Below are 112,391 nucleotides of genomic sequence, written 5' to 3'. Positions count from 1 at the left end.
AGGGCTTGCAGGGGTCTGCCGAGCTTTTCGGGGTCGACCTGGACACCGTAGCCGAGGATGACCCCGGCCTCGCGGAGCCTGTTGACGCGGTCCAGGCAGGTCGAGGCGGCGATGCCGACTGCGGCCGCCAGTTCCTTGTTGGGCAGTCGGGCGTTGTTCTGCAAAGCTGCCAGGATCTGGAGGTCGACCGGATCCAATTTGACTGATTGAGGCATTGCCCGAACTCTACACGGGCATGCTATTCACTGGCCGTTTTTTCGGCGAGACTGGCGTTCCGCCGTTGGGTGCTGTCCGCCTCCACACCGCATGGGACGCTCATGATAGCGCACTCGCCCGTCTTCATCGCGACGACCTTCTTGATGCTGGTAATACCCGGCCCTGACTTCGTCGTGGTCACGCGCAACGCCGTCACCGGCGACCGGCGCCAGGGGTACCGCACCGCTGCGGGCATCTGCACCGGGTTGGCCTTCTTGACGCTGATAACGGCCAGCGGTCTCGCCGCGGTGGTGGACGCCAACACCACGATGCTCATGGTCTTGCGCGTCCTGGGCGGAAGCTATCTGGTGCTGCTGGGTGGCACGCTGCTCGCTTCGGCGTGGCGACGGCGTCCCGGGGGCGGTCCGACCTCGCCGCGCAGCGCCGGAACACCGGCAGTGCAGGGCTTTCTCAACAACGTGCTCAACCCGAAGGCTCTGGTCTTCTCCCTGACGTTCATGCCGCAGTTCCTGGTCCCGGGCACACCGGTGTTCGCTCAGACCCTGTTCATGGGGGCTTTGGTGGTGCTGTGCGCGGCGAGCTGGTGGACGCTGTACGTCACGGCGATCGGCTTGTTGGGCGGGGCACTGGAACGGGCCTCGGTGCGTTCGGCGATCGATGTGGGAGCCGGAGTCGCGCTCGGCGGTTTGGGCGCCGTGGCCTTGTTCGGTGGTCTGTGACTCGTCGCCGGTTGCGCAGGATCGCGTTCTCGGTCAGCAGCTGTCCGCCGGACAGAAAGCGCTGCATGCGCAGGGCCTCTTCCCGCAGTGGGAGCGATGCCCGGTGTCCCGGGCGAGACCCGCCGCTCGGACGGGTCCGCTCGGTTCAGCCCTCCTGCAGCTCCGCGGGTTCCTCCTGCAGCTCCGCGGGCAGGTCGCCCGTGTGCACCAGGCCGAGCCGCTGGGTCGGGCGGGTGAGCGCGACGTAGAGGTCGTTGTGGCCGCGTTCGGATTCGGCCAGGATCGCCGCGGGTTCGACGAGCACCACCGAGTCGAACTCCAGCCCCTTGGCCTGCTCCACGGTCAGCAGCACCGTCGGGGACTCCAGGTTCTCCGGATCGGCACCCACGCTCGCCTCGTCAAGCTTCGCCGCCAGCTGCTCACCGTGCTCGGCCAGCAGCTCGCCCGGCATGAGCACGGCGAGCTTGCCGTCTCCCAGCACGTCCCGCTCGGCCGCGAGCACCGCGGGCAGGTCCTCGACCAGCTCGCCGACGGCCGATCGCCGGAACCAGGGTTCGTGCCCGCTGCTGCGCACGGACGTCGGCGTGCCGGCGTCGGCGTCCATGGCGGCCAGCACGTTGCCGGCCATGCCCATGATCTCCGCGGGAGTGCGGTAGTTGACCGTCAGGTCGGCCAGCCGCCACCGCCGCTGCACGTACGGGTGCAGCACCTCGTCCCACGTGCTCGCGCCGCCCAGCGCCCCGGTCTGCGCGGTGTCGCCCACCACGGTCATCGAGCGGCTCGGGCACCGCCGCATGAGCACGCGCCAGGCCATCGCCGACAGCTCCTGCGCCTCGTCGATGATCACGTGCCCGAACGTCCACGTGCGGTCCTGCGCGGCGCGTTCGGCGGCGCTGAGATCGCTGCTCGTGCGGTGCCGCTGGGCGAGCAGCTCCGCGTCGAGGACGTCCTTGACACGCAGGCGCTCCTCGTCGCGGATCTCGTCGTCCTCCTCCATGATGTGCAGCACGCCCTCGGCGTAGGCGAGTTCCTCCCGCTCCTGGCGCTCCTGCTCGGCGCGGGCCGCGCTGTCGTCCTCGCCGGTGAGTTCGGCCAGTTCGTCGAGCAGCGGCACGTCCGCCGGCGTGACCGGGCAACCGGGCTCGCGGACGAGCTCGGCGCGTTCGTCCTCGTCGAGCTGCTTGCGCGCGACCCGCTTGAGCCGGGTGGCATCGGAGAGGAGTTCGTCGAGCACGCGGGTCGGTTCCAGTTGCGGCCACAGCCGTTCCAGTGCCTGGTCCACAGTGGAGTCGGCGCGGAGCTCGCGGTCGATGTCGTCGAGGTCGCGGCTGTCGAGCAGGTCGCGTCCGAGCCGGTCGGCCACGCGCAGCGTCAGCGCCGAGTACATCTCGTTGCGGAAGGTCTTGCGCGCCACGTTGTGCGGTTTGCGGGTGCGCCGCGCCTTGGTGCGGGCGTTGCTGACCTCCTTGCGGTCGACCAGCACCGGTTCGCGGTCGAAGGTGACCTCGAAGTACTCCTTCGGCACCTGCTGGTAGTCCCGCACGGCGCTGGTGAGCACCTTGACCATGGACTCGCGCCCCTTGATCTCGGCGGCGCGGGGCGCGTCCTCGGAGGTGGCGGTGACTCCCGGGTACAAACCGCCCACTGTGGACAGAAGAACGCCGGTTTCGCCGAGCGAGGGCAGGACCTGCTCGATGTAGCGCAGGAACGTCGTGTTCGGGCCGACGACGAGCACGCCGCGCTTGGTCAGCTGCTCGCGGAAGGTGTACAGCAGGTAGGCCGCGCGGTGCAGGGCCACCGCGGTCTTGCCGGTACCCGGACCGCCCTGCACGACGAGCACCCCGTTCAGCTGTGCGCGGATGATCTCGTCCTGCTCGGCCTGGATGGTGGCCACGATGTCCTGCATCTGGCCCGTGCGGCGGGCGTCCAGCCGCGCCAGCAGGGTGGCCTCGCCGGCCAGCCCGAGATCGCTGCTCTCCTCGGCGGCGTCCAGGTCGAGGACCTCGTCCTCGACGTCGCGGACCCGGCGCCAGCCGGTGTGCAGGTGCCGGCGCCGCCACACGCCGTCGCGGGAGGTGGCGGTGGCGAGGTAGAAGGGCCGGGCCGCCGGGGCGCGCCAGTCGACGAGCAGGGGTTCGTACTCGTTCTCCTCGTCGAACAGGCCGAGGCGTCCGATGTGGAAGCGCTCACCGCTGTCGAGGTCGATGCGGCCGAAGCACAGGCCGTGCTCGACCGCGCTGAGCTGGCTGAGCCGCTCGGTGTACATGCGCGCGGAGATGTCCCGCTCGGTGCGGGCCTGCGGCGGACCCCCGGTTTCGGCGAGCGTCGCCTTGAGCCGCCGTGTCGTGTCCTCCCGCACCGCGTCGAGCTTGTCGTAGAGCATCGCCACGTACTCCTGTTCGGCGGCGATGTGCTGCGCACGGGTGGCGTCCCGGTCCTGGGACGAAACGGATTCGGGCGATACTGTCACGGTTTACTGGAGCTCCAGCTCGGCAACGAGGATGCGGTCACCGGGCCGCTCGGCACGGCGTCCGACGCTCCAATATACCGCGGTGCTCGCCGGTGCTGGTTTCCGCGAACGGGTCACGGCCTGCCTCGTGGTGCCGGGTCCGCGGACGTGGTGCCGAGCAGAAGGGCACCTCCGCCGGGCGGCGGAGGTGCCCGTGTGACACGGAAAACTCGAAACCCCGAACCGATCGGGAGTGGCACGGCTCGCCCACTCCGTTCCCGTGTCGGGTCTTGGTGCGATCAGTAGCCCTGGTAGGAGCTTCCGGAGCGGACGCCTTCGACGCCCGGGACCTCGGAGACCGAGCCGTACCGTTCGATCGAGTACTTCGTGGCGGCCGCGATGTTGTCCACCGGATCGAGGATGTTGCCGTGGCCGGGCACGGAGTGCTCCTCGAAGGTCGGTTCGATCGTCTGCATCAGCCCCTTGGACGGGGTTCCTGCCGAGGCGTTGGAGTCCCAGTTGTTGACGGCGTTCGGGTCGCCGCCGGACTCCTTCTCGATGATCGTGCGGATGGCGTCGTGGTCGAGCTGCTCGCGCGGCACGCCGTTGCGCTCCAGCACGGCCGTGGCCTGGTCGATCCAGCGATCGATCTGGTCCTTCGACTGGTCGGCGGAGGACTGCTGGCGTTCGCCGCCCTTCTCGCCGCCCTGCTTGTCGTCCTGCTTGCGGTCGCCCTTCTCGCCGTCCTGCTTGTCGTCGCTTTGCTGCCGGTCGCTGCGGTCCCACTCGCCCTGCTGCTTCCGGTCGCCCTGCTGCTTCCGGTCGCCATCGCGCTGCTGGTCACCGCCCCGTTGCTGGTCACCACTCCGTTGCTGGGCGGAGTCGCGGTTGCCGCCGTTGCCGCCGGCGGAGGAGTCGGCGTGCAAGGAGGCGCCGTGCGGGTCGGGGGCGCTCAGCGGTGCGACCTCGGCCGCCTGGTGCACGGCTGCCTGCTGGGGTTCGGCCTGCGGCTCGTGCCCGCTCGGGGTGGCGAGCACGCCGAGCACGCCGACCGCGACAGCGGCGGTGCCGACCTGCACCGAGCGCATCCGGGGTGGTACGCGGTACTGGCCGTGCTGGTCGACGAACGCGGTGCGGAACCAGTCGCACGTCCGCTGGGTCGACTGGCGGGCGGGGTGCGCCACCCTCTCCCAGAGGCGCCGTCCCGCTCGGGCGGACGTCCGACCCTCGTCTTCGGGGGAACGAGATGAATCGGGGGTCATGGCTCCGAGACTCCCGATACTCACCGTGTGTGCGCATGGAGGTTCCTACGTGCATCGGTACCTAGATGCGCACCGAAGGGTGACGAAAAAAGACATAACGATTACGGGGAGTGTTAACGATCTTGTGACTCTGCGTGACCCGATTCATCCGCGCGCTGTCCGGCCACCCACCCGGCGATCTGCGCCCGCGAGGTGAAGTCCAGTTTGGTGAGGATGTTCTGCACGTGCCCTTCGACCGTGCGCTGGGCGATCACCAAACCCTCGGCGATCTCCTTGTTCGTCTTGCCCTGGGTCACGAGGTCGGCGATCTGCCGCTCCCGCCGGGTCAGCGGCATCGGGTGCACGTTCTCGCTGCGGGCGCGGGTGTGCCTCTTGCTCTCCAGGGCCAGATCGATCGCCTGACCGTGCGGCGTGTGGTACCCGCGGTCGAAGGCCTCCTGGAACGCCGTCTCCCCGAGGTCCTGCCGGGCGGCGTGCTCCTCCTCGGCGTGCGTGCTGGCGAAGGTCGCGTAGAAGCCCGGCTGCGCCCGCACCGCCTCCCACGCGGCCGCGGCCGCGCCGAACAACCGCGCCGCACGCGCGCTGCGCCCCTGCGCCCGGGCCACCCAGGCGAGCGTGTCCAGCGCGAAGGCCATGCCGAGCCGGTTGTCCATGCGGCGCTGCATGCGCAGCGCGTCCTTGGCCGCCTCCTCGGCCCGCTCGCGCTCACCGCGCTGGAAGTTCACGTGCGCGGCGGCCCAGAGCGCGTAGGAGCGCCAGAACAGCTCGCCGCGCTCCGCGCTGATCTGGATGTTCTCGCCGATGAGGCCGAGCCCGCGCTCGACCTGCCCGCGCAGCCCGTGCGTGAGCCCGAGCGCGAACAGGGCCGCCAGCTGCCCCTCGACGAGCTCGCCGCGCCGGTAACCGGACAGCGACCGCTCCAGGTGCGCGGTCGCCTCGTCCAGCTCGCCGCCGGAGAGCAGCCGCAACCCGCGGATCAGCGCCAGGTGCGCCCACGGCACGGCCGACTCGTCCCCGCTGATCAGGGCCTCCGCCTGGCACAGCACCCCGTCGGTTTCGGCTACGTCGCCCTGCAGCAGGGCGAACCACGCCGTCATGCGCAGCGCCAGCGGCCGCTCCGCATCGTCGGTGGGCGCGCCGTCGAGCGCGATCTGCAGCCAGTGCCGCGCCTCACCCACCAGGCCCCGGGCAGCCCAGTACGTGCTCAGCTCCACCGCCATCCGCAGCGCGGTGGACGTCGTCGCCGCGTCCGCGGCGGCGGTGTCCAGCGCCACCCGCAGGTTGCTCTGGTCCAGGCGGATGCGCTCGACCCACTCCACCTGCTCCGGGCCGACCCACTCGGCGGCGAACCGCGCCGCCAGTCCCCGGTACCAGGCGCAGTGCCGGTGGGCGACGCGGTCCTGCTCGCCGCTCTCGGCGAGCCGGTCCTGCCCGTACTCCCGCAGCGTGTGCGGCAGGCGGTAGCGGACCACGCCGCCTTCCTCCTCGCGGGCGAGAATCGACTGGTCCACCAGCGAGTGCAGCGTGCGCAGCACCTCCGTTTCCGACAGCCCGTCGCCGCAGACGTGCTCGGCGGCCTCCAGGTCGAACCCGCCGGAGAACACCGACACCCGCGACCAGATCTGCCGGTCGGCCTCCGAGCACAGCTCCCAGCTCCAGTCGATGAGCGCGCGCAGCGTCCGCTGGCGGGGCGGAGCGCTGCGCCGCCCCTCCGCCAGCACGTCGTAGCGCTCCGCCAGCCGTTGCTCCAGCTGCTGCGGCGACAGCGAACGCAGCCGCACCGCCGCCATCTCGATCGCCAGCGGATTGCCGTCGAGGTGGTGGCACAGCCGCATCAGCGCCGGCGCGTTGTCCGAGTTCACCTCGAACTCCGGAACCGCAGCTCGCGCGCGGTCGACGAACAGCCGCACCGAGGCGAACTGCTCGTAGGCTTCCGGCGGCGGCAGGTGGTCCACGTCCGGGACCTGCAGCGGCGGCACGACCATCGTGCTCTCCCCGTCGATCCCGATCGACTGGCGGCTGGTGGCCAGCACCCGCACGGTCGGGCACCAGCGGATGATGTCAGTGGTGAGCTGCGCCACCGCGTCGACGACGTGTTCGCAGTTGTCCAGCACCAGCAGGGTTTCCCGGTGCCGCAGGTGCTCGACGACGGTCTTGGTGACATCGGAGGTGGACGGTCCGCCGAGGCCGAGCTGCTCGATCACCGCGTCCGGGACGAGCGATTCGTCGCGGAGGTCCTCCAGCTGCACGAACCAAGCCTTGTCGCGGAACGTGCGGCGCATGTTCGCCGCGACGCGCAGCGCCAGGCGCGTCTTCCCGACGCCGCCCGGGCCGGTGAGCGTCACCACGCGGGACTCGGCCAGCAGCCGCTTGGTCAGGGTGATCTCACGACGCCGGCCGACGAACGTCGTTACGTCGGCCGGGAGGTTGCCCGAGGACTCGCCGGGGCGGGCGCGCGCGATGGAGACCACGCCCCGAGCGTAACCCGGTACGAGCCCTGTGACCTGCGATCTTGTTGTGCGCCCAGGTAGGCGTGTGAGTTCGCGCACGCCTGCGGGGATCCGAGTTGCGGGCGGTGCGCAGCCCTCGGGAACAGGTGGTCGAGCTCTTGGCAGACTGGTGCGCGGACTGGCTGCGCTGCCGGGTGCGCTGCGCGGGCTGGCTGCCGGCTGGCTGCGCGGCGCCGCTCGGGGCGGCGTGGGATGCGACCGAGGTGGCACGGAGAGCACCTGCGCGGGACGACGTGCACGGCGATGCGGGAGGTTCGGTGGCGGGTGACGCCGAGCAGCGGCGGTTCGACGGATTCGGCGACGGGGCGGTCGACTTCTTCGAAGGTCTCGAAGCCGACAACTCCAAGGCGTACTGGAACGACAACCGCACGCTCTACCGCGAGCACGTGCGCGGCCCCATGGCGGCGCTGCTGGCCGAACTGGAACCCGCCTTCGCCCCCGGATTCGGCGCGGGCAAGGTGTTCCGCCCGCACCGGGACGTGCGGTTCAGCAACGACAAGTCCCCGTACAAGACGCACTGCGCCGCCGTCGTCGAACCGGGCCGCGGCAGCGGTGCGTTCTACGTCGAGATCAGCGCCGCCGGGATGCTCGTCGCCGGCGGCTGCCTGCACACCGAACCCGACCAGCTGGCGAGGTTCCGCGCGGCCGTGGACACCGAACTGCACGGCGAGCGGCTGCGCCGGCACGTCGACGACCTCGCAGAGCAGGGGTGGCACCTGGCCGGGGACCGGTTGGCGACCCGGCCGCGCGGCGTGCCCGCAGACCATCCGCGGCTGGAGCTGTTGCGGCACCGCACGCTCCACGCCTGGTGGGCCGCCGAACCCGATGACGTGCTGCACAGCCGCTCCTGCCTGGAGCGGGTGCGGCACTGCTGGCAGCAGCTGCGTCCGCTCAACGAGTGGTGCGCCGCGCACATCGGCGTCACCGAACGCCGGCGCCGCTGACCGCCAGTGCCGCTGCTAGCCGTGTCGCTGGCTGCGCCGGCGGCTGAGGCGTGCGACTCTGCGGACACCGTTCGCCAGCACCCATCCCGCGGCCATTCCGCAGACGTCGGCCAGCGCGTCTGCGGGGTCGCCGGTCCGGCCCAGCGGCAGCACGTGCTGGACCACTTCGGACAGCACTGCGTAACCGGTCAGCGCCGAAAGCAGTACTCGACTGCGGAATCCGGCCCAGCCGCCGGTGGCGGCCAGCGCTGCGAACAGCGCAACGTGCACCGCCTTGTCGCTGCCGGCGGGTGCGGTGGGCACTCCGGATTCGGGAAGGAATAGGATGAACAGGCTTGCCGCCGCGGTGATGAAAAACGACGTTCGACCGGGAGTGAGCGCACTCGATCGGCTCGGATCGAGGCGGCGGAGTGCTGCGGACATCGGTCAACAGACTAGGCTGGAATAACGTGAGTCGACGGGCGAAGATCGTTTGTACCATGGGCCCCGCCACCGCCACGAAGGAGAAGGTGGCTGAGCTCGTCAGCAGCGGGATGAACGTGGCGCGCATGAACTTCAGCCACGGTTCCCACGAGGATCACCAGCACGTGTACGACCTGGTGCGCGCCGAGGCCGAGGACTCCGGGCGCGCGGTCGGCATTCTCGGCGACCTGCAAGGGCCGAAGATCCGGCTCGGCACGTTCGCCGACGGCCCGGTGCAATGGCGCACGGGCGAGGTCGTCCGCATCACGGTGGACGACGTCCAGGGCACGCACGATCGCGTATCCACCACCTACGAAGGGCTCGCCGGTGACGCCAAGCCCGGCGACCGCCTGCTGGTCGACGACGGCCGGGTGGGGCTGACCTGCACCGCCGTCGAGGGCAACGACTTGGTCTGCGAGGTCACCGAGGGCGGGGAGGTCTCCGACCACAAGGGCCTCTCGCTGCCGGGCATGGACGTTTCCGTGCCGGCACTGTCCGACAAGGACGTCGAGGACCTCGAGTTCGCGGTGCGGCTGGGCGTGGATTTCATCGCGCTGTCGTTCGTGCGCAGTCCCGCGGACGTGGACCAGGTGCACCAGGTCATGGACCGCGTCGGCCGGCGGGTCCCGGTGATCGCCAAGCTGGAGAAGCCGGAGGCGGTGGACAACCTGGAGGCCGTAGTGCTGGCCTTCGACGGCATCATGGTCGCCCGCGGGGACCTGGGCGTGGAGCTGCCGCTCGAACACGTCCCGCTGGTGCAGAAGAAGGCCATCCGCATCGCGCGGGAGAACGCCAAGCCGGTGGTCGTGGCCACGCAGATGCTGGACTCGATGATGCACGCCTCGATGCCCACCAGGGCCGAGGCCTCCGACGTGGCCAACGCGGTGCTGGACGGCACCGACGCCGTCATGCTCTCCGGTGAGACCAGCATCGGCGACTACCCGGTCGAGACGGTGCAGACCATGGCGCGGATCGTGGAAGCGGTCGAGGCCGGGTCGGCGGCACCGCCGCCGCTGAGCCACGTCCCGCGGACCAAGCGCGGTGTGCTCTCCTACGCGGCCCGCGACATCGGGGAGCGGCTCAACGCCAAGGCGCTGGTGGCCTTCAGCCAGTCCGGCGACACGGTGCGCCGGCTCGCGCGGCTGCACACGCACCTGCCGCTGTTGGCGTTCACCCCGGAGGAATCCGTGCGTAGTCAGCTCGCTCTCACTTGGGGGACGGAGACCTTCCAAATGCCTAAGGTGGACACGACCGATCAGATGGTGCGCCAGGTGGACCAGGCCATGTTGTCGTTGGGGCGGTCCCAGCGCGGTGACATGGTGGTGATCGTGGCCGGTTCCCCGCCGGGAACCGTCGGCTCCACCAACCTGATCCGGGTGCACCGGTTGGGCGAAGAAGACCACGTGTGAACGACCGACAGCAGTCGGCACGGCACGAGCGCCCGGTCGCACCGCTCCGAACGAGCGATGGGCGGCCGGGCGCTCGCGTTCCGGGCCGGCGGCGCCTGCGCGGCGCCCGAACGCAAGGAGTCCGCAGTGACCGAGGCAGCGCGAGCCGCGGCTGCTGATCTGGCAGCGACCGGTCAGGCCGAGGACGTCCCCCGCGATGTGAACGGGATGCCGTGCGGCCAGCCGGTGGTCGACGGGCTGGTCGCCCTGCTCGATCTGGAGCGGATCGAGGAGAACATCTTCCGCGGTGTGAGCCCGCCCGGTTCGCCGGTGCGCGTGTTCGGCGGCCAGGTCGCCGGGCAGGCGCTGGTGGCCGCGGGGCGGACGGTGCCCGGCGACCGGAGCGTGCACTCGCTGCACGCCTACTTCATCCGCCCGGGCGACCCGGACATCCCGATCGTCTACCAGGTCGACCGCACGCGTGATGGCCGTTCGTTCACGACGCGCCGCGTGGTCGCCGAGCAGCGCGGCGAGACGATCTTCTCGCTGTCGGCCTCCTTCCAGGTCGCCGAGGAAGGGATGGAGCACGCCGACGAAATGCCGGACGTGCCCGCCCCCGACTCGCTGCCCACGTTCGGCGAGCAGATCGGCGACCTCGCCAAGAGGCTGGGACGCGACCAGCCCCGACCGATCGACGTGCGCTACGTGACCGAACCGCCGTGGGTGCGGCGCGAGCAGGGCGGACGGCAGGCGAAGAGCCAGGTCTGGATGCGGGCCGACGGTTCCCTGCCGGATGATCCGCAGCTGCACGTGTGCGTCGCCGCGTTCGCCTCGGACATGACGTTGCTCGACTCGGTCCTCGGCCGGCACGGCGTGTACTGGGGAGTGGACGAGGTCTCCGGCGCGAGCCTCGACCACGCCATGTGGTTCCACCAGCCGTTCCGCGCCGACGAGTGGCTGCTGTACGACTGCTCCTCGCCGGCCGCCTCCGGCGCGCGGGGACTGGCCACCGGTCGGTTCTTCACCCGGGACGGTCGGCTGGTGGCCACCGTGGTGCAGGAAGGCCTGCTCCGGGTCGCGGACTGAAGCGCCGCTCGTTCGCGCGCGTCGAGCGCGGCGATCACGCGCTCACTCGCCCTCGATGAACTCCGCCGTGCCGTCCGGGGCGAACCGCAGCCACGGGTTGTAGCAGATTTCCCAGAGCACGCCGTTGGGGTCGGCGACGTGGCCGTGGTAGCCGCCGAAGTTCGCCCGCTGCGGCGATTTGACCAGCGAGCCCCCGGCGTCGACGGCGGCGCGGACCGTCGCGTCGACCTCTTCGGCGCTGTCCACGTTGTGCGCCAGGCTGATCCCGGACGCGCCTCTGCCCGCCACCGCGGAACCGGTGTCGCCGTAGAACCGCTCGGTTTCGAACAGGCCGAGCAGCATGCCCGGTGCGGTCTGGAAGAAGATGATCTCGCCGGAGACGTCGAGCGCGGGTTGCCAGCCGAGCCCGTCGACGTAGAACGAACGGGCCGCGTGCAGGTCATCGGTGGCGAGCGTGATCACGTGCGTGCGCTGGTCCATGGCGGCGCAGTCTTGCAGAGCCCCGGTGCTTCGCGCACGGGTTTCGAGCGCGGTGGTGCGCGTGTCGGCCGGTTGGGGTGCGTCCGCGTACCCGGCGGGCACGGGCCGCCTCGTCCCGGCCGGGCCCGCCGTGCTGCGCGCGTCCGGGCCGTGGCGGGCGCGTCGGTGCGGCCCCGGTAGTGCTGTCGTGTTCCCCGGCGGGTCACTCGCGGCGCCGCCGCTGCGGGCGCAGCTGCGGCGGGGGCGTCAACGCGCGCGTGTGCACCTGCTCGAGCACGATCGAGCTGGTGAAGTGCCGAACCTCGGTGCGGTTGGCGAGCTTGTCCACGAGGAAGCTCTGCAGGTGGGTCGTGTCGGCCACCGCCACGTGCAGCAGGAAATCCGCTTGCCCGCTGACGTGCAGCAGCGAACGGGTCTCGGCCTGGGAGAGCACGAACTCGCGGAAGCTGTCGACGACATCGCGGGTGTGCGGGCGCACGTTGACCGAGACGATCGCTTCCAGCGGCAGTCCGGTGGCCGCCGGGTTGACGTCGGTGTGCGATCCGACGATCACCCCGCGCTCACGCAGTCGTCGCACGCGCTGCAGGCAGCTCGACGGTGCGAGGCCGATGCGTTCGGCCAGGGTGCGGTTCGGCAGCGTCGCGTCGTTCTGCAATTCCTCCAGGATCCGCCAGTCGACCGAATCCAGTTCCACAGTTTCGCTCATCGTCGAACATCGTATGTGAGCAGTGGCGGAAGAGCGAACTGACAGAGCACGATGGGCTTACTGCTCGAACGAATGACTAGCTGGAGGTGTGGTGACTATCGACTGGGGGCCGTTCCTGCTGGCCCTGCTGGTGATCGTGATCGTTCCGGGACCGGACTTCGTGCTGGTCACCAGCAATGCGGCGACCAGCAGCCGCTGGGGGTGGCTGGCGGCGGCGGGAGTGACCGCGGGACTCGTGGTGCACGCGGCGGCCGCGACGCTCGGCCTGTCCGCGCTCGTCGCGGCGGTTCCGGCCGCGCTGTGGGTGGTCAAGGGTCTCGGCGTGGCCTACCTCTGCTGGATGGGGCTGCGGATCCTCTACGGCACCCGGCGGAAGCGCTCCGGCGAAGCGGTCGACAGCGCCGTTCCCCGCACCAGCGGCAACGGAGCCGTGCACGCCGCGCAGACCGGACGCGCGGTGTTCCTGCGTGCGCTGCTCACCGACGTGCTCAACCCGAAGGTCATGCTGACCTTCCTGACCCTGCTGCCGCAGGCCATGGACTCCGATGCCGCGCCGATGCCGCAGGCAGCCCTGCTCAGCGCGGTCGCGGTGAGCGCGTTCGCCGCGTGGTGGCTCGTCGTGGTGCCGTCGGTGCAGCGGCTGTCCGCGCTGCTGGCCAAGCCGCGGCGGCGGCGCGTGTTCGAGCGCTGCTGCGGTGGTGCGCTGCTGGTGATGGCCGGGTCCATCGCCATGAGCTGACCGAGTGCTCGACCGGAGGATCGACCGGCGGGTGGGCGTGCTTCGATGCGCGAGGGTCGACGCGGAGGGCGCGGGCCACCGGTGAGGGGTGACACGATGCGCGGCGGCCTCTCGTTGTGGAATCGTGATGTGCGCAGCGGCCGCTGTGCAGCGAGAAGATGTCGGGAACGGTGTCCCCGGGGCGAAATGGCGCTGCTTCTCCGGGCTCTGGCTGGGTGCCATCCCTGAGTGCGCTCGTGCACGTGGCCGGTAGCGTGGCGAGAAAATGCCCGCCGGTGCGCTCCCCGAGGTGATTACGTGGCGTTCATCAGCGACTTCCTGGCCCTCGTGGCCGGGTTGCCCAGACCACTTCTGGTGCTGGTGACCGGTGGGCTGGTCCTCGCCGAGTGCACGCTGGGTCTCGGTTTCCTCGTGCCGGGCGAGAGCGGGCTGCTCATATCCGCGGCCACGGTCGACAGCTGGGGCTTCTTCTTCTCGCTGACGCTGGTGGTGACCGTCTGCGCCGCCGTCGGCGACAACATCGGCTACCTGCTGGGGCGCCGCTACGGCATCCGGGTGCGCGAGACCAAGGCCGTGCGCAAGCTCGGCCAGCAGCACTGGGACCGGGCCACCGGCCTGCTGCGCCGCTTCGGCATCGGCGCGGTGCTCGTCGCCCGCTTCCTGCCCGTCGTGCGCACGCTCGTGCCCGCGGCCGCGGGCACGAGCCAACTCGGCTACGGGCGGTTCCTGCTCGCCTCCCTGATCGGGGCCGCCAGCTGGTCCGGCTTGCACGTCGGCGTGGGTTGGGCGGCCGGCACTTCGGTCAAGGCGATCGAACACGCGCTGGGGCAGGCGAGTTGGCTGTTCGCCACGGTGCTGGTCGTCGCGGGAGTCTCCGCCTGGTACTGGCGCCACCGGCGCGCCCGCAAGCAGGAAGCCGCGCAACAGCAGGGCACCGACGAGACCGTCGTGCGCGACGAGGACGTCGAACAGGCCGCCTGAGCGCGCGTGCGCAGCGGTGCGCACATTTCGCGAAAATGTGCACGCGGGCTGGCGGGTAGCTCCTCGCGGGGTCAGGTCTTGACCCGCAGCGTGTTGCCGCTGAGCCGGGTCAGGCTTCGGTGCAGCTCGTGCAGCGGGGGTGCTTCGGAGCCCAGCGGCACGAGCAGGCCGTTTCGCTGGGTGCTGCCCTGCGGTGCGTTCACCCGCACGTGCAGGTACGGGCCGATGATGGCTTGCTGGCTCAGCCGGACCCAGCGCACGTCCGGCCAGCGCACCGTCCCGTGCTCGTGCTCGGTGCGGTAGGTCAGCCCGCCCGCGGTGAACGTGATCGTCAAGTCCTGCGTCCGCAGGGGCGGCAGCCACGCGCGCAGTTGCAGCACCACCGACAGGAGGAGCATCGCCAGGGCAGCGGCGGTGAAGTACTGGCGGAAGCTCCCGTCCTGCCACGAGAGGAGCAGGCTCGCGCTGCTGAAGCAGGCGGCCAGCACGGCGCCGCCGATCGCCACTCCCGCCGACCACCGCATCCGCCGCACGCCGCGGGGATCGCGCGCGATCCGCACCTCATGAATGATCGTGTCCATGGTCCAGCAGGATGCCATCGGTAACCGCCTCGCGTTGGCGGTTCGCTCGTCTTCTCGCCCGAGCGCCGCACGGACGTTGCCCTGCACCCCACGCACCGTTGGGGGACTTTTCTCGAGAAATGTCCGCACCGAGGGCGGCGTCGGTTTCGGGTCCTGCGCTCCGATGTGCGACGAGGGCCGCGCCTCGGTAGTGGGCGCGGCCCTCGTCGCGAACGGCCCCTGTCGCGAACGGCCCCTGTCGCGAACGGCCTGCAGCGGGTCTCCGGTGCCCGGAAACCCGCGGCGGAACTAACGAGCGACGGATCTACGGCCGGCGCTCTACGACCAGCGATCTACGAGCGACGGATCTACGACCGGCGATCTACGGCCGGCGATCTACGGCCGGCGATCCACAGCGGCCGATCTGCAAGTAACCGAACTACAAGTAACCGATCTGCAAGTAACCGAACTACAAGTAGCCGATCTGCGAGCGGCGGATCACAGGCCGGGGTAGAGCGGTTTGGCCGCGGCCAGCGCCTCGACGCGGGCGCGCAGCTTCGTCGTGGTCGCTTCGTCCAGGCTGGGTTGCAGGGCCTCGGCGATGATGTCGGCGACCTCGCCGAACTCCTCGGCGCCGAAGCCGCGGGTGGCCAGTGCCGAGGTGCCGATCCGCAGCCCGGAGGTCACCATCGGCGGCCGCGGATCGTTCGGCACGGCGTTGCGGTTGACCGTGATGCCGATCTCGTGCAGCCGGTCCTCTGCCTGCTTGCCGTCCAGCTCGGAGTTGCGCAGATCCACCAGCACCAGGTGCACGTCGGTGCCACCGGAGACCAGCTGCACCCCGGCCGCGGCCGCGTCCGCGGCCTGCAACCGCCGCGCCAGCAGCTGCGCGCCCTCGAGGGTGCGGCGTTGCCGGTCGGCGAATTCCTCGCTGCCGGCCGTTTTGAACAGCACCGCCTTGCCGGCGATGACGTGCTCCAACGGGCCGCCCTGCTGACCGGGGAACACCGCCGAGTTGAACTTCTTGGCGAACTCCGCATCGGCCGAGAGGATCACTCCGCCGCGCGGGCCACCCAGCGTCTTGTGCGTGGTGGTGGTGACCACGTGCGCGTGCGGCACCGGATTGGGGTGCAGCCCCGCCGCGACCAGCCCGGCGAAGTGCGCCATGTCCACCAGCAGGTACGCCCCGACCTCATCGGCGATCGCGCGGAAAGCGGCGAAGTCCAACTGGCGCGGGTACGCCGACCACCCGGCGATGATCATCCGCGGCTGGTTCTCCCGCGCCAGCCGGGCCACCTCGTCCATGTCCACGCGGTGCTCGGACTCGTCGACGTGGTACGGCACAACGTTGTAGAGCTTGCCGGAGAAGTTGATCCGCATGCCGTGGGTGAGGTGCCCACCGTGGGCCAGATCCAGCCCCATGATCGTATCGCCCGGCGACAGCAGCGCGAACATCGCCGAAGCGTTGGCCTGCGCCCCCGAGTGCGGCTGCACGTTCGCGAACGACGCGCCGAACAGCTCCTTGGCCCGGTCGATCGCCAACTGCTCGACGACGTCGACGTGCTCGCAGCCGCCGTAGTAGCGCTTGCCCGGATAGCCCTCGGCGTACTTGTTCGTCAGCACCGACCCCTGAGCCTCCAGCACCGACCGCGATGCGAAGTTCTCCGAGGCGATCATCTCCAACGTGTTCTGCTGCCGCCCCAGCTCGGAACCGACCGCTGCGGCCACCTCCGGATCCACCGCAGCAAGCTGGTCGTTGAACAGGTCCGGTGTGGACATTTGGTGTTGCCTCCTGATTTCTGTCTGCGACGGCCCTGCGGACCTCTGGTCGAACGGCGCTGTTGTTAGTTGCCGCGGCGGTAGAACGGCAGTTCCACCACCTCCACCGGCAGCGACTTGCCGCGCGCGTCCACGTTCAGCGCGGTGCCCGGTTGGCTGTGCGCGCGGTCCACGTAGGCCATCGCGATCGGGTGCCCCAATGTGGGGGAGGGCGCACCGCTGGTGACCTCGCCGATCTCGTTGCCTTCGGGGTCGAGCACGGAGTACCCGTGTCGCGGCGCGCGCCGCTGGTCGGTGCTCAGGCCCACCAACGTCCGGTCGGTGGGGCCTTTGGCGACCTTCGCCAGCGCGGCCTTGCCCACGAAGTCATCGGGTTTGTCGAGTTTGACCACCCGGCCGAGATTGGCGTGGTACGGCGTCAACTCGACGCTGAGCTCATTGCCGTACAACGGCATACCCGCTTCCAGCCGCAACGTGTCCCGGCAGGACAGTCCGGCGGGCTTGAGGTCGTAGCCCGCGCCGGCCTCGGTGAGCGCCTGCCAGATCGACTCGGCGTCCTCCGGCGCGGTGAACAGTTCGAAACCGTCCTCGCCGGTGTATCCGGTGCGGGCGAGCATGATCTCGCAGCCCGCCACGGTGGCGTAGTACCCGGCGAAGTACTTGACGGTCGACAGGTCGGTTTCGGTCAGCGGGGCGAGGATCGCAGCCGCGTTCGGCCCCTGCAGCGCGATGAGCGCGTAGCGGTGCGAGTAGTCGTGGAATTCGGCCTCGAACCCGGAGGTGCGCTCGGCCAGTGCCGCGGAGACGGTGCCGGCGTTGGCGGCGTTGGCGACGACGAGGTACTCGTCCTCGCGCAGCCGGTAGACGATGATGTCGTCGAGCACGCCGCCGTCGTGGTTGCAGATCATCGTGTAGCGCGCGCGGCCGGGCGTGATCGCCGAGGCGTGGGCCAGCAGGGCGTAGTCCAAGGCCTCCGCGGCCTGCGGCCCGCGGATGTGGAGCTCGCCCATGTGCGAGAGGTCGAACAGCCCGGCGCTGCCCCGCACCGCGTTGTGCTCGGCGGTGTCGCCGGAGTACCGGACCGGCATCTGCCAGCCGGCGAAGTCGGTGAACGTCGCGCCCAGCTCCTCGTGGATCCGGTGCAGGGGCGTCTGCCTCGGTGACGTCATCGTGTCTGGACTCCTCCTGGGGGCGGCGCCGGTCGGCGGTCGCGGGTCCGAAACTGCGCAATCGGATCCTGCCAGCGTAATCGGACCGCTGCGTTCGCCACCTGCGCGGTCGTACGCACGTCGGGCGGTCTCCCCTGGAGTCATGGGCCTGAGAGTTTCACCGTCGTCGACGGCTTGCACCGTGGGCGAGAAGCGGTCCGCTCCTGCTTTCCTCCCGTTGCGCCTCGTGCCGTGCGGTAGGTGGTGCCTGAGAGTTTGCTGGGGAGTGCTTGCTCCTTCGGCGTCCCGACGGGCCGGGAGCTCTCCCGCACGGAGTCAACGGCGCGGTGTTCGGTTGTGGACCAGCTGCCCGGGCGTTGCCTGGACAGGTTGCCCCCCGGGCAGGTTGTTCTCTGGACAGAGCGTGACGCTACGGAGGACCCCGCGGGCAGTCAACCACAACGCGAGGCTGATCTCACTCGGTTGCGCGCGGAGGTCGGCGCGGGTGCTGCGGTGCCGACACCGCGTCCTCGGGCGTCGTCGCGGCGAGGGTGCGGTAGACCTCACGCAGCCCGTCGATGAGGGCCCCGAGGGCGAGCTCGAAGCTGTCCGCGTCGATCTCTGTGTGCTGCGGCAGCAGGTGGGCGCGGTCGAGGTGCGGGAATCGCTCGTCGTAGATGCTCGCGTCGGCGGGGAAGCCCTCGGCGAACGAGGCCATGGCCGAGCCGACGACGAGGTACTTCGTCGACGCGCCGATCATCGTCGCGTACCGCTGCGGCCAGCCGGCCCGCACGAGCCCGCCGTGCACCCGGTCGGCGCGGCGCAACGCGTTCTCCCGGTGGGCCGGGCCGGAGGCCAGGAACGGCACGAGGTTGGGGTGGGCGCGCAGGGCGGCGCGGTAGGACCGCGCCCACGTGCGCAGGCCGGTGGGCCAGTCGGTCTCGAAGTCGGAGACGTCGACCTGGGTCATGACCTCGTCGGAGATCGTGTGCAGCAGGTCGTCCTTGTTCGGCACGTGGTTGTACAGCGACGCCGCGCGGACGTCGAGGCGTTCGGCCAGGCGGCGCATGGACAGCGCCTCGAGCCCTTCGGCGTCGATGATCTCGAGGCCGACCCGGGCGATGCGTTCGGTCGTCAGGAGGGGACGGCTCGGACGGGGCACGGTTTCTCCACGTTGCTGGCCTGGGGGAACGCCTCTTGCGAGGGCGGTTCGAGGGACTCTAGGCTGCCATAAAACTAACGTTGTTAGTTAGTACGTCACACGGAAGGGCAGGTCAATGGTCGACTTCTCGTTGTCCGACACCGAGCGCGACGTGCGCGACTGGGTGCGCCGTTTCGTCCAGCGCGAGCTCATGCCGCTGGAGCAGCAAGTGCTGGACCGGGAACGCGCCGGTGCGCGGGGACTGACCAAGCAGGAGCAGGCCGACCTCCAGAACAAGGCGCGCGAGGCGGGGTTCTGGGGCGTGCAGACCCCCGAGGAGTACGGCGGGATGGACCTGCCGGCCGTGCTGACGGCGCTGATCCAGATCGAGCTGGGACGGACGTTCGTGCCGTTCCAGTTCGGCGGCGACGCGGACAACATCCTCTACCACGGCAACGAGGAGCAGAAGCGGCGCTACCTGCTGCCCACCATCGAAGGCACCCGGAAGTCCTGCTTCGCCATCACCGAGCCCGGCGCCGGGTCCGACGCGAAGAACATCCGCACCACCGCCCGCAAGGACGGCGACGAGTGGGTGATCAACGGCGAGAAGACCTTCATCACCGGCGGCATCGACGCCGACTTCGCCATGGTCTTCGCCGTCACCGACAAGTCCAAGGGCGCCGACGGCGGGGTGACCTGCTTCCTCGTCGACCGCGACATGGGTTGGACCTCGGAACCCATCGACATCATGGGCGAGTGGGAGCGTCAACCCGCCTCGCTGGTGTTCGACGACGTGCGCGTTCCCGAGGAGAACGTGCTCGGCGAGATCGGCCAGGGCTTTTCGCTGGCCATGCAGTGGATCGGCCGCGGCCGCTACATGCTGCCCGCGCACGCGCTCGGTGCCTGCGAACGGCTCGTCGAGATGGCCGCCGACTACGCCAACAACCGCCAGACCTTCGGCGCGCCCATCGCCGACCGCCAGGCCATCCAGTGGATGATCGCCGACTCGGCCGTGGAGATCGAAGCGCTGCGGTGGCTCGTGCTGCAGGCCGCCTGGCAGGTCGACCAGGGGATGGACTCGCGGCACGCGCAGTCCATGGCCAAGCTCTACGGCGGGACGCGGGCCAACGAGATCGTCGACCGCGTGATGCAGATCCACGGCGGCATGGGCTACACCCGCGAGCTGCCGGTGGAACGCTGGTTCCGCGACCTGCGCCTGCTGCGCATCTTCGAGGGCACCGACGAGATCCAGCGCCGCACCATCGCCCGCAACGTCCTCAAGGGGCACCACTCGGTCAGCGGAGTGCTCGGCTGAGTCCCCGCCGAGGCGGTGTCGCCCCGCCGAACTCCTCGGTAGGCTGGACAGCGCCTGATCCCCAGGCGACGCGCCGGTCATCACTTCGACGGACAGGCCGCGCGCTGAGGACCGACCAGGAGCGGACATGTCGCTGATGAAGAAGATCGCCGCTTTCGCCAGCAGCCCGCAGGGGCGCCGGATGATGCGGCAGGCGAAGAAGTACGCCCAGGACCCCAAGACCCGGGCGAAGATCGACGAGGCGAAGAACAAGCTGCTCAAGGGCAGCAAGTCCAGCCGGTGATCCGGTCCCGGTGATCCGGTCGATGAGACCCGGCCGGTGACGCCCAGCGGTGACATCGGTCGGTGACATCCCGGCCGGTGACGCCCAGCGGCCCGCCGTCCCCCGCGGACCGGCGGGCCGCTTTCACGTGCGGCCGGAGGGCACGGCCACGTGCGGCCGGAGGGCACGGCGTGTCGTGGTCGCGGCCGGTCCGCGCTGCAGAACCCGTTGGACCTCGTCGTCCGCCTCGTCCCGCCACTGTCCCGCCACTGCAGCAGCTGCTCGACGCCTCGCCCACCTCCATCGCGCGGGCACGTCGGTGTCGCTGATGAGCGCAACGCCCGGCGTCGGCGGCAACGGTTCCGGCATCCACCTCGGAAAGGAGCACCACCCGTGCGACTGAGCGGCAAGACGGCGATCGTCACCGGCGGGGCCGGCGGCATCGGGCGCGGCATCTGCGCTGCCCTCGTCGCCGAAGGCGCCGACCTCGTGCTCGTCGACATCGATGAGCACGCCGCCGCCGCGACCGCCCGCGAGCTCACCGAAACCGGCCCCGCGGCAGAGGAGCAGGTCACCTTCCTCGCCCGCGACATCAGCCGGTCCGAATCCGCCGACGACGTGCTCGCCGCCGCCGTGGATTCCTTCGGCGGTGTGGACGTGCTGGTCAACAACGCCCACGCCTCCCGGCAGGCCCCCGTTCTCGAGCACACCGCGGAGATGTTCGAGCTCTCCTTCAACAGCGGCTTCTTCGCCACCTACCACTTGATGCGGGCGTGCCACCCGCACCTGGCCGAGCGCGGCGGCAGCGTCGTCAACTTCGCCTCCGGTGCAGGGTTGAACGGGCAGCCCGACCAGGCGTCCTACGCAGCCGCCAAGGAAGCCATCCGGGGGTTCAGCCGGGTCGCGGCCCACGAGTGGGCCGGCGACGGGATCCGCGTCAACCTCGTTTCCCCCATCGCCCGCACTCCGGGGGTCGATGCCTGGGCGCAGACCCACCCCGAGCAGTACGAGCAGGTGTCCAGCGGTATCCCCCTGGGCAGGATGGGCGATCCCGAGCGCGACATCGCGCCCGTCGTGGTCTTCCTCGCCAGCGACGACAGCCGCTACATTACCGGGCAGACCCTGATGGCCGACGGTGGCTCGATCATGCTGCGGTGACCGCGGTTGCAGGCCGCGCCTCTGGGCACGCCCCGCGCCACCGCAGTAGGGTGCGCCGTGTTCGCGCAGCCGTGCTGGAGGGTGGCCGATGCCGAGGGCGTACGTGGTGGGCACGTTCGACACCAAGGGGGAAGACCTGCGCTACGTGGCGGGTCTGCTGGCCCCGCACTGCGCCGTGACCACCGTCGACGTCAGCACCGGATCGGCGGAGGCGAGCGCGGCGGAGGTCTCCGCCGAGCAGGTCGCCGCGCACCACCCCGACGGGACGGCGGCGGTGTTCACATCGGACCGCGGTGCGGCCGTGTCCGCCATGGCCGTCGCCTTCGAACGCTTCCTGGCGCAGCAGCCGGCGGACGGTGTGCTCGGACTCGGCGGTTCCGGCGGCACCGCGCTGATCAGCCGCGGTCTGCGCGCTCTCCCCGTGGGCGTGCCCAAGATGATCGTGTCCACAGTGGCCTCCGGTGACACTTCGGCCTATGTGGACTCCTCCGACCTCGTGCTGCTGCCCTCGGTAACCGACATCGCCGGGCTGAACCGCATCTCCCGCCGCGTGCTCGGCAACGCCGCGCACGCCCTGCTCGGCTCGCTGACGCACGACATCCCGGACACCGGCCACCGACCCGCGCTCGCGCTGAGCATGTTCGGCGTGACGACCCCGTGCGTGACCGCCGTCGCCGACAGGATGCGCACCACGCACGACCCGCTGGTCTTCCACGCCACCGGAACGGGCGGGCGCGCCATGGAGAAGCTCGTCGACGACGGTTACGTCGAGGCGGTCGTGGACATCACCACCACCGAGATCGCCGATCTGCTCGTCGGCGGGGTGATGAGCGCGGGCGAACAGCGGCTCGACGCGATCGCGCGCACCCGGGTGCCCTACGTCGGTTCGTGCGGCGCGCTGGACATGGTGAACTTCGGAGCCGTCGGCACCGTGCCGGAGAGGTTCCGCGGGCGGTTGCTGTACGAGCACAACCCGCAGGTGACGTTGATGCGCACCACTGCCGAGGAGTGCGAGCGCATCGGCGAGTTCCTCGCCCGCAAGATCAACGCCTGCGCCGGGCCCGTGCGGTTCCTGCTGCCCGCGGGCGGGGTGTCGCTGCTGGACGCCCCCGGTGCCGCGTTTCGCGATCCGACCGCCGACGAGCGGCTGTTCGACGCGATCGAGCGGAACGTGCACGGGGCCGAGCGGGTGCGGCGCGTGCCGCACAACATCAACGACGCGGAGTTCGCCGACGCCGTGGTGGCCGCGGCGGAGGAAGTGGGCATCAGCACCGCTGCGCGGTCGCGGTGACGGTGTTCGCAGTGACGCGGGGACGTACCGGTTCGCACACGATGGTGGAGGTCCGATGACGAAGCGCTTCGAACGTTCGGAACTGCTGTCCCGGCTGCGCGGCAAGGTCGACCGGGGTGAACCGGTCATCGGTGGCGGAGCGGGCACCGGCCTGTCCGCCAAGGCCGAGGAGAGCGGCGGGATCGATCTGATCGTGCTGTACAACTCGGGGCGCTACCGCATGGCCGGGCGCGGTTCGCTGGCCGGGCTGCTGGCCTACGGCAACGCCAACGACGTCGTCGTGGAAATGGCGGCGGAAGTGCTGCCGGTCGTGCGGAACACGCCCGTGCTCGCCGGCGTCAACGGCACCGACCCGTTCCTCATGCCCGAGCGGTTCCTCGGCCGGCTCGCCGATCTCGGCTTCTCCGGCGTGCAGAACTTCCCCACGGTGGGGCTCATCGACGGCACGTTCCGGGCGAACCTCGAAGAGACCGGCATGAGCTACGAGCGCGAAGTCGAGCTCATCGCCGCCGCGCACGAAGCCGACCTGCTGACCACGCCGTACGTGTTCTCCGCCGCGGACGCGCGCAGGATGACCCGGGCCGGCGCCGACGTCATCGTCTGCCACATGGGGCTGACCACCGGTGGCAGCATCGGCGCGGAGACCGCCCGCACCCTCGACGACTGCGTCGCCGACATCGACGCCTTCGCGCACGCGGCCCGGCAGGTGCGCGAGGACGTGCTCGTGCTCTGCCACGGCGGCCCGATCTCCGCACCGGCCGACGCCGAGTACGTGCTGTCGGAGACCAGCGGTTGCCACGGCTTCTTCGGCGCCTCGAGCATGGAACGACTGCCCACGGAGAAGGCGATCGCGGAGACGACCCGGGCCTTCACCCGCAGCAGCGGCGAATAGCGCCGCAACGATCCGAGGAGGAGATAGCATGCCGCGGTCCTACGCCAGTACCACCGTCGAGGCTCCGGCCGATGCGGTGTGGCGGGTGGTGCGCGACTTCGACGGGCTGCCGCAGTGGCACCCGGGAATCGCGACCAGCAGCATCGAGGGCGGTCGTCCCGCCGACGCGGTCGGCTGCGTCCGCTACCTGACCATGCCCGACGAGTCCGTCGTCCGGGAACAGCTCGTGGATCTCGACGACGTGGCCCGCTCCTACAGCTACGAGATCCTCGAGGGTCCGTTCCCCGTGCGGAAGTACCGCGCGACCGTCCGCGTCATCCCCGTCACGGCCGACGACACCTCGTTCGTCGAGTGGTACGCGGACTACGACGCCGACGCGGCCGACGAGGCGCAGCTCGACAAGACCTTCAGCCGCGGCGTGTTCGGGGCGGGGCTGAAAGCCCTGCGCACGCACTTCGAACGGTGACGTGCGCTGCCCGGGCCCGGCTTGCCCGCCGCGACCGCTGGTAGCCGGGCCCGGGCACCGGTCATACGCCGAGCACCAGGTGGGCCATGAAGAAGTAGATGATCAGCCCCGTCGCGTCGACCAGCGTGGTCACCAGCGGAGCGGAGACGACCGCCGGGTCGATGCCGACGCGTTTGGCCAGCAGCGGCATGGCCGCCCCGACCATGGCCGCCCACGTGCAGATGACCACGATGGACAGTGCCACGGTGAGGGTGACCTGGAACCCCACCAGTAACGTGCCGATGCCCAGGCCGACGGTGGCGAGCATGACGCCGAGCAGCACGCCCACCCGGCATTCGCGCCAGACCACCCGCAGCACGTCGCCGGTGCGCAACTGGCCCACGGCCAGCGCGCGGACGGTGGCGGTGGCCGCCTGCGCTCCCGCGTTGCCGCCGGTGCCGGTCAGCAGCGGGATGAACAGCGCCAAGGCGGTCACTTGCGCCAACGTCGCCTCGAAGAACTGCATCACGTTGACGGTGAGCGTGGCGGCCACCAGCAGCAGCAACAGCCACGCGATGCGCGAACGGGCGATCTGGAACACGCTGGCGGCCACGTAGTGGCCCTGCCACGGCGTGGTCGCCGACTGCCGCACGAAGTCCTCGGTTTCGGCCGATTCCAGCACTTCCATGGCGTCATCGATGGTGAGCAGACCGACCACGCGCTGTTCACTATCGACAACGGGAAGGGCCAGCAGGTTCGACTCGCGCATCACGCGCGCGGCGTTCTCGGCGTCGTCGGTGGCGGCGGCGGACACCGGCTCCTCGTCGAGCAGTTCCTGCAGCGGGCGCCCGGGGGCGCTGAGCACCAGGTCCCGGAGGCTGACCACGCTGAGCAGGCGGCGTTCGTCGTCGACCACGGGCAGGGTGTAGACGGTTTCGGCGCTGAGGCCTTTGCCGCGGACGACGTCCAGGGCCTGGCCGGCGGTGAGGTCGTGGCGGACGATCACCACTTCCGGGCTCATGTACCGGCCGACCGAGCCTTCCGGGTAGCCGAGCATTTCGGCGGTGGTGTCGCGTTCCCGTTGGCTGAGCCCGGCGAGGACGCGCTGGGCCACCTTGGCGGGGACTTCGCCGAGCAGCCGCACCCGGTCATCGGGATCCATGGCCTCGACGAGTTCGCGGAAGGCGTGGTCGCGCAGGCCGTCGAGGATCTTCTGCTGCGCGATCGGGTCGAGTTCCTCGAAGACCTCGATGGCCTCGTCCTTGCTCAGCAGGCGGAACAGCAGCACCGCCTCGACCTCGCCCTGCCGACCGATCTCGTCGGCGATCTCATAGGGCCTCCGTTCGGAAATCCAGTGCTGCATCCCCGCGATGTCGTTGCGATCGAGCAGAGTCTGCAGCGTCTCGGTGGACATGGGGACCTCCCATCCGGCGGCGCGTGTCCGGCGGATCCGGTGCGCGAACCGCTTTCACGGTGCTTTCACACGCCAGGACCAGCTACCGCCCCTGTTGTGGCCAACAGCGGTTAGAGTTTGGCCGTGCCAACCATGCATCCGTCCAAAACTGACACCCCCCAGGCAAGCCGTGTCGTGGTCACCGGCGGTTCCGGGTTCGTCGGGCGTGCCGTGGTGCGCGCCTTCGTCGAGCGTGGCACCCCGGTGACCATCGTCGACCGCGTGGAACCACCCTGCCCGCAGGGGCGGGGTGACGTTCCGGAGCGTCCCGGGGGTGATCTCGTCACGTTCCTCCGCGGCGATCTGCGCGATCCGGAGGTCCGCGAGGCCGCCGTCACCGAGGGCACCGCGGGGGTGGTGCACCTCGCGGCGATCACGTCCGTGCTGCGTTCGATGGATCACCCGCAGGACACCTACGAGACTAACGTGGCGGCTACCCAGGGGTTGCTCGAGGTGGCTCGGCAGCGCGGGGTGCGGCGGTTCGTGCTGGCCTCCACGAACGCGGTGGTCGGCGACATCGGGCACGGCACCATCTCCGAGGAGCTGCCGGTGCGCCCGCTCACCCCGTACGGCGCGAGCAAGGCCGCGGCCGAGATGCTGCTGTCCGGCTACGCGGGGGCGTACGGGATGAGCACGTGCGCATTGCGGTTCACCAACATCTACGGCCCGGGGATGGGGCACAAGGACAGCTTCGTCCCGCGCCTGATGCGTGCGGCGTTGTCCGACTCGGGCGTCGAGGTGTACGGCGACGGTGCGCAGCGCAGGGATTTCGTCCACATCTCCGATGTCGTGCGCGGGGTCCTCGCTGCGTGGGACCAGCACTACAGTGGTACGGCGATCATCGGGTCCGGGCGCTCGGTGTCGGTGCTCGAACTGCTCGACGCGGTGCGCGCGACGACCGGGCGTTCGGTGCCGAGCACCCACGTTCCGGCCAAGCAGGGTGAGATGCCGGCGGTGATCGTGGACGCCGGACGGGCGCAGCGGGAGTTGGGGTTCGCTCCGGTGACCCCGCTGAAGGAAGGGCTGCGCACCGTCTGGGAGGACTTCCGCGTCGCCGAGTAGCGACGGCCGGGGCTTCCGGCGGTCGTGGTCGGCACGCGCGGTGCCGACGAGGATGGGGAGGGCCTGGATGCTGCGACGGCACTGGTTGCTGGGGCTGCTGCTGCTCGCGGGGCTGGCGCTTCGGGTGGTGGCGCAGCTGGCCTACCAGCCGGCGCTGCTGTACATCGACTCCTTCCGCTACCTCAACGACCTCGGCGTGTTCTTCCCCGGTGGGCGCAACCCCGTCGGTTACGAGGTGCTGCTGCTGGGGCCGGTGCTGCTGGTGAGCGACCTCGCCGGGGTCGTCGCCGTGCAGCACCTGCTCGGGCTGGCCCTCGGCGTGGGGGTCTACGCGCTGCTGCGGCGCCACGGCGTGCGCACGTGGATCGCCGCGGTGGCCGCCGCACCGGTGCTGCTGGACGGGTACCAGCTGCAGTTGGAGCAGATGGTCATGTCCGATCTGCTGTTCCAGGTGCTGCTGCTGCTCGCGGTGTACGTGCTGACCTGGTGGGGCACTCCCGGGCCGCGGCTGGCGGCGTTAGCGGGCGTGCTGCTCGCCGTGTCCATGATCGTGCGCATCGTCGGCATCACGCTGGTGGTGCCCGCGGTCGTGTTCGTCGTGCTCGCCGCGGGGCTGCGTCCCGCGGACGGCTGGCGGCGACGGTTGCGCGCCGCTGGTGCGCTGGTGCTCGGGTTCGTCGTCGTGGTGGGCGGGTACGGCCTGTACCACCTGGCCTGGACGGGGACGTTCGCCCTGGGCGGCGGCAAGGGCAACGTCCTGTACGGGCGGGCCGCCACCGTCGCGCAGTGCGAGACCCTCGACCTCACCCCGCGGGAGCAGGTGCTGTGCCCGGACGAAACCGTGCCGGAGCGGCAGGCCCAGGGCATCGACTACTACATCCACTTCTACAAGCCGGTCGAGGAGTTCGTCGACGCGCCGGGGGAGGCGTCCTTCACGCAGGCGCAGGACACGTTCGCGCGCAAGGTCCTGCTGCACCAGCCGGGCGAGGTGGTGTACGGCATGGCGCACGACTTCCTCAAGGGCTTCGCGCCGATGCGCACGCAGGTGCCCGGCGACGTTCCCCTGCAGCGCTGGCACTTCCAGACGGAGTACCCGTTCTACGGCGACGAGTGGTACGTCGCCGAATGGGTCGCTGTTGCCGGCGGGGGGCCGATCGCTGTGGACCCCGACCTGGCGGCGTTCCTGCGCGGGTATCAGCTGGGCGGCGGTTACACGCCCGGGGTGCTGCTCGGTGGGATGGGGGTGCTCGCGGTCGTGGCCGTGTGCGGTGCCGGAGCCGCCCGCGGCTCCGGACTGCGGGGTGCGTGTCTTCTCACCGCGGGCCTGGCGGTTACCGTTATCGGCACTGCTGCGGCGATGGAGTTCTCGTGGCGGTACCAGCTGCCCGGGCTGGTGCTGCTGCCGCTCGCCGGGGGGCTCGCGCTCACCGCGGTGACCGGCTACCGCGACCCGCGCGGGCGCCGGGAGGTGCCGACCGCGGCGGCCGGACGTGCGGAAGGGGGAGGAGTGCTGGCGGAGTTCCCGGACGCCGTGGACCGCGCGGCCCTCGACGAGTACGAGCTGAGCCACGGCACGCACCGGTTCGGCCCGGTGGTGGTGGTCATCGCCGCGTACAACGAGCAGGGCGCGATCGGTGACGTGCTCCGACAGCTGCCCGGGCAGTGCCACGGCCTGCCCGTCGAGCCGCTCGTCGTCGTGGACGGGTCCACCGATGCGACGGCCGACGTGGCGCGGCGCTGCGGCGCGCAGGTGTGCGTCGCGCCGGTGAACCGCGGTCAGGGGGCCGCGCTGCGCCTGGGCTATCACCTCGCCGCCACTCGCGGGGCGCAGTACGTCGTCACCACCGACGCGGACGGGCAGTACGACCAGTCCGAGATCGCTGCGCTGCTGCGGCCGCTGATCGCCGACGAGGCCGACTTCGTGACCGGCTCGCGCCGGCTCGGCCGCAACGAGCGCCCGGCGCTGCTGCGCCGCATCGGTACCCACGTGTTCGCCGGCGTGGTCAGCCTGCTCACCGGCAGGCAGATCACCGACACCACGTTCGGGTTCCGCGGCATGAAGGTCGCCGTGCCGATGAGCGTGACGCTGCGGCAGCAGCAGTACCAGGCGTCCGAGCTGCTCATCGGTGTTCTGCTGCGCGGCTACCGGGTCGTGGAGCAGCCGATGACGATGCGCCCGCGCACTGCCGGCGAGAGCAAGAAGGGCGGCGACCTGCTCTACGGCCTCCGGTTCTGCCGAGTGGTGCTTGCGACCTGGTGGCGGGAGAGTCGCACGCGCCGGACCGCGGGCTCGCGGTTCAGCCCGTCGACGACTCCGAGCGCTGCCTACGGTGAGCAGGGAACACGAGATGGTCGATGAGCAGGAACTTCACGACGAAGACCACGGCGTAGGTGCCGATGAAGGCGCCCCAGACGATGGCCACGCGGATGATGTGAGCGTCGAACAGCCGCACCGCGAGCAGTTCCGCGCCGCTGGTGGCCAGGGCCGCCAGCACGGCGGTCGTCACGGATACGGCGGCGAAGCGCAGGATCTCCCCGCGCAGCGCGTCGCGTCCGCCGCCGCCCCACGTGCGCCGGTTCAGCAGGAAGTTGGGGACGGCGCCGGCGAGCTGGGCCAGCACGGTCGCGGCGGCGGGTGCGGCTCCGAGGGCGTAGCTGCAGAGGAAGACGAGCTGGCTGATCGTGGTGGCGACGAGGGACGCCGCGGCGAAGCGCGTGACGAGCCGGCGGTAGCGGTCAGCGCGCCCGCGAGCGGCACCTGCTCCGCCAGGACGCGGCGTGCTGCCGGTGCTGTCCTGCGCCATCATGGTCTCCTCACCATAGGGAGGGTGGGCAGCCGCCGCACCGGAGGGTGCCTACCGGACACGGCTGCGGGGCGGTCCGCGGGGATCGCTCGCACGGGAGCGACAGGGGATGAGATTATCTTCTCGCCTTATCTGATCGGCGAGGTCATATCGGGTGCTCCGGGGAACACGCGCCCGGTGTGTGGGAAGCCGCATTACGACACGGAGGAGTAGGCGTGCGAATTCTCGTTCTCGGGGGGGACGGCTATCTCGGGTGGCCGACCGCTCTCCATCTGTCCGACTGTGGTCACGAGGTCGCGATCGCGGACAACTGCGCGCGGCGCGGTTACGATCACGAGCTCGGTGTGCAGAGCCTGGTGCCGATCGAGCCCATGCGCACGCGCGTGGACGCGTGGCACGAGGTCTCCGGCAAGACCATCAAGAGCTACTACGGGGACCTCGTCGACGACGAGTTCGCCGTGGAGTTGCTGCGTGATTTCCGCCCGGACACGATCGTGCATTTCGCCGAGCAGCGGGCCGCGCCCTACTCCATGATCGACCGCAAGCACGCGGTGTACACGCAGTACAACAACGTGGTCAACACGTTAAATCTGCTGTTCGCCATTCAGCAGGTGGACCCGGAAATCCATCTGGTGAAACTCGGGACGATGGGCGAGTACGGCACCCCGAACATCGACATCGAGGAAGGCTGGCTGGACGTCACCCACAACGGCCGGACCGACCGCGTGCTGTACCCGAAGAAGCCGGGTTCCTTCTACCACCTGAGCAAGGTGCACGACAGCCACAACATCGAGTTCGCCTGCCGCATCTGGAACCTGCGGGCCACGGACCTGAACCAGGGGGTCGTCTACGGTCAGGAGACGCCGCAGACGGTGCGGGACGCCCGCTTGGCCACGCGGTTCGACTACGACGCCGTGTTCGGCACGGTGCTGAACCGCTTCGTCATCCAGGCCGTGCTGGGGCACCCGCTGACCGTCTACGGCAGCGGTGGGCAGACCCGCGGCACGATCGACATCCGCGACACGGTGGAGTGCATCCGCCTGGCCGCGGAGAACCCGGCGGACCGCGGCGAGTTCCGGGTGTTCAACCAGATGACCGAGAGCTTCTCCGTGGAGGAGATCGCCAAGGTCGTGGCCGACAGCCACGACAACGAGGTCAAGATCGAGTACCTGGACAACCCGCGCGTCGAGCAGGGCGAGCACTACTACAACGTGCGGCACACCGGTCTCGTGGACCTGGGCCTGCAGCCGCACCACCTGTCGAACACACTCATCGACTCGCTGTTCGGGGTGGTGGACAAGCACCGGCACCGCGCGGACCTCGCGGCGATGCGTCCGACGGTGAGCTGGCGGACCGCCTCGAGCCCCGTGCGCGAGGACGCCTGAACGACCCGCGGATCCGTCCGGAACGGCCGGACGATCCTCGCGGTGGCCGCGCGGGTCGCTTCGGCGGCCCGCGCGGCCCTCGCTCAGCGGCCCGTGCGGCCACCGCTCACCGGTTGTGCAGCCCGCCAGCAGCAGGACTTTGTCGAGCCGTTGTCCGTTGCGGGTGGACGCACCTGCTGCCGGTATCCGCCGTTCGCGCGCTCGCGCGCCCTCGTGCGCCGGAGCGCGGGCCTCCGGCGCGGAGCAACGGCGTCCACCGCGTGGTGGACTGGAATATTCCATGCCCGCGGGGCAGACTGAGGACGCGGTCGTTGCACGCTTTCGGGTGGCGGCCGGTGGTCACGCGGTACGGGGAGCGGTGTCCCGGGCACGGACGGTGGTTCGGCACCCGGGGCGCCACCGCGGCCGACCCCTCCGAGCCTTTTTCCTTCCGCAGTGGACGTTGCATGTCCTGCGAACATCCTTGTCATCGCGGATTTTTCGCGATCGTTTTCGGCGCGTTGCGCGCTGCCGCCCGGTTCGCCGAGCCGGGTTTCGCCCGATCGGGCAGATTCTCCGAATGGTGCCGTTCCCGGTTGCCGCTACCGCGGCACCGTGATCCGATGTTCACCACAACAGCAACTCTGAGTAGTTGATCTGTTGTCGCACGTGGGCGTGATCTGCATCATCACTGATCAGTTTGCGCTAGCTGATAACTCTCAGCTACTTTCACGGCGCGATATCACGGTTCGGTTACGACAGTGTCTCGATCCCCCGCGAGGCACTCCCGCCTCCCCCGACGGGCAGTGGCCGGCCGTGCCCCCGAAATCGAAAGGTGAACATTGGGCAAGCACCGAATGGAGGCGGACCATCCCCCGACTGGCCGCCTCCACGTCTCCGAGCTGACAGGAACAACCGACGGTGCCCGCGGGCGGTCCTCCGCCTCCCGACGCGTCCGCAATGGACTGCCCGCGCGCAACAAGATCATGGCGGCCGTCGTGGCCACCGGTGCCTTCGCAGCGGTGGGCCAGCCGTTCGCGCACGCCGACAGCGGTTCCGCCGGCGGTGTCGAGCGGCAGGCCCACCAGCAGCAGACCCCCGAGCGGCAGGCCGGAGCCGAACCGCAGCACCAGCTGCGCGACGCGGTCACGGGCAACCAGCACGGCCCGGGCTCGGTGCGGCTGCTCGCGCTGCAGCAGCCTTCCGACGGCGGCTTCGAACTGCAGCGGCTGGTCAAGAGCAAGGCCGTCCAGCAAGAGCGGGAGCGGGCCGAAGCCGAGCGTCGCGCCGAGCAGCAGCGGCAGGCGCAAGCCCAGCGCCGCGCCGAGCAGCAGCGGCAGGCGCAGGCCGAGCAGCGAGCCGCCGCGGAGCAGCAAGCCGCTGCCGAGCAGAGCAGTGCCCAGCAGGGCAGTGCCGAGTTCGTCAAACCCGCGGAGGGTGAACTCACCTCCACGTACGGGATGCGCGGCGGCAGCATGCACAACGGGATCGACCTGGCCAACTCGATCGGCACCCCGATCCACTCCGTCGCCGCCGGCGAGGTCATCAACGCCGGTCCGGCCAGCGGCTTCGGCCAGTGGGTGCGCGTGCAGCACGACGACGGCACGATCACCGTCTACGGACACGTGGATTCGTTCACCGTGAGCGTCGGGCAGCAGGTCGAGGCCGGTGAGCAGATCGCCACGATGGGCAACGAGGGTCAGTCCACCGGCCCGCACCTGCACTTCGAGGTGATCGAGGACGGTTCGAAGATCGACCCGCAGCCGTGGCTGGAGGAGCGCGGCATCACCGTCTGACGGCGCGACCCCGCGGGTGCGCACCTCGCACGAGCGTGCGCACCCGCGTTCGCGGTGCGGTCCGCCCCATCCGCCGTCGACGGGCAGGGCGACTCGCGGACGTCCACACCAAAACGGCTGAACGATGTCCTACTAGCCGGGTGGTGCGCCGCGCCTGCTCAGTCCTCGACCGGCGCCGGAGTCTCCTGCTCGAGCCGCTGCCGCAGCCAGCTGAGCGTGCGGGCCAGCAGCCGGGAGACGTGCATCTGCGAGATGCCCACGTTCTCGGCGATCTGCGTCTGCGTCATCCCGCGGAAGAAGCGCATGAGCACGATCCGGCGCTCCCGCTCGGGCAGCTCCCGCAGCAGCGGGCGGATGACTTCGCGGTTTTCGACCTCGGCCAGCTCGGCGTCATCGCTGCCGATGGCCGAGCCGAGCGGGATCTCGTCGGTGTCGCTGAGCAGCTCGTCCAGTGACGCGCTGCGGTAGGCGTCCCCGGCCTCGATCCCCCGATAGACCTCGTGGGTGCTCAGCCCGAGGTGGGTGGCGATCTCGCTGGGTGCGGGGGCGCGCCCGAGGTTCTGCGAGAGCGTGGCGATCGCGGCGGACACGGACAGGTGCAGTTCCTGCAGGCGCCGCGGCATCCGCACGGCCCATCCCGTGTCCCGGAAATGCCTGCGCACCTCACCCATGATCGTGGGGACCGCGTAGGACAGGAAGTCCACCCCGCGGCTCGAGTCGAAGCGGTCGACCGCGTTGATCAACCCGAGAGTGGCGACCTGCATGAGATCCTCGTGCGACTCCCCGCGGTGGCTGAAGCGACGCGCGATGTGCTCGGCCACCGGCAGGTGCTCGGTCACGAGCCGGTCCCGCAGTTCCTCGTAACGCGGATTCTGCCTGTCCAGGCTCGACAGCTCTGTGAACAGAGGGGCCAGTTCGTCGTACCGATCGTCGCGCGAGTGAACAGGTGGTTCCGAATCCGCTCGCTTCACACCTGCGCCGTCCGTCCCTTGGTCAGCTCGATACGTACCTGGTGCCGACCGTTGATGCTGGTGTCGGCCTCAACCGAGGTTGACACACTCTCGGCCAACGCGCTGAGCACGCGCCAGCTGAACGTGTCCTTGCGCGGTCCGTAGCTGTCTTCGCTGGCCACTTCGGCGCTGATGGACAGGCTGTCCTCCCAGGTGCGGAACCGGCAGTGCAGCTGGGTGTCGCTGATCGCCAGCCGCACCAGGGAGGAACAGGCTTCGTCGACGGCGAGTCGCAGGTCGGCGACGGAGTCGACGTCGAAATCGGCGCGCATCGCGAGGTCGGCGGCAACCGCCCGCAGCACCGGCAGCTGCGTCGGGTCCGCGGCCACCCGGACCTCGACGAGGTTCGTCGCCGCCTCCGGCTCGACCTGCACGGTCTCCCCTTCCACGCTCATTCCCGGGCCACCTCTACCTCGGTCGTGGCGAAGGTGCTCACGCACCTCACTCGCAGTCATCTGGTACCCACCGTAAACATCGAACAAACGAAGATCGCGCACTCCGTTCGCCGATTCCGCGCCACATGATCCACGCCGAGCGGCCCGAGTTGAAGCCGGGCGCGCTGAACGCCCGCCCGGCAGGTGTCACACCAGGGTGATCCAGAAGTTCCAGAACCGCTGCAGGATCAGCACGACGATCACCAAGAACCACACCGCCAGCACCAGGCTGTGGAACCGGGTCAGCGCCTCGCCCGCGGCGCGGCCGCCGCCGAAGTGCCCGGCGCGCAGGTTGTGCAGCGTCGTGTACCAGAAGAGCGGGATGACCACGACCCACACGACCATGCAGTAGGGGCACAGTGCCCCGATGTCGTACAGCGAGCTCCAGATCAGCCAGTGGATGAACACCAGGGCCAACGTCGTGCCCACCTGCATGCCCAACCAGAACCACCGGGGAGCGGTGTAGCCGGACAGCAGGGCCACGCCCGCGGTGACGACCACCGGAAACGCGGCGATCCCGATCAGCGGGTTCGGGAACCCGAACAGCGCGGCCTGCGAGCTGTCCATCACCGAACCGCAGGAGACGACCGGGTTGATGCTGCACGAGGGCACGTAGTCCGAGTTCGTCAGCGACCGCAGCTTCTCGAAGATCAGCGCGAACGCGGACACCAGTCCGATCGCGCCGCCGATCACGTACAGCCAGCCGAGCCCTGCCGGCCGCGCCGGCGGCGCGGCCGGCGCGGAGCTCGGGCGGGCGGCTCTCGTCGCCGTGTCCGCGGTCACTGCTGCAACTCCTGGTCCAGCCGGTCGCTGAAGGACTGCTTCAGCTGCTGGAAGTTCTGCGCCTGCGGTTCGAACCTCTCGCCGTTGATGAACAGCGTCGGCGTGCCGGTGACCTGGGCCTGCTCGGAGTCGGCGACGTCGTCGTCGATGCGCTGGTCGACCTGGTCGGAGCGGCGGTCGGAGTTGAACCGCTGCATGTCCAGGCCGATGTCCTGCGCGAACTGCGTGAACTGCTGGTTCGCGCGCGCGGTGTCGCCCGAGGGCTTGCCGTTCGCGCCGATCGCCCAGGACTGGTAGTTGTCGAACAGCTGGTGGTACATCTCCCTGAACTTGCCCTGCATCGCCGCGGCTTCGGCGGCCTGCGCGGCCGGGCGCGCCAGCGGGTGGGCCTGCTCCATCGGCTTGTTCCGCGCGACGAAAGTGATCCTGCCCTCGTACTCCTGCTCGATCTGCTTGGTCAGCCCCCGGTAATACTGGTAGCAGGCGGGGCACTGGTAGTCGAGGAACTCGGTGACGACGACCTTGTCGTCCTGCGAGTCGAGGATCTTGTTCGCGTTCGGCGGGTTGAGCACTTCGGAGGAAACGGTATCGCCGTTCGCGCCGCCTCCCCGGTTGAACAGCAGAATGCCACCGATCACCAGCACCGCGATCACCACGACGACCACGGTCAGGAGGATGTTGGTGGACAAGCCGCTCTTCTGCGTCAGCGGATTCGTCTTCTTCGGCATCGAGGCTGCACCTTCGTCTGTCGGCTCGCGAGGACGTGCACGCGGGGTGACAAGAGCACGTTCAGTCTCGCGCACTCACCTGTTCGGGTATGGCACTGGGGTGTGTTTTCACAGGGGATGCACAGGAAAATCACAGAAAAACGGATTCGGGGGAGGAACGGGCTCGCCGCGCGTTCCGCGCTCCGCCGCGCGAGCCGGCGGGCGACCGCGGAACGTGGCGGGCCGCTCGATGGCCGCTGTGCTCGACGTGGCCGCTGTGGCCGCTGTGCCCGTTGTGGCGACCGTTGCCGGGGTGCTGGACCAGTTGCCGGGGCGCTGTGACCAGTTGTGGTGACCAGTTGTGGTGACCGGTTGCTGGGCGCGGCGACCGCGAGCCGCCCGTCCGGGCGCTGTCCGGAGCTGCCGCGCCACCCCGCGTTCGGCGCGCTGCCAGCGCGGTGCGCACGAGCGGATCTCGGCGGTGCCGACCGGTATCGTGGACGGGGTGAGAGCGGAGCGTGCGAACGAGCAGTACGCCGGTGATGACGCGGACGCCGGTGCCGTGGTCGGTGCGGCAGCTGGTCTCGCCCGCCCGGACGGTGTGACCCACGCGCTCGCCGCGGCTCGGCTGGACGACGTGGAACCGCTGACCGAGCAGCTCATGGCGGCGATCTTCACCGACAACCCGGAGTGGACGGACTACAGCCCGGTCCCCCGCGAAGAGCTGTGGGAGGGCTGCCTGCACTACCTGGAGCGGGTGCTGCAGATCCTCTCCGGCGAGGCCGGCGGTCCCGAGGGCGACGACGTGGCCGCCGAGATCGGGCGGCGCCGTGCCGAGCAGGGCGTGCCGCTGGAGGTCATGCTGCGCACCTTCCGCCTCGGCGGGCGCATCGTCTGGGAGGCGCTCGTAGAACAGGCCCACCGGGACGGCGCCGATCCGGACGCGGTGCTCGGCGTCGCCACGGCGATGTGGACCGTGATCGACGGGCTGTCCTCGACGCTGTCCACCGCCTATCGCACCACGGAGCTGGAACGGCTGCGCCGCAACGACCAGCGCCGCCACGCCCTGGTCGAGGACCTGCTCAGCGGGCGCGCCCGGGACACGGCGTTCGCGCAGCGCACGGCCAAGGAGCTCGACCTCCCCACCGGCGGCCGCTACCTCGCCGTGGTGGCGGAGATGTGCGGTGACGGCGGATTCGCCCTGCGCGGCCAGCAGGACGCGCTGGCGGCGGTGCACGTCCGCTCGGTCTGGCAGGTGCGCGCCGACACGCTCGTCGGGCTGGTCGCCCTGGAGCAGCGGGAGCCGCAGCAGGCGCTCGACGTGCTGCGGCCGCTCGCCCGCGGACGCGTGGGCGTGTCCGCGCAGGTGCGCGGACTGGCCGAGGTGGGGCTGGCGCACCAGCTCGCGCTGACCGCGCTCGGCACCCAGTCCTACGGCGACGTGGGGCTGGTGACGTTGGAGGAGCGCTTTCCGGAGGCCCTGCTGGTGCAGTCGCCGGACCTGGCCCAGCGGCTGCTGGAGTCCCTGCTCGGTCCGGTGCTGCGGTTGCCGGTCAAGGAGCGCGAGATGCTGCTGAACACGCTCAGCGCCTGGCTGGAGGAGAACTGCTCCACCGCGAACGCGGCTGTGCGGCTGCACTGCCACCGCAACACGGTGCTCAACCGCCTCAACCGCATCACCTCCCTCGTGGGGCAACCGCTGCACGGGCGCGCCGCTTACGTTTCGCTGTCGCTGGCCCTGTCGGCGCTGCGGCTGCGGGAGTGAACCGCCCGCAGGAGTTCATCCGCGGCGCACCGCCCGAGCTGCGGTGGGGCTGAGGACTCCCGCCTGCGCGGGTGCGGGAGGCAGACGCCCAGCGGTGCGGCGGCCCCTCCGTGCGCGGACGGTGGCGGGTCGGCGACGTGTCGGATCCGGCCCGGGCTGAATGTGCGGGTTGCACAGTTGCGTGTCCCGAACTCTGGGCGAACGGGCATGGCGCGCACGTGGGCGTTGTCACGACACTCGTGCCCGAGGATCGCCCCGGTGACACCGGGGTGAAGCGCAAGCCACGCGCGCGGGACACAAAGGAGCACAGCGAAGTGCAGGAGTTCGACCTTCTCGTGGTCGGCGGCGGACCCGGCGGGTACGTCGCCGCTATCCGGGCCGCGCAGCGCGGCCTGTCGGTCGGGGTCGTGGAGAAGGAGCGGCCCGGCGGTGTGTGCCTGAACTGGGGATGCATTCCGACCAAGGCGATGCTGCGCTCGGCCGAGGTGTACGAAACAGTGCTGCACGCGGCCGAGTTCGGTGTGCAGGTCGACGGCGTCAGCCTCGACTACGGCACGGTCACCAAGCGCAAGGACAGCGTCGTCAAGGGCCTCACCGACGGTGTGGCCGGCCTGCTCAAGGCCAACGGCGTCACCGTGATCGACGGCCACGCCCGGTTCACCGGAGCCACCACGGTGGACGTCCACGAGATCGGCGAGCCCGAGCTCGGCCCCGACGGCCCGCGCTACGCGACCGAGCCCACCGGCTCCGCGAAGGAGCGGGTCAGCGCCACCGACGTGATCATCGCGACCGGGTCCGTTCCGGTCCACCTGCCGCTTCCCGGCGCGGACCTGCCCGGGGTGATCACATCGGACGGTGCGTTCGGGCTCGACGAGGTGCCGCGGCGCATCGCCGTCATCGGCGGCAGCGCGGTCGGCGCCGAGTGGGCGAGCCTGTTCTCCTCGCTCGGCAGCGAGGTCAGCCTCATCGAGATGCAGTCCACCCTGGTGCCCGCCGAGGACGTCGAGGTGGGCAAGGCCCTCGGCCGTTCGTTCAGCAAGCGCGGCATCAAGGTGCTCACCGACGCCACGGTTTCGCGCATCGACGAGGGCGAGGACGGCCTGCGGGTCTCCGTCGACGGCAAGAAGTCGCAAACGGTGGACGCCGACGTGGTGCTCGTCGGCGTGGGGCGCAAGCCGAACACCGCCCAGCTGGATCTCGCCGCGGCCGGGGTGGCCACCGACGAGCGCGGTTTCGTCCCAGTGGACGGCGCGCTGCGCACCAACGTCGAGCACGTCCACGCGATCGGTGACGTCACCGGCAAGGCGCTGCTGGCGCACGTGGCCTCGCACCAGGGCGTGGTGGCGGCCGAGACGATCGCCGGCAACCACGCGGCGATCGACTACGGCGTCATCCCCGCGGCGACGTTCACCCACCCCGAGATCGCCACCGTCGGGCTGACCGAGGCCCAGGCGACCGAAGCGGGCCACGAGGTCGTCACCGCCCGGTTCCCGTTCGCCGCGCTCGGGCGGTCGCAGACCTACGGCGACACCGAAGGGTTCATGAAGATCGTCGCCGGCAAGCAGTACGGCGAGGTCCTCGGCGTGCACATCATCGGCCCGCAGGCCAGTGATCTGATCACCGAGGGCGCGCTGGCGCTCACGCTCGAGGCCACGTTGGACGAACTGGCCGACACCGTCCACGCCCACCCCACGCTCGGCGAGGTCGGCATGGAGGCATCGATGGCCGCGCTGGGACTTCCCGTCCACACCGCGCCGGCCAAGAAACGCTGAGGCGAGCTCATCGAAAGGGAGCGATCCGAGATGGCACAGACGGCTACTCGCAGCAAACCGTCCTCCACCCGCTCGAAGAGCCGCCGCAGCGGCTCGCCCGCCCGCTCCGGCGGCCGGTTCACCGGTGAGTCGCCGGAGATGCTGCAGGACTACTACCGGCAGATGGCGCTGATCCGGCGGTTCGAGGAGCGCGCCGCGCAGGGCTACACCCAGGCCAAGATCGGCGGCTACTGCCACCTCAACCTCGGTGAGGAAGCCACCGTCGTGGGGCTGATGCGCACGCTGCGCAAGAGCGACCTGCTGTTCACCAACTACCGCGAGCACGGCTACGCCATCGCCAAGGGCATCGAACCCGGCCGCGTGATGGCCGAGCTGTACGGCCGCACCACCGGCACCTCCAAGGGCTGGGGCGGTTCGATGCACATGTTCGATGTGGACAACGGCCTGCTCGGCGGGTACGGCATCGTCGGCGGCCAGATCCCGCTGGCCACCGGTGCCGCGATGGCCGTGGACTACCGGGGCGGCGACCAGGTCGTGATGTGCCAGATGGGCGACGGCACGACCAACATCGGCGCGTTCCACGAAGCCCTGAACATCGCCTCGCTGTGGAACCTGCCGGTCGTGTTCGTCGTGGTGAACAACCAGCTCGGCATGGGCACCACAGTGGACCGCTCCTCGGCCGAACCGGAGCTGTTCAAGCGCGGCGAGGCCTTCCGCATGGAGGGCGAGCGCGTCGACGGCACCGACGTGCTGGCGGTGCGCGACGCGTCCAACCGGCTCGTCGAGAAGGCCCGCAACGGCGGAGGACCGGTGCTGCTGGAGACGGTGAGCGACCGGATGAAGGGCCACTCGGTCGTCGACCCGCAGAAGTACCGGGACGAGGAGGACGCCGCGAGGGCCCGCGAATCCGACCCGGTGGCGAAGTTCCGCGCCGAACTGGTCGAGGCCGGCGTCCTCGACGAGGACACCGCGGTGCAGATCGAGAACGCGGCGGAGGCCGAGGCGGACGAGGCCGTCGCGTTCGCCGACGAGAGCCCGCACCCGGACCCGGCCACGTTGTTCGACCACACCTACGCCACGCCGGTGGACAACGATTCCCGGCGCTTGCCCGCGGACCCGGTGTTCTGAAAGCGCCGAGCGCCGCCAGCACCGCGCCCGCCCGTTCGCACCCGTCCGGCCGAACGGCGGGGCGCGCGACCGTCCACTCGCAACGACACCGCGGGCCGCGCGCGCACCGCGCCGGCCCGCGGCCCGTCCTGTTCAGGAGAACGATCTTGGCCGTCATCACGTACCGCCAAGCGTTGCACGACACGCTTCGCGAAGAAATGCTCAAAGATGAGGAGGTCTTCCTCATCGGCGAGGAAATCGGGGTCTTCGAGGGCTCCTACAAGATCACCGCCGGATTGCTGCAGGAATTCGGCGAGAAGCGGGTGCGCGACACCCCGATCGCCGAGGAGGGCTTCGTCGGCGCTTCGGTCGGCGCCGCCATGATGGGCCTGCGTCCCGTCGTGGAGCTGATGACGATCAACTTCTCGCTGCTGGCGCTGGACCAGATCGTCAACCACGCGGCGAAGATCTACGGCATGTTCGGCGGGCAGACCAGCGTGCCGATGGTGATGCGCACGCCCGGCGGCGGCGGGCAGCAGCTGGGCGCGACCCACTCGCAGAACATCGAGCTGTACTACGCGTTCGTGCCGGGCCTGAAGGTCGTCGCGCCGTCCACGCCGGCCGAGGCCAAGTCGCTGCTGCTGGCGTCCATCCGGGACAACGACCCGGTGCTGTTCCTGGAGAACCTCGCGCTGTACAACACCAAGGGCGAGGTGCCGGACGCGGTCGAACCGGCCGAGATCGGCAAGGCGAAGGTCGCGCGGCAGGGCAGCGACATCACGATCATCGGCTACTCGCGCATGGCGGTGATCGCCGACCAGGTCGCGGACAAGCTGGCCGAGGAAGGCATCAACGCCGAGGTGATCGACCTGCGGAGCCTGCGGCCGCTGGACCGGCGGACGCTGGTGGAGTCGGTGCGCAAAACCGGGTGCGCCGTCATCGCCGAGGACGACTGGCTGACGTACGGTATCGGAGCGGAAGTCGCCGCTTCCATCTCGGACGGTGCGTTCGACCACCTCGACGCGCCCGTGCGGCGCGTGGCCTCGGCCGAGGTCCCGCTGCCCTACGCGAAACCGTTGGAGCGCGCCGCACTGCCTTCCGCGGACTCGTTGATCGAGGCCGCGCACCAGACACTGGACGCCGTTGGGCACCGCCGCTGAAGCCCTTTTCGCTGCCGAGGAATAGTCGATGACCGAGATCCAAATGCCGAGGCTCTCCGACACGATGGAGGAGGGCGTCATCTCGTCCTGGCGCAAGCAGGTCGGGGACGCGGTCGACCGCGGAGACGTGTTGGCCGATATCGAGACGGACAAAGCCGTCATGGAAATGGAAGCCTACGACGCCGGCGTGCTGGAGAAGATCCTCGTCGAGGAGGGCGCGACGACGCCGATCGGCACGCCCATCGCCGTGCTCGGCGACGGTTCGGGCGCGGCGGCCGAGGCCGCGGCCGGCGGTGGGGGGACCGCATCGGCCGCGCAGGCCGGGGAGCCCGCCGGGCAGGCGGAGGAACCCGCCGCGCAGCCCACCGCCGCTGCGCAGGAGCAGCCCGCCCCGGCCGCCGCGTCCGAACAGGGCCAGGAGCAGACCGGTGCGCAGCCGGTCAACGGGCACAAGCCGAAGGCTTCGCCGCTGGCCAAGGCGATCGCCCGGGAGCAGGGCGTGGACCTGAGCACGGTGCAGGGCACCGGTCCGGGCGGGCGCATCATCCGCGTCGACGTGGAAGCCGCGGCGAGTGCTTCGGCGGCCTCGGCCCCGGCTGCGGCTCCGGCGGCGGAAGCCCCGGCCGCGCAGCCGCAGTCGCAGGCCGCACCGCAGCAGGCGGCCGACGAGGACGTCGAGGAGGTGCCGCTGAACCAGATCCGCAAGGTCACGGCCAAGCGGCTCACCGAGAGCAAGCAGAACGCGCCGCACTTCTACCTGACCAGCGCGGTCGACGTCACCGACCTGAGCGCGTTCCGCGCGGACCTCAACGCGCGGCTGCAGGCCGTCGGCGGCGGCAAGGTCAGCATGAACGACCTGGTCGTCAAGGCCGTGGCCGGTTCGCTGCGGGCGCACCCGGCGGTGAACTCCTCCTTCGCCGGGGACAAGATCCTGCAGCACAAGCGGGTCCACCTCGGTGTGGCCGTGGCGATCGACTCCGGTCTGGTGGTGCCGGTCGTGCGCGACGCGGACCGCAAGAGCGTCTCGCAGATCGCCGAGGAGAGCCGGGAACTGGCCGGGCGCGCCCGCGAGGGCAAGCTCAAACCGGACGAGATGTCCGGCGGCACGTTCTCGATCTCGAACCTGGGCATGTTCGGGGTGGAGCAGTTCTCCGCGGTGATCAACCCGCCGGAGGCGGGGATCCTCGCCGTGGGCGCGGCCAAGGACGAGGTGCAGGTGCGCGACGGCGAGTTCGTCGCCCGCTCGATCCTGCGGGTGACGCTCTCGGCCGACCACCGCGCGGTGGACGGCGCGGTCGGTGCGGCGTTCCTGCAGCACCTCACCGCGCTGCTGGAGGACCCGGTCCGGATCGTGGCCTGACCCCGAGCGGCCCTCGTCGTGCGGCGGCGCCGACGCCCCGCGCAGGACGACCCCTCCCGCGATGACGAGCCTCTCGCGGGAGGGGTCTTTTTTCGCCCGGTACCGGCCTAGGAAGTGTTTCAAATGTTGTTTGCGTAGCGAGGTCGGTGGCGGAACCTCAGCGCTTCCCTGGACTGCGGGTGCCCCTCCTCATGTAGCCACCTACACAGCGTCGGGACCGTCCTCGCCAGGAAAACGCTGAGAACCCGCGGGCACTGTCGTTGCTCGGATGACGGCAGAAAACAGTGACTGCACCGCTTATGAAACAGGCCGTAGCAGCGATGACCGGCGGGGCAGCAGGGGCGGTGGGCAGGTCTCAGCGCAGCGCCGTCGAGAGCTTCTCCGGCAGCCGTTCGAGCACCCACGGGATGCTGGAGACGGTGGCCGAGCCCAGCGCCATGGTCAGGTCGTAGTCGTCCAGCAGCACCAGCGATCCCCGCCGGGCCGCCGGCAGGTTGTGCAGCAGCGGGTCCTTGCGCACGGTTTCCACGTCCGTGGGCTGCGCGGTGGTCACCACGACGACGTCGGCGTCCAGCAGCGAGACCTGCTCCTTGGAGACCTTGACGTTGAACTCGCCGCCGTCGTCGAGCCGCTGGATCGCCGGGGACAGCTGCAAACCGAGCTGTTCCAGCAGCGCGGTGCGCGCGTCCTGCCGCGTGTAGGCCGCGTAGGTGCCTTGGGCGTCGGTGCGCACGGTCACGTGCGTCCGCCCCTCGAACTCGGGGTGCTGCTGCCGGGTCCGGTCGATCGCGCCCTGCGTGTCGGTGATGAGGCGGGAGGTCTCGTCGCCCATGCCGAGGGCCTTGCCGATGATCTCGGTCTGCTGCTTCCACGGCACGCCGTAGTCGATGCTCTCCGGCGGTTGGGCGAGCACCGGGTTGAACGAGCTCAACCGCTGGTACTCGTCGCGCGTGAGCGCGCTCTGCACGCCGACCATGAGGTGCGGTTCGAGTCCGATGACCCCTTCCAGGTCGAGTTCGCTGCCGAACAGGCGCGGCTCCTCGCCGCCGTTGGCGAGCTGCTCGTCGAGTGCGTCCTGCACCCACGGGCCGACGCCGCTGTCCCACGGGCCCCACTGGGTCAGACCGGCGGGCAGGACGCCGAGCGGGAGCAGCACGTCGTGGTCGGTGATGCCGAGGCTGGCGATCGTGCGCGGTTTGCCGGGGATCTCCGCCGTGCCGTAGCGGTTCGGGATCCGCACCGGAAAGCCCGGTCCTCCCCGGGGCGCGTCGCCGGAGCCGCTGCCACCTCCCGCGCAGGACGCGAGGCCCGCGGCGGTAGCGCCGACGGCTCCGGCGAGGAACCCGCGACGGCTGAGGGAGGGAACCGAGGCGCGCGCCGCCCTCGCTGAGGAAAGACTCATCACCGCATCCTTCTGCGTCGATCTACTCGAAAAGCAAGGCTAACCTTAATAACCGGGCGCGGGGGAGCCCAATCCGGTTGAGCGGGCGGTGAGGGGGATCACGACCGCGCCGGCGGCGTGGCGGCTCGGCTGTGGATCGAGCAGCGGCGAACCGGGCGGCTGTGAACCGGGCTGGCGAACCGATCGGCGGCGAACCGCTCACGATGCGTCAGCGCACGAGTACCGTGGGATGCGGCGCCACGCGATGCACCCGGAGGCCGTCATGAACGACGAGGGCGTGTTCGAACGACGCTGGCAGCTCACCGAGGACGAACTCCTGCGGCTGCTGTGGGAGTGCCACGCTGGTGAGAACCCGGACGTGGCGCTGCTGCGGCTGCACGCCTCGCGTCCGGCGGAGCAGGACTGGGGGCGCACCCGGGCGCGCAGCGGTGCCGGAGCGACGCGCGTGACCCGCCACGTGCGCCGCACCCGCCGCGTGTCCAGGTGACGCCTCGCTTCTCCGCAGCGGCGGGTCCTGGTGGTATTAGAGTCGACCCCGTGCGACGCGAACCCACCACGCCCGACGGCTCGTACCTGCGCTCGGTCAGCGAGGCCACCGAGCGGGCGGCCGCCGAGGCCGAGCCCATCGCCTCCGCCTTCGCGGGTGTGTCCGAGGCCACGCGGTCCGCGGTCGAACGCTGGCTCGACCGGCACGCCGCGGAGCTCGTGCAGCTCAGCCACACCGTCCACGACCACCCGGAGGAAGCCTTCGGCGAAACCGAGGCGGCCGCCCGCATCGCCGACGTGCTGCGGCACTACGGCTGCCCCGTGGACACCGGGGTCGGCGGGTTGGACACGGCGCTGCGCGCCGAGGTGGGCAGCGGGCACCCGCACGTGGCCGTGCTCGCCGAGTACGACGCGCTGCCCGGCATCGGGCACGGCTGCGGGCACAACATCATCGCCGCCAGCGGTGTCGGCGGATTCCTCGGTGCGGCCACGGCCGTGGACGACCTGGGCGGTCGGATCAGCCTCGTCGGCACCCCGGCCGAGGAGGGCGGTGGCGGCAAGGAGCTGCTGGCCCGCGAGGGCGTCTTCGACGACGTCGACGCCGTGGTGATGCTGCACCCGTTCTCGCACGACATCGGCGCGCACCCGTTCACCGGCCGCCGCCAGGTCGAGGTCGTGTTCCACGGCATCGCCGCGCACGCCGCCGCGGAACCGTTCATGGGACGCAACGCGCTGGACGCGCTGGTGGCGACCTACCAGGGCGTGGCCGCGCTGCGGCAGCACCTGCCGCCGCCGGACCGCGTGCACGGGGTGATCACCGACGGCGGGCGGCGTCCGAACGTGGTTCCGGAGCGGGCGGCCGGGCTGTTCTACCTGCGCTCGTCCGAACTGGGGGCGCTGCAGGACCTGGCCGCGCGGTTCACGGCCATCGCGGACGGCGCTGCCGAAGCCACCGGCTGCGGCGTCGAACTGCGCTGGGACCCGCAACCGGGCTACCTGCCCATCCGGCACAACCACGCCCTCGTCGGCCGGTGGGCCCAGCACCAGCGGCGCCGCGGGCGGACCGCGCTGCCGCAGGGCGTCGTGCCCGAGTACCTCACAGGCTCGACCGATCTCGGCAACCTGAGCCACCGCCTCCCGGCGATCCACCCGATGCTCGGTCTCGCGGGCGAAGGGCTCGCCCTGCACACGCAGAACTTCGCCACCGCCGCCCGCGGCGAGTCCGGCGACCGGGCCGTCGTCGACGGCGCCGTGGGCCTGGCGCTGACCGCGTTGGACTACCTCGCCGACGAGCAGCTGCGCGGGGCGGTGGACGCGGAGTTCCGCGCCGCGGGGAGAGTGGATCCCGCCACCGTTTTCGACGCGTGATCCGCGGCCCGCGACCGGCTCGCGGCAGGAATGACGGACCTGCCCGTGTCGCGGTGCGGCCGCTGCGCAGGAAACCCCGCCCCGACCGCAAGATTGAGTGCCTGAAGTGGACGAAGTGACCGACCTGCTGTCGACGGCGGGACTGCCCGAACTGCTCACCGGCCTGCTCGCGCTGGCCCTGGTGGCCTACCGCGCGGTCTGGTTGGTGCTGCGCAACGTCGTCACCATCGCGCACGAGGGCGGGCACGCCCTGGTCGCGCTGCTCAGCGGCCGCAAGCTCAACGGCATCCGGTTGCACTCCGACACCTCGGGGTTGACCGTCTCCACCGGCAAGAACACCGGTCCCGGCATGGTGTTCACGCTGCTCGCGGGCTATCCGACCGTGTCGCTGCTCGGGCTCGGCGGTGCGTGGCTGGTCGCCGAGGACCGGGTGCGGCTGATGCTGTGGATCGCGATCGGCGGGCTCGCCCTCGTGCTCGTGGCGGTGCGCAACGTCTACGGCGCGCTGTCCGTGCTCGTCACCGGCGGGGCGCTGTTCGCGCTGTCCTGGTACGCGACCCCGACCTGGCAGGGCTGGTGCGCGGCGGTGCTCGCCTGGTTCCTCCTCTTCGGCGGGATCCGACCGCTGCTCGAGCTGCAGCGCAAACGCCGGCGCCGACGCGCCGGCGACTCCGATGCCGACCAGCTCGCCCGGCTGACCGGCGTGGCCGGCGGCGTGTGGTGGGCGCTGTGGTTGCTCATCGCCTGCGCCGCGCTCGTGCTCGGCGCGTGGTTGCTGCTGCTGGCCCCTACCGTCTAGCGAAAACACCGGGGAACGATCCGAGCACGCCCTGTCGTTGCCGGCCTGCTCGCGCAGTAGGGTGATCACCACGCATTGACGCGACAGTGAGGACTTCGGCGATGAGCGAATCCGTGACGACCTGGGAGTCCGTCGACGTGGATGAGGAAACCCCCTGCGCCGCCCGCCTCTACGACTACCTGCTCGGCGGCCGGCACAACTTCGCCTCCGACCGCAGGCTGGGTGACCAGTTCCTGCAGGCCCTGCCCAGCGCGCTGGACGTCGCGCGGTTGAACCGGGCCTTCCTGCGGCGCGCGGTCGTGTTCATGGCCGAGCGGGGCGTGCGCCAGTTCCTGGACGTCGGCTCGGGCATTCCCACGGTCGGCAACGTGCACGAGATCGTGCAGGGCATCGACCCCGCCGCGCGCGTGGTCTACGTGGACTACGAGTCGGTGGCGGTGGCGCACAGCGAGATGCTGCTGGCCGAGAACGACAACGCCACGATCGTGCAGGGCGACATGCGCGAACCCGACGCGGTCCTGCAGGCGGCGGAAACGCGGCGGCTGCTGGACTTCTCCCGGCCGATCGGGCTGGTCATGGCAGGTGTTTTCCACTTCGTCCCGCGGGAGCAGGACGCCCCCGCCATCATGGCGCGGTACCGGGACGGCCTCGTCCCGGGCAGCTACCTGGCGCTGTCGCACTTCACCGCGGACATCAGCCCCGCGGAGATGGCCGGGGTCGTCGAGGTCATGCAGCGCAGCGCCGATCCGGTGCACCCGCGCGGCTACGACGAGATCGGCGAGCTGTTCACCGGTTTCGACCTGGTCGAACCGGGCATCGTGGGCACGGCCATGTGGCGCCCGGAATGCCCGGACCTGGCTGCGGGCGAGCCGGGCGGCGACCAGATCTACGCCGGTGTCGGCGTGCGGCGGTGAACGCGCGGGGCGGACCGGGACGCGGGGGAACCCCGAGTGGCACAGTGGTGAGGGCCATTACCGGGCAGAGCACGGGCAGGTGAAGCGACGGTGGGTGAACTGCGCAGCCCCGCCGCGGAGGTCGACGACCAGCGGCGCGATGAGATCGCGTCCCGCTGGGCGCGGCTGCTCAGCACCACGGCTTACATCCCCCTGTCGCGCCTGGAACTCGAACGCGCGCTGCGCGAAGTGCTGGACGCGCTGCTGGCCGCGCTGGGCGGCGAGTCCGAAATGGACGACGTCGGCCCCTGGGTCGGACAGCGGCTGGTCGGGATGCACGCCACCGGCGAGCGCTGCCTCTCGTCGAGCCTGGAGCTGCTGCGCGACGAGCTGGTCCCCGGCTCGGACAGCCGCAGCAACGCGCTCATGGCGCTGTTCACCTCGATCGCCACGGGTTACGTGGTCGCGGACCGGGAGAGCACGTTCCAGCAGCAGGAGACGCTCAAACGCGCGCTGCTGCGGTCGAAGCTGCAGGCCGACCGCAACCTGGCGGCCAGCGAGGCGCGGTTCACCGAGGTCTTCCGCAGCACACCGGTCGGGGTGGCGATCTGCCAACCGGACGGGACGTTCCTGCAGGCGAATTCCGCCCTGGTGCGCAACCTCGGGTACTCCCGCGAGCAGCTGCGGGCGATGCGCATCCACGACTTCTTCCACGAGGAGGACGCGGAGCAGCTGACCGCCGTCTACGGCGAACTGGTCGAGTCCGGCGGTTCGGTGCGGCTCGACGACGACCGCACGCGCCTGGTGCGCGCCAACGGCGAACTGTCCTGGGTGTACCTGGCGCTGTCGGTGCTCGCGCAGGACGGTGGACCGCAGGTCGTCACGATCGTCGAGGACGTCACCGACCTGCACCTGCTGCAGAAGCGGTTCAAGGACCAGGCCCTGCAGGACCAGCTGACCGGCCTGCCGAACCGGCACCACTTCACCACGCAGCTGCAGGAGCAGCTGGCGAACCTGCCGGCGAGCGCGCACGTGGCCGCGTACCACCTCGCGCTGGACAGCTTCGACCTCATCAACGACGGTTTCGGTTACGAAAGCGGCGACGAGGTCATCAAGGCGGTGGCGCGGCGGCTCAGCCGGCTGCTGGCCGGTGAGCACGCGGTGCTCGCGCGCTTCGGCGGCAACGAGTTCGGCATCTTCGTCGTCGAAGGGCCGGACACGTCCCCGGTCTCGGAGTTCCCGGCGGTTCTCAACCGCACGCTGGCCGAGCCGATCTACCTCGGTGAGCACGGCGTGGCGGCCTCGGCGAACATCGGCGTGGTCCGCCGCCGCGTGGCCGACACCGACCACACGGACATGCTGTGGGCCGCGGACGTGGCGCTGCGCCGGGCCGAGTCCACCGGCAAGCGCCAGTGGGCGCTGTTCGACCCCGACCGCGCGTCCGAGGAGCGGATCGAGGCCAAGCTCGCCGCGACGATGCCCGGTGGTCTCGCGCTCGGCGAGATCGACGTGCTCTACCGGCCGCTGCTGTCGCTGGACTCCCGCGAACTGGAGGCCGTCGAGGCCGAGCTCGTGTGGGAACCCGCCGAGCACGGGCCGGTGGGCCACCACGAGTGCCTGCGGTTGGCCGAGCGTTCCGGAGCGAACCTCTCGCTGCGCGACTGGCTGCTGCGCACGGTCTTCGAACAGCTCGCCGACTGGCGCTCGGAGGGCTCGGACGTGCAGGTCGTGCTGTCGCTGAGCGAGAACCAGGCCGTGGACCCGGATCTGGTGCACGTGGTGCGCACCGTGCTCAGCGGTGGCGAGGTCCCGCCGTCCGCGCTGCGGCTGAGCGTGCCGGTCGACGCGCTGCTCGGCGGGAGCCGGGACGAGGTGCGGGAGAACTTCGGCCACGTCGCCGATTGCGGAGTGCGCACCTCCGTGCACGGTTTCCGCGGCACACCGGAGGAGTTCCGGATCCTGCGCGAGTTCCCGATCGAAATGGTGTGGTTGGGCGAGGAGTTCCTCCGCGTCGCCAACGAGCCCGAATCCAGCGGGGCGCCGGAAGTGCGGCTGGCGCGGGGGCTGGTGCCGCTGATCCGCGAGATGGGCGCGCGGGTCTGCGTCGGCGACCTCGCCGAGCAGCAGCACGCCGCGCGGTGGCGGGCGCTGGGCTGCGACGTCGGTGGCGGTGACCTGTTCGGTCCCGCGGTGCTGTCGTTCGACGTTCCCGACCTGATCGAGCGGGTGGCCGAGGCCGCGCCGACCCGCTCCGAGTAGCGGTCAGTACACCGGCTGCGTCTGCGGGTTGAACTGGTCGTGGTTCACGTCCTCGGCCGGGTCGGTGCGCGGGTCGTTCAGTTCGAGCACGTCGAGCCCTTCCTGGATGCCGCTGGAGTAGATCCGCCCGTTGTAGTAGTAGGCCGACCAGGATCCCGCCGTCCGCAACTCGTCCGGGTCGTAGGGCACGCGGTCGAAGTGGGCGATTTCGCGCGGGTTGTTCGGGTCGGTGAACTCCCACACGGACACGCCGCCCTGGTACCAGGCCTGCACCATGATGTCCCGTCCGGGAACGGGCACCAGCGATCCGTTGTGCGCCACGCAGTTCTCGGTTTCGGCTTGGTGCCGCGGGATCTTGAAGTAGCTGGCGAATTCCAGCCGCGCGTGCTGGCCGGAGCCGGTGAGGCGGTAGATCCCGTTGGCCCCGCGTTCCGGTCCGACCTGCTCGTTGCAGGTGGCCGCGGTGCCGCCGCCGAGTTCGTCGGTGAACACGATGCGGTCGCCGCTGTTGTTGAACGTGGCCGAGTGCCAGAACTCGAAGTTGCGGTCGTCGCGGGTCCGCTGGATCACCCGCGGGTGGTCGCGTTCGGAGATGTCGAGCAGGATCCCGTCGCCCATGCAGGCGCCGGCGGCGATGTCCTTCTCGGGGAAGGCGGTGATGTCGTGGCAGCCGGTGGTTTCCCGCGAGGCCGACTCGCCCGCGTTGCCGCCACCGGGGAACAGCACCGGCGCGTCGACGAGTTCCGCCGCGGCCGGATCGTCGTGCGGCACTTCGACGATGGAGATCTTGTCGTGCGGCGGCTGGCAGTTCGGGAATTCCTCGGCCGGCCCGTAGGAGGAGACGTACAGGTAGTCGGTCCTGCCGTCCTCGCCGGGCACGAGCGTGTGCGTGTGCGAGCCGCACGCCGTGGGCACGGCGGAGACGTACTGCGGACGCGCCGGATCGCTGATGTCGAACACCCGGATGCCCTCCCAACCGTTCGGGTCGGCCTCGGTGGTCTCCTCGCCCCGGCACGTGTTGTCCGTGTGCGGGTAGTCCACCGACAGGTACAGCCGGTCGCCGGACACGGAGATGTCGCCCTGCCCGCCGGGGCAGTGCACCTGCGCGACCGGGGTCGGGTCGTCCGGTTCGGAGATGTCGACCACGCTGAAACCGTCGTAGTTGCCGATGTAGGCCAACCCGCCCTGGAAGGCGAGGTCGGTGCCCCAGGACTCCTGCCCGTCGAACGGCGGTTGCTTGGGCAGCTGCGCCGTCTGCTCGATGTTGTCGCTGGAGCGCGTTTCGCGTTCCACGGCGGAGTCGGGCACGCGCTGCTCCTCCGGGGCGTCCCCGGTCGCGGCGGGCTGCCGCGTCGCGGACGGGGCCACGGCGAGCACGATCAGCAGCGGAACGGCCACCACGAGGCTGATCAAGAGCCGTGCCCGGCGGCTGAGTCGGCTTCGCATGCCACCACCTCGTCTCCGACATCCGGGGGGTCTGCCCGTGCGGAGGTACCCGAGCGGGCGCGATCCTCAGTATCTTGGCCACGCGCCGCCTCACCAATCGACCGGGCGGGCGTATTTGTCCTTCGACGGGAGGCGCGGATGCGGGGCGGACGGATCGCGGCGGGCGTGCTGGCCGGTGTGCTGCTGGGCGGGTGCGGGAGCCAGTCGGCCCCTGTTGTCCAGCCCGGCGCTCCGGGAGGGGAGTCGCGGGTGGCCGACGAGGCCGAAGTGGACCGCATGTACGAGCCGTCCGAGGTCACTGCCGAGGAGATCGGCTACCTGCGCGGCATGATCCCGCACCACCGGCAGGCGCTGGAGATGACCGCCCTGGCGCGCGAGCACGCGAGCAACGAGCGCGTGCGGACGATGGCCGAGCGCATCGACCGCGTCCAGCGCCCGGAGATCGGCATGATGCGCGCCTGGCTGAGCAACCACGGCGTCGAACCGGGCGGCGGGCACGGCCACGCCGGCGACCAGACGGGGGACCAGGCCGGCGGGCACGACCAGGGGGCGAGCGAGCGGATGCCGGGCATGGCCAGTTCGCGGCAGATGGAGCAGCTGGCGCAGGCGCGCGGTGGTGAGTTCGACCGGATGTTCCTGCGGTTGATGATCCGCCACCACGAGGGTGCGCTCGTCATGGCCAAGGCCTACCTGGAGGAGGGCAAGGTCGAGCAGATCAAGGCGATGGCTCAGGACGTGCTGACCACGCAGACCGGCGAGATCGCGAAGATGCACGAGATCGGTCGGGAACTCGGTGGTTGAGGTGGCCGTTCCCGGCGGGTCCGCGCCCGGCCGGGTCGGTGCGGTTGCTGCGCCACTCGGCGGTCGCTGCTCGTCCGTTGCTGTTCAGCGGTTGCTGTTCAGCGGTTGCTGTTCAGCGGTTGCTGTTCAGGGGTGCTCAGCACGTCCCGCCACCGGCGTGCCGGGTCTACTGCGGACGGTTTTCCGTCCACTGCGGACTGCGTTCGCGCTGCGCGCGAGCTGAGTCGGTTTCCGCGGGCTGGAGTTCGCTCCGGCGGGCGTAGTCGTGCAGCGCTCCGGCGAGCTCTTCGAGCGCCCGGGCCGTGTCGCGGCACTCCTCGGGCGTGCAGCGGTCGCCGCCGAGCCGGTAGGCGACGTCGTCGAGCAGCCACTCTCCCTTCAGCAGCAGCGTCGCCATCCTGATGCGCCGATTCATGGCTGCTCCTGCGCAGTGGGGCGGCGGGCGGAGCGCGGCGGCACGGCGACGAGCGCCCTGGCCTGTTCGTCGCAGTCGCCGCAGGTGGGCCACAACCAGGCGAGGTCGCCGGCGGCCGAGACGACGACCCGCCCGCACAGCGTCGCCACGTTCGTGTCCGGCGGGAACTCGCGGCCCGGCGGCTTGTCGTCGCTGCTCGCGTGCCGATGCCCCGCAGCGGGGACCCAGGTGAACGGACGCGGCCAAACCATGTGCACCTCCGTGGGGTGTGTCTCGCTTGGTGATCATGATTGACCGAGAATCTCGGTATGTATATATCTCTAATCGAGATTCTCGTTATGAACACCTGAAGAGGTGAGCCGGTAGATACTGCGTAGGCTCCCGGGGAGCAGTCGGACGCGAATGACGGGCAGGAGGCTTCGGCGTTGCCTGAGGAACTCGGCGAGCAGCGGGTGAGCCCGACCGTTCGGCTGCGGAAGGTCCTGCGGACGCTACGGCGTTGGCGGGTGCAGGCCGCGATGGACCAGTTGGACGTTGCACGCATGCTCACCTGGTCGAAAGCACGTGTGAGCAGGATCGAACGCGGCGAGACCACGCCAGGGCCTGCCGAAGTGATCGCTCTGGCGACCGTCTACGGAGTCGATGAATCCGAGCGCGACGAGTGTGCGGCGCTCGCAGGCCAGGCGCGGCAGCGCGGCTGGTGGAAGAAGTACGGTCCCGATGCTGCGCCAGCGGACTTCGAGGAGTACATCGGACTGGAGTCCGAAGCCGTGTCGGTGCGGAATTTCGAGATCGACCTGGTTCCCGGGCTCCTGCAAACCTTCGCCTACATGGAGGCGCTCGGTCGCGGCTGGCTTCCGAGCGCGGACGAGGAAACGGTCCGCCGCAGGTGGCAGCTCCGTCGAGCACGCCAAGCACGGCTGTGGGAGGACGCCCCGCTCCGGCTGGATGCCGTGATCGGAGAAACGGCGATCCGTCAGTGCGTCGGTGGTGCGGACGTGATGCGGCAGCAGCTGGGGCATCTGCTGCGTGCGGCGGAGTCACCCCACATCGACGTGCGAGTGCTGCCCTACACGGCTGGTTCCTACCCGGCGATGGGGTCACCGTTCGCCGTGCTGAGCTTCCCGCGGGACGAGGAAGACGACGTGGTGTGCCTCGACACTCTGAGCAGCAGCATCTACGTCGAAGACGAGACGGAGGTCGAGCAGTACGTGCAGAGTTTCCACGTCCTCAGCTCCGTCGCTCTGGATCCCGCGGGGACAATGAACGTGCTCAAGAACAGGTTCGACGAGCTCGCGAGCGAGTAAGGGAGCGAAAGGGATGGCGGAGTTAGGCGCAGTGTCCAGTGCGGTGTGGCGCAAGAGCAGTCGCAGCAACGGCGGAGGCGCTCAGTGCGTCGAAGTCGGCTTCGCATTCGAGGCACGTGGGGTGCGCGATTCCAAGCTCGGCGAGGGCAGTCCCGTGCTCGCCTTCGAGCGTGTTGCCTGGTCCCGGTTTCTCTCCTCCGTCAAGAACGGTTCGTTCGACCTCTGACCCGTGTCTCGTCGACCCGTGTCCGAGTCGGTCTCGGGCGGGGTCAACGCGTGTGTGCGCGGCGTGCGTTGGCCCGGGCGGTGGACGAAGGTGGATCGGCCGTCCGAAGTTCCGCAGTGCACCGGTCCCACGCACCTGTGCGTAGCTGTTGTCGACAGGTGTCTGGGCACGCCCGGGCAAGAAAGCGCTATAGCTGGAGAGTAAGACTGTCGCATTCCCTGAACTAGTCAGACGCAGGAAGGGGAGCGGTGCGGGACGCGTGCGAGAACCGCGGGAGTCGTCCTGATCCCCCGCACCGCCCAGCTTGGCCGCGGCATGCATCAGCGAAGGTGCGCGCCAAGCGGCAGGTGACCGTGCCCGAGGCGATAGCTGCGGCGCTCGGGGTGGAAGAAGGGGATCAGCTCGAATTCGACCTCGACGAGGCCGGTGTCGTCACGGTCCGCGGGACGACCACGATCCCGGCCGATCAACGGTGGTTCTGGCAGGCCGATTGGCAGGCCGGGGAGCAGGAGGCCTCCGAGCAGATCGCCGCGGGCGAGACCACGATCTACGAGGACGCCGAGGCGATGTTCTCCGACCTGGATCGGTGACCGCCCGTGCCGACGTTCGAAATCACGCCGCGCTTCGCCCAGGACTACCAAAAGCTCACCGATGAGCAGCGAGCGCGGTTCCATCGGGTAGTCAGAGACCAGTTCGTGCCTGATTTGCAGGCCGGCCGGTTCCGGCCGGGACTGCGAGTCAAGCGTGTCCAGGCGGCCCCGGCGTCTTCGAGATGAGCTGGGCGCCGGACGGGCGGGCCACCTGGCAGTACGACCCTGAGAAGCACACTGGCGTGCCGCACGTGATCTGGCGTCGAGTCGGCACGCACGCCATTTTTCGACCCCGGCCCACACTGACGGGCAGTCATCCGTCCGGGAAGACGAGCAGACGTGGCGGACGCCATCGATCCGATCGCGCGGAACGTGAGACGCGCTCGAGGTCGGTTCGTTATCGTCCTCGCTGGTCCGCGCCACGCGCGGGACGGTGCGTCGAGGGAAGGTGGCTTGCGGTGACGAACCAGCCGGCACTGCTGGATCCGGACGAAACCGACTCCATGCCGGAGCGGGTCTACGTGGCCTGCCGTCCCGACGAGGACAACGGCGGCGTGATGCTGGAGACCCGCGAGGTGCGGCAGCAGCAGGCGGTGTTGACCTACTCCTCGCTGGGCGGCCTCATCGAGGGCTGCGGGGCGGACCAGCCGTGGCTGGCGATGCCGACCGCGCGGCTGGCAGGCATGGCCCACGAGGAGGGCAGCGGCGGCTCCGCGTGGGAACCGCCGAGCTTCCGGTTCAGCATCCTGCTCGACATGGCGATCCCCGCCGAGCTGCGCGGAACAGCGGGTGGACTGGCCGGTGACGAGGCCCGCTGGGACGACGAGTCCTCCGAGGACTGGACGTTGGTGCACGTCGCCTGCCAGCCCTACACCGAGGAGCAGGTCGACCAGGTGCGCCCCGAACTGCAGCCGATGCCCGGCGAGCTGCTCGCGATGATGGCCTACACGTCGCCGGAAGCCGTCGAAGCCTCCTGCGGTCCGCACCAGCACTCGGTGCCGATTCCCGCCGGCGTGCTCGGACAGGCCCGCCGCGCGGCAGGCGCGCACACGATTTGCCTGGACACGCCGCTGCCGAAGCGCCTGCGGCACGGGGTGGAAGAGAGGAGCTGAAGGTGGCCGGAGACGGCATCCACGTCGAGCAGAGCGGTCTGCGGTCGATGGCCCGGACGCTGCGCAGCAGCACTGACGACCTGGGCGAGTTGGCCTCGTCGATGCCCGACATGCCTGAGGTGAGCACCTCGGCCGAGAAGGTCGGGCACACGCTCTCGGAGATCACCAGGACGGCGGCGGCGCTCGCCGCGTCGGTGGAGGACACGGCCGGCAAGATCGACGTCGCCGACGGCAGCTACGGCGAGGTGGACAACACCGGCGCCGAGCAGCTGCACCAGCCGGCCGCGGGCCTGGGGCCGTGATCGGCTGCGCGACTTCTGCACACGAGCAACCGCCCGTCGGGCGAGGGGAGGAACCGAGGGCATGGCAGGCGAGCTGAACACCGAAGTGCTCGACGACCCGGAGTCGTGCCGCACCACGGCCGACTGGTTGGGAAAGGTGAACGGTGCGGTTGAGGGCATCGGCGACGCCGTGCACGGGCAGCGCAGCGCCTCGCACGGGTTCTGGACCGGCCCGGCCGCCGAAGCCGCGCGCGCAACGCTGGGTCGCCAGGGCCACGACAGCGACGAGCTCGACGAGCTCGTCGGCAAGACCGGGAGCGCGTTGAACGTTTTCGCCGGGGAGATCGACACCGTTCAACGCCGGATGGAGCAGGCGCGGGAGCAGGCACGGGCCGGCAAGCTCATCGTCACCCCGACGGAGATCCTGCCGCCCGGGCCCGGCCCGCGCAGCGGCCCCGGCGGCGGTCCGCAGGCTCCGGCGGGCGGGCCGGGCGGCACCGACCCGCGCCAGCCGGCGAGCGACGCAGCGGCGCACGCGGCCCACGCGGAGAAGAAGCGGGCTTTCGAAGAAGCCCGCCAGACGGTCGAGGACGCGCGCGAGAAGGAAAAGGAAGCGCACGAGGCCCTCGAGAAGTCGATGCAGGACCCGCTCGAGGCCGTGAAGCAGACCAAGACGTACGGCATGTTCGTCCTGACCAACGGGCTGAACACCATCAAGGCCTCCACCGAGGCGGCCGACGCGCTGTTCGACAAGGCACGCAGCTGGGACTCCGCCGCCTCGGAGATCCAGGCACGCGCCGAGTCCAAGCCCGCGGGGTTCGCGAAGTACGCCGACAAGGCGGCCGAGGCCGGCAGGGAGAAGGCTGCGACAGCGCGTACCCAGGCCACACGTGCGCAGAAGATGGGTGGGCCGGTCGGTGACAACGCTCGGCGGGCAATCATGGCGAACCCAGCCGAGTACATGCAGGCCACATCCAAAGTTGGGAAGGTGGGGCAGAATGTCGTGCGCGGTGTGCCGCTATTGGGGACGACCCTGTCAATTGGTTCTGGAGTAGCAGACGTTGCTATGGGCAAGGATCCCTGGGAGGCGGCCAAGGACACCGGTGCCGAGATCGCAGGCGGTGCCGCGGGTGGTGCCGCTGCGGGCGCGGCGCTCGGTTCGGTCTTCCCCGGAGTCGGCACGGTGATCGGCGGTGTCGCCGGCGGCATCATCGGCAGCTGGGCGGCGAAGAAGGGCGTCAACGCGCTCGAATGATCAGTTTTCTGATGATGACGAACCGGGAGAAGTGATGAGCACTGCACCGCGCACGCCCGAGGAGCTACCGCCGAAGCCGGATGCGTCCACGGGGGAGCCGCGTCCGCCGCGGGCTCCGGGGCTTCGCAAGGAGGAGAAGCCGCCGAAGGAGCTGGATCGGGACCGGGACACGCGTCTGAGTCGCAAGCCGACTCCGCCGGAGGGTGAGGGTCCGGTGCTGGCGTGGTATCGACACAGTCAACGTAAAGCATTGGCTGTAGGGTTCACAGCGTTCTGCATCCTCGTAGTGGGCATTACCCTGATGCAGGGATTCGATTTTCGCTGGATGCAGTTCTGGTATGTGTGGTTAATCCTGCTGGTGGGGTCGGCCCTCATCTATGGGACGCTCCGCGTCGTGAATCCTGCTGTGGGTGCTGAGTGGTTGAAGGTGGGTAAGCAGTGGGTGCGGTTGTACGAGTTGACGGAGATCAAGGGCCGTAGCCGGAGTGCGGCGGTGCATCTGGACCTGGTGGACAGTTCCGGGCGGAAGGTGATGGTGCAGTCGGATCACCTGCAGGAGGATCGGGACATGTGGGATCTGGTGTACAACGGGATGGCGCACTCGGTGGTGCTCGGCGGTGCCGAGGTGAACGGCGTGGCGCGCAGCACATTCCAGCTGCCGCGTGCCAATACGCACGGCAGGAGTTGAGGGGCTCGTGATGTCCACGGGTGCAGCGCCTCGTGCCTCGGGCGGACGAAAGTCTCGGCGCATTCCGCACTTCCGTAGTCAGTGGGAGGACACGGACTATGACGCGCGCATGGATGCCGAAAAGCTGCGGTCGAAGCTGGATCCGCTGGCCGGGCAGCCGCGTCCGGTCGGGGCGCGCCTGAGATCCGCGCAGAGGAGAGCAGTGATCACTGAGGACTCGCCGGGGGTTCGCCCGGCGACCGAGGCCGACATCCCGCGCGCCGTGTCGACGCTCGGCCGCGCGTTCGAGCACTACCCGTGGACCCGGCACATCATCAGCGCCGACCGGCACCTCGAGCGGCTGGCGGAGTTCAACAGGCTTTTCATCGAACGCATCGGCCTACCGCACGGCCGCGTCTGGGTCGTCGCGGACGGCGATGCCGTCGCGGTGTGGACCACGCCCGAAACCGCCCGGGCCGGCGATGTTTTCGCCGAACTCGGCCCGCGCTTCGCCGAACTTGCGGGTGATCGGCTCCAGCAGCAGCGGGCGGCCGAAGCCGCGATGGCCCCGCACCGGCCGACCGAACCGGCCTGGTTCCTCGGCACCGTCGGCGTCGATCCCGACCGGCAGGGCCGCGGTCTGGGCCGTGCGGTGATCGCACCAGGTATCGAGGCGGCCGCCGCCGAAGGCGTTCCCGCCTTCCTGGAAACGTCCACGGAGAGCAACGTCGCCTTCTACGAGCGCCTCGGTTTCGCGGTGACCGCTGAGGTCGACGTTCCCGACGGCGGTCCGCGCACCTGGGCGATGCTCCGCTCCGCGGAGGCGTGAGGGCAGTGGGCCGTGTGCCGGGCCGGGGCCACGGCACAGCGGTCCCGGAGAGCCACGCCGCGGCAGGCTCCCCCGGCAGTTCCGTGAACATCACCTCGGTGGCCGCGCCTGCCCGGATCAGTGCACCGCATCGGGGACGGGTTCGGCGCTCGTGCGCCGCGCCGTCGCGGAACGCTGCGCGACGTACGCGCCGACGAGCACGAGCGCGCCACCGGTGAGCTGGACGGCGCCGAGCTGCTCGCCGAGCAGCCACCAGGCCAGCACGGTCGCGACGACGGGTTCCAGGTAGGCGATCGCGCCCGCGATCGGAGCGGACAGCCGGCGCACGGCGAGGATTCCGGTGAGGTAGGCGAACACGGTGCTGACCAGCACGATCCACACGACCGCGACGACCGCCGGCAGCTCGTGGCCGCTCAAGGCGACCGTGCCGCCGAGCACGGACCAGTCCACCGACCACGGCCGCGCGATCAGCGTGAGCACCGCCGCCCCGACGAGCAGCCCGTAGGCGGCGAGCCCGCGAGGATCCACCCGCGCACCGGTGTCGGCCAGGATGAAGTAGGCCGCCTGGCAGCAGGCCGCTCCGAGGGCGAGCAGCAGCCCGAGCGGGTCGAAGCTCAGCCCGGACCAGACCTGCACCACCCCGGCCAGGCCCACCACGGCCAGCGCCACCCCGATCGCCGCGCGCGGTGAGACCGGCCTGCGCAGCACGAAGCGGGACCAGCCGAGGACCATCACCGGGCCGAGGAACTCGATCAGCAGCGCCACGCCCACCGGGATGCTGGCGATCGCGGCGAAGTAGAAGCCCTGCACCCCGGCGATGGCCACGAGACCGTAGGCCAGCAGCAGCTTCGGGGCGCGCCGCACGACGCCGGCGTGCCGGATCGCGAAGGGCAACATCAGCAGCGCGCCGCCGGCCACGCGCAACCACGTGACGCCGAGCGGGCCGAGGCCGGCTTCGATCAGCGGTTTGGCGAACGGCCCCGAACCGCCGAAGCAGCAGGCCGAGGCGAGGGCGATCAGGACACCGGTGACCTTGGGGTCGCGGGTCCTCAGCGGTATCCGGGGCCGCGTCGGGTGTTCGCGCGAACCAGCTCGCATGCCGTGTCCTCCTGCTCGTTGCGCAGCGCCTCGATGATCTGCTGGTGCTGGTGGTGCGATTGCAGGCCCGGTTCGCGGTCCTGGAAGTACGCGGTCTCGAGGCGCCGCGCGTGCAGGCCGATCATGTCCAGCGAGGCGGTCAGGTACGGGTTGTCCGCCCGCCGGAGGAGCACGGCGTGGAACTCCCGGTCGGCCTCGCGCGCGGCGGCCGCGTCGCCGGCCTCGATCGCGGTGCCCATCCGCTGGTTGGCCGCTCGCATCTCGTCGAGGTCCGCGGCCGTCAACTGCGGCAGGGCGCAGCGCACCGCGAACTCGTGCAGCACGCCCAGCAGCGGGAACACCTGCGCCGCATCGGTTTCCTGCACACCGGTCACGCGGGTGTGGCGGCCGGACGCGGTTTCCACGGCGCCCTGGTCGACGAGTCTGCGCAGCGCCTCGCGCACCGGGGTGCGGCTGACCCCGAGTTCTTCGGCGAGTTCCCCGTCGGCCAGCTGTTCCCCGGGCGCCAGCGAGCCGTCCTCGATCTTGGCGCGCAGGATGCGGTAGACCTGTTCGGACGCGCTCTCCCGGGAGACCGACCGTCCCAGCTTCGCCATGGCAGCTCCCTCCACCGGAATGCAATATATTGCATTCCGGATGTCGGTGCAACGCACCGCACGTGCTCGATCCCCCGTACGTGTTCGTTCGTGATCGTGCGGCAGACTGCCCCGCGCCCGCTGCGATCGCAGCAGGCGAGGACAGCACCACGGCGAGCGACTGGGAGGACTCGACATGACCGCACCCGCGTCCGCATCCGCAGAGCGGGCGGTGCCGCGCTACGTGCGCATCACGCAGTGGATCTGGCTGATCGGCACCGCGCTGACCGTGCTCAGCGGCGCCTACATCGCCGCGCTCGCCGTGACACCGCTGACGATGACCGTCCTGGTGATCACCCTGGTGCAGGCCGCCCTGGCCGTTCCCGCCGCACTCGCCCTGCCGCGCGGCAAGCGCTGGGCGCGGATGGTGCTGCTCGTGCTCGCCGCGATCAGTCTCGGATCGCTGTACAACGCGCTGCAGATGCAGGCCTGGGCCACGATCGTGATCAACCTCGCGCTCGGCTCCACCCTCGGCCTGCTGCACGAAGCGGGCGTGCGCGCGTTCTTCGGCCTGCCCGCCGAACCGTGGCTGCGGCGGCGCGCGCGCAGCAAGGGGTGAGCCGCACCGCACGGCCGCTCGGTTCCCGCCGCCCGGCCGGGTGAGCGGGAACGCCGGTGGTTCTGCCCGGTGGTTCTGCCCGGCGGTTCTGCCCAGCGGTTCTGCCTGGGGAAGGCCCGGAAAGGCCCCGAGGGGACCGGATAGGCACCGCCGCGGACACCGCCGGCGCGCTGCGGGGGAGCGCTCAGGAACGTCCCCATTCGGCGTCCAGGGCCGCGGTGGCGATGTCACCGGCCTGCTGCCGGCCCAGCCCCAGACTGCGGACCAGCCGCGCGTACTCGGCGGCCGCTTCGGCGGCGCGGCGGCTGCTGGTGTCCTCCGCGGCGCTGACGAACGTGCCGGAGCGCCCGCGGGTTTCGAGCAGCCCGGCCCGTTCCAGCTCGCGGTAGGCGCGCGCCGCGGTGTTCGCCGCCACGCCGGTCTCCGCGGCCAGCGCCCGCACCGTGGGCAGTTTCGCCCCCACCGGCAGCCGGCCGTCGTTGATGCGTTCGGCGATGCCCGCCCGCAGCTGTTCGAACGGGGCGACCGAGGAATCGGGGTCCACTTCGACGAGCATGGCTCAATGCTGCCGGAAAGCGTCCAGCAACCGTTGGGCGGCCGTGCCCGCGTGCATCTTCCCCGCGCGCACCTGGTCCTCGACCTCGTCGAGGATCGCTTGCACCTGCGGATGCCCGGTCAGTTCGCTCATCAACTGGTCCCGCACCAGGCTCCAGGTCCACTCGATGCGCTGCTCGCTGCGCTTGCGGTCCAGCTCGCCGCTGTCGGACAGCGCGGTGCGGTGCTCGCGCACCTTCTCCCACACGGCGTCCACATCGGAGCCCTCCAGCGCGCTGCAGGTGAGCACCGGCGGTGTCCACGCCGGACTCGTCGGCGTGAGCATCCGCATCGCGCCGCGCAGTTCGCGCGCGGCCTTGCGGGCGCGGTCGGCCTCGTCGCCGTCGGCCTTGTTCACCGCCACGATGTCGGCCAGTTCCAACGCGCCCTTCTTGATGCCCTGCAGCTGGTCCCCGGAGCCGGCGAGACTCAGCAGCACGAAGCAGTCCACCATGCCCGCCACGGTGACCTCGGACTGGCCGACGCCGACGGTTTCCACGATCACCACGTCGTAGCCCGCGGCCTCCAGCAGCACGATCGTCTCCCGCGTGGCCCGGGCGACGCCGCCGAGCGTGCCGGCGGAAGGGGAGGGGCGGACGAACGCGTTCGGGTCGCCGGCCAGCGCGCCCATGCGCGTCTTGTCGCCGAGGATGCTGCCGCCGGTGCGCGTCGACGACGGGTCGACGGTGAGCACGCCGACGCGGTGGCCGGCGCCGGTGAGCATGCCGCCGAGCGACTCGATGAACGTGGACTTGCCCACCCCGGGCACCCCGGTGATGCCCACCCGGTGCGCACCCCCGCTGCGCGGCAGCAGCCGCGTGATCAGTTCCTGGGCCTGCTGGCGGTGGTCCTCGCGGGTGGACTCGACGAGCGTGATCGCCCGCGCGAGCATCGTGCGCGAACCGGCGAGCACCCCGTCGGCGTACTCGTCGATGTCGATGGAACGGGGCATGGAGCTTCTCTCACCTCGCCGGTCGTGGCTGTGCGTGCGCGGCCGCGGCGGGCGCGGCGGCCCGCCGCGGCCGGGGGCAGCTCCGGACGTGCGGCACGCCCCCGGTGGTGCGGCCGGGGCTCATCCCTCGGCGAGCTGCGTGCGCAGCTGCGCCAGCACGTCCCGCGCCGCGTCGGAGATCACGGTTCCCGGGCCGAACACGGCGCCGGCCCCGGCCCGGTGCAGCGCCTCGTGGTCGGCCGGCGGGATCACGCCGCCGACGACGATCATGATGTCCGTGCGGCCGATCTCGTCCAACTCCTCGCGCAGCGCGGGCACGAGCGTCAGGTGCCCGGCGGCGAGGCTGGACACGCCGACGAGGTGCACATCGGACTCGGCGGCCTGCAGCGCGACCTCGCCCGGGGTCTGGAAGAGCGGTCCGACGTCCACGTCGAAGCCGATGTCGGCGAAGGCGGTGGCGATCACCTTCTGCCCGCGGTCGTGGCCGTCCTGCCCCATCTTGGCCACCAGGATGCGCGGACGGCGCCCCTCCTCGGCCGCGAACTGCTCCACTTCGGACAGAGCGCTCGCCATGGATCCGGTCGATCCTGATTCCTCACGGTACACGCCGGAAATCGTACGCACCTGCCCCGAATGCCGGCCGAACGCCGCCTCCAGCGCATCGGAGATCTCGCCGACGGTCGCCTTGGCGCGCGCCGCGTCCACCGCCAGCGTCAGCAGGTTGTGCTCCAGGTCGTCCGGGCGCTGGTCGTCCACCGTGGCCTGGGCGGCCGCGGTCAGCCGCCGCAACGCGGCGGAGCAGGCCTCGCCGTCGCGTTCGGCACGCAGCCGCTGCAGCTTGTCCACCTGCTCCTGGCGCACCCGGTCGTTGTCCACCTTGAGCACGTCGACGGGTTCTTCGCCCTGGAACGGGTACTTGTTCACCCCGATCAGCGGCTGGCGGCCGGAGTCGATGCGCGCCTGGGTGCGGGCGGCGGCCTCCTCGATGCGCAGCTTCGGGATGCCCGCGTCGATGGCCTGGGCCATGCCGCCGGCCTGTTCCACCTCGGTGAGGTGCTCCCACGCCCGCTCGGCCAGGTCCTGGGTGAGCCGCTCCAGGTAGTAGCTGCCGCCCCACGGGTCGATCACGTCGGTGGTGCCCGACTCCTCCTGCAGCACCAGCTGGGTGTTGCGGGCGATGCGCGCGGAGAAGTCCGTCGGCAGCGCCAGCGCCTCGTCGAGGGCGTTGGTGTGCAGCGACTGGGTGTGCCCCTGGGTGGCCGCCATGGCCTCCACGCAGGTGCGCACGACGTTGGTGAACACGTCCTGCGCGGTCAGCGACCACCCGGAGGTTTGCGAATGGGTGCGCAGCGACAGGGATTTCGCATCGGCCGGCTCGAACGGCGCGAGCAGCTTCGACCACAGCAGCCGCGCGGCGCGCAGTTTCGCGATCTCCATCGCGTAGTTCATCCCGATGCCCCAGAAGAACGACAGCCGCGGGGCGAACGAGTCGATGTCCAGCCCGGCCTGCCGACCGGCGCGGACGTACTCCAACCCGTCGGCCAGGGTGTAGGCCAGCTCCAGGTCGGCCGTCGCGCCCGCCTCCTGGATGTGGTAGCCGGAGATCGAGATGGAGTTGAACTTCGGCATCTTGGCCGAGGTGTAGGCGAAGATGTCCGAGATGATCCGCATCGACGGCTGCGGCGGGTAGATGTAGGTGTTGCGGACCATGAACTCCTTGAGGATGTCGTTCTGGATGGTCCCCGCCAGCTTCTCGGGCGGCACGCCCTGCTCCTCGGCGGCGACGATGTACAGCGCCAGCACCGGCAGCACCGCGCCGTTCATCGTCATCGACACGCTCATCTTCTCCAGCGGGATGCCGTCGAACAGCTGCCGCATGTCGTAGATCGAATCGATCGCCACCCCGGCCATGCCCACGTCCCCGGACACCCGCGGGTGGTCCGAGTCGTAGCCGCGGTGCGTGGCCAGGTCGAACGCCACCGACAGCCCCTTCTGCCCGGCGGCCAGGTTGCGGCGGTAGAACGCGTTCGACTCCTGCGCCGTGGAAAAGCCCGCGTACTGGCGCACCGTCCACGGCTTGTTCACGTACATCGTCGGGTACGGCCCGCGCACGTACGGCGCCAGCCCCGGGTAGGTCCGCAGGAAGTCCAACTGCTCGGTGTCGGCCGCCGTGTACAGCGGTTTGACCGCGATTCCCTCGGGCGCTTCCCACTGCAGCGCGTCGGGTGCCTTGCCCGTCTCGGCCAGCACGGCGGCGCTCCACGCCTCGGGCGCCTCCGCCGCGGCGGGCGATTCCAGGTCGACGTCGGCGAAGTTCGGAATCTGCCTGGTCATCGGGGTTTGCGGGTCCACAGGGGTTCGCTGGCTCATGACGCCACTCCCAACTCGCGCTGGACCGTGCGCAGCACGCTCAGCGCATCGCAACCGGAGAAGATGCAGCCGTCGACGCCCTCGGGCAGCTCGGCCGGCTTCCCGGCCAGCAGCACGTGGGCGGCGCCGGCGCGTGCGAGCTCGCGCGCGGTCTCGGCCGCGCGTTCGTCGTAGGTCGCATCCGAGGAGCACAGGCACACCACGGGACTGGGCGAGCTCCGGTAGGCCTCGAGCACTTCGGCGGTGGTCTCGGTCGCCCCTGCTTCGGTGGCGGCCACGCCACCTGCGGCGAGCAGGTTCCGGGTGAACGAGGCTCGCGCGGTGTAGGTCGCCAGCGCGCCCAGCGTCGCCAGGAACACCGTCGGCCGCTGCCCGGTGGATTCGCGGGCGGCTTCGGCCGCGTCGCGCAGCCGTTCGAACCCCTCGGCGTAGCGGTGCCGGGCCAACCCGCCCACCGGTTGCGGCGGCGCCGGGGTGCGCTGCACCGGCTCCTCGGTCAGGTCGGGGTACTCGCTCACCCCGATGACCGCGTCGGTGCGGTGGGCCAGTGCCTGCGCCCGCGCCTGCCAGGTGGCCTCGAGGCGTTCGGCCAGCAGCCCCGAACCCCAGGCGGCGGGCCAACCGCCGGCCGCTTCGAACTCCTGGAACCGGTTCCAGGCCTGCCGGGCCAGCTCGGTGGTGCGCGACTCCACGTACCAGGACCCGCCCGCCGGGTCGATGACCTGGGCCAGGTGCGACTCGTCCAGCAGCACGGCCTGGGTGTTGCGCGCCAACCGGCGGGCGAACGCGTCCGGCAGGCCGATGGCGGCGTCGAACGGCAGCGTCGTCACCGCCTGCGCTCCGCCGACCCCGGCGGCGACGGTGGCGATCGTGTTGCGCAGCAGGTTCACCCACGGGTCGTAGCGGGTGAGCATCGCCGGCGAGGTGACCGCGTGCTGCTGCTGCGCTGCGCCGCGCACGCCGCAGGCGCGGGTGACCTGGTCCCACAGGCGGCGGGCCGTGCGGAACTTGGTGATCGTGGCGAACTGGTCGGCGGTGGCGGCGAAGCGGAACTCCAGCATCCCCGCGGCCGTCTCCACCGGCACGCCCGCCTCGGTGAGCCAGCGCAGGTAGGTCACCGCCGCCGCCAGCGCGGCACCGATCTCATCGGCGTCCGACCCGCCGGCCTCGTGGTACGGCAGGGCGTCGACGACGAAGCTGCGCATGCCGGGTTGCGTCTCGGCGCAGCGGCGCGCGAGCGCCACCGCGGCGTCGGCATCGGCGGCGCGGCCGGTGCGGGCCTGCGTGCCCAGCGGGTCGAGGCCGAGGTTGCCGGTCAGAGCGCTGGGGCGCACGCCGCGGTCGGCGGCGAGTTGCAGCAGCGCCTCCGCCGCGGCGGGGGCTTCGTGGTCGGCGTCGAGGACGACGCCGGCCATGCCCAGCTCCACCTCGGCCAGCGCGTCGGCGAGCCCGTCGACGGGCAGGCCGGCCGAACCCGCGCGCAGCCACAGCGAGGTCGCGCCGCCGTTGAGGTCGGTGAGGATCTCCTCGTTGGCGCCGGCCGGGTCGGGCCGGCCGTGGTGCTGGCGCACGTCCCAGCCCCCGGTGACGCACCCCTGCGCCCGCGCGCCGCGCGTGTGCGGCGAGAGTCCCGGCGTGCCGGGCTGTTCGGGTGCTTCGGTGTACAGCGGCTGCAGCGCGTAGCCGTCGTAGGTCCTGGTGGCGAGCAGCTCCTCCGGCGCTTCGGGCGCGTCGGCGGCGGAGCTGAGCTGCCCGGTCCGGCGCAGCGCCGCCGCGACCTGCTCGCGCCACTCGGCACGTGTCGCTGCGCCGAACTCGGCGCCGAGCGCGAGTCCGGGGGCGCGGTCGGCAGGACCGCTGCTCGACATTGAGTGCGTCACCATGGCTGCGATGGTAGGCGGCAGGAGCGCGCGGGGAACCGAGCAGTTCTGTGACCCGTGCCCCACTCGTCCGGTTGCCGGATGAGCGCCCCTCCCGCGGGCGTTGCACCCGAGCAAGCAAGCTGCCCGGGGATTAGTTCTCGGGTGCGGGGCCGCGGAAGCGGTATTCCCAGCCGTCGGCGGGGGTGTAGTGCAGCTCGTACTGCGTCACGATCTTCGGACCCTCGTGCAGGTGGATGTGACGTAACACACGGCCGCTGGTGGCTTCGGATTCGCGCAGCTCCTGCCGGCGGCCGTCGAGCGGGCCGCCCACGAACAGCACGGTGCGGTCGGTCATCGGCGCTCCTCCCGTCCGGGCCGCCGTCCGATCGTTTCCGCATCCGATTCTCCCCGCGGACCACCACCCGTGACGAGCCGTGCGCGCCCGGTGCTCACGCGGGGCGGTGGCCGCGACCCCGGATGCGACGAGCCGAAGCTGACCGGGGACGATTTCCGCACGATGACGCTGACCGACCAGTTGCCCGCCGAGACCGATCCGGACACCCTGCTCGACGCGTTCACCACGTGGACCGCCGAGCAGGGCATCGAGCTGTACCCGGCGCAGGAAGAAGCGCTGATGGAAGTGGTCACGGGCGCCAACGTGATCCTGTCCACGCCCACCGGATCCGGCAAGAGCCTGGTCGCGACCGGAGCCCACTTCACCGCCCTGGCCACCGGCCGCCGCACCTTCTACACCGCACCGATCAAGGCGCTCGTCTCGGAGAAGTTCTTCGCGCTCGCGGAGACCTTCGGCCCGGACAACGTCGGCATGATGACCGGCGACAGCAGCGTCAACGCGGACGCGCCCATCATCTGCTGCACGGCGGAGATCCTCGCCAACATCGCCCTGCGCGACGGCGCGGACGCCGACGTGGACCAGGTCGTGATGGACGAGTTCCACTTCTACGCCGAACCGGAACGCGGCTGGGCCTGGCAGGTGCCGCTGCTGGAACTGCCGCGGGTGCAGTTCCTGCTCATGTCGGCCACGCTCGGCGACGTGTCGTTCTTCCGGGACGATCTCACCCGCCGCACCGGCCGGGAGACCAAGGTGGTCAGCTCCGCCGAACGGCCGGTCCCGCTGAACTTCCGCTACGCCACCACGCCGCTGCACGAGACGATCGAGGAACTGCTCGGCGGCCACCAAGCCCCGATCTACGTGGTGTACTTCAACCAGCAGCAGGCCGTGGAGCAGGCGCAGGCGCTGATGAGCGTCAAGGTCGCCGACCGCGAACAGCGCGACCGCATCGCCGAAGCGCTCGGCGGTTTCCGGTTCAGCGCGGGCTTCGGCAAGACGCTGGCGCGGCTGGTGCGGCACGGCATCGGCGTGCACCACGCGGGGATGCTGCCGCGCTACCGCCGGCTGGTCGAACAGCTCGCCCAGCAGGGGCTGCTGAAGGTCATCTGCGGCACCGACACGCTCGGCGTGGGCATCAACGTGCCCATCCGCACCGTGCTGCTGACCGGACTGACCAAGTTCGACGGCAAGCGCACCCGCCACCTCAAGGCCCGCGAGTTCCACCAGGTCTCCGGCCGCGCCGGCCGCGCGGGCTACGACGACGCGGGATTCGTCGTCGCGCAGGCGCCGGAACACGTCATCGAGAACGAACGGGCACTGGCCAAAGCCGGTGACGATCCGAAGAAGAAGCGCAAGGTGGTGCGCAAGAAACCACCGGAGGGCTTCGTGTCGTGGAGCGAGAAGACCTTCGACAAGCTCGTCGGCTCCGAACCGGAACCGCTGCGGTCGAACTTCTCGGTCAACCACGCCATGCTGCTCAACGTCATCAACCGCCCCGGCGACACGTACGCCGCGATGCGGCGGCTGCTGACCGACAACCACGAGGACCGGCCCGCGCAGCGCAAGCACATCCTGCGCGCCATCGCCATCTACCGCGCCCTGCTCGCCGCCGGAGTGGTGGAACAGCTCGACGAACCGGACGAGAAGGGCCGGCGCGTGCGGTTGACCGTGGACCTGCAGTTCGACTTCGCGCTCAACCAGCCGCTGTCACCGTTCGCGCTGGCCGCGATCGAACTGCTCGACGAGCAGTCGCCGACGTACGCGCTCGACGTCGTCTCCACCATCGAGTCCACGGTGGAGAACCCGCGGCCGGTGCTGTCCGCGCAGCAGTACAAGGCGCGCGGGGAGGCCCTCGCGCAGATGAAGGCCGACGGCCTCGAGTACGAGGAGCGCATGGAGCAGCTCGAGGAGATCACCCACCCCAAACCCCTCGAGGAGATGCTCGAAGCCGCCTACGAGACCTACCGCAAGGGCCACCCGTGGGTGGCCGAGCACGAGCTCAAACCCAAGTCCGTGGTCCGCGACATGTACGAGCGGGCGATGAACTTCGTCGAGTTCGTCCGCCACTACGGGCTGGCGCGCTCGGAAGGGCTCGTGCTGCGCTACCTCGCCGACGTGTACAAGGCCCTGCGGCACACCGTGCCCGACGTGGAGAAGACCGAGGAGCTCACCGACGTCGTCGAATGGCTCGGTGAGCTCGTGCGCCAGGTCGACTCCAGCCTGCTCGACGAGTGGGAGAAGCTGCGCAACCCCGACGACGAGGCCGAAGCCCACGCCGGCGGCACCGTCGAGTCCGACGCGCAGCCGCCCGCCCGCGTCACCGAGAACAAGCGGGCGTTCCGCGTGCAGGTGCGCAACGCGATGTTCCGCCGGGTCGAGTTGTGCGCGCGGCAGCGCTACGACGAACTGGCCGAACTGGACGGTGCGGACGGCTGGGGCGTCGACGACTGGACCGCCGCGCTGGAGGACTACTTCGCCGAGCACGACGAGATCGGCACCGACGCCGATGCCCGCGGGCCGCGCCTGCTGCTCATCACCGAGGAGCAGCAGCGGTGGCTGGTGCGGCAGGTCTTCGCCGACCCGGCCGGTGACCACGACTGGGGCATCAGCGCGGAGATCGACCTCGCCGAGTGCGACGAAGTCGGCTACGCCGTCGTGCACGTGACCGGGGTGAACCAGCTCGCCGCGGTGTAGGCGCGGCTCGCTGGTGCGGGGAAAACGCGCCGCTGCTCCTGCACTAGCGCGGTGCAGGAGCAGCGGCGCGGTGCTCCCGCGCCCATCCGTTTCGCGCCGCGGTCCGCCGGAGCAGGCCCGCCGAGGAGGCCCGCCCGGAGCAGACGTGCGTGATGCTCGCGCACACCGATCAACTGCCCTATGCTGCACGCCCGCGGCGGAACCTCCGCCGCGGTGCACCCCGGCGCCGGGGCGCACCGGTCGTCGCGTGAAGGAGTTCGCATGGTTCCGCAGACCGTTGCCGTGGGCATCGACGGTTCCTCCGAATCGGCTCAGGCCCTGCGCTGGGCAGCGCAATACGTCCGGGGAACCGGCGGGATCGTGCACGCGATCTCCGTGTGGCACCAGCCGGTGCAGCTCGGCTACCGTCTGCCCTCCTCGGAAGGGGAGCTGGAGAAGCAGGCGCGGCGCGAGCTCGACGACGTGGTCGAACCGCTGCGCAAGGAGTTCAGCGACGTCGACATCAGACCGCGGTTGCTGCGGGGTCACCCGGTCGACGAGCTCATCGTCCTGTCCAAGCAGGCCGACATGCTCGTGCTCGGCCACCAGGGGCACGGCGCGTTCACCGGCATGATGGTCGGTTCGGTGGCCTCGAAGCTGGTGCACCACGCCAAGTGCCCGGTCCTCGTGGTGCGGTAGCGCACGGGGTGCCCGCCGCGCAGGAGGCGGCCGCCGTCGCCGCGCTCGACGGACTGCTGCACTGCGGCCTCGGGGCGGGGCCCGGCGGCGGTGCGCCCGAACAGGTCCTGCTGCGGCTGGTCGAACCGGACTCGCGGGAGGGGACGCGGACATGAGGGTGATCATCTGCGGTGCGGGGATCGCCGGGCTGGCGCTGGCGAACCGGATCGCGGCGCTGGGCGGCGAGGTCGTGGTGCTCGAACAGGCGCCCGGTCCTCGCCCGCAGGGCTACATGATCGACTTCTTCGGGCCGGGCTACGACGCCGCCGAGGCGATGGGGCTGCTGCCCGCCATCGCCGAGCGCGCGTACGACGTCGAGGAGGCCTGCTTCTTCGACGCCCGCGGCCGGCGCCGCGCCCGGATGCGCACCGCGCAGTTCGGCGGCGCACGCCTGTGCAGCATCATGCGGCCGGACCTGGAAAGCGTGCTGCGCGAAGCCCTGCCGGATGCGGTCGACCTGCGCTTCGGTGCGCGGCTGACCGGTCTCGGCGAGGAGCCCGACGGCGTGCGCGTCGGACTCGACGACGGCACGGAGCTCACCGCCGACCTGCTCGTCGGTGCCGACGGCATCCACTCCTCGGTGCGCGAGCTGGTCTTCGGCGAGGAGTCCCGGTTCCTGCGCGATCTCGGCATGCACACCGCGGCGTTCACCTTCGACGCGCCGCGGATCCACGCCGCCGTGCGGGGGCGGTTCTGCCTGAGCGACACGATCGACCGGCAGGTGGGCTGCTACGCGCTGCGCGACGGCGGGGTGGCGGCCTTCGCGGTGCACCGCTCGGCGAATCCGGAGCTGCCCACCGATCCGCGCTCGGCCGTGCACGAGGCCTACCGCGGGATGGGCTGGGTGGTGCCCGAGATGCTCGACCGGTGCCCGCCGTCGGAGGAGATCTACTACGACCGGGTCGCGCAGGTGCGCATGCCGCAGTGGAGCTCGGGTCGGGTGGTGCTGCTCGGCGACGCCTGCTACGCCGTCTCACTGCTGGCGGGTCAGGGCGCGTCGCTGGCGATCGCCGGGGCGTACGTGCTGGCCGACCGGCTCGCCCGGGCGGATTCCGCACCGGCGGGGCTGGCCGACCACGAGCGGCTGTGGCGGCCGGTCGTCGAGGACAAGCAGGAGGTCGGCCGCACGGCCGCGAGGTGGTTCCTGCCCGCTTCCGAACGGCAGCTGCGGTTGCGGCGGGCGATGCTGGCACTGGCGCGCCTTCCCGGGATCGACCGCTACGTGGCCGGGGCGCTGGCGGGCAGGTCCAGCGCGCTCATCGCCGAGCTGCGCCGCAGCGGGCGGGTCCCGCACCTGACCGGTTGAGCCCGCGACCGGCCCGCTGACGTGTCCGACCGGCTGGCTGCGGCCGGTCGGCTGGTCCAGGGCCGCCCGGGCGGAAAGCGGGGCGCCGGCGACGCGGTGTCCGCCGACGCCCGTCTTCGGGCGGTGGCGCCGTTCAGTCCAGACCGACGACCTGGCCGCGCTCGTCGATGTCGATGCGTTCAGCCGCCGGAGATGACCCCAACCCGGGCATGGTCCTCATGTCACCGCAGATCGGGTAGACGAACCCGGCGCCGACGGAGGCGCGCACCTCCCGCACCGGCAGCGTCCACCCGGTCGGAGCGCCGAGCAGCTTCGGATCGGAGCTCAGCGACAGGTGCGTCTTGGCGATGCACACCGGCAGGTTCCCGAAACCGTTGGCCTCGTAGCTCTCCAGCGAACGCTGCGCCGCCGGCTGGAACGAGACGCCGTCCGCGCCGTAGACCTTCCGCGCGATCGTTTCGATCTTGGTGCGCAGATCCGCCTCGTCCGGGTAGAGCAGCTCGAACTCGCGCGGTTCCTCCGCTGCTTCCACCACCGCCTCGGCCAGTTCCACGGCGCCCTTGCCGCCCTCGGTGAAGTGGTCGCTGACGGCTACCCGGGCGCCCTCGTCCTCGGCGATCTCGCGGATCCTGGCGTGCTCGCTCGGGTGGTCGCCGGGGAAGGCGTTGATGGCCACCACCGGCGTGACCCCGTGCATCCGGATGTTCTGGATCTGCTTGCGCAGGTTGTCCGCCCCGGCGGAGACGTCGTCCGGGTTCTCCTGCAGCAGCTCGGCGGGCAGCGGTTTGCCCGCCACTACGTTGAACCGGCCCGAGTGGGCCTTCAGCGCGCGCACCGTCGCCACCAGCACGGCCGCGTCCGGCCGCATCCCGGACGTGCGGCACTTGATGTTGAAGAACCGCTCCGCGCCCATGTCCGCGCCGAAACCGGCCTCGGTGACCAGGTAGTCGCTGCCGCGGCTGGCGATGAGGTCGGCGACGATCGAGGAGTTGCCGTGGGCGATGTTGCCGAACGGGCCCGCGTGCACGAGCACCGGTGTGTTCTCCGTGGTCTGCATCAGGTTCGGCTTCAACGCTTCGCGCATGAGCACCGTCATCGCGCCGGCGGCCTTGAGCTGCTCGGCGGTGACCGGTTCGCCCTCGCGCGTGTAGCCGACCACGATCCGGCCCATGCGCTGGCGCATGTCCTGCAGCGAGGTGGAAAGCGCCAGGATCGCCATCACCTCGCTGGCCGCGGTGATGTCGAAACCGGTCTGCTGCGGCTCGCCGTCGGCTTTGCCGCCGAGCCCGCTGACGATGTTGCGCAGGTCCCGGTCGTTGACGTCGAGCACGCGCCGCCACGTGATCCGGTGCGGATCGATGCCGAGCTCGTTGCCCTTGTGCAGGTGGTTGTCCACCATCGCGGCCAGCAGGTCGTGCGCGGAGGTCACCGCGTGCATGTCGCCGGTCAGGTGCAGGTTGAGCGATTCCATCGGCACGACCTGGCTGTAACCACCACCGGCAGCACCGCCCTTGATGCCGAAAGTCGGCCCCATCGACGGTTGCCGAACCGCCACGGCGCTGCGCTTGCCGAGGTGGTGCAATCCCTGGCCCAGGCCGACGGTCGTGGTGGTCTTGCCCTCGCCCAGGGGAGTGGGGGTGATCGCGCTGACCACCACGTACCGGGCACGTGGACGATCGGCGAGTTCCTCGGTGGCGTCCAGCGAGATCTTCGCGACGTTGTGCCCGTACGGTTCGAGGAGGTGCCGGCCGATGCCCATGTCGGCGGCGACATCGGTCAGCGGTTTGAGCTCGGTCGCCCGGGAGATGTCCAGGTCGTTGGGAAGGCTCATGGTGACTCCACTGCGGTTGGCGGGGTGTTGCGGGGGTGGTGGGCGCCCGGCGCGCCCACCACCCGCGGCGTCAGGCCGGGACCTCTCCGATTCGTCGGGCCGTTTCCTGCCGCCATTCGACCGTTTTCGACACTTCGTTGAACGTGTACAGGTGCCAACCGGCGATGCCGTGCCCCGGGTCGTCCAGGTAGGGCATGAGCTCGTCGATGATGTTCTGCGGCGTGTAGCGGGTGAGCAGCTTGCCGACCATCCCGGACTGCTTGCGGAGGAAGCGCACCGACTCGCCCAGACCGATCTTCAGCGAGATCCGCATGAGCTTGCGCGCGTCGACCACGCCCGGCATGCCGATGTAGATCGGCAGTGCCAACCCGCGCTCGCGGACGTCCTTGACCCACGCCAGGGTCGTCTCCGCGTCGAAGCAGATCTGGGAGACGACGTAGTCGGCGTAGCGGGACTTGTCCTCCAGCGCCTGCGCGAGCACGTCGTCCGGGATGGACGCGTGCCGCTCCGGGTAGCCGCCGATGCCGACGCGGTTCGGTCGGCGCCCGAGCTCCTCCATCGCCCGCAGCAGCGACAGCGCGTCGCCGAACTCGCCGGCCTCGGCCGCATCGCCCCCGATGACGAACACCTCGCCGATCCCGGCCGCGTCGATGCGGTCGAGGATCTGCTCCAGGTGCGCGCGGTCCCGCACCAGGCGCGCGGCCAGGTGCGGCACCGGCTGGAGATCGCGCCGGGCGAGCTGCTCGGCGGTCTCCAGCGTGGCGTCGATGCCCTTGGACTCCGTGGAGGTGATCGTCACGCACGTGCCCGGGGAAAGGGAGGTGACCTGGTCGAACACCCCGCTCAGCGGCAGCACCTCGTAGCGTGCCGCTTCCAGCGAGCGGGAGAACCGGTCCTGGGTGGTCATCGTGCTCACCCCTTTCCCGCTACGCGGCCGTCTCGCGCAGGGCGCGCTTCGGGATGTCCTTGGTCGGGTCGAGGAACGGCTTTTCGACCACGACCGCGTCCTGCCGACCGTGCTGCGTGGCCACCACGAGCTCGGTCCCGACCTGGTGGTAGGCGATCGGCACCATCGCGAAGCCGATGTTGCGCTCCAGCCGGGGGGAGTAGCAGGCCGAAGTGACCTCGCCGATGCGCAGGCCGTTGGGGTCGTGCACATCGAACATGTCGATCATCTCGCCGTCGTTGAAGGAGCCGACGCCGGGCCCGCCGATCTCCACGCCCACCAGCTTGCGGGAGATGCCCTGCTCCTTGACCTGCTGCAGCGCCTGCTTGCCCATGAAGTCGGCTTCCTGCTCCAGGTCCACCATCCAGGTCTTCTCGAAGCCGTAGCCGACCTCGAACGGGTTGGTGTTCTGCGTGATGTCGCAGCCCCAGGACAGGATTCCCGCTTCGATGCGGCGGATGTGGCAGGGACCGATGACCCGCATGCCGTACGGTTCGCCGGCCTCCCACACGGTGTTCCACAGCTTCGTCCCGTCGCGGCTGGCGTTGTGCAGGTAGATCTCGTAGCCGAGCTCCGCGGTGTAGCCGGTGCGGGAGACGACGACCTGCATGCCGTTGAGCTCGCGGTCGACCGCGTAGTAGTAGGGCACGTCCAGGATGTCCTCGCCGAACAGGTCGACCATGACTTCCCGCGACTTCGGGCCCTGCACCTGCACCGGCCCGACGTCGGCCTCGCGGATCGTGACGTCCATGCCGAGGCTGTAGGCCAGTCCGCGGGCCCACAGCAGCACGTCCGAGTCCGCCAGCGACAGCCAGAAGTGGTTCTCACCGAGGCGGAGCAGGACCGGGTCGTTGATGATGCCGCCGTGCTCGTCGGTGATGAACACGTACTTGCACTGCCCGATCTTGCACTTGTGCAGATCGCGCGGCACGAGCATGTTCGCGAAGTCGAAGGCGTCGGGGCCGGTGATCTCCACCTGCCGCTCCACGCCGACGTCCCACAGGGTCACACCCTCCAGCAGGGCCCAATACTCGCCGATCGGGTCGCCGTAGTGCCGAGCGTGATAGGTGTGGTTGTAGACGCTGTAGAGCCCGACGCCGTGCTGACGCGAGGCGTAGAAGAACGGCGACTTGCTGATCCGCGGGTAGAGCAGAATACCCGGGTTGGGGTTGATGCTCATCGGGCACTCCTTTGGGCCGTGCGGGATGTTGGGTGGGGCGCGATGTGCAGTTGTGCCCTTCTTCGATTGTAGGTCCGAATTGGACTGCAGTGCTCGTCGAGAGCTACCGCGCCTTCGGAGAATCACGGCCGATGCGGAACTTTCGAGGACGAGGCGTCCGAGCGGGTGGAGATCAACACCGCGTGGACGTGCTCCTCGTGCCGCCGGTGGCGATCAGCGGACCCCGCTCCACCGCGGCCGCGTCGGTGATCCCGATCCGGGCGAGGTGGTGCGCCGCGCTGCATCCGAGGATGCCGGCGCCGAGGACGAGTACCCGTGCGCTCGAATCCATGACTGCCGCCCCGTTGCGTCAGCGTTGGTCCTTTGCAGCAGAGGGGGATGGTGTTGCGCTCACCACAACCTTCTGCGTGTAACGCAACAGTGCGCTATTGCGCCCAGGTTCGTCAAGCTCCTGGCGGAGCGAGGCTTCCGGGGTTGCCAAGGAGAATCCGAGCGGGTGACAGATGTCGGGGTGGCGTTATACCGAGACGAAAGAGTTCCGGTTAGAGAACGTTCCGTATCGTCTGTTCGAAGTGGTCGACGTGGGCCACCGCGGTGCGTTCCGCGCGTTCGACGTCGCCGGCGACGACGGCCTCGAGCAGCTCCGCGTGCTCGGCCACGTGATCGTCCATGTTCGGCAGCCGGTCGAAGAACAGGTACCAGATCCGCAGTGCCAGGTTGTAGTAGTGCCCCAGCGTGCTCTCGAGGTAGTGGTTGTGCGTGCAGCGGTAGATCGCCCGGTGCACGCGCGCGTCCACGTCCATCACGCTCGCGCGCTCGGGGCGGGGCGAGGACCCGGGAAGCTTCCGGAGATCGTCCAATTCGGACCGGTCGGCCTCGGTGGCGCGCTCGGCCGCGCGGCGGGCCGCATGACCCTCCAATTGCAGGCGCACGTCGGCGATCAGGGCGTGATCGGTGATGTTGACCTCGGTGACGAAGGTGCCGCGGCGCGGGTAGATCGCCACCAGCGAGTCCAGCTGCAGTCGTTTGACCGCCTCCCGCAGCGGTGTGCGGCCGATGTCCAGCTCGGCGGTGAGCTCGTCCTCCTGCAGCGGAGTGCCCGGGGCGAGCTGGAGGGTGAGGATCCGGTCGCGCAGCGTTCCGTAGGCGCGTTCCGCCTGCGAACTGCGGTCCTGCCGGGTACGCCGCGCGCCGTCGCTTCCGGTCGAACGGCCGCGCCCCGCCCGCCCGGCGGATTGATCGACGCCACGAGCCATGCTTCCCAGTCTAACCCACACACTGACATATCAGTTGTTGGTGACCCCGGTTGCCGGTGCGCCCGTCGCCGACGCCCCGTCGCTGATGAGCCCGTTGTTGAGGCTTTCCCGTCGTTGGCGGTTCTGCTGCGCCGGTGCCTCCTCGGCCCGGTCCTGGTCGACGGCCCGCGCGGAAACCGCCCGCACGGCAGCGCCCTGCTACTGCTGGCGCAGCGCCGTGGACAGGCGGCGGCGGTAGCGGGAGAACGCCTTGGGGTTGTTGAACGCGCACACCGCCACGGTGCGTCCGCCGCGGTGGTAGGTGGCGACGAAGCGGCGCGCGTGCAGGGACCCGTCGACGACGCGGACCTTGTCCTTCGGACCGGAGAACCCGGCGAACTGCAGCAGGTTGCCGTACTGCCGCGACCAGAACCGGGGAATCGCGGCGTAGTGCGAAACGGTCCACCCGGCGAGCAGGTTCCGCACGGCGACGGGCGGCTGGTTCATCGCCGTCCACCAGTGGTCGCTGCGCGCAGTGCGACCGCGCTGCGCCGGCAAGTGGCGGACGAGGTCGCCGACGGCCACCACGTTCGGCACGGCGGTGACGCCGCCGGGACTGGTCACCACCCCGTCGCGGACCTTCACGCCCGAGCCGCGCAGCCACTCGGTGGTCGGGCGGCTGCCGACCTCCACCACGACCAGGTCGGCGGGCAGCACCCGTCCGTCGGCGAGTTCGACCCCGGTGGCCCGGTCCCGGCCGAGCACCCTGCTGGCCGGTGTGCCGCAGCGCAGGTGCACGCAGTGCTCCTCGTGCAGTGCCAGCCACGTGGGGGCGAGCTCGATGCCGAGGGTGCGCGCCAGCGGCATGTGCTGCGCTTCGACGAGGGTGACGCGCGCTCCGCGGCTGCGGCAGGCGGAGGCGATCTCGGTGCCGATGAGTCCGCCGCCGATGACGACGACGCGCGTGTCCGGTGCGAGTTCGGTGCGCAGCGCGCGCGCCTGCTCGAGCGTGCGCAGGTAGTGCACGCCCCCGAGCTGTTCCGTTCCGGGCAGGGTGATCGGGCGGGCGCCGGTGGCCAGCACGGCGCCGTCGACAGCGACGGTGGTGCCGTCGTCGAGCGCGATGCACCCCTGCCGGGGCCGCAGCCCGATCGCTCTGGTGCCGGGGCGCCACTCCGCGTCGAGGGCGTCCTCCTCCTTCTCGGTGGCCAGCGCGAGCTCGTCCGCGGCTTGTCCGTCGGTCAGGAAGTCCTTCGACAGCACGGGTCGGTCGTAGGGGCGGTGCGACTCCTCGCCGATCATGACCAGGCGCCCGTCGAACCCCTGCTCCCGCAGCTCCTGCGCGGCGCGCCATCCCGCGATGGACGTTCCGACGACGGCGATCGACTTCATACCGCACGCCCGGATGCGCCGGGCACCCCGAAACGGCTCACACGCACCTCCGTTGCACCATCCAGAACCCAGGGTAATATGTGCAACAAATTTCGCTCTTGTGTTCCGATAGCGTCAAGAGGGATCCCAGATGGTTCCGGAAATGGCGTGTGGAACGGATACGGTTGGACCGTGGATAGTTCAGCGGAGACACACGGAAGGAGCTCGGGCGCTCTGGTGCAGTCCGTCGACCGGGCCGTCACCGTCTTGGAACTGCTGGCGCGGAACGGAGAAGCCGGCATCACCGAGATCGCCGCGGAGCTGGGAGTGCACAAGTCCACGGCTTCCCGGCTGGTCAGCGTGCTCGAGTCCCGCGGCATGGTGGAGCAGCTCAGCGAGCGAGGTAAGTACACGATCGGGTTCGGCGTCGTCCGGTTGGCCGGAGCGGCGACCGAACGCATGGACCTGCCACGGCTCGGGCGGCCGTTCTGCGACTCCCTGGCCTCCGAGCTCGGGGAAACGGTCAACATCGCGATCCGCGACAACGACGTTGCCCTGAACATCAGCCAAGCGCGCGGCACCGCCGCGGTGACCGCGCACAACTGGGTCGGGCAGCGCACCCCGCTGCACGCGACCTCCAGCGGCAAGGTCCTGCTCGCGCACGCCCCGGCCGAGGACCAGGACGACATCCTCGCGCTAGAGCTGCAGAGCTACACGAACAGGACGGTGGTCGATGCAGGACAGCTGCGCAAGGACTTCGATGTGATCGCGCGTGACGGTTACGCGGCGTCCTTCGAGGAGCTCGAACTCGGACTCAACGCCGCCGCCGTGGCCGTCTACAACCAGGACGGTTCCGTCGTCGCTGCGCTCAGCGCCTCGGGGCCGTCCTACCGCTTCTCGCGACGCCGAGTCCGCGACGTCGTCGGCTCGATGCGCGTGGCGGCCAAGGAACTGTCCTCGCAGCTCGGTTACCTCGGAGTCTGAGGAGGCCGCGCGGTCAAGTGGAATCTCGGCCGATGGGAGCGCTCGGCCGCAGGTTGCACGTGACAGCGCGGTGCTCCGCGGGAAGACGCCGAGCGAGGGCGCCGTCCAGCGCTCCGCTGCTCAGCGGTCGCCGCTCAACGGCCGCTGCTCAGCGGTCGCCGCGGCGCGGTTCGTCCGCGCGCCGGGTCGGTTCGGAGGCGGTGGTCCCGCCTGACGCGGCGCGGGTCGCTCCGTCGTCCGTCCGCGTCGGTTCGGCCGGCACGTCCTGGCGAGTGCGCGGGGCCGGATGAGCAGGTGCTTCGGAATCCGCGGGCAGATCCGGTCGGGTGCCGTGCCGCCGGGACGCGGCGTGCGCACCGCCCGGTGCGGCCGATGCCGGGCGGTCCGGTCGCTGGGCTGCGATGTAGCGGCCCTGGGCGAGGAGGACGAGGAGGCCGACCACGAACGCGGCGACGGCGAGCACGAGTGCGAACGTGAGGGACTCGTGCCACCACAGGGCGGCCGCCACGCCGCAGCCCGCGCCGCACGCGGCTGCCAACACGTGGAAGAGCAGATGAACGCCGTAGCCCTGCACGGTCAGTGACCTCCTGCGTCGGTGTCCCGTGAAGCGGTGCACTCCCCGACACCGTCGGACCGCGCCGTGCGCGTGTTACGCCGAGCGCGGTCACCGCCGCGGTGGGCATCGCCCGCGCTCCCCGCTGCTTCGCACGTGCGGCGCAGTGGGCAACGGTCGGGGAGGACGGTGACGAAACTGCCCTCCCATCGTACTCGCCCAGGTTGATCGTTTTGTCCGTGTCGGCAGGGCGTGGTCGCGAGCCGCGGCGCATCCGCACCACCGCGCATCACCCGTCAGGGCGTGAACCGGCTTCGTGTCCAGCGAAGCCTTCGTGCAGGCCCTACCGTCGACGCGGAAGGTCGAACGCGTCGGAATTCCGCACGTCGAAGCCGCCCCCGCCGCGGGCGGCCGACCGAACGCGGACGCGCGGGCCCGAAACGCCCGTCGGTCCACGGGCGTTTCGAAGAACGATCTGCTGCGCTTCGGGGGGTGGGGCGAGTGCTGAACTCGCTGACCGCATTCGCCGCGTTCGCGGGGGTGCTGATCACGGTCATCCTCGGTGCCTCGCTGGCGATGTGCTGGTACGAGCACCGCATGCTCGGCACGCGTCCCGCACGGCGCACCGCCGCCGGCCACCGGCACCGCTGCGACCCGGCGGCGCCGGCGCCCGCACCGGGGCCCGGCGCCGAGCACTCCCCGCCCGCCGGTGGAGTGCCCGCCGATCGATCCCCGACCGAACGAGCGTCCTCCGAGCGAGGACCTCTTGATCACGCATCCGGGGAGCGGGAGCCCGCCGTCGAGAGCGCACCGGTCGGTGCGGCACCGCTGCCGGCCGCGCGCCGCATCACTCCGGCCGCCTCCACCGGCGTCGCGCTGCTGGCCCTGCTGCTGACGGTGGCTTCCCGGAGCGGGCAGGCGCATCCGCTGATCGACACCGACCGGCGCGCCGGCACCGCGCAGCGGCGCGCCCGACGGGCGCACCTGCTGGTTCGGTCGGGCTCACCCGTCGGACGGGTCTCAGGGGCCCTCGGTGAGCACGTGGAAGTCGGCGAAGTCGAACCCCGGGGAGACGACGCAGCTGACCAGGGTTTCCACCGTCGGCGCGGCACTGGCGCACTGCCACGTGCGCGCCGGGGCCAAGGCCTGCGGTCGCTGGCCCGCGCCCGCGCCGAGTGAGATGTGCTCCGGGTGCTCCGCGGGGAGCTCGCCCTCGCCGCCGAGGTACAGGCTGAGCGGACCGCCCCGGTGCCACATCCACAGCTCGGCCGACTCGACCGTGTGCCACCGGGACGACTCGCCGGCGGTGAGCAGGAAGTAGATCGCCGTCGCCGACGGGCGCAGAGCCCCGTCCCGGGAGAGCGTGAACGGGCTCGTCCAGGTGCGCCGGTACCAACCGCCCTCCGGATGCGGGAGCAGGTCGAACTCCTCGGCGGTGTGGCTGCGGGTCTCCAGTGACAGGAAAGTGCCGTCCTGGCCGCAGCGCGCGTAGTACACGCTGACCACCGCCGAACGGTCGACCGGACCGTAGACGTGCGGGAACGGCGTGTCGGGGTGCACGCCCGGCGGCGGGGCGGGAGCAGCGGCTTCCCAGCGCAGCGGTGCGTCGATGCGCTCCGGGTCGAGTTCCACGGCGATCATCGGCTCGTTCGCGTCCCGGTAGAGGTTGTTCGCCACGGCCAGCGTGGTGGCCAGATCCGGCGAGCAGTGCACGAAGCCCTCGTGGTCGAGCGACGCGGGCCGCAGCGGTTCGGTGCGTTCGGCCTGGAACACGCTCAACGGCAGCAGGTGCAGTACGGTCGATCCGATCACGGTGCCAGTCTCCCCCGGCGGTCCGCTGTGGATGATGCAGGGTGTGCTACGGCGCAGGTACGGATCGGTACCGAACGCGGCCGGTTCCGCCGTGGGACGCGGCAGGATCGGCCGCGTTCGCCGTCCGTGCTGCGCCCCTGGGAGGGCTGGCCCGGACCCTGGCAGGCTGGTCCGACACCGAGGACCGGCAGCGGAACGTCAACGGAGGTGCACGGCATGGCGCGGATCGCGGTGCTCGACGACTACCAGAACGTCGCCCGGGAGTACGCGGACTGGGATTCCCTGCCCGCGACGGCGGAGTTCTTCACCGACGCCGTCTCCGGCCCGGACGAGCTGGTCGAGCGGTTGCAGCCGTTCGAGATCGTCGCGGCGATGCGGGAACGCAGCGGATTCCCCCGCGAGGTGCTGGAGCGCCTGCCGAACCTGCGGCTGCTGGTGACCACGGGCATGCGCAACGCGGCGATCGATCTGGACGCCGCGCGGGAACTGGGCATCACCGTCTGCGGCACGAGCAGCGGCACCCCGGAGGCGGCCTGGGTGCCGACGACCGAGCTGACCTGGGGCCTGATCTTCGCGCTGTTGCGCAACATCCCGCAGGAGGACGCGCGCGTCCGCGCCGGCCAGTGGCAGGGCAGCGTGGGGCTGGAACTGCACGGGCGCACCCTCGGTGTGCTCGGGCTGGGGCGCTTGGGCAAGCAGGTCGCCACGATCGGCCGCGCGTTCGGCATGCACGTCATCGCGTGGAGCCAGAACCTCACCGAGCAGGACGCGGCCGCGGTGGGGGTGCGCCGGGTGGACGAGGACGAGCTGTTCACCGGCGCCGATGTGCTGACGATCCACTCGGTGCTCAGCCGGCGCACGCGCGGGCTGGTCGGCGAACACGAGATCGGGCTGATGCGCCCCGGGGCGTATCTGATCAACACCTCGCGCGGCCCCATCGTCGACGAGGCGGCGCTGCGCGAGGCGCTGCACGCGGGGCGGATCGCCGGGGCCGGGATCGACGTGTTCGAGCGGGAACCGCTGCCGGTCGACCACCCGTGGCGCAGCACGCCGCGGACGGTGCTCACACCGCACCTCGGTTACGTCACCGACGGCACCTACCGCGCCTTCTACACCGAGACCGTCGAGGACATCCGCGGCTACCTGGACGGTGCGCCGGTGCGGGTGCTCAACGGGGCGAACACCTGACACGCCTCCGCCGCGGCGGCGCGGGGCTGCGCGGCAGCTCGCCGGGGGTCCCGCTTCGGTGGGGACCTCGTTGAGCAGGGGTGACGTAGGTCGTAACCGGGATGTTGACAGGCGGGGGCCGAACCGGCCGTTCTCGGCTACCGGAAGCCCGCTTGACGTGGGGCGAAGCGTGCAACACGGTCATACCAACCAGTCGGTCCGCCCGTCAGAACGTTGATCAAGTGGAGCCCGCAATGACCGCGAGCCACCAGCAAGCCCCGCGCAAACTCCGCGCCGCGGCACTCGTCGCCAGTTCGATCGAGTGGTACGACTTCTTCATCTACGCCACGGCGGCCGCCCTCGTGTTCGGCCCCCTGTTCTTCCCCGCGAGCACGCCGCTGATCGGGGTGCTGCTGTCCTTCGCCACCTTCTGGGCCGGCTTCGTCGCCCGCCCCATCGGTGGACTGCTGTTCGGCCACTTCGGAGACCGGATCGGCCGCAAGCCCGCCCTCGTCACCTCGCTGATCCTCATGGGCGCGGCGACGTTCCTCATCGGGTTGCTGCCCAGCGCCGCGACCATCGGCGTGGCCGCACCGATCATCCTCGTCGTGCTCCGGTTCCTGCAGGGGCTGGCCGTCGGTGGCCAGTGGGGCGGCATCGTGCTGCTGCTGACCGAGAACGTGTCGTCCTCCCGCCGCGGGATGGCCGGATCGTTCGGCCAGGTCGGCGTGCCGATGGGCGTCTTCCTCGGCAATGCGGCCTTCCTGCTCATGGGCGTGCTCGCGCCGGGCGAGGCGTTCCTGAGCTGGGGCTGGCGGGTGCCGTTCATCGCCAGCGCCGTGCTCGCGCCGGTGGTGCTGTTCATCCAGCTCCGCGTCGAGGACACTCCGGTGTTCCAGCGCCTCCGCTCGGAGAAGGAGCACGCCGAAGCCGCCCAGCCCAAGGCCCCGCTGCTGGAGGTGCTGCGCACGCACTGGCGCACCGTGCTGCTCGGCTCGGGCCTGCTGTTCGCCTCGAACTCGATCTTCTACATCAGCATCTCCGGGATGCTCGACTACACCACCCGGGAACTCGGCATGGAACGCACGGCGATCCTCACGGTGACGCTGTTCAGCTCGGTCGTCGGCGTGGCGGTCATCTTCCTCAGCGGACGGTTGAGCGACGTGTGGGGACGGCGACCGCTCGTGTGGATCGGCAGCGGCCTGCTCGTGCTGTGGGCGTTCCCGTTCTTCTGGCTCACGAACACCGCGACCATGGTGGGCGTGACCATCGCCGCCGCGGTCGGCAGCATCGCCTCGAGCTTCAACTACGGCCCGCTGGCGGCCTACATCAGCGAACTGTTCGCGCCGCGGGTGCGCTACTCGGGGGCCTCGATGGCCTACCAGCTCGCGGCGATCCTGGTCAGCGGCGGCACACCGTTCCTGATGACGGCGCTGCTGGCCGCCACCGGCACCACGGCCGCGGTCTCGGCGTTCCTCGTGCTGATGGGGCTGGTCACCTTGGCTTCGGCCGCACTGCTGCCGGAGACGCTGACCGGAGGGCGCCGCTCGACGGCTGCGGTGGCGGAGTCGTCCGCGCACTGACCGGCGCACCGTCGCAGGCGGACCGCCCGGCACGTCCGGGCGGTCCGCCTGCGGCGACCTCGTCTACGCGGCGTGGCCCCCTCCGCGATCGTCGTGGCAGGGACGAACTGGTCAGCTGCTGGGATCAAGTGGCATCCGAGCAGCCGCAGCTGCGGCGCGGAACCAGCTGCGCCGCGGGAACGCGATCGCGTGCCGCGGGCGAGCGCAGCGAGGCCACCGCTTCCTCCGCCATGCTCACCAGCGGCTGCTGGATCGCCGTCAGCGCGGGCACGGTGAAGGCCGCATCGCCGGTGCCGTCGCAGCTGATCAGAGCGAGTTCGCCGGGCACGGCGAGGCCGCGGGCGCCTGCCGCCGCCAGCACGCCGATCGCCTGCTCGTCCGTGGCGACCACGAGTGCGGGCGGGAGTTCGCCGCGCGCGGCGAGATCGGCGGTGAGGTCGCGGGCCGCCGCGCGCTCCGCGGCGCACCGCAGCAAGGGCCCGCCGGGGCGCACGTCCTGCCAAGCCGCCCGCCGCTGTCCGAGCGGTCCGCGGTCGTGCGCGCCGGCGAGGAACCCGATGTCGTCGTGGCCGTGGCCCCGCAGGTGCGCCACCGCCTCGGCGACCGCGGCGGTGTTGTCGGTGGCCACGAGCGGCAGCGAGGACCGCGCCGGTCGATGGTGCACGTACACCGCCGGAGTCGCGCCCGTGTCGACCACCTCGTCGGCCTCCTCCCCCGTGGGGACGAGCACCAGGCCGTCCACCTGAGCCGAGCGGAACGCGCGCACCGCCGCGTCGTGCTGGGCGGGGTCGAAGTCGGCGTTGGCGATCAGCGTCAACGCGCCGGCGCTCCCGAGCGCCCGCTCCAAGTGCCGGCCGAGCGCGGCGAAGTAGGGGTTGAGCGTGTCCGGCAGGACCAGTCCCACCATGCCGGAGGACCCCGAGCGCAGCGCCGCGGCGATCCGGTTGCGGTGGTACCCGAGCTCGTCGGCCGCGCGCAGCACGCGCTCGCGCGTCGCCGCCGCGACCGGTCGCGGTCCGCCGTTGAGCACGTAGCTGACCACGGCCGCGGAGGTTCCGGCGCGCCGGGCCACATCGCTCATCGTCACCGCCACGGCCAACCCCCTTCGCACGGGTGTGCACGCTGATTCTAATCGTTTAGACTCAGGCGGTGAACGGGAGGTGCTCATGAGCGAGGAGGAAAACCCGGGGCAGCGCGGTTCGGTTCCGCCCGGGGCGTCGCGGTCCGAGGTCCCCCGCACCGCTGTTTCCCGGCCCGGCCTGCCCCAGCACGACCTGTCCCGGCCCGACCTGCCCCGGTACGACTTGCCCCGGTACGACTTGCACTGCCACCTGGACTGCAGCGTGCGGCCGGAGACGGCGGCCGAACTGGCCCTCGAGCAGGGCGTGCCGGTGACGCGTCCGGCGCGGGAACTCGTGATCGCACCGCCGGAATGCGGCAGCCTGCCCGTGTTCCTCACGCACGTCGAGTTCGCGATCAGCGTGCTGCAGTCCGCGCGGGCGCTGCGCCGCGTGGCGCGGGAACTCGTGCACGACTGGCACGCCGACCGGGTCGTCTACGGCGAGGCGCGCTTCGCCCCGCAGCTGCACACGCGCGCCGGCCTCTCCTCGGAAGGGGCGATCACCGCGGTCGCTGCCGGTCTCGCCGACGGCGCGGCGGAAACCGGGGTGCGCACCGGGTTGGTGCTGTGCTGCATGCGCGATGGTGCTCCCGGGACGAGCAGGCAGGTCGCCGAACTCGCGGTGCAGCACCGCGACGTCGTCGCCGGTATCGACCTGGCCGGGGACGAGCGCTGTCCGGGCGCGCCGCACCGCGCGGCCTTCGACGTGGCCCGTGCCGCCGGACTCGGAGTCACGATCCACGCCGGTGAGGGCGCGGGCCCGGACAGCGTGTGGGAGGCTCTCGACACGCTCGGCGCCGTCCGCATCGGTCACGGCGCGCGCTCCACGGAGGACCCCGCGCTGCTGCGGCGGTTGCGTTCCGACGGAATCACGGTGGAGACCTGCCCGACGAGCAACGTGCAAACCGGAGCGGTGGCCGGTTTCGCCGCGCACCCCGCCGACCGGATGCTCTCCGACGGGATCGCGGTGACCGTCAACACCGACGCTCGATCCACATCGGACACCACGTTGGACCGTGAGTTCGCCCGCATGACCGAGCACTTCGGGTGGAACCACGATCACGAGCGGCGTTGCCAGAGCAACGCCCGCGAAGCCGCGTTCGCGGTCGTTCCCGCGGAAGGTTCGTCTCATTAGGACTATTGCGAGATTCCGCAGCGGAACCTCCCGCGCGGGCCAGCTGCCCGGTCATCCGCACCGGTGAGCGAAACATCGGGCAGGCGCGGTGGGGCCCGCGTTCTCGGTCCGTGACAGACAGATCCGTGACAGGCCACCCCGTGACAGGCAGATCCGTGGCAGGCCAGCCCGTGAAAGGAGCTGCGTTGCAGCAGAACCTGCTCTTCGACGCCGATGACACCCTCTGGGAGAACAACCTCCTCTTCGAGCGGGCCATCGACCTGATCCTCGACCACGTCGCCGGCCCGGACCTGCCCCGCACGCAGGTCCGGGCGCAGTTGGACGAGATCGAAGCGGTCAACAGCCGTCGCCACGGTTACGGCGTCGACGTCTTCGAACGCAGCCTCGGCGAATGCCTCGCCGTCTTCCGCGAACCGGACAGCGCCGACCGGCAGCTGGTCACGACCGCGTGCGCGCCGATCCGGCAACGCCGCGTCGAACTCCTCGACGGGGTGCGCGAGACGCTGCACGAGCTGCACCAGCGGCACCGGCTGTTCCTCATCACCAAGGGCGACCGGATCGAGCAGTCCGGGAAGGTCGACGTCTCGGGACTGGCCGGGTACTTCTCCGAGGTCGTGATCGTGCCGGAGAAGGACACCGCGGTCTACGCCGACTTCGTCGAGGAACGCGGGCTGGACGCCGAGCGGACCTGGATGATCGGCAATTCACCGCGCTCCGACGTCTGGCCCGCACTCAAGGCGGGTCTCGGCGCGGTGCTCGTGCCGCACCCGATGACGTGGTCGTTGGAGGCCGAGGAGATCCCCGAAGAGCACGCGAAGTTCCGCTCCGTCGAGGCGTTCGCGCTGCTGCGCGAGCACTTCTGAACGGTGTTCTCGCCAAGATCACCCGCGTAGCGGTACGCACTCCGAGTCAACGCCCGACACGACGTGCATTGTGGACAACTTGTCACCTGACCGCGTGGGGACGGGTTTCAATTTTCATGAAAATTGAGTTGTCTGGAACGGATCCAGAGTGGGCGATGCTCGGGCAGACCGTGCCGCCGCGGTGCGGCCTGCCCGAGCGAGCTGGTTGCCCCGCTGGTTGCCCCCGCTGGTTGACAGCGCGGGTTCACGCCTCGTCGGCGAGTTGCTTGACGCGTTCGATGAGCCGTGCGCGCTCGGTGGCGTCCTGGGCGATGGGGGTGACGTTGAGCGTGGTCACGCCGGATTCCTTCATCGCGGCGAGCCGTTCCTTGACGTGCCCCTCCGAACCGACCAGGGAAGTCTTCTCCAGCAGTTCGCGCGGCACCGCCGCGGCCGCCTCGTCCTTCTTGCCGTCCAGGTACAGGTCCTGGATGCGCTCGGCCTCCTCCTCGTAGCCGTAGCGGCGGGCGAGGTTGTTGTAGAAGTTGCGGCCCTTGGCGCCCATGCCGCCGATGTACAGCGCCAGCTGCGGACGACCGAGGTCGAGCAGTTCGTCGAGCCCCTCGCCGATCGCCAGCGGGGCCTGCACCACCACGTCCAGCGGCGGCAGGTCCGGATCGCGGCGCTGCCGGCCCTCGCGCAGCGACTCCCCCCAGACCATGTCGGCCTTCTCCGGGACGTAGAAGATCGGTTCCCAGGCCTCGGCGATCTCCGCGGTCATGGCGACGTTCTTCGGCCCGATCGCGGCGATCATGATCGGGATGCGTTCGCGCACCGGGTGGTTGATCAGCTTCAGCGGCTTGCCCAAGCCGGTTCCCTGGTCCTCGGGCAGCGGGATCGTGTAGTTCTTGCCCTGGTGGTGCACGCGCTCGCGGCGCCAGACCTGCCGGCAGATGTCGACGATCTCCCGCGTGCGCCCCAGCGGCGCCTGGTAGGGCAGGCCGTGGAAGCCCTCGATGACCTGCGGTCCGGACGCGCCGATGCCGAGGGTGAACCGCCCACCGGAGACGTAGTCCATGCCCGCTGCGGTCATCGCGGTCAGCGTGGGCGTGCGGGTGTAGATCTGCAGGATCCCCGAGGCGATTTCCAAGCGATCGGTGCGCGCCGCGATGAAGCCCATCTGGCTGACCGCGTCGAAGGAGTACGCCTCGGGCACGTAGACGATGTCCAGGCCGGCCTGCTCGTAGGTGTTCAACTCCGCGACCGTTTCGCTGAAGCCTCCGCTGTAGTTCAGCGGCATTCCGATGCGCATGCTCGTCCTTTCCTGCTGCCGGAAGGGGTTGCGGCAGACCTCGTTGCGCGCAGGTTACCGATGCGTAAAGGTGTGCGGTAGCCCGAGCGGCGGCGTGGCCGTCGGAGCGGGCGCGTCCGCAGCGGCGAGCACGCCCGGGCCCGGGATCGGTAGCGTCGGAGGTGTTCCGGTCGTCGAGCGGGGAGGCACAGCGTGGTAGTCGTCCTGCACATCCTCATCACGGCGGTGTCCGTCTGGATCGCCACCGTGCTCCCCGGGATCGCGTTGGAAGGCGAGAGCACCGCCACCAAGGTCGGCACGCTGCTGGTCGTCGCCGCGCTCTTCGGGATCGTCAACGCGGTGCTCAAGCCGATCGCCCGGACGCTCGGGTGCGTGCTCTACGTGCTCACCCTGGGGCTGTTCGGGCTCGTGGTCAACGCACTGCTGTTCTGGCTGACCAGCTACCTCGCGGGGCAGCTGGCCCTGCCGTTCCACGTGGACGGTTTCTGGCCCGCGTTCTGGGGCGCGCTGATCGTGTCCCTGGTCAGCACGGCTCTCGGCAGCTTCGTGCGGCACCGCGACGTCGAACGGGTCTGAGACGTCGGAGGGGTCTGTCGAACGGGTCTGAGGCGGAGCGGGCCGGGCGGCCGGCGGTCTGCGAGGATGATCACCGCGCTGCTGTCGGAAGCCGCCGGGCCGGAAGAAGTCCTCGGCGCTACGCCCGTGGGAGGAGGCCGCATTGGAGGGCGCGGAGACCGCGGACTTGTTGCTGCTGTCGAGCGGGGCCAAGCACGGCTCCGGATTCCTCGAGCACGCCCTGGACGCGGTGGCCGAGCTGCTGGCCGGGCGGAAGAACCTGCTGTTCGTGCCCTACGCCCAGCGCGACCACGACGCCTACACCGCCCGCGCGGCCGAAGCCCTGGTGGACCTGGACGTGACCGTGCACGGCCTGCACCGCTGCGACGACCCGCACGCGGCGCTGCGCGAGGCCGAAGTGGTCTTCGTCGGCGGCGGGAACTCGTTTCGGCTGCTGACCGCGCTGCACGCGCAGGAGCTGGTGGGGCCGCTGCGGATGGCGGTCGAGCACGGCACCACCTACCTCGGGGCCAGTGCCGGCACGAACGTGGCCTGCCCCTCGCTGCGCACCAGCAACGACATGCCGATCGTGCAGCCGCGGTCGTTCGCCGCGACCGGGCTCGTGCCGTTCCAGATCAACCCGCACTTCCTCGACGCCGACCCGGACAGCACGCACATGGGTGAGACGCGGGAGCGCAGGCTGCTGGAGTTCCTCGAGGACAACGATGTGCCGGTGCTCGGCGTGCGCGAGGGTTCCTGGGTGCGTGTGCGCGACGCTCGCGCGGTGCTCGGCGGGACGACCGGTGCGCGGTTGTTCCAGCGCGGGGCCGAACCGCAGGAGGTCCCTCCCGAATCCGATGTGTCCTTCCTCCTCAACGCGGTCCCCCGCTTCGACACCGATTGAGATCGTCCCTCGAACGGGTGGGATTGCGGGGTGATTTGCTCGCCCGCAGGGACTTGCGAACTCGCGTGCGGTGTGCTCGTCGTTTCGCTGGGCGGCCTCCGGGTGCACGCGGCTGCTGCGCGGTGCGGCGCGTGTCCGAACGGGACGTGCCCCCTGTGCGGTGGTCTTTTCACGCAGCGTGGGGTGTGCTGCGCGGTGTAGTCGGGTTCGGCGGTACCCGGGGAAGGATGCTGCGGTGGCTGCGGAAGCACCGCGGGTAACCCCCTCGCCACGGCGCGATAACCTGGCCGTCCCCGCTGCGGCGACTCGCCGTGCAAGGCCGACAACCGAACAGGTCGAGCCTGTGCAAGGTTCGACACCACGACCGCGTGCGTACCGACGCTGAAGGGGTGGCCGGGAATGTTCGAACGCGACGACGAGCTCACGTATCTCCTGGACGATCTGGTGCACCGCGTTGCGGGAACCTGGCACGCCATCGCCCTGTCCCTCGACGGACTGCTCGCCGGCTCGTCGAGCGGATTGGCGGCCTCGTACGGGGAGCACCTGGCCGCTCTCGCCTCGACGTTGCAGAGCGTCGCCCGCGAAACCGGCCGGCGCTTCGCCGGCGGGGGAGTGCGCCAAACCCTCGTCGAAATGGACCACGGATTCCTGTTCGTCACGTCCACGCGCTCCGGCGCGTGCCTGGCCGTGCTGGCCGACGTCGACGTGGATCCGGGCGAGATCGCCTACGAGATGAACCTGATCGTCAGCCGCGTGGCCGACTGCGTGCACACGGCACCTCGGCCGGTGCTGGGCGCAGCGCACGCGTGACCTCCCGCCGGTGCGGTGACCGACGGGCGGTCGTGCGTTCCTCCGCGTGACCTCCGGTGGTTCCCGGCGGGCTGGTGACCACAGGCGGGTCGGCGATCACCGGGGCGGACCGGCAACCACCGGGCGGGTGCGCCCGTCAACCTGGGCCATTCCGCCCGGGGGCCGGGATCATTCGTCCGGGGTCATTCGTCCGGGGTCACTCCGCGGGAACGCGCGGGTCGGTGCCGGGCGTCGAGCGCGTCGTGATCGCGATGCGGTTCCACGCGTTGATCGTCACGAGGCTCCACGCCACGGCGGCGAGCTCGTCCTCGTCGAGGACCGCCCGCGCCCGCTCGTACACCTCGTCGGGGACCTGGTCGCGATGCACGAGCGTGACCGCCTCGGTCAGCTCCAGCGCAGCCCGTTCCCGCTCGGTGAAGAACGGTGCCTCCCGCCACGCGTTCAACGCGTGCATGCGCTGCTCGGTCTCACCGGCCGCTCGCGCCTCGCGGGTGTGCATGTCGATGCAGAACGCGCAGCCGTTGATCTGCGACGCGCGGATCTTGACCAGTTCGTGCAGCACCGGGTCGACCGACTCCCGGGTCTGCTGTTCCAACGCCGCCATCGCCCGGTAGATCCCCGGTGTGCTGGCGGCCAGATCGACGCGTTCAACCATGCTGTCCCTCCTCGATTCGCGCGGCTGCGCGCAGTTTCTCCGGATCGGCCGACGAGTCCCCGATAGAGCCGGCCTCGATCGGGGAGTCGTCGCACCGGGGAGACGTCCGTAGCAGGAGGAAACGTGACAGCTCCGCGCTGTGGTCGCGCGCACGGCGCAGGTGGTCGGGTGCGGCGCTGCGGCTCGCCCGGCCGGTCCGGGAACGTCGTCCCGGTGCAGGCCTGGAGCGCTGACCACCGCGCGGTGCCGGATCCGTCGTTCGTCCGGAGCGCCGCGGGGACAGCTCCGCAGGCGCGGGGAACGGGCGGGTGGCCGCCCCGCCGCTGGCGGGCTGGTGGGCGCCGCCGTCCGAGAGGGCGCCCACCAGCAGGGGTCACCGCTTCGCCGCTGCCGCGTGCAGGGTCTTCGCAGCGGTCGCGAGCCCCTCCGCCGTGTCGTGGGCGGCGTCCTCGTGCTCGATGTTCACCGGCATGTCCGCCGACACCTCGGCCAGCGCGCCCAGGAAAGCGGCCCAGTACTCGGCGTCGTGGCCGACGCCCACGGCGACGAACCGCCACGCCGGATCCTCCGGCCAGGAACTGCACCACGTCCCGATTCCGGTGGGGACCTTGCCCGGCGCGTCCGCGGGCACGCGGCCGAACGACGTGTCGAGCACACCGCGGATGTCGACCCCGGGGCAGAGCATCGCGTCCTTGGCCGCTGCGTGGAACACCCGCGGACCGAGGTGGCGGATGCAGGCCACCACGTCCATGCCCTGCCACATCAGGTGGGAGGGGTCCATTTCCGCGCCGATCCGGTCGGACCCGGTCGCCTCGATGAGCCGGGTCAGCGTCACCGGCGAGAAGACGAGGTTGTGCGGGTGCATCTCGACGGCGACCCGCACGTCGCACTCCGCGGCGAGCGCGGCGATGTCGCGCCAGAACCGGGTGGCCACGTCCCACTGGTAGTCGAGCACCTCCATGTACGCGCCGTCCCACGGGTTCACCACCCATGACGGGTACTTCGCGTCCGGGTCGGACCCGGGCGTGCCGGACATGGTCACCACCGTGCCCACGCCGAGCTCTCCGGCGAGCCGGATGGTGCGGCGCAGGTCCTCGGCGTGCTTGGGGCCCGTTCCGGGCAGCGGGCTGAGCGGATTGCCGTTGCAGTTGAGACCGGTGAGCTCCATCCCGCGGGAGTGGAAGCGGTCGAGGTACTCGCGCCGGGCCTTGCCCGAGGACAGCAGCGCGTCCACGGGGCAGTGGGGTGCGGGCAGGAAGCCCCCGGTGTTCACCTCCACCGAGGTGAGGTCGTGCTCCCGGAGGGTGTCGAGCGCCTGGTCGAGGTCGCGGTCGTGCAGGCAGGCGGTGTAGGCGCCGAGCTTCAGCGGCATGGCGGATCCTTCCGACGGGGATACCGGGACGGGCGGGAAATCAGGCGATGTCGACGGCGGCACCGCTGCGCTGCGCGGATTCGACGACGGCGCGGATGACGCGCATGGTGTGCCGGGCTTCGGCGAACGACGCGCACGCCGGCAGCGGATCGGGCGCGCCCGCCACCGCGTCGAGGAACGCGCGGGTCTGGTAGACGAACAGCTCGGCGTTGCCGCCGCCGACGCCGGGCGCTTCCATCGGATAGCCGCCGGCGAAGTAGGGCAACTGCGGACCGGCGATGACCTGGCGCGCGCCGCGGGTGCGCGAGGCCGGTTGGGGATCGTCGAAGGTGTACTCGGCGGGGCGGTGCCAGTCGAACGCCGCGCGGCCGGAGCGGCCGCACACGTCGAAGGCGAGTCCGTTGGGCATGCCGAAGGCGGTGCGCGAGACCGACAGCGAACCGCTCATCCCGTTGCGGAAGTGCGCGGTGAACACCGCCGTGTCCTCGTTCTCCACCGGGCCGGTCTCCGAGCTCACGGGGGCGGAGTTGTGCCCGACCACGTTGCCCAGCGGCAGCGGGCGCTGCGGGACCTGCGTGGTGAGCACCCCACCGGAGACGGCGCTGATCGGCCCGCAGACGTACTCGGCCGCGTCGATGAGGTGCGCGCCGACGTCGCCGAGGGCGCCGCTGCCGGGTTCGCCGGTGTAGCGCCAGGTCAGCGGGCCGTTCGGGTCGGTGGCGTAGTCGGCCCAGTAGCGTCCCTGCAGCAGGGTCGTCTCACCGAGCTCGCCGTCGCGCACGTGATCGCGGATGGCGGTGATCGCGGGGGAGCGGCGGAAGGTGTAGCCGACGGCGGTGACCACGTCCGCGGTTTCCTCGGCGGCCACCATGGCTTCGGCGTCGTCCATCGCTCCGGCGAGCGGCTTCTCGCACAGCACGTGCTTGCCGGATCGGATGGCCGCTTCGGCGATCGGGCGGTGCAGCGCGTTGCCGACGACGATGCTCACTGCGTCGATCGACGGGTCCTCGATGATCTCTTCCCAGCTCGGCACGGACTTCTCGAAGCCGTACCGGCGGGCGGCGTCCTGGGCCAGGGCGGTGTCGGCATCGGCGATCGCGGCGAGCCGGACGGGTGGCAGTCCTTCGCCGAAGACGGTGTTGGCCTGGCGGTATCCGGCGGCGTGGCTGCGTCCGGCCATGCCGGCGCCGATGACGGCGACGGACAGGGGTGGCTGTGTCATGGGGCGGTCCTCCCTGGGAGTCGCGCTGCGGGCGAGCGGTGTCCGCGGTGCGTCGGGATCGGGTTCCCGACTGGTGTGGGAAGCTGTGCACTGGGCCGAAACGTTCCGGTTTCCGGTGATTCGGAACACTAGGGATGTTCTGGTCCGCATGTCAAGACATATTTGGGATGAGGGGTCACGTGCCGAGCAGGAACACCAAGGCGACGATCACCGACGTGGCGCGAGCCGCGGGAACCGCCGTGTCCACCGCATCCGTGGCGCTGCGCGGGGAATCCGGGGTCTCCGAGCGGACCCGGGCCCACGTCCTCGACGTCGCGCACCACCTCGGGTACCGCCCCGACCAGCGCGCCCGGCACCTGCGGCAGCGCGACCCGCATCTGCTCGGGGTCACGTTCGCGGCCGGGCAGACCTTCCACGTCGACGTGCTCGACGAGCTCTACCGCGCCGCCGACGAACTCGGCTACGACCTCGTGCTCAGCGTCACCACCGCCGAGCGGTCAGGGCGGCGCGCCGTCGACGACCTGCTGCGCGAGCAGTGCCGCACGCTCGTGCTCATCAGCCCCGAACTCGACGAGCAGCAGTTGGCCGCCGCGGGCGAGCAGGCCGCCGTGGTGGCGATCGGCTCCGACGCGTCGGCGTCCGGCGTCGACTCCGTGCGTTCGGACGACCGGCAGGGCGTCACCGACGCCGTCGACCACCTCGTCCGCCTCGGCCACCGGTCGGTGACCTACGTCGACGGCGGCACCAGCGCCATGAGCGGCACCCGCCGCGAGGCCTACTGCGCGGCGATGACCGGGCACGGCCTCGGCGGTGCGGTCCGCGTGCTCGACGGGGCCCCGACCGAGGAGTGCGGAGTCGACATCGCCGCGCGCTACGTCGACGGCACGGCCGCGCTGCCGGACGCGCTCCTCGCGCACAACGACATGATCGCCATCGGACTGGTGCTCACCCTGCGCGCCGGCGGAATCGCCGTGCCCGGTGATGTTTCCGTCGTCGGATACGACAACACCGCCGCGGCCGCGCTGCGGACGGTGCAGCTCACCTCGGTCAGCCAGGACACCGCGGCACTGGCGCGCACGGCCGTGCAGCGGGCCGTGCTGCGCGCCGAAGGATCCGCTCCTGCGGAGGAGATCGTCACACCCGCACGCCTGGTCCCGCGGGCCAGCTGCGGTCGTCCCGCGAGAGCTGGCACGCACGAGTGACACCCGGCCGGGGTTGTGATCAGCACGCCGCGCGCCACCGCACTACCGCGTCACCAGGGGTTTGTACATTTCGCGCGAAATGCACAAACGCTCTTCGGGGGTGACGTGTTCGACATGAGGATCAGGCGTGCGTCGAGCTGTGAGTCCGCTGGCGCAGCTCGCGGGTGCTGCTCGCGGGTGCTGCACCAGCGAGCGGACTCGTCATGTGCAGCGCGATCCTCCTGTCTCTTCACCCGATCACGTGGGGATGCTTTGTGCTCTGTTCGTGTGGGGACAACTCACAATTTTCATGAAAATTGTGTTCTCTGGAACGAGTCCAGTTAATCAGGAGGGTTCTTTGCTGTAGCAGTACGAGTCGGAGGAGGCGTCCCCGCCCTCGAGTCGGACTTGGTGCACTCGCAGCCCGCCGAAGTCCGAACCGCGCAGGAAGAACCTCCGATCGGGGGTGAGACCACCGCCGGCGTCCGGGTCCGTATCGATCTTGGCCATCCAAGCACCCACACCGTCCGGGTAGAACTGGTCGTCCCACGCCCCGTACAGCGAGTTCGTCAAGTAGATCCGCCGCCCGTCACGGCTGACCTCCACCATCTGCGACCCGCCCGACAGCGGCTCGGACGGCGCAGCCGGGTGAGCAGTGCGGTCCACGATGCCGCCGAGCCGGACCGACCCCGTCTCGCGCGGATGCGCCGGATCGGTGACGTCGAACTGCTTGAGCTCACCCGTGCCCCAGCAGGACACGTACAGGAATCGGTCGTCGACCGAGAGGTTGATGTCCGTCACCAGCGGTGGCACCGCCCCGAAGGGGCGCAGCACGGGCGGCAGGGCATCGACGTCGGCGGGCTCGGCCGGGATCGTGATCGCCTTCTCGGCGCGCCACTGCGTGCCGTCGTGGTACCAGCGCCACACCGATGCCGAGAGGTCCTCGGTGCTGACCACGACACCGGCGAACCCCCACGTCGCGTCCGGGTCGTGCGCGGGGCGCAGTTCGAGCACCATCTGGTGCTGTTCGCCCAGGTCGACGCGCTGTTCGTGGCGTCGGTCGGCGAGGTTCCAGAAGTGCAGCGCGTGACCGTACTCGTGGCCGAGCAGCTGTTCGGGAACGACGCCGTCCTCGACCATGGAGGGGGTTCCCCACTCGCTGCTGATCAGCGTGTTCCTGTTCAGGTGCCACCACGCGTCGTAGGCCATGTACTGCGGCCCGCGGTCCGTTTCCCACGCCCGCAGCACGTCGAACGTGTCGTGGTCGAGCACGGCGATTCCGGCCGGACCCTCGGAGCCGTCGGCCGCGCCGAGGCACGACAGCAGGATGCCGTCCGGTCCGCAGTGGAGGGTGTGCGGGCGGGAGTAGCCGGCTTTCGATGCCAGGTCGGCTGCCGGGATGGTGCGGCACAACCGGGGTTGCCGCGGATCGGGGTGGGTGTCGAAGACGTGGATGTCGGAGGAACGCAGCCCGGGCGCCAACAAGTACCGCCGCTGTAGTCCGTCCGAGTGATGTCCGGCGTGGGCAAAAGCGCTGCTGCACGCGTTCCACCCGAAGTGGTGCAGTTCGCCCCCGCTCGTCGGCAACTCCGAGCGGCCGACGACGCGACCGCAAGACGCGGAGGACGGGTCGGTGTCGATCACGAACAGCGCGTCCGGCTGCTGCGCGGCGCGGTCGAAACCGACCACGTAGGCGAGGGTTTCGCTCGGCGCCGCCATCGCTTCGGCGGCGCTGCGGTAGAACGTCGGGTCAATGCTGGCGGGATGGTCCATCGATCCCTCCTCGGCCAACGGGGATGACACCCTCAGCGTCCCACGGTTGCGCCGTTGTCGAGACCTGGTGCACATGCTGAGACAGCTCGCCTGCGTTTCGCTGTTCTCGCCCAGCCCTGGGCACCACCATGCGTTGCGCCGGACGCAGTGCTGATCGTTCCGGCGGCGCCGTGCGGAACGTCGCACGCTGGTTGCTGCGAACGACGGACGCGGAGCCGGTGAGGCAGCCGTCGTAGTCCGCACTGCTCGGACCGCTCGCGCAGGATCAGCGCCGCACGGCGTGGCTGAGCGCGATGGCCGTTTCGGCCGTGGTGTCCAGGAGCTCATCGGGTACGCCTGGTGCGGTCGGTTCCGTTTCGGCGACGAACACGGTCCTTCCGGCGCGCCGGGAGTCGTAGTGGTGACCGGTGAAGTGCGGTTCCGGCAGCACCGGTCGGACGTCGCCGGTGCCGTGCCGGTCGATGAGGCGCTTGAACTCGCCGGCGTCCCGAGTGGACCGCAACCGCACGCGCGAGACGAGCACCGATATCGAACCGTCCTCGTAGGACAGCGGTGCCTGCCAACGGTTGAGCCCGCGGCACCCGTTCTCGCCGAGGAACTGCTGGACCTCACCGTACGAGAGGACCGCGCACTCCGCGGAGCTGCGGTTCACGCGTTGTTCCTTGCGGCCGCGGCGCAGGCCGAGCTCCCGCCACGCTTTCTTCGGGTTGCCCCGCTTGGCCGTCCTCTGCGCCTTGGTGAGGTTCTTGCCCATCTGCCGCATGACCGTCGATTCGGCCGTGGACATCGCCGAAGACCCGGCCGTACCGCCGATCGACCCACCGATACCGCCGGTGCCGGCATTGGCGAGCCAGATGGCCAATGCAGTACCGGCTGCAATGGTCGTAGCTGTACCGCCTCCTTTTCCACCGCCGTTTCCGCCGCGGAGTGGATACTTGCGGCCGAACTTGTCGGTACGGATCGGCGGGTCGTCGTCCGGCATGCTTCCCCCACGTCGTCCAGTTCATGATCAACCCCAGCTCGGCGCGTCAGCCTCGCGGAAGCAGGAGTCACGTCGGTACCGCCAATACGGTGAATTCGGGAGGAATCGGCGTCACGATGCAAGCTGTGCCCGGCAAGCGGGCGGCACGTACCGTCTGTGGTCGTGGACGACGCTGGTTCCGGAGCTGCGGCGGAGCCGCTGATCGCGTGGCACCACCTTGCCTGGAGCACCGCCGATGCGGCTGGCGCCCGCACCTGCGCCGGAGGAGCGGGCACCGGCTGCGGGTCACCGCCCGCTGCAGCGCGGTGTGTAGTGCTGCAGGTCGACCACGCGGCGCACGTGCGCGCGCAACGCCTCCAGGCTGCCGGTCAGCATCCCGGCGGCACGTGCCTGCACCAGCACGTTGCCGAGTGCCGTGGCCTCCACCGGACCGGCGACCACCTCGCGTCCCGTGCGGTCGGCGGTGAGCTGGCACAGCAGCGCGTTCCGCGCGCCCCCGCCCACCAAGTGCACTGTGGACACATCGCGTCCGGTGAGGCGTTCGACGGTGTCGAGCGACTCGGCGTACGCGGTGGCGAGACTCTCCAGGATCGACCGGACGAATTCCCCGCGGCTGCGCGGAACCGGGCGGTCGTGCTCGCCGAACCACGCGGCGATGCGCGACGGCACGTCCCCCGGCGGCAGGAACCGGGCTTCGTTCGGGTCGAACACACCGACCTGATCGTCGGGCACCGCCTCGGCTTCGGCCAGCAGCTCCGCCAACGACACCGACGGGTCGCCCGCCCGCCACGTCTCGACCGACTCGCTCAGCAGCCACAGGCCCATGACGTTGTGCAGGTACCGGATGCGGTCGTCGACGCCGCGTTCGTTGGTGAAGTCGGCCGCCCGGCCCTGTTCGGACAGCACCGGGCTGTCCACCTCCACTCCCACCAGCGACCACGTGCCGCAGGAGATGTAGGCGAAGGACTCGTGCTCGGCCGGCACCGCCACCACCGCCGACGCGGTGTCGTGCGAGCCCACCGCGGTGACCGGAACCCGTGCTGCGCCCAGTTGTTCGGCCACTTCCCCGGTCAACGGGCCGAGGTGTTCGCCCGCGTCGACCAGCCGCGGCAGCATCCTGACGTCGAAACCGAGCCGCTGCAGCAGTGGTTCGGCCCACTCACCGGTCGTGGCGTCGAGCAGCCCCGTCGTCGACGCGTTCGTGCGTTCGGCGACCTGTTCGCCTGTGAGCCAGTAGCCGAACAGGTCGGGCAGCAGCAACAACCCGTCGGCCGCCTCCAGCAGGTCGGATTCCCGGTCGGCGGCGAGCTGGAAGACCGTGTTGAACGGCAGGTGTTGCAGCCCGTTGATCCGGTACAGCTCGGCCGGGTCGATCTGGCGGTGCACGGCCGCGGCCGCCGCGGTGTTGCGCTCGTCGCGGTAGTGCTGCGGAGTGGCCAGCATCCGCCCGCCCCGCAGCAGGGCGTAGTCCACCGCCCACGAGTCGATGCCGATGCTGGCCAGCGGTACCTGCGACGCCGCCCGGGCCAGTCCGGAGCACACGTCCCGGTACAGCTCCAGGACGTTCCACTGCAACCCGTCGCGGGTGCGCACCGGCCGGTTGTCGAACCGGGCGACGGGTTCCAGCCGCAGCTCCTCCGATCCGACGTGACCGAGCATGACCCGTCCGCTGGTGGCGCCGAGATCCACCGCGGCCACGGCCTCGCCCATGGAACCTCCTCTCAACGCAGGAACGCGGCGGGCACCCCGGCGTCGACCGGGACGTGCAGACCCGTGGTGTGGCTGAGGTCCCCGCCGCTGAGGGCGAACACGGCGGCTGCCACGTTTTCCGGCAGGACTTCCCGTTTGAGCAGCGTGCGCTGCGCGTAGAAGGCGCCGAGCTCCTCCTCGGCCACTCCGTGGGCGGCGGCGCGCTGCGCACCCCATCCGCCGGCGAAGATGCCGCTGCCGCGCACCACGCCGTCCGGGTTGACGCCGTTGACGCGGATGCCGTGCTCGCCGAGCTCCGCCGCCAGCAGCCGCACCTGGTGCGCCTGGTCGGCCTTCGTGGCGGAGTAGGCGATGTTGTTGGTGCCGGCGAACACGCCGTTCTTCGACACGACGTAGACGAGGTCACCGCCCATGCCCTGTTGCATCATCACCCGCGCGGATTCGCGGCTGACGAGGAACGAGCCCTTGGCCATCACGTCGTGCTGCCGGTCCCAGTCGGCCTCGGTGGTCTCCAGCAGCGGTTTGGACAAGGACATGCCCGCGTTGTTCACCACCAGGTCGAGCCCGCCGAAGGCCAGCACCGCCCGGCGCACCGCAGCGGCCGCCTGCTCCTCGTCGGTGACGTCTGCCTGCACGCCCACGGCCACGTCGGTGGAACCGAGTTCCGCGGCCGCCTCGCGCGCCCGCTCCAGGTCCAGATCGGCCACCACGACGGTGGCGCCCTCGCGGGCCAACCGCTCGGCGGTCGCCTTGCCGATGCCGGAAGCGGCCCCGGTGACCAGGGCGATGCGCGCGGCCAGCGGCTTCGGCGCTGGGCGGCGCCGGAGCTTGGCCTCCTCCAGCGCCCAGTACTCGATGCGGAACTTCTCCCGCTCCTCGATGGGGGAGTAGCTCGACAGCGCCTCCGCACCGCGCATCGCGTTGATCGCGTTGACGTAGAACTCGCCGGCCACGCGGGCGGTCTGCGCGTCCCCGCCGTAGCTGAACATTCCCACGCCGGGGATCAGCACGATCGCCGGGTCGGCACCCCGCATCGGCGGCGAGTCGGGCTCGGCGTAGCGCTCGTAGTAGGCGGTGTACTCGGCCCGGTACTGCTCGTGCAACTCCTGCAGCCGCGCGGTGCACTCCTCGACCGCGGCCGTGGCCGGCAGGTCCAGCACCAGCGGGCGGACCTTGGTGCGCAGGAAGTGGTCGGGGCAGCTGGTGCCGAGCGCGGCCAGTCGCGGGTGCTCGCTGCGGGACAGGAAGTCGAGCACCTCCGCGCTGTCGGTGAAGTGGCCGACCTGGCGCTTGTCGGTGCTGACCAGGCCGCGCAGCAGCGGTGCGAGCGCGGCGGCCTTCGCGCGGCGCTCGTGCTCCGGCAGCGGTTCGCAGCCGTCGAGCACCGGGCCGAGCGGTTCGGGCTCGCCGCGGCGGGCGATGTGCTCGGCCGCGGTGTCGATGATCCACCGCGAGTTGCGCTCGCACTCCTCACTGGTCGCGCCCCAGGCGGTGATGCCGTGCCCGCCGAGGATCGTGCCGACCGCCTGCGGGTTCCGCCGCTTGATCGCGGCGATGTCCTCGCCGAGCTGCCAACCGGGGCGGCGCCACGGGATCCAGACCACCTTCTCGCCGAAGATCTGGCGGGTCAGCTCGGGTCCGTCCGCGGCGGTGGCGATGGCGATGCCGCTGTCCGGATGCAGGTGGTCCACGTGCGCGGCCTCGACGAGCCCGTGCATGGCGGTGTCGATGGACGGGGCCGCGCCGCCCTTGCCGTGCGTGGCGTGGTCGAACGCGGCCACCATCTCGTCCTCGCGGTCGACGCCGGGGTAGACCTCGGACAGGGCGCGCAGCCGGTCCAGCCGCAGCACGGCCAGGCCTCCTTCGGTCAGCGTGCCCAGGTCCCCACCGGAGCCCTTGACCCACAGCAGGTCGACGGGGCCGCCGGTGACGGGGTCGGTGTCGGTGCCCTTGGCCGAGGTGTTGCCGCCGGCGTAGTTGGTGTTCTTCGGCTCGGAGCCGAGGCGGTTGCTCCTGCTGATCAGTTCCCGCTTGATGCGGTCGGCGTCGGAGGTCATTCCGTCCTTTCCCTCGAGGCTCGGGTGTGCTTCACGTGCAGTGGTGCGCAGGGGAGCGCACAAGCCGGAGCGGTTTCCCCGCCCGTCGTTCTCGAAATCGGTTCTTCGCCGTTCCGCTCCTGCTCACGCACCCCAGCCGGCTTGTACCCCGCCGACGCGCGTGGCGGCGAGGTGCTGCTGGTGACCGGATTCGGCGTAGGTGCGCATCGGCTCGGCCGGCAGACCGCGCGAGGATCGCCACTCGGCCAGCGCCGGGCGGACGTCGGTGTGGAACGCGTCCATGAGCACCTCGTTGGCTCCGAGCACGTCGTGCCGCTGCTGCGCTTCGGCCAGCGCGTGGCGGTCGACCAGCAGTGCGCGGGCGGTCATCTCCTGGACGTTGAGCACCGAGCGGATCTGGCCGGGGATCTTGTCCTCGATGTTGTGGCACTGGTCGAGCATGAAGCGCACCGGCGAGTCGTCGTCGAGACCACCACCTGCGATGACCTCGTGCAGGATGCGGAACAGCTGGAACGGGTCGGCGGCACCGACGATGAGGTCGTCATCGGCGTAGAACCGGGAGTTGAAGTCGAACGAGCCGAGCTTGCCCAGCCGCAGCAGCTGCATGACGATGAACTCGATATTGGTTCCGGGGGCGTGGTGGCCGGTGTCCAGGCACGTGAAAGCCTGCTCACCGAGCGCGCTGACCTGCGCGAACGATGTTCCCCAGTCGGGCACGTCGGTGTGGTAGAAGGCCGGTTCGAAGAACTTGTACTCCAGCACCAGCCGCTGCTCGGAACCGAGCCGCGCGTAGATCTCGGCCAGCGATTCGGCCAGCCGGTCCTGGCGGGCGCGCATCGAGTCCTGGCCGGGGTAGTTGGTTCCGTCCGCGAGCCAGATCTTCAGGTCGGTCGAGCCGGTGGTGTGCATGATGTCGATGCACCGGAAGTGGTGCTCGATCGCCTTGCGCCGCACGGCCGGGTCGGAGTGGGTGAGGCTGCCGAACTTGTAGCTCTCGTCCTGGAACGTGTTGGAGTTGACCGTGCCCAGCTGCACACCGAGGTCTTCGGCGCAGGTGCGCAGCGCGTCGAAGTCGTGCACCTCGTCCCACGGGATGTGCAGCGCCACCCGCGGGGCCGAGCCGGTCAGTTCGTGCACCTTCGCCGCGTCGGCGATCTTCTCCTCGGTACTGCGCGGGGTGCCGAGGGTGCTGAACACCTTGAACCGGGTGCCCGCGTTGCCGAACGCCCAGCTGGGCAGCTCGATCGACAGCCGCTCGAGCGTGCCGGTGATGTCGGCGAAGCGGGGCGGGTTGCTCATCATTCTGCTTCCTTTTCGCTGATCACGACTGGTCATCACTGATCGTGTGAGCAAGGATGTTTCGCTCGCCGTCCGCGACACCGGCGGGTTGGGGTTCGGGAGGAGCAGTTTCCTCCGGCCGCGAAGCACGCTCCTGCACGATCCGTTTCACCCGCTGGCGCGGGGTGTGCGGGGAGATGTCGGGGTCTCCGTGCCGGTGCAGGATGGCCACGGCGATCGCCGCCCGCCGGCCCGTCGTGGGTTTGCGTCCCGCTCGGAGTCCCATCGGTCCTCCTGTTCACCGGCGCCTGAGTTCGAGCCCTGGACGCCCGAGGAGCTTAAATCGTTTAAAGAACGATAAGGGCGGTGTTGCGGCAACACAAGAACCCGCCCGAAAACGGTTCACTCGGCTGGACGCGCAGGCGCAGCGTTGAACGGGCAAGGTCCGCTCTCGGTTGCTGCCAGCGGAACCCGCGGTGCTGATGCGGAACCACCGCCTACTCTGGACTCCTTCCAGAGAGCACAATTTTCATGAAAATTGGGAGTTCTCCCCACACGGGTGGAGCACACGTTGTCCACAGGGGTGCGGGTTGTCCCCAGGGCTCCGGCGCGTCGGTGGGGGTCACGAACGGGTGAGCGCTGGGAGTGCCGGTGTCCCGCGGCGGTCAGCGGCGGAGCGTGGACTCGCGGACGACCAGCTCCGGCTGGTACACCACGTGGCGGTGCTCGTGCCCGGTGTCCTCGCGGAGCAGCAGTTCGGTGGCGGTCTCACCCATGCGGAAGGCGGGCTGGCGCACCGAGGTCAGCGGGACGGCGGCGGCCGAGGCGAAGTCGATGTCGTCGTAGCCGGCGATGGACATCTCGTCCGGCACGCGCACCCCGGCCGCGACCATGGCCTGCAGCACGCCCAGCGCGAGCAGGTCGTTGGCGCAGAACACCGCCGTCGGACGCGGACGCAGCCCCAGCAGCCGCGCCCCGGCGTCCCGTCCGGCGTCCACGTCGAGACTGGTGGTTTCCAGCAGTGCGAGCGCTCGTCGGTCCGCGCCCGCGGCGTCGCAGGCCTGCCACCCGCCCTGTCGGCGGTCGCGGCACTGGGCCAGCGTCATCGGACCGGAGATGTGGGCGATGTGCTCGTGACCCTGCTCGAGGAGGTGGCCGACCGCGAGTTCACCACCGGCGACGTCGTCGACCGAGGTGGAGCAGGCCTCGTCCTCGTTCGCGACCCGGTCCACGTAGACGTAGGGGATCCCGTGCCGCCGCAGCGGGTCCAGGTGGCCGGCGGAGACGTCGGTGGGGGTGACGAGCACACCCCGCACGCGCTGTTCGGCGAACAGCGACAGGTACAGCTCCTCGGCGGCGGAATCCTGCGCGCTGTCGCAGAGCATCATGCCGAGGCCTTCGGCCCGAGCGGCCCGTTCGGCGCCGTGCGCCAGGCCGACGAAGAACGGGTTGCGCATGTCCAGCACGAGCAGCCCGAGGATCCGGCTCTGCCCGGCGCGCAGTTGGCGGGCGGACTCGCTGCGCACGTAGCCGAGTTCGTCGATCGCGGACATCACCCGGGAGCGGGTGGGGGCGGAGAGCAGTTCGGGGCGGTTGAGGGCGTTGGACACGGTCGCGATCGAGACCTCGGCGCTTCGCGCCACGTCCTTGATGCTGACGGTCCGATTGCCCTCGCCGCTCGTCGACACCCGTCCTCCACTGCTGACCGGAAACCCCTCCTCAGTCCAGGGTATAACGATTCAATCACCAGCTGCGCCCGGGGTGTCGCGTTGCGCGGTGGCACGAACGGGGCTCCGGCGACACCGGTCAGCAGGACTCGCGGCAACGCGTCGCGAGGAACGCCGCGGGCGGGGCGCTCAGCTCGCGCGCAGCAGTGCGGCGAGCGCGTGCGCATCCTCGTCGTCCAGCCGCACGCCGAAGTCGCGTTCGGCCACCTGCGGCACCTCGGCGGCCTCGAGGGCCGCGTCCTGCGAGGTGCCGTCCGGATGTTCGACGTGCAGCGTCGTGCCGAACAGGGTGCGAAACCGGTCCTCGTGCACGCGCTGCAGCATCGGTCGCTGCGAGAACGGCGACCGCGGGTGCGTGGCGATGTAGTGGTTGCCGACGCGGAAGTCCACCGGGAACTGCGGAAGTTCCGGGAACGCGTGCAGGTCGAACCAGCCGTCGGGGCGGGCTCGCTGCAGCACCCAGGTGCCGTCGTGCTCGCAGTGCACCCGGAACGTCCACTCGCCCTGCTGGGACTGCTCGCCGTCGCGCAGCGGGATCGGTGCCAGCATGCCGGCTCCGAAACCCACGTCGACCAGCCACCGCTGCGGGCCCGCATCGACCGCGAGCAGTGCGTGCGTGGCGGGGGTGCAGCGGTCCGAGCCCAGCCGCACGCGGGCGGAGTGGGCGGTGAAGGAGTACCCGAGCCGCTCCAGCACGGCGGCGAAGAGCACGACGTGCTCGTAGCAGTAGCCACCGCGCTGCTGGTGCACCAGCTTGCGCTGCACCGCCTCCGGATCCAGGGAGATCTCGCGGCCGAGCACGGCATCGAGGTTCTCGAACGGCACCGCGGCGACGTGCGCGCTGGCCAGGGCGCACAGCGTCGCGGCGTTCGGCTCGAGCGGACCCGCATGTCCGACTCGCTGCACGTAGGCGGCGAGGTCGAGCGCGTCGCCGCTCCACACGGTCTCCATCGCTGCTTTCTCCGCTCGTTCCGGTCGGCGCTGGTGGGCGCACCCGGTGTGCGCAACGTCGCGCGGTCCGAGGGCATTCCCGCACCGGTCGGAGCTGCCGAAGACGCGCCGACCCGCCGGAGGAGTACCGCTCCGCCAGCGCAGCGATCCGCACGCCGGCGGGGACGGTGCGTGTCGGCGCCCGGTCCAGCGGGTAGCCATCGGCAAGTGCCGCTCCGCGGCGAGCGGCGGTGGCACGGCACGGCGACGATCCCGATGGCTCTGCGCAGAGGTGAGCGATGCCGCGTTTCGGCTACACGTTGATGACCGAGCAGTCCGGCCCGCGCGAGCTGGTGCGCCACGCGCCGCTGGCCGAACGCGCCGGTTTCGACTTCTCCGCGCTGAGCGACCACTTCTCGCCGTGGCTGGTGCCCCAGGCGCACTCCCCGTACGCGTGGAGCGTGCTGGGCGCGGTCGCGCAGGCGACCGGGAGGATGGAGCTCATGACCTACGTGACGTGCCCGACCATGCGTTACCACCCGGCGGTCGTGGCGCAGAAGGCGGCGACGATCGGGTTGTTGTCGGGCGATCGCTTCACGCTCGGTCTCGGAGCGGGGGAGAACCTCAACGAGCACGTGATCGGGCAGGGCTGGCCGCCGGTGAACGTGCGCCACGAGATGCTCTCCGAGGCCGTCGGGATCATCCGGGAGCTCTTCGGCGGCGGGTACGTCGACTTCACCGGCCAGCACTACCGCGTGGACTCGGCGAAGCTGTGGGACCTGCCGGACCAGCAGGTCCCGATCGGTGTGGCCGTCTCCGGCGAGCAGTCGGTCCAGCGGTTCGCACCGGTCTCCGAGGCGATGATCTCGACCGAGCCGCGGTCCGAGCTGTGCCGCGGTTGGGACGCGGCCGGCGGTGGGCGCCGCAAGATCGGGCAGCTGCCCGTGTCGTACGGCCGCGACCGCGACGCCGCCGTGCGCCGCGCCCACGAGCAGTTCCGGTGGTTCGCCGGCGGTTGGAAGGTCAACGCCGAACTGCCCGGACCGGCCGCGTTCGCCGGTGCGACGCAGTTCGTGCGTGCGGAGGACGTGGCCGCCGCGATTCCGTGCGGGCCGGAGGTGCAGCCGATCGTGCAGGCCGCCTCCGCGTTCTGGGAGGCCGGCTACACCGATCTCGCACTGGTGCAGATCGGCGGGGACGAAACGCAGGACGAGTTCTTCGCGTTCGCCGAGGAGGAGTTGCTGCCGGCCCTGCACAAGGCCGCCGGGTGAGTTCTTCCGACCGCGGAGCGCCGGTGGTTTCGGCAGCCGAGCGGAGTCAGCGCCGCGCCGAGGCACGAAAAATCCCTTGATCGAACCCGTGGTGCGATCAAGGGACTTCGTGCGTGCGCGATGCTGGGATCGAACCAGCGACCTCTACCGTGTCAAGGTAGCGCTCTCCCGCTGAGCTAATCGCGCGAGGCGGAGACGGGAATCGAACCCGTGTACAGGGCTTTGCAGGCCCTTGCCTCAGCCACTCGGCCACTCCGCCGAAAGTCACGGCACAGCGTGACAAGGTCGAAACCGCAGAGCGGATGACGGGATTCGAACCCGCGACCCTCAGCTTGGCAAGCTGATGCGCTACCGCTGCGCTACATCCGCCTAGCTCGCGACACGCGACTCGCGGGGAAATCCCCGGGTGAACCGACCGCGGCCGTGCACCGCTCGCACGAAATACCTTAGAACACGGCATTAACGGTGATCAAAGGGGGGTCGGTTCCGCTGTCGAGCATCCCCGCGGTGCGGTGTCCGCGGTCCGGGTCTTCCGAGGTCAGCCCAGGTCGTGCGGGAGCATGCGGGTGAGCGCCTCGTCGACGTCGACCCACTGGTTCTCGTTGCCGGGGACCACGACGTCGTAGGTGCGGTCCAAGAAGTCCGCGAGCTCCTGCGCCGAGGCCTCGAACATCGCGTGTCCGGAGGGCGAGCTCAGTTCCACGACGACGACCTCGGGGTCGTCCGCCGCCGGGCGGATCATGACGTCGCCCTCGCCCGCGTTCGCGATCAATCCGTCCGCCAACAGGTCACGCGCGAAGACCCATTCCACCCAGCCGGCACGTCCGGTCCGGAACGCCGCGACGACGGCGTACGGATCGCGGGTGTCGTAGCGCAGCTCCACCTGCACGGGCACCGCGGGCGCTTGCGGTGCGAGCAGATCGAAAACTGCCGTGGAGCGCAGGGTCACGTGATCGTTGCGCATTGTCCTCCCCTTCCTGCTACCGCTCGGCCGATTCGCGGCCCAAGCTTCACAGTTGTGACGCCGTGTCCCGCCCGCACACTCGCCAAAACGACAGAGATCACCCGAACGGGGCAGGAACGTGGTTGCCGATCCACCGACTCGACCGTGGTTCATCGGGGCGGTGGCACGCGTTGTTCTGCTGTGCTGGATGCCGGTGGGTACGCAGTGCCGTACGGCCCCCAGAGGCGCATCCGGCTCCGCCCGCGGTGGAGTTCCCGCGAACCGTCGAGCGCGCGACCCGGAACCGCAACCTTCGGTGAAGGCTCTTCCGGTGTCACGGCATCGACGGTCACGCTGTGCGCACCCCGCCGTGGGCGCCGACCGACGGTCGATCGCGTACTGATGCCGCACGTCATCGACTCGCCGAACGCTACGTCCAGGATAGGGGTCTTGTCACCAGGGCACGCTGCCGAATGCGCACGTGCCTGAGATGCTGACCACGGAATTTCATCAGAACGGGTTAATGTCTCGCTTCGCTCCGGAGTCACCGGGGCCTGCCGTCCGGCCCGGAGCTGAGGCCGAGGTCACAATGTGACGAGAATCGAATCCCGTCCGTCCTGACGGTTGCGGGGGGTGAACGGAGGATTGAACGCCGCCTCGGCGGCTTCCGGTGACGGTCTCCGCCGCGCCCGGAACCCCGGTGCTTGGAGTCCGGTGCTTGGCGCCCCGATGCTTGGATCCCGGCGCTTGGCCGCTTGGCGCCCCGGTGCTTGAAGCTCCGGTCCCTGAAGTCCCGCGTCTGGATCCCCGCGCCTGGCCCCCGGCACCTGGACCCCGGCGTCTGGCGCGCCTCGGTCGTGGTCGAGCCGCCACTTCCACACTACGCTGGCGTCATCCGAACGTCCCAGTGCCGACCGACGAGGAGGACGTGCTGAACGAGCCGGGCAACCGCCACGAGGACGATCCGGCGGAAGGCGTTGCGACGGGAGAGGGCGCTGGTCCGGCGCGCGATGGCGCGCGGGCGGCGCGGGAGCGCCTGCGTGCGCATCGGGAACGCATCCGCCGCAGGCCCGCCCTGAACGGGAGCTACCGCTTCTTCGTCGGCATTCTCGGCACCGCCGTGCTGCTGTGCGGATTCGTGCTGATCCCGTACCCGGGGCCGGGCTGGCTCATCGTGTTCGCCGGACTCGGTATCCTGGCCACGGAGTTCGCCACGGCGCACCGCGTCAGCGCCTTCGCCGGGCGGCAGTACCACCGCTGGGTGCGCTGGCTCGGGCGGCAGCACACCGTCGTGAAGCTCGGCGTCGCCGCGAGCACCGGCGCCGTCGTGCTGGCCACGCTCTGGGTCATGGGTGCGTTTCAACTGGTCGGGGCGTGGTTCGGTCTGCACTGGACGTGGTTGTCCTCCCCCCTCTTCGGGGTCTGAGATCGGCCGTGTAGAGTTTCCCGTGTCGCCGACGAAAGAGGCGGCGACGCCAAATCGAACTGCCGCACGGCAGACGAGGGCGATTAGCTCAGCGGGAGAGCGCTTCGTTCACACCGAAGAGGTCGCTGGTTCGAACCCAGCATCGCCCACCCAGCGAAGGGCCTGGTCAACGCCTCGATGAGGGGCGGGGCCAGGCCCTTTCCGCGTGTTCGGGCAGGGGTGGGGCAGCTGCGCGGTCGGCAGCGGCGGTTGACCAAACGTGCGATCCCGCTGAGCAGCGGGAATCTCCGTTACGAAAATTCGTGCAGCGGAAGCGGAGCGCTGTGTTCGCATGCCGGTCGGGTGCCGAAGACGCGTCGATCCGCTTCGTCGATCAGCCGTTGGCGCACCGCCGATTGGAGTTGCGATGACGGGCGCCGCGCAGGTGGTGGCGTGGACCGACGCCGCGGGGGCGGAGCACACCGCCCGGTGGAGCTGCGCCGGCGGTTTCCCCGCGCCGAAGCGCGTCGTCATCGGCGACGACCGGTTGCCGGCCCCCGTTGCCCACCGCATGGCCAGCGAGGGCACCGGGATCCTCTGGCAGGGCGACTTCCACAACGCGCGGCAACTCCTCGGTGCGATGCGGCGGCGCGTCGACCGGAAGCGCCGCAGCTACTCCGCCGACCCGGCCACCGCGTTCCACCAGCACCGCCAGCGGCAGGCGCAGCGGGCCCGCGTGCTGTCGCTGCTGCTGGTGCCCCTCAAGCCCGGCGGGGCGGTGCCGCTGCGGCGCGCCCCCGAGGTCTCCGCCGCGTGCGCCGAAGCCGGCCTGGACACCGGCGAGCCCTGCGCGTTGCCGCTGCGCGACCTGCTCGGAATGATCGGTGCGCACGAATGGCGCAGGAAAGGTGTGGCGCTGCCGGCGCTGGGCGGGGAGCGCATCCACCCGCACTACGGTGTTTTCGCTCCCACGCGCAGCGAGTACGTGGATCTCGTCGCCCGAGCGCCGCTGCCGCAGGGTCGTGCGGCGTGGGACATCGGCACGGGTACCGGTGTGCTCGCCGCGGTGCTGGCCCGCCGCGGCATGGCACCGGTGACCGCGACCGATTCGAGCGGCGCGGCGCTGGACTGCGCCCGGGACAACCTGGCGCGCTTGGGGATCGGTGATCGGGTGGACGTGGTCGGCGCCGACCTCTTCCCGGCGGTGGGCACCGCGTCGCTGGTGGTGTGCAATCCGCCGTGGGTTCCCGCCAAGCCGACTTCGCAGCTGGAGCAGGGGGTTTACGATCCGGGCAGCGCCATGCTGCGCGGTTTCCTCGGGGGCCTGCGCGAGCGGCTCGCTCCCGGTGGTGAGGGCTGGTTGGTCCTCTCCGACCTGGCCGAGCGGTTGGGTTTGCGCACGCGCGAACGGTTGTTGCAGCTGTTCGACGAGTCCGGTGTGGACGTTCTGGACCGGTGCGACGGCCAGCCGCGGCATCCCCGCGCGTCCGATGAGGACGATCCGCTGCACGAGGCGCGCGCGGGCGAGACCGTCTCGCTGTGGCGGCTCGGTCCGCAGTGATCAGTGCCGCTCGCGGGCGGGGCAGCGGCTTTCGGTCTTTCCGCGTCGACTCGGTCGGCGTGCGCGGGTTGGACGAGGATCGCCGGTGCGCGAAGCGGTGCGCGCACCACTTCGCGCACCGGCGGTGCCAGTGGCAGCGGCCTCAGGCGCAGAGCTTCCAGTCGCCGTTCTCCTTGATGAGGTTGAGCTCCGAGGACTGCGGTTGCTGGCCGGGAACGGTCGTCTTGATCTTCGCCGTTCCCTTGTCGCCGTTCTGCTGAACGCCTTCCAACTCGGTTTGCACCTGCTTGACCTGTTCCAGCTGCTGCGGGTTGGCCTGCTTGAGGTACTGCTCCTTCTGCTGCTGGATCTGTTCGATCTGCGGCATCGCCTTGTCGCAGACCACGGCGCGGTAATCATCGGCGTTGACGCTGCGCGGTTCTTGCGTTTCCTGCGCGGTCAGATCCACGTAGCGCTGGGCCGCCGCTTCGGCGGAACTGCCGAAGAGGAAGAAGTACGCGGCCGTCGCGCCGCCGCCGAGGACGATCACCGCGGCCGCGATCGAACCGACGAGAATGCCGATCTTCTTGCGACTGCGCCGTTTGCCCCGCTGTCCGGACGGTCCGGCCTGTTGCGGCAGCTGCTGCCACACCTGCTGCTGCGGCGACAGCGGCTGCTGCGGTTGCTGTTCACCGGAGGGCTGCTCAGCGGACGGCTCCGGCGGCGCGGGCTGCTGCATCCGCATCGTCTCGTCCGCCTGCTCGCCGCCGTCGGCGGAGGACGATGCGGCCCCGTCGGCTGAGGCGGCCCCGTCGGCCTGCTCCTCGCCGTCGGCCGACTGCGCGGGATCGGTGGCGGAGAGGAACCGCGTGCTCTCCTCGGCCGATCCGGAATCCGGCGCAGTCTGGCCGGACTCGTCCGCGGCGTTCGCGCCCTGCGGGTCGGATTCTGGCTCCGAACCGGCCGCGCCCGCCGCGGGCGCGGTGCTTTCCTCGTTCTCCTCCGGAGTCCGGTCCCCGGAGTCGTTCGGTGGAGTCGTCATACGGCCTTCCGTGCGCGGAATTGCTCCGCGCGGTGTTCGGGTGCGTTTCCGGTCGGGCCCGAGCGGATGAATTCGGTCTGCTGATCCGATGTCCCGCGAGCCCGATTGCGGCGAGTGTCGGACCCGAGACTAGCGGAAACGGTGGACCTCGTCGAAGACCGCGCAGGTGAGGACCGTG

The 112,391-nt window shown here is 70.5% G+C and carries 103 protein-coding genes, 4 tRNA genes and 2 riboswitches (1 of these 109 only partly in view); of the genes, 53 read left to right on the top strand and 54 right to left on the bottom strand.

Annotated features, from left to right (window positions below):
* On the bottom strand, nucleotides 1–215 hold the 5' portion of the coding sequence (locus tag ACVGV2_RS15065; protein ID WP_459163001.1) for an Lrp/AsnC family transcriptional regulator. The gene continues 262 nt to the left of window position 1, outside the view; 215 of the gene's 477 nt are visible here — the first part of the coding sequence; the start codon lies at nucleotides 213–215; its stop codon lies beyond the left edge, outside the window.
* 102 nt (nucleotides 216–317) lie between these two features.
* Here ACVGV2_RS15065 and ACVGV2_RS15060 point away from each other — a divergent pair, with 102 nt between their 5' ends.
* Complete coding sequence (locus ACVGV2_RS15060; protein WP_459163000.1) at nucleotides 318–935, top strand: LysE family translocator; 618 nt, start codon at nucleotides 318–320, stop codon at nucleotides 933–935.
* Between the two features lie 145 nt (nucleotides 936–1,080).
* Here ACVGV2_RS15060 and ACVGV2_RS15055 read toward each other — a convergent pair whose 3' ends face one another.
* The 3 genes from ACVGV2_RS15055 to ACVGV2_RS15045 all read right to left on the bottom strand — a co-directional run bounded on the left by ACVGV2_RS15055 (nucleotide 1,081) and on the right by ACVGV2_RS15045 (nucleotide 7,117).
* Nucleotides 1,081–3,405, bottom strand: coding sequence for a HelD family protein (locus ACVGV2_RS15055; RefSeq protein ID WP_459162999.1), 2,325 nt, complete (start codon nucleotides 3,403–3,405; stop codon nucleotides 1,081–1,083).
* A gap of 278 nt (nucleotides 3,406–3,683) precedes the next feature.
* Entirely contained in the window at nucleotides 3,684–4,568 is an 885-nt protein-coding gene (locus ACVGV2_RS15050) for a transglycosylase SLT domain-containing protein (protein ID WP_459162998.1), read from the bottom strand.
* A gap of 191 nt (nucleotides 4,569–4,759) precedes the next feature.
* Nucleotides 4,760–7,117, bottom strand: a complete 2,358-nt coding sequence (locus tag ACVGV2_RS15045; protein WP_459162997.1) for an ATP-binding protein — start codon at nucleotides 7,115–7,117, stop codon at nucleotides 4,760–4,762.
* 296 nt (nucleotides 7,118–7,413) lie between these two features.
* Here ACVGV2_RS15045 and ACVGV2_RS15040 point away from each other — a divergent pair, with 296 nt between their 5' ends.
* A complete protein-coding gene (locus tag ACVGV2_RS15040; RefSeq protein ID WP_459166006.1) occupies nucleotides 7,414–8,100 on the top strand; it encodes a DUF2461 domain-containing protein in 687 nt (228 codons plus the stop codon).
* Between the two features lie 15 nt (nucleotides 8,101–8,115).
* Here ACVGV2_RS15040 and ACVGV2_RS15035 read toward each other — a convergent pair whose 3' ends face one another.
* Nucleotides 8,116–8,403: a VanZ family protein gene (locus tag ACVGV2_RS15035; protein WP_459162996.1), complete on the bottom strand. Its 288-nt coding sequence runs from the start codon at nucleotides 8,401–8,403 to the stop codon at nucleotides 8,116–8,118.
* Nucleotides 8,404–8,549: 146 nt separating this feature from the next.
* Between ACVGV2_RS15035 and pyk the strand changes: the two genes are divergently transcribed.
* Nucleotides 8,550–9,971 (top strand): pyruvate kinase, encoded by a 1,422-nt coding sequence (gene pyk / locus ACVGV2_RS15030; protein WP_459162995.1) that lies wholly within the window; start codon nucleotides 8,550–8,552, stop codon nucleotides 9,969–9,971.
* A gap of 126 nt (nucleotides 9,972–10,097) precedes the next feature.
* Entirely contained in the window at nucleotides 10,098–11,036 is a 939-nt protein-coding gene (gene tesB, locus ACVGV2_RS15025; RefSeq protein WP_459162994.1) for an acyl-CoA thioesterase II, read from the top strand.
* Between the two features lie 42 nt (nucleotides 11,037–11,078).
* Here tesB and ACVGV2_RS15020 read toward each other — a convergent pair whose 3' ends face one another.
* Together ACVGV2_RS15020 and ACVGV2_RS15015 are read right to left on the bottom strand one after the other, a co-directional pair.
* Nucleotides 11,079–11,516 (bottom strand): VOC family protein, encoded by a 438-nt coding sequence (locus tag ACVGV2_RS15020; protein WP_459162993.1) that lies wholly within the window; start codon nucleotides 11,514–11,516, stop codon nucleotides 11,079–11,081.
* 202 nt (nucleotides 11,517–11,718) lie between these two features.
* A complete protein-coding gene (locus ACVGV2_RS15015) occupies nucleotides 11,719–12,222 on the bottom strand; it encodes an Lrp/AsnC family transcriptional regulator (RefSeq protein WP_459162992.1) in 504 nt (167 codons plus the stop codon).
* Nucleotides 12,223–12,313: 91 nt separating this feature from the next.
* Here ACVGV2_RS15015 and ACVGV2_RS15010 point away from each other — a divergent pair, with 91 nt between their 5' ends.
* Together ACVGV2_RS15010 and ACVGV2_RS15005 are read left to right on the top strand one after the other, a co-directional pair.
* Nucleotides 12,314–12,961: a LysE family translocator gene (locus tag ACVGV2_RS15010; protein ID WP_459162991.1), complete on the top strand. Its 648-nt coding sequence runs from the start codon at nucleotides 12,314–12,316 to the stop codon at nucleotides 12,959–12,961.
* Between the two features lie 297 nt (nucleotides 12,962–13,258).
* A complete protein-coding gene (locus ACVGV2_RS15005; protein WP_459162990.1) occupies nucleotides 13,259–13,942 on the top strand; it encodes a DedA family protein in 684 nt (227 codons plus the stop codon).
* Nucleotides 13,943–14,013: 71 nt separating this feature from the next.
* Here ACVGV2_RS15005 and ACVGV2_RS15000 read toward each other — a convergent pair whose 3' ends face one another.
* The 4 genes from ACVGV2_RS15000 to ACVGV2_RS14985 form a co-directional block, all read right to left on the bottom strand.
* Nucleotides 14,014–14,523: a hypothetical protein gene (locus ACVGV2_RS15000; RefSeq protein WP_459162989.1), complete on the bottom strand. Its 510-nt coding sequence runs from the start codon at nucleotides 14,521–14,523 to the stop codon at nucleotides 14,014–14,016.
* Nucleotides 14,524–15,000: 477 nt separating this feature from the next.
* Nucleotides 15,001–16,281, bottom strand: coding sequence for a serine hydroxymethyltransferase (gene glyA / locus ACVGV2_RS14995; RefSeq protein ID WP_459162988.1), 1,281 nt, complete (start codon nucleotides 16,279–16,281; stop codon nucleotides 15,001–15,003).
* 65 nt (nucleotides 16,282–16,346) lie between these two features.
* Entirely contained in the window at nucleotides 16,347–17,450 is a 1,104-nt protein-coding gene (gene gcvT, locus ACVGV2_RS14990; RefSeq protein ID WP_459162987.1) for a glycine cleavage system aminomethyltransferase GcvT, read from the bottom strand.
* Nucleotides 17,451–17,577: 127 nt separating this feature from the next.
* Nucleotides 17,578–17,674, bottom strand: a riboswitch (glycine riboswitch).
* Nucleotides 17,675–17,768: riboswitch (glycine riboswitch) on the bottom strand.
* 136 nt (nucleotides 17,769–17,904) lie between these two features.
* Nucleotides 17,905–18,591, bottom strand: a complete 687-nt coding sequence (locus ACVGV2_RS14985) for a TetR/AcrR family transcriptional regulator (RefSeq protein WP_459162986.1) — start codon at nucleotides 18,589–18,591, stop codon at nucleotides 17,905–17,907.
* A gap of 115 nt (nucleotides 18,592–18,706) precedes the next feature.
* Here ACVGV2_RS14985 and ACVGV2_RS14980 point away from each other — a divergent pair, with 115 nt between their 5' ends.
* The 6 genes from ACVGV2_RS14980 (at nucleotide 18,707) to ACVGV2_RS14955 (ending at nucleotide 23,954) form a co-directional block, all read left to right on the top strand.
* A complete protein-coding gene (locus ACVGV2_RS14980) occupies nucleotides 18,707–19,885 on the top strand; it encodes an acyl-CoA dehydrogenase family protein (RefSeq protein WP_459162985.1) in 1,179 nt (392 codons plus the stop codon).
* 127 nt (nucleotides 19,886–20,012) lie between these two features.
* Entirely contained in the window at nucleotides 20,013–20,168 is a 156-nt protein-coding gene (locus ACVGV2_RS14975) for a hypothetical protein (protein ID WP_459162984.1), read from the top strand.
* A 372-nt stretch (nucleotides 20,169–20,540) separates the two neighbouring features.
* Complete coding sequence (locus ACVGV2_RS14970) at nucleotides 20,541–21,305, top strand: SDR family NAD(P)-dependent oxidoreductase (RefSeq protein WP_459162983.1); 765 nt, start codon at nucleotides 20,541–20,543, stop codon at nucleotides 21,303–21,305.
* A gap of 88 nt (nucleotides 21,306–21,393) precedes the next feature.
* Nucleotides 21,394–22,596, top strand: a complete 1,203-nt coding sequence (locus ACVGV2_RS14965; RefSeq protein ID WP_459162982.1) for a Tm-1-like ATP-binding domain-containing protein — start codon at nucleotides 21,394–21,396, stop codon at nucleotides 22,594–22,596.
* 55 nt (nucleotides 22,597–22,651) lie between these two features.
* Nucleotides 22,652–23,488 carry a phosphoenolpyruvate hydrolase family protein gene (locus tag ACVGV2_RS14960; RefSeq protein WP_459162981.1) on the top strand — a complete coding sequence of 279 codons (837 nt, stop codon included), beginning with the start codon at nucleotides 22,652–22,654 and terminating at the stop codon, nucleotides 23,486–23,488.
* A gap of 28 nt (nucleotides 23,489–23,516) precedes the next feature.
* Nucleotides 23,517–23,954, top strand: a complete 438-nt coding sequence (locus ACVGV2_RS14955) for an SRPBCC family protein (RefSeq protein ID WP_459162980.1) — start codon at nucleotides 23,517–23,519, stop codon at nucleotides 23,952–23,954.
* 61 nt (nucleotides 23,955–24,015) lie between these two features.
* Here ACVGV2_RS14955 and mgtE read toward each other — a convergent pair whose 3' ends face one another.
* Entirely contained in the window at nucleotides 24,016–25,347 is a 1,332-nt protein-coding gene (gene mgtE / locus ACVGV2_RS14950) for a magnesium transporter (protein ID WP_459162979.1), read from the bottom strand.
* A 132-nt stretch (nucleotides 25,348–25,479) separates the two neighbouring features.
* Here mgtE and ACVGV2_RS14945 point away from each other — a divergent pair, with 132 nt between their 5' ends.
* On the top strand, nucleotides 25,480–26,448 hold the full coding sequence (locus ACVGV2_RS14945; protein ID WP_459166005.1) for an NAD-dependent epimerase/dehydratase family protein: 969 nt from the start codon (nucleotides 25,480–25,482) through the stop codon (nucleotides 26,446–26,448).
* Between the two features lie 67 nt (nucleotides 26,449–26,515).
* The gene (locus tag ACVGV2_RS14940) at nucleotides 26,516–28,807 is read left to right on the top strand and encodes a glycosyltransferase family 2 protein (RefSeq protein WP_459162978.1); all 2,292 of its coding nucleotides are present in this window, start codon (nucleotides 26,516–26,518) and stop codon (nucleotides 28,805–28,807) included.
* Here the strand turns inward: ACVGV2_RS14940 and ACVGV2_RS14935 are convergent.
* Nucleotides 28,746–29,255: a GtrA family protein gene (locus tag ACVGV2_RS14935; protein ID WP_459162977.1), complete on the bottom strand. Its 510-nt coding sequence runs from the start codon at nucleotides 29,253–29,255 to the stop codon at nucleotides 28,746–28,748. The genes ACVGV2_RS14940 and ACVGV2_RS14935 overlap by 62 nt on opposite strands.
* A gap of 212 nt (nucleotides 29,256–29,467) precedes the next feature.
* Between ACVGV2_RS14935 and ACVGV2_RS14930 the strand changes: the two genes are divergently transcribed.
* Both ACVGV2_RS14930 and ACVGV2_RS14925 read left to right on the top strand, forming a co-directional pair.
* On the top strand, nucleotides 29,468–30,637 hold the full coding sequence (locus ACVGV2_RS14930; RefSeq protein WP_459162976.1) for an NAD-dependent epimerase/dehydratase family protein: 1,170 nt from the start codon (nucleotides 29,468–29,470) through the stop codon (nucleotides 30,635–30,637).
* A 977-nt stretch (nucleotides 30,638–31,614) separates the two neighbouring features.
* On the top strand, nucleotides 31,615–32,412 hold the full coding sequence (locus ACVGV2_RS14925; protein ID WP_459162975.1) for a M23 family metallopeptidase: 798 nt from the start codon (nucleotides 31,615–31,617) through the stop codon (nucleotides 32,410–32,412).
* A gap of 158 nt (nucleotides 32,413–32,570) precedes the next feature.
* On the opposite strand, the gene ACVGV2_RS14920 is transcribed toward ACVGV2_RS14925, so the two are convergent.
* The 4 genes from ACVGV2_RS14920 to ACVGV2_RS14905 form a co-directional block, all read right to left on the bottom strand.
* Entirely contained in the window at nucleotides 32,571–33,383 is an 813-nt protein-coding gene (locus ACVGV2_RS14920) for an RNA polymerase sigma factor SigF (RefSeq protein ID WP_459162974.1), read from the bottom strand.
* The gene (locus ACVGV2_RS14915) at nucleotides 33,380–33,817 is read right to left on the bottom strand and encodes an ATP-binding protein (protein ID WP_459162973.1); all 438 of its coding nucleotides are present in this window, start codon (nucleotides 33,815–33,817) and stop codon (nucleotides 33,380–33,382) included. The genes ACVGV2_RS14920 and ACVGV2_RS14915 overlap by 4 nt, the downstream gene beginning before the upstream one ends.
* A gap of 186 nt (nucleotides 33,818–34,003) precedes the next feature.
* Nucleotides 34,004–34,639, bottom strand: a complete 636-nt coding sequence (locus ACVGV2_RS14910; RefSeq protein WP_459162972.1) for a vitamin K epoxide reductase family protein — start codon at nucleotides 34,637–34,639, stop codon at nucleotides 34,004–34,006.
* On the bottom strand, nucleotides 34,636–35,367 hold the full coding sequence (locus ACVGV2_RS14905; RefSeq protein ID WP_459162971.1) for a DsbA family protein: 732 nt from the start codon (nucleotides 35,365–35,367) through the stop codon (nucleotides 34,636–34,638). Before ACVGV2_RS14905 ends, ACVGV2_RS14910 begins: the two co-directional genes overlap by 4 nt.
* Nucleotides 35,368–36,007: 640 nt before the next feature.
* Here ACVGV2_RS14905 and ACVGV2_RS14900 point away from each other — a divergent pair.
* The 5 genes from ACVGV2_RS14900 (at nucleotide 36,008) to ACVGV2_RS14880 (ending at nucleotide 42,510) form a co-directional block, all read left to right on the top strand.
* Nucleotides 36,008–37,111 (top strand): PucR family transcriptional regulator, encoded by a 1,104-nt coding sequence (locus ACVGV2_RS14900; RefSeq protein WP_459166004.1) that lies wholly within the window; start codon nucleotides 36,008–36,010, stop codon nucleotides 37,109–37,111.
* 314 nt (nucleotides 37,112–37,425) lie between these two features.
* Nucleotides 37,426–38,883, top strand: a complete 1,458-nt coding sequence (gene lpdA / locus ACVGV2_RS14895) for a dihydrolipoyl dehydrogenase (protein ID WP_459162970.1) — start codon at nucleotides 37,426–37,428, stop codon at nucleotides 38,881–38,883.
* Between the two features lie 30 nt (nucleotides 38,884–38,913).
* The gene (gene pdhA / locus ACVGV2_RS14890; RefSeq protein WP_459162969.1) at nucleotides 38,914–40,011 is read left to right on the top strand and encodes a pyruvate dehydrogenase (acetyl-transferring) E1 component subunit alpha; all 1,098 of its coding nucleotides are present in this window, start codon (nucleotides 38,914–38,916) and stop codon (nucleotides 40,009–40,011) included.
* 146 nt (nucleotides 40,012–40,157) lie between these two features.
* Nucleotides 40,158–41,150, top strand: coding sequence for an alpha-ketoacid dehydrogenase subunit beta (locus ACVGV2_RS14885; RefSeq protein ID WP_459162968.1), 993 nt, complete (start codon nucleotides 40,158–40,160; stop codon nucleotides 41,148–41,150).
* 28 nt (nucleotides 41,151–41,178) lie between these two features.
* The gene (locus ACVGV2_RS14880; protein ID WP_459162967.1) at nucleotides 41,179–42,510 is read left to right on the top strand and encodes a pyruvate dehydrogenase complex dihydrolipoamide acetyltransferase; all 1,332 of its coding nucleotides are present in this window, start codon (nucleotides 41,179–41,181) and stop codon (nucleotides 42,508–42,510) included.
* A gap of 355 nt (nucleotides 42,511–42,865) precedes the next feature.
* On the opposite strand, the gene ACVGV2_RS14875 is transcribed toward ACVGV2_RS14880, so the two are convergent.
* Complete coding sequence (locus ACVGV2_RS14875) at nucleotides 42,866–43,912, bottom strand: ABC transporter substrate-binding protein (RefSeq protein ID WP_459162966.1); 1,047 nt, start codon at nucleotides 43,910–43,912, stop codon at nucleotides 42,866–42,868.
* Nucleotides 43,913–44,141: 229 nt separating this feature from the next.
* Between ACVGV2_RS14875 and ACVGV2_RS14870 the strand changes: the two genes are divergently transcribed.
* The 5 genes from ACVGV2_RS14870 (at nucleotide 44,142) to ACVGV2_RS14850 (ending at nucleotide 49,717) form a co-directional block, all read left to right on the top strand.
* Nucleotides 44,142–44,399, top strand: coding sequence for a hypothetical protein (locus ACVGV2_RS14870; protein WP_459162965.1), 258 nt, complete (start codon nucleotides 44,142–44,144; stop codon nucleotides 44,397–44,399).
* A gap of 50 nt (nucleotides 44,400–44,449) precedes the next feature.
* The gene (locus tag ACVGV2_RS14865; protein WP_459162964.1) at nucleotides 44,450–45,766 is read left to right on the top strand and encodes a M20 family metallopeptidase; all 1,317 of its coding nucleotides are present in this window, start codon (nucleotides 44,450–44,452) and stop codon (nucleotides 45,764–45,766) included.
* A gap of 106 nt (nucleotides 45,767–45,872) precedes the next feature.
* Nucleotides 45,873–46,565, top strand: a complete 693-nt coding sequence (locus ACVGV2_RS14860; RefSeq protein ID WP_459166003.1) for a M50 family metallopeptidase — start codon at nucleotides 45,873–45,875, stop codon at nucleotides 46,563–46,565.
* Nucleotides 46,566–46,666: 101 nt separating this feature from the next.
* Complete coding sequence (locus ACVGV2_RS14855; RefSeq protein WP_459162963.1) at nucleotides 46,667–47,479, top strand: SAM-dependent methyltransferase; 813 nt, start codon at nucleotides 46,667–46,669, stop codon at nucleotides 47,477–47,479.
* Between the two features lie 90 nt (nucleotides 47,480–47,569).
* Nucleotides 47,570–49,717, top strand: coding sequence for a diguanylate cyclase domain-containing protein (locus tag ACVGV2_RS14850; protein WP_459162962.1), 2,148 nt, complete (start codon nucleotides 47,570–47,572; stop codon nucleotides 49,715–49,717).
* A gap of 3 nt (nucleotides 49,718–49,720) precedes the next feature.
* Here ACVGV2_RS14850 and ACVGV2_RS14845 read toward each other — a convergent pair whose 3' ends face one another.
* On the bottom strand, nucleotides 49,721–51,163 hold the full coding sequence (locus ACVGV2_RS14845; protein WP_459162961.1) for an LVIVD repeat-containing protein: 1,443 nt from the start codon (nucleotides 51,161–51,163) through the stop codon (nucleotides 49,721–49,723).
* A gap of 138 nt (nucleotides 51,164–51,301) precedes the next feature.
* Here ACVGV2_RS14845 and ACVGV2_RS14840 point away from each other — a divergent pair, with 138 nt between their 5' ends.
* Nucleotides 51,302–51,964, top strand: a complete 663-nt coding sequence (locus tag ACVGV2_RS14840) for a DUF305 domain-containing protein (RefSeq protein ID WP_459162960.1) — start codon at nucleotides 51,302–51,304, stop codon at nucleotides 51,962–51,964.
* A 166-nt stretch (nucleotides 51,965–52,130) separates the two neighbouring features.
* Here ACVGV2_RS14840 and ACVGV2_RS14835 read toward each other — a convergent pair whose 3' ends face one another.
* The gene (locus tag ACVGV2_RS14835; RefSeq protein WP_459162959.1) at nucleotides 52,131–52,379 is read right to left on the bottom strand and encodes a hypothetical protein; all 249 of its coding nucleotides are present in this window, start codon (nucleotides 52,377–52,379) and stop codon (nucleotides 52,131–52,133) included.
* The gene (locus ACVGV2_RS14830) at nucleotides 52,376–52,630 is read right to left on the bottom strand and encodes a zinc finger protein (RefSeq protein ID WP_459162958.1); all 255 of its coding nucleotides are present in this window, start codon (nucleotides 52,628–52,630) and stop codon (nucleotides 52,376–52,378) included. Before ACVGV2_RS14830 ends, ACVGV2_RS14835 begins: the two co-directional genes overlap by 4 nt.
* Nucleotides 52,631–52,804: 174 nt before the next feature.
* On the opposite strand from ACVGV2_RS14830, the gene ACVGV2_RS14825 reads away from it, so the two are divergent.
* The 8 genes from ACVGV2_RS14825 (at nucleotide 52,805) to ACVGV2_RS14790 (ending at nucleotide 58,646) form a co-directional block, all read left to right on the top strand.
* Nucleotides 52,805–53,686: a helix-turn-helix domain-containing protein gene (locus tag ACVGV2_RS14825; protein ID WP_459162957.1), complete on the top strand. Its 882-nt coding sequence runs from the start codon at nucleotides 52,805–52,807 to the stop codon at nucleotides 53,684–53,686.
* 31 nt (nucleotides 53,687–53,717) lie between these two features.
* Complete coding sequence (locus ACVGV2_RS14820; protein WP_459162956.1) at nucleotides 53,718–53,912, top strand: DUF397 domain-containing protein; 195 nt, start codon at nucleotides 53,718–53,720, stop codon at nucleotides 53,910–53,912.
* 329 nt (nucleotides 53,913–54,241) lie between these two features.
* Entirely contained in the window at nucleotides 54,242–54,502 is a 261-nt protein-coding gene (locus ACVGV2_RS14815) for an AbrB/MazE/SpoVT family DNA-binding domain-containing protein (protein ID WP_459162955.1), read from the top strand.
* 458 nt (nucleotides 54,503–54,960) lie between these two features.
* On the top strand, nucleotides 54,961–55,614 hold the full coding sequence (locus ACVGV2_RS14810) for an SAV_915 family protein (RefSeq protein ID WP_459162954.1): 654 nt from the start codon (nucleotides 54,961–54,963) through the stop codon (nucleotides 55,612–55,614).
* A gap of 2 nt (nucleotides 55,615–55,616) precedes the next feature.
* Nucleotides 55,617–55,916, top strand: a complete 300-nt coding sequence (locus ACVGV2_RS14805; RefSeq protein WP_459162953.1) for a hypothetical protein — start codon at nucleotides 55,617–55,619, stop codon at nucleotides 55,914–55,916.
* Between the two features lie 61 nt (nucleotides 55,917–55,977).
* Nucleotides 55,978–57,150, top strand: a complete 1,173-nt coding sequence (locus tag ACVGV2_RS14800; RefSeq protein ID WP_459162952.1) for a hypothetical protein — start codon at nucleotides 55,978–55,980, stop codon at nucleotides 57,148–57,150.
* A 34-nt stretch (nucleotides 57,151–57,184) separates the two neighbouring features.
* On the top strand, nucleotides 57,185–57,838 hold the full coding sequence (locus ACVGV2_RS14795) for a hypothetical protein (RefSeq protein WP_459162951.1): 654 nt from the start codon (nucleotides 57,185–57,187) through the stop codon (nucleotides 57,836–57,838).
* 205 nt (nucleotides 57,839–58,043) lie between these two features.
* Nucleotides 58,044–58,646 (top strand): GNAT family N-acetyltransferase, encoded by a 603-nt coding sequence (locus ACVGV2_RS14790; protein WP_459166002.1) that lies wholly within the window; start codon nucleotides 58,044–58,046, stop codon nucleotides 58,644–58,646.
* Nucleotides 58,647–58,763: 117 nt separating this feature from the next.
* Here the strand turns inward: ACVGV2_RS14790 and ACVGV2_RS14785 are convergent, their stop codons facing one another.
* Together ACVGV2_RS14785 and ACVGV2_RS14780 are read right to left on the bottom strand one after the other, a co-directional pair.
* Nucleotides 58,764–59,744 (bottom strand): EamA family transporter, encoded by a 981-nt coding sequence (locus ACVGV2_RS14785; RefSeq protein ID WP_459162950.1) that lies wholly within the window; start codon nucleotides 59,742–59,744, stop codon nucleotides 58,764–58,766.
* Nucleotides 59,696–60,340 (bottom strand): GntR family transcriptional regulator, encoded by a 645-nt coding sequence (locus tag ACVGV2_RS14780; protein WP_459162949.1) that lies wholly within the window; start codon nucleotides 60,338–60,340, stop codon nucleotides 59,696–59,698. The genes ACVGV2_RS14785 and ACVGV2_RS14780 overlap by 49 nt, the downstream gene beginning before the upstream one ends.
* Before the next feature lie 175 nt (nucleotides 60,341–60,515).
* On the opposite strand from ACVGV2_RS14780, the gene ACVGV2_RS14775 reads away from it, so the two are divergent.
* Entirely contained in the window at nucleotides 60,516–60,938 is a 423-nt protein-coding gene (locus ACVGV2_RS14775; RefSeq protein WP_459162948.1) for a hypothetical protein, read from the top strand.
* Between the two features lie 184 nt (nucleotides 60,939–61,122).
* Here ACVGV2_RS14775 and ACVGV2_RS14770 read toward each other — a convergent pair whose 3' ends face one another.
* The 5 genes from ACVGV2_RS14770 to ACVGV2_RS14750 form a co-directional block, all read right to left on the bottom strand.
* Nucleotides 61,123–61,494, bottom strand: coding sequence for a GntR family transcriptional regulator (locus ACVGV2_RS14770; RefSeq protein WP_459162947.1), 372 nt, complete (start codon nucleotides 61,492–61,494; stop codon nucleotides 61,123–61,125).
* Between the two features lie 3 nt (nucleotides 61,495–61,497).
* Nucleotides 61,498–62,484: a methylmalonyl Co-A mutase-associated GTPase MeaB gene (gene meaB, locus ACVGV2_RS14765; RefSeq protein ID WP_459162946.1), complete on the bottom strand. Its 987-nt coding sequence runs from the start codon at nucleotides 62,482–62,484 to the stop codon at nucleotides 61,498–61,500.
* Nucleotides 62,485–62,604: 120 nt separating this feature from the next.
* Nucleotides 62,605–64,854, bottom strand: a complete 2,250-nt coding sequence (gene scpA, locus ACVGV2_RS14760; protein ID WP_459162945.1) for a methylmalonyl-CoA mutase — start codon at nucleotides 64,852–64,854, stop codon at nucleotides 62,605–62,607.
* Nucleotides 64,851–66,737, bottom strand: coding sequence for a methylmalonyl-CoA mutase family protein (locus ACVGV2_RS14755; protein ID WP_459162944.1), 1,887 nt, complete (start codon nucleotides 66,735–66,737; stop codon nucleotides 64,851–64,853). Before ACVGV2_RS14755 ends, scpA begins: the two co-directional genes overlap by 4 nt.
* A 130-nt stretch (nucleotides 66,738–66,867) precedes the next feature.
* Entirely contained in the window at nucleotides 66,868–67,071 is a 204-nt protein-coding gene (locus tag ACVGV2_RS14750) for a hypothetical protein (RefSeq protein WP_459162943.1), read from the bottom strand.
* Between the two features lie 162 nt (nucleotides 67,072–67,233).
* Between ACVGV2_RS14750 and ACVGV2_RS14745 the strand changes: the two genes are divergently transcribed.
* The 4 genes from ACVGV2_RS14745 to ACVGV2_RS14730 all read left to right on the top strand — a co-directional run bounded on the left by ACVGV2_RS14745 (nucleotide 67,234) and on the right by ACVGV2_RS14730 (nucleotide 71,785).
* Nucleotides 67,234–69,762: a DEAD/DEAH box helicase gene (locus tag ACVGV2_RS14745; protein WP_459166001.1), complete on the top strand. Its 2,529-nt coding sequence runs from the start codon at nucleotides 67,234–67,236 to the stop codon at nucleotides 69,760–69,762.
* Nucleotides 69,763–70,023: 261 nt separating this feature from the next.
* Complete coding sequence (locus ACVGV2_RS14740; RefSeq protein ID WP_459162942.1) at nucleotides 70,024–70,440, top strand: universal stress protein; 417 nt, start codon at nucleotides 70,024–70,026, stop codon at nucleotides 70,438–70,440.
* Nucleotides 70,441–70,448: 8 nt separating this feature from the next.
* Nucleotides 70,449–70,595 carry a hypothetical protein gene (locus ACVGV2_RS14735; RefSeq protein ID WP_459162941.1) on the top strand — a complete coding sequence of 49 codons (147 nt, stop codon included), beginning with the start codon at nucleotides 70,449–70,451 and terminating at the stop codon, nucleotides 70,593–70,595.
* Nucleotides 70,592–71,785 carry an FAD-dependent monooxygenase gene (locus tag ACVGV2_RS14730; RefSeq protein ID WP_459162940.1) on the top strand — a complete coding sequence of 398 codons (1,194 nt, stop codon included), beginning with the start codon at nucleotides 70,592–70,594 and terminating at the stop codon, nucleotides 71,783–71,785. Before ACVGV2_RS14735 ends, ACVGV2_RS14730 begins: the two co-directional genes overlap by 4 nt.
* A gap of 133 nt (nucleotides 71,786–71,918) precedes the next feature.
* Here the strand turns inward: ACVGV2_RS14730 and ACVGV2_RS14725 are convergent, their stop codons facing one another.
* The 7 genes from ACVGV2_RS14725 to ACVGV2_RS14695 form a co-directional block, all read right to left on the bottom strand.
* The gene (locus ACVGV2_RS14725; RefSeq protein ID WP_459162939.1) at nucleotides 71,919–73,616 is read right to left on the bottom strand and encodes a formate--tetrahydrofolate ligase; all 1,698 of its coding nucleotides are present in this window, start codon (nucleotides 73,614–73,616) and stop codon (nucleotides 71,919–71,921) included.
* Between the two features lie 70 nt (nucleotides 73,617–73,686).
* Nucleotides 73,687–74,523 carry a methylenetetrahydrofolate reductase gene (locus ACVGV2_RS14720; RefSeq protein WP_459162938.1) on the bottom strand — a complete coding sequence of 279 codons (837 nt, stop codon included), beginning with the start codon at nucleotides 74,521–74,523 and terminating at the stop codon, nucleotides 73,687–73,689.
* A gap of 19 nt (nucleotides 74,524–74,542) precedes the next feature.
* A complete protein-coding gene (locus ACVGV2_RS14715; protein WP_459162937.1) occupies nucleotides 74,543–75,742 on the bottom strand; it encodes a glycine cleavage T C-terminal barrel domain-containing protein in 1,200 nt (399 codons plus the stop codon).
* 172 nt (nucleotides 75,743–75,914) lie between these two features.
* A complete protein-coding gene (locus ACVGV2_RS14710; protein WP_459162936.1) occupies nucleotides 75,915–76,073 on the bottom strand; it encodes an FAD-dependent oxidoreductase in 159 nt (52 codons plus the stop codon).
* Between the two features lie 211 nt (nucleotides 76,074–76,284).
* Nucleotides 76,285–76,998, bottom strand: coding sequence for a GntR family transcriptional regulator (locus ACVGV2_RS14705; protein WP_459162935.1), 714 nt, complete (start codon nucleotides 76,996–76,998; stop codon nucleotides 76,285–76,287).
* 30 nt (nucleotides 76,999–77,028) lie between these two features.
* A complete protein-coding gene (locus tag ACVGV2_RS14700) occupies nucleotides 77,029–77,184 on the bottom strand; it encodes a hypothetical protein (protein WP_459162934.1) in 156 nt (51 codons plus the stop codon).
* 12 nt (nucleotides 77,185–77,196) lie between these two features.
* Nucleotides 77,197–78,369, bottom strand: coding sequence for an NAD(P)/FAD-dependent oxidoreductase (locus tag ACVGV2_RS14695; protein WP_459162933.1), 1,173 nt, complete (start codon nucleotides 78,367–78,369; stop codon nucleotides 77,197–77,199).
* A gap of 216 nt (nucleotides 78,370–78,585) precedes the next feature.
* Here ACVGV2_RS14695 and ACVGV2_RS14690 point away from each other — a divergent pair, with 216 nt between their 5' ends.
* Nucleotides 78,586–79,332 carry an IclR family transcriptional regulator gene (locus tag ACVGV2_RS14690; protein WP_459162932.1) on the top strand — a complete coding sequence of 249 codons (747 nt, stop codon included), beginning with the start codon at nucleotides 78,586–78,588 and terminating at the stop codon, nucleotides 79,330–79,332.
* Nucleotides 79,333–79,480: 148 nt separating this feature from the next.
* Here ACVGV2_RS14690 and ACVGV2_RS14685 read toward each other — a convergent pair whose 3' ends face one another.
* Nucleotides 79,481–79,906, bottom strand: a complete 426-nt coding sequence (locus ACVGV2_RS14685; RefSeq protein ID WP_459162931.1) for a hypothetical protein — start codon at nucleotides 79,904–79,906, stop codon at nucleotides 79,481–79,483.
* Between the two features lie 999 nt (nucleotides 79,907–80,905).
* The gene (locus ACVGV2_RS14680; protein WP_459162930.1) at nucleotides 80,906–81,697 is read right to left on the bottom strand and encodes a cupin domain-containing protein; all 792 of its coding nucleotides are present in this window, start codon (nucleotides 81,695–81,697) and stop codon (nucleotides 80,906–80,908) included.
* Between the two features lie 216 nt (nucleotides 81,698–81,913).
* On the opposite strand from ACVGV2_RS14680, the gene ACVGV2_RS14675 reads away from it, so the two are divergent.
* A complete protein-coding gene (locus tag ACVGV2_RS14675) occupies nucleotides 81,914–82,885 on the top strand; it encodes a D-2-hydroxyacid dehydrogenase family protein (RefSeq protein ID WP_459162929.1) in 972 nt (323 codons plus the stop codon).
* A 233-nt stretch (nucleotides 82,886–83,118) separates the two neighbouring features.
* Nucleotides 83,119–84,447 carry an MFS transporter gene (locus ACVGV2_RS14670; RefSeq protein ID WP_459162928.1) on the top strand — a complete coding sequence of 443 codons (1,329 nt, stop codon included), beginning with the start codon at nucleotides 83,119–83,121 and terminating at the stop codon, nucleotides 84,445–84,447.
* Between the two features lie 124 nt (nucleotides 84,448–84,571).
* Here the strand turns inward: ACVGV2_RS14670 and ACVGV2_RS14665 are convergent, their stop codons facing one another.
* A complete protein-coding gene (locus ACVGV2_RS14665) occupies nucleotides 84,572–85,558 on the bottom strand; it encodes a LacI family DNA-binding transcriptional regulator (RefSeq protein ID WP_459162927.1) in 987 nt (328 codons plus the stop codon).
* 55 nt (nucleotides 85,559–85,613) lie between these two features.
* Between ACVGV2_RS14665 and add the strand changes: the two genes are divergently transcribed.
* Nucleotides 85,614–86,702 (top strand): adenosine deaminase, encoded by a 1,089-nt coding sequence (add, locus tag ACVGV2_RS14660; protein ID WP_459162926.1) that lies wholly within the window; start codon nucleotides 85,614–85,616, stop codon nucleotides 86,700–86,702.
* Nucleotides 86,703–86,887: 185 nt separating this feature from the next.
* Nucleotides 86,888–87,565 carry an HAD family hydrolase gene (locus ACVGV2_RS14655; protein WP_459162925.1) on the top strand — a complete coding sequence of 226 codons (678 nt, stop codon included), beginning with the start codon at nucleotides 86,888–86,890 and terminating at the stop codon, nucleotides 87,563–87,565.
* A 244-nt stretch (nucleotides 87,566–87,809) separates the two neighbouring features.
* Here ACVGV2_RS14655 and ACVGV2_RS14650 read toward each other — a convergent pair whose 3' ends face one another.
* Nucleotides 87,810–88,856 carry an LLM class F420-dependent oxidoreductase gene (locus ACVGV2_RS14650; RefSeq protein ID WP_459162924.1) on the bottom strand — a complete coding sequence of 349 codons (1,047 nt, stop codon included), beginning with the start codon at nucleotides 88,854–88,856 and terminating at the stop codon, nucleotides 87,810–87,812.
* 192 nt (nucleotides 88,857–89,048) lie between these two features.
* Here ACVGV2_RS14650 and ACVGV2_RS14645 point away from each other — a divergent pair, with 192 nt between their 5' ends.
* The 3 genes from ACVGV2_RS14645 to ACVGV2_RS14635 all read left to right on the top strand — a co-directional run bounded on the left by ACVGV2_RS14645 (nucleotide 89,049) and on the right by ACVGV2_RS14635 (nucleotide 91,125).
* Complete coding sequence (locus ACVGV2_RS14645; protein ID WP_459162923.1) at nucleotides 89,049–89,432, top strand: phage holin family protein; 384 nt, start codon at nucleotides 89,049–89,051, stop codon at nucleotides 89,430–89,432.
* A 142-nt stretch (nucleotides 89,433–89,574) separates the two neighbouring features.
* Entirely contained in the window at nucleotides 89,575–90,315 is a 741-nt protein-coding gene (gene pepE, locus ACVGV2_RS14640; RefSeq protein ID WP_459162922.1) for a dipeptidase PepE, read from the top strand.
* Between the two features lie 399 nt (nucleotides 90,316–90,714).
* A complete protein-coding gene (locus tag ACVGV2_RS14635; RefSeq protein WP_459162921.1) occupies nucleotides 90,715–91,125 on the top strand; it encodes a roadblock/LC7 domain-containing protein in 411 nt (136 codons plus the stop codon).
* 196 nt (nucleotides 91,126–91,321) lie between these two features.
* Here ACVGV2_RS14635 and ACVGV2_RS14630 read toward each other — a convergent pair whose 3' ends face one another.
* From ACVGV2_RS14630 to ACVGV2_RS14620, 3 genes are all read right to left on the bottom strand, one after another.
* The gene (locus ACVGV2_RS14630) at nucleotides 91,322–91,780 is read right to left on the bottom strand and encodes a carboxymuconolactone decarboxylase family protein (protein WP_459162920.1); all 459 of its coding nucleotides are present in this window, start codon (nucleotides 91,778–91,780) and stop codon (nucleotides 91,322–91,324) included.
* Between the two features lie 373 nt (nucleotides 91,781–92,153).
* Nucleotides 92,154–93,152, bottom strand: coding sequence for a sugar phosphate isomerase/epimerase family protein (locus tag ACVGV2_RS14625; RefSeq protein WP_459162919.1), 999 nt, complete (start codon nucleotides 93,150–93,152; stop codon nucleotides 92,154–92,156).
* A 40-nt stretch (nucleotides 93,153–93,192) separates the two neighbouring features.
* The gene (locus ACVGV2_RS14620; RefSeq protein WP_459162918.1) at nucleotides 93,193–94,374 is read right to left on the bottom strand and encodes a Gfo/Idh/MocA family protein; all 1,182 of its coding nucleotides are present in this window, start codon (nucleotides 94,372–94,374) and stop codon (nucleotides 93,193–93,195) included.
* Nucleotides 94,375–94,553: 179 nt separating this feature from the next.
* On the opposite strand from ACVGV2_RS14620, the gene ACVGV2_RS14615 reads away from it, so the two are divergent.
* Complete coding sequence (locus ACVGV2_RS14615) at nucleotides 94,554–95,576, top strand: LacI family DNA-binding transcriptional regulator (protein ID WP_459162917.1); 1,023 nt, start codon at nucleotides 94,554–94,556, stop codon at nucleotides 95,574–95,576.
* A 324-nt stretch (nucleotides 95,577–95,900) separates the two neighbouring features.
* On the opposite strand, the gene ACVGV2_RS14610 is transcribed toward ACVGV2_RS14615, so the two are convergent.
* From ACVGV2_RS14610 to ACVGV2_RS14580, 7 genes are all read right to left on the bottom strand, one after another.
* On the bottom strand, nucleotides 95,901–97,328 hold the full coding sequence (locus ACVGV2_RS14610) for a selenium-binding protein SBP56-related protein (protein ID WP_459162916.1): 1,428 nt from the start codon (nucleotides 97,326–97,328) through the stop codon (nucleotides 95,901–95,903).
* A 265-nt stretch (nucleotides 97,329–97,593) separates the two neighbouring features.
* A complete protein-coding gene (locus ACVGV2_RS14605) occupies nucleotides 97,594–98,190 on the bottom strand; it encodes a hypothetical protein (protein ID WP_459162915.1) in 597 nt (198 codons plus the stop codon).
* Nucleotides 98,191–98,595: 405 nt separating this feature from the next.
* Nucleotides 98,596–100,020, bottom strand: coding sequence for a rhamnulokinase (locus tag ACVGV2_RS14600; RefSeq protein WP_459162914.1), 1,425 nt, complete (start codon nucleotides 100,018–100,020; stop codon nucleotides 98,596–98,598).
* Nucleotides 100,021–100,031: 11 nt separating this feature from the next.
* Entirely contained in the window at nucleotides 100,032–102,077 is a 2,046-nt protein-coding gene (locus tag ACVGV2_RS14595; protein WP_459162913.1) for a bifunctional aldolase/short-chain dehydrogenase, read from the bottom strand.
* A 123-nt stretch (nucleotides 102,078–102,200) separates the two neighbouring features.
* Nucleotides 102,201–103,376 carry an L-rhamnose isomerase gene (gene rhaI / locus ACVGV2_RS14590; protein WP_459166000.1) on the bottom strand — a complete coding sequence of 392 codons (1,176 nt, stop codon included), beginning with the start codon at nucleotides 103,374–103,376 and terminating at the stop codon, nucleotides 102,201–102,203.
* Between the two features lie 644 nt (nucleotides 103,377–104,020).
* Nucleotides 104,021–105,043, bottom strand: coding sequence for a LacI family DNA-binding transcriptional regulator (locus tag ACVGV2_RS14585; protein WP_459162912.1), 1,023 nt, complete (start codon nucleotides 105,041–105,043; stop codon nucleotides 104,021–104,023).
* A gap of 168 nt (nucleotides 105,044–105,211) precedes the next feature.
* A complete protein-coding gene (locus ACVGV2_RS14580; RefSeq protein WP_459162911.1) occupies nucleotides 105,212–106,033 on the bottom strand; it encodes an arylamine N-acetyltransferase family protein in 822 nt (273 codons plus the stop codon).
* 278 nt (nucleotides 106,034–106,311) lie between these two features.
* Between ACVGV2_RS14580 and ACVGV2_RS14575 the strand changes: the two genes are divergently transcribed.
* Nucleotides 106,312–107,283: a TIGR03557 family F420-dependent LLM class oxidoreductase gene (locus ACVGV2_RS14575; RefSeq protein WP_459162910.1), complete on the top strand. Its 972-nt coding sequence runs from the start codon at nucleotides 106,312–106,314 to the stop codon at nucleotides 107,281–107,283.
* Nucleotides 107,284–107,397: 114 nt separating this feature from the next.
* Here ACVGV2_RS14575 and ACVGV2_RS14570 read toward each other — a convergent pair.
* From ACVGV2_RS14570 to ACVGV2_RS14555, 4 genes are all read right to left on the bottom strand, one after another.
* Nucleotides 107,398–107,469: transfer RNA gene (locus ACVGV2_RS14570), tRNA-Val, on the bottom strand.
* 1 nt (nucleotide 107,470) lies between these two features.
* Nucleotides 107,471–107,542: transfer RNA gene (locus tag ACVGV2_RS14565), tRNA-Cys, on the bottom strand.
* A gap of 38 nt (nucleotides 107,543–107,580) precedes the next feature.
* Nucleotides 107,581–107,652, bottom strand: a tRNA-Gly gene (locus ACVGV2_RS14560).
* A gap of 169 nt (nucleotides 107,653–107,821) precedes the next feature.
* On the bottom strand, nucleotides 107,822–108,247 hold the full coding sequence (locus tag ACVGV2_RS14555) for an SsgA family sporulation/cell division regulator (RefSeq protein ID WP_459156617.1): 426 nt from the start codon (nucleotides 108,245–108,247) through the stop codon (nucleotides 107,822–107,824).
* A gap of 1,015 nt (nucleotides 108,248–109,262) precedes the next feature.
* Here ACVGV2_RS14555 and ACVGV2_RS14550 point away from each other — a divergent pair.
* The 3 genes from ACVGV2_RS14550 to ACVGV2_RS14540 all read left to right on the top strand — a co-directional run bounded on the left by ACVGV2_RS14550 (nucleotide 109,263) and on the right by ACVGV2_RS14540 (nucleotide 111,192).
* Nucleotides 109,263–109,652, top strand: a complete 390-nt coding sequence (locus tag ACVGV2_RS14550) for a TIGR02611 family protein (protein WP_459165999.1) — start codon at nucleotides 109,263–109,265, stop codon at nucleotides 109,650–109,652.
* A gap of 77 nt (nucleotides 109,653–109,729) precedes the next feature.
* Nucleotides 109,730–109,801 (top strand) — tRNA-Val (locus tag ACVGV2_RS14545).
* A gap of 257 nt (nucleotides 109,802–110,058) precedes the next feature.
* The gene (locus ACVGV2_RS14540; RefSeq protein WP_459162909.1) at nucleotides 110,059–111,192 is read left to right on the top strand and encodes a methyltransferase; all 1,134 of its coding nucleotides are present in this window, start codon (nucleotides 110,059–110,061) and stop codon (nucleotides 111,190–111,192) included.
* 142 nt (nucleotides 111,193–111,334) lie between these two features.
* On the opposite strand, the gene ACVGV2_RS14535 is transcribed toward ACVGV2_RS14540, so the two are convergent.
* Nucleotides 111,335–112,213 (bottom strand): Rv0361 family membrane protein, encoded by an 879-nt coding sequence (locus tag ACVGV2_RS14535; RefSeq protein ID WP_459162908.1) that lies wholly within the window; start codon nucleotides 112,211–112,213, stop codon nucleotides 111,335–111,337.
* Nucleotides 112,214–112,391 lie beyond the last annotated feature (178 nt).

The organism is Bounagaea algeriensis, from assembly GCF_054491375.1.
Note: the sequence above shows the minus strand (reverse complement) of the source record. Positions and strands in the feature narration are given on the sequence as shown.

Bases quoted from the DNA above. Each gene is read 5' to 3' on its own strand.
- ACVGV2_RS15060 (WP_459163000.1), top strand. From the start codon at position 318: ATGATAGCGCACTCGCCCGTCTTCATCGCGACGACCTTCTTGATGCTG.
- ACVGV2_RS15020 (WP_459162993.1), bottom strand. From the start codon at position 11,516: ATGGACCAGCGCACGCACGTGATCACGCTCGCCACCGATGACCTGCAC.
- ACVGV2_RS15015 (WP_459162992.1), bottom strand. From the start codon at position 12,222: ATGAGCGAAACTGTGGAACTGGATTCGGTCGACTGGCGGATCCTGGAG.
- ACVGV2_RS15000 (WP_459162989.1), bottom strand. From the start codon at position 14,523: ATGGACACGATCATTCATGAGGTGCGGATCGCGCGCGATCCCCGCGGC.
- glyA (WP_459162988.1), bottom strand. From the start codon at position 16,281: ATGTCCACACCGGACCTGTTCAACGACCAGCTTGCTGCGGTGGATCCG.
- gcvT (WP_459162987.1), bottom strand. From the start codon at position 17,450: ATGACGTCACCGAGGCAGACGCCCCTGCACCGGATCCACGAGGAGCTG.
- ACVGV2_RS14980 (WP_459162985.1), top strand. From the start codon at position 18,707: ATGGTCGACTTCTCGTTGTCCGACACCGAGCGCGACGTGCGCGACTGG.
- ACVGV2_RS14975 (WP_459162984.1), top strand. From the start codon at position 20,013: ATGTCGCTGATGAAGAAGATCGCCGCTTTCGCCAGCAGCCCGCAGGGG.
- ACVGV2_RS14965 (WP_459162982.1), top strand. From the start codon at position 21,394: ATGCCGAGGGCGTACGTGGTGGGCACGTTCGACACCAAGGGGGAAGAC.
- ACVGV2_RS14960 (WP_459162981.1), top strand. From the start codon at position 22,652: ATGACGAAGCGCTTCGAACGTTCGGAACTGCTGTCCCGGCTGCGCGGC.
- ACVGV2_RS14955 (WP_459162980.1), top strand. From the start codon at position 23,517: ATGCCGCGGTCCTACGCCAGTACCACCGTCGAGGCTCCGGCCGATGCG.
- mgtE (WP_459162979.1), bottom strand. From the start codon at position 25,347: ATGTCCACCGAGACGCTGCAGACTCTGCTCGATCGCAACGACATCGCG.
- ACVGV2_RS14945 (WP_459166005.1), top strand. From the start codon at position 25,480: ATGCATCCGTCCAAAACTGACACCCCCCAGGCAAGCCGTGTCGTGGTC.
- ACVGV2_RS14940 (WP_459162978.1), top strand. From the start codon at position 26,516: ATGCTGCGACGGCACTGGTTGCTGGGGCTGCTGCTGCTCGCGGGGCTG.
- ACVGV2_RS14935 (WP_459162977.1), bottom strand. From the start codon at position 29,255: ATGATGGCGCAGGACAGCACCGGCAGCACGCCGCGTCCTGGCGGAGCA.
- ACVGV2_RS14915 (WP_459162973.1), bottom strand. From the start codon at position 33,817: ATGAGCGTGGAAGGGGAGACCGTGCAGGTCGAGCCGGAGGCGGCGACG.
- ACVGV2_RS14905 (WP_459162971.1), bottom strand. From the start codon at position 35,367: ATGCCGAAGAAGACGAATCCGCTGACGCAGAAGAGCGGCTTGTCCACC.
- ACVGV2_RS14900 (WP_459166004.1), top strand. From the start codon at position 36,008: ATGGCGGCGATCTTCACCGACAACCCGGAGTGGACGGACTACAGCCCG.
- pdhA (WP_459162969.1), top strand. From the start codon at position 38,914: ATGGCACAGACGGCTACTCGCAGCAAACCGTCCTCCACCCGCTCGAAG.
- ACVGV2_RS14880 (WP_459162967.1), top strand. From the start codon at position 41,179: ATGACCGAGATCCAAATGCCGAGGCTCTCCGACACGATGGAGGAGGGC.
- ACVGV2_RS14875 (WP_459162966.1), bottom strand. From the start codon at position 43,912: ATGAGTCTTTCCTCAGCGAGGGCGGCGCGCGCCTCGGTTCCCTCCCTC.
- ACVGV2_RS14870 (WP_459162965.1), top strand. From the start codon at position 44,142: ATGCGGCGCCACGCGATGCACCCGGAGGCCGTCATGAACGACGAGGGC.
- ACVGV2_RS14855 (WP_459162963.1), top strand. From the start codon at position 46,667: ATGAGCGAATCCGTGACGACCTGGGAGTCCGTCGACGTGGATGAGGAA.
- ACVGV2_RS14845 (WP_459162961.1), bottom strand. From the start codon at position 51,163: ATGCGAAGCCGACTCAGCCGCCGGGCACGGCTCTTGATCAGCCTCGTG.
- ACVGV2_RS14840 (WP_459162960.1), top strand. From the start codon at position 51,302: ATGCGGGGCGGACGGATCGCGGCGGGCGTGCTGGCCGGTGTGCTGCTG.
- ACVGV2_RS14835 (WP_459162959.1), bottom strand. From the start codon at position 52,379: ATGAATCGGCGCATCAGGATGGCGACGCTGCTGCTGAAGGGAGAGTGG.
- ACVGV2_RS14830 (WP_459162958.1), bottom strand. From the start codon at position 52,630: ATGGTTTGGCCGCGTCCGTTCACCTGGGTCCCCGCTGCGGGGCATCGG.
- ACVGV2_RS14800 (WP_459162952.1), top strand. From the start codon at position 55,978: ATGGCAGGCGAGCTGAACACCGAAGTGCTCGACGACCCGGAGTCGTGC.
- ACVGV2_RS14795 (WP_459162951.1), top strand. From the start codon at position 57,185: ATGAGCACTGCACCGCGCACGCCCGAGGAGCTACCGCCGAAGCCGGAT.
- ACVGV2_RS14785 (WP_459162950.1), bottom strand. From the start codon at position 59,744: ATGCGAGCTGGTTCGCGCGAACACCCGACGCGGCCCCGGATACCGCTG.
- ACVGV2_RS14780 (WP_459162949.1), bottom strand. From the start codon at position 60,340: ATGGCGAAGCTGGGACGGTCGGTCTCCCGGGAGAGCGCGTCCGAACAG.
- ACVGV2_RS14775 (WP_459162948.1), top strand. From the start codon at position 60,516: ATGACCGCACCCGCGTCCGCATCCGCAGAGCGGGCGGTGCCGCGCTAC.
- ACVGV2_RS14770 (WP_459162947.1), bottom strand. From the start codon at position 61,494: ATGCTCGTCGAAGTGGACCCCGATTCCTCGGTCGCCCCGTTCGAACAG.
- meaB (WP_459162946.1), bottom strand. From the start codon at position 62,484: ATGCCCCGTTCCATCGACATCGACGAGTACGCCGACGGGGTGCTCGCC.
- scpA (WP_459162945.1), bottom strand. From the start codon at position 64,854: ATGAGCCAGCGAACCCCTGTGGACCCGCAAACCCCGATGACCAGGCAG.
- ACVGV2_RS14755 (WP_459162944.1), bottom strand. From the start codon at position 66,737: ATGGTGACGCACTCAATGTCGAGCAGCGGTCCTGCCGACCGCGCCCCC.
- ACVGV2_RS14750 (WP_459162943.1), bottom strand. From the start codon at position 67,071: ATGACCGACCGCACCGTGCTGTTCGTGGGCGGCCCGCTCGACGGCCGC.
- ACVGV2_RS14745 (WP_459166001.1), top strand. From the start codon at position 67,234: ATGACGCTGACCGACCAGTTGCCCGCCGAGACCGATCCGGACACCCTG.
- ACVGV2_RS14740 (WP_459162942.1), top strand. From the start codon at position 70,024: ATGGTTCCGCAGACCGTTGCCGTGGGCATCGACGGTTCCTCCGAATCG.
- ACVGV2_RS14730 (WP_459162940.1), top strand. From the start codon at position 70,592: ATGAGGGTGATCATCTGCGGTGCGGGGATCGCCGGGCTGGCGCTGGCG.
- ACVGV2_RS14725 (WP_459162939.1), bottom strand. From the start codon at position 73,616: ATGAGCCTTCCCAACGACCTGGACATCTCCCGGGCGACCGAGCTCAAA.
- ACVGV2_RS14720 (WP_459162938.1), bottom strand. From the start codon at position 74,523: ATGACCACCCAGGACCGGTTCTCCCGCTCGCTGGAAGCGGCACGCTAC.
- ACVGV2_RS14715 (WP_459162937.1), bottom strand. From the start codon at position 75,742: ATGAGCATCAACCCCAACCCGGGTATTCTGCTCTACCCGCGGATCAGC.
- ACVGV2_RS14710 (WP_459162936.1), bottom strand. From the start codon at position 76,073: ATGGATTCGAGCGCACGGGTACTCGTCCTCGGCGCCGGCATCCTCGGA.
- ACVGV2_RS14705 (WP_459162935.1), bottom strand. From the start codon at position 76,998: ATGGCTCGTGGCGTCGATCAATCCGCCGGGCGGGCGGGGCGCGGCCGT.
- ACVGV2_RS14695 (WP_459162933.1), bottom strand. From the start codon at position 78,369: ATGAAGTCGATCGCCGTCGTCGGAACGTCCATCGCGGGATGGCGCGCC.
- ACVGV2_RS14675 (WP_459162929.1), top strand. From the start codon at position 81,914: ATGGCGCGGATCGCGGTGCTCGACGACTACCAGAACGTCGCCCGGGAG.
- ACVGV2_RS14670 (WP_459162928.1), top strand. From the start codon at position 83,119: ATGACCGCGAGCCACCAGCAAGCCCCGCGCAAACTCCGCGCCGCGGCA.
- add (WP_459162926.1), top strand. From the start codon at position 85,614: ATGAGCGAGGAGGAAAACCCGGGGCAGCGCGGTTCGGTTCCGCCCGGG.
- ACVGV2_RS14650 (WP_459162924.1), bottom strand. From the start codon at position 88,856: ATGCGCATCGGAATGCCGCTGAACTACAGCGGAGGCTTCAGCGAAACG.
- ACVGV2_RS14635 (WP_459162921.1), top strand. From the start codon at position 90,715: ATGTTCGAACGCGACGACGAGCTCACGTATCTCCTGGACGATCTGGTG.
- ACVGV2_RS14630 (WP_459162920.1), bottom strand. From the start codon at position 91,780: ATGGTTGAACGCGTCGATCTGGCCGCCAGCACACCGGGGATCTACCGG.
- ACVGV2_RS14625 (WP_459162919.1), bottom strand. From the start codon at position 93,152: ATGCCGCTGAAGCTCGGCGCCTACACCGCCTGCCTGCACGACCGCGAC.
- ACVGV2_RS14620 (WP_459162918.1), bottom strand. From the start codon at position 94,374: ATGACACAGCCACCCCTGTCCGTCGCCGTCATCGGCGCCGGCATGGCC.
- ACVGV2_RS14610 (WP_459162916.1), bottom strand. From the start codon at position 97,328: ATGGACCATCCCGCCAGCATTGACCCGACGTTCTACCGCAGCGCCGCC.
- ACVGV2_RS14600 (WP_459162914.1), bottom strand. From the start codon at position 100,020: ATGGGCGAGGCCGTGGCCGCGGTGGATCTCGGCGCCACCAGCGGACGG.
- ACVGV2_RS14595 (WP_459162913.1), bottom strand. From the start codon at position 102,077: ATGACCTCCGACGCCGACCGCATCAAGCGGGAACTGATCAGCAGGAGC.
- rhaI (WP_459166000.1), bottom strand. From the start codon at position 103,376: ATGAGCAACCCGCCCCGCTTCGCCGACATCACCGGCACGCTCGAGCGG.
- ACVGV2_RS14580 (WP_459162911.1), bottom strand. From the start codon at position 106,033: ATGGAGACCGTGTGGAGCGGCGACGCGCTCGACCTCGCCGCCTACGTG.
- ACVGV2_RS14575 (WP_459162910.1), top strand. From the start codon at position 106,312: ATGCCGCGTTTCGGCTACACGTTGATGACCGAGCAGTCCGGCCCGCGC.
- ACVGV2_RS14555 (WP_459156617.1), bottom strand. From the start codon at position 108,247: ATGCGCAACGATCACGTGACCCTGCGCTCCACGGCAGTTTTCGATCTG.
- ACVGV2_RS14540 (WP_459162909.1), top strand. From the start codon at position 110,059: ATGACGGGCGCCGCGCAGGTGGTGGCGTGGACCGACGCCGCGGGGGCG.
- ACVGV2_RS14535 (WP_459162908.1), bottom strand. From the start codon at position 112,213: ATGACGACTCCACCGAACGACTCCGGGGACCGGACTCCGGAGGAGAAC.